Raw genomic sequence first — 109394 nt, 5'->3', positions numbered from 1 at the left:
TGTTTTTTCGTCTTTTGAAATCGAGGAATACCGTAGTAGCATACAAGGAGAAAGCCTCGACCAAACTTATAGTTCCTTATTCTATATAACCCCTATTATACTAAGTTATTTGTACGGTACACCTGGTTAATTGTTAAAACAATGCTAAAAGCAGACTTGCTACGCTACATTTAGGTGCGCCTCTTAGGGTCTAATACCAAATTACCCTGAAAAGTCCTTTCTCGTTTTTTCGAGCCGTTGTTGGTGTTATCACCAACAACTTCCAATCAGTTCAGTTTGATGGCAGTTTTGAGAAGCGAGTTGATAAAGGATTATTGGTGATAACACCAACAATGGCACGGGAAAATTCATATCGCATGAGCCTCCTTCTCTTTGCAATTCGGAAAAAGACTTTTAGGGTAATTTGGTATAATTTCAAAAAAAGGCCCTGAATGGCTAGATCAGAAAAGCCCACCTTTATTAAGTGGGCTTTTTTGATACTTACTTTAAGGTATTACAAAACTGGCAATTCACACAGTAAGATTAGCCATTTTGCTGGCCCTGCTCATGGGCGTGCAGAGGTTCGTTGCTTTTGTGTTCATGCGAATGGTGCAAGGCAGCGTCCTCCGCGTGGTGCCTACCGTGGGAGCTTAGGCCATAGGCCGTATACCCGTGATGAGCCGACTTTTCATGGTCTCCTTTGGCTAAATGCTCGGCTGCGGCACGATGGTTGGCTGCGGCTTGTTCAAAATATTCCGCAGCTTTTCTATGGTTTTCTGCACTTTTCTTGTGTTCTTCCGGATGTTCATTTTGCATAGTAATAAAATTTAGGTTAATTATTTTTTCTACTTTGTTTTACCTCTAATTCGCTTGATTTGTTCTATTTATTTGTTATTACAGTGGTTGCCCGCCCAAAAGCTGAAAAAAAAACTAGTAGGGAAAGAAGCCAATATTAAACTTTTTATTTATTCCAAAGGACTAAATAACCGGCTGTTCTTTCAGTAAAAACAGAATATGTTTAACTTAGATAGGGGCCTCTTATTTGTGGCTAACGTAGCTTACGGGAGTAACCAGAATAATCCTTTCCTTTTAAGCCAAACATACACCTGGCACCAATTACTACCCGCCCTACATATGAATTGCTCCGGTTCCAGCCGCCAAACATGCTTCTTTCAAAGACTCATAAAAGGTAGGATGCCCGTGTGACATCCTAGCGATATCCTCTGCTGAGGCTCTGTATTCCATGGCCACGGTCGCCTCACCTATCATATCAGATGCTCTCGGCCCAATCATATGGATGCCGAGAATCTCATCGGTTCCCGGGTCTGCCAATACTTTAATCAGACCATCTGTGTCATTGTTCATCCTAGCCCGGGCGTTGGCTTTGAATGGGAATGTACCGACCTTGTAAGCACGACCGTTTTGCTTCAGTTGCTCTTCCGTATGTCCTACGCTGGCTACTTCAGGCCATGTATACACAATGCCGGGAATCGTCAGGTAATTGATATGCGGCTTTTGCCCGGCTAAGAGCTCCGCAACGAACACCCCTTCCTCTGACGCTTTATGAGCCAGCATTGGGCCCCTAACCACATCTCCGATGGCATAGATATTGGAAACATTGGTACGCAAATTCTCATCTACTACTATTCTCCCTTTTTCAGTAGTAATGCCTGCAGTCTCCAACCCTAAACCTTCTGTATAGGGCTTTCTTCCCACAGCCATCAAGCAATAATCACCTTCCACGGCCACAGTCTTCCCGCCTTTATCTTCGGCACTCACCACTACTGTATCTCCTTTATTTTCGGCAAGTGTCACTTTATGGCCCAGGTGAAACTCGAACCCAAGCTTTCTTAGGGACCTATGCAGCTCTTTGCTCATCGTGCTGTCCATGCTTCCTATAATGGAATCGAGGTACTCAATAACGGTTATTTTAGACCCTAACCTTGCATAAACAGACCCAAGCTCCATTCCGATGACACCACCTCCTATTATAATCAGATGTTTTGGTACTTCCACAAGTGCCAGTGCCTCGGTGGAGGAGATAATTCTGTCTTTATCAAGGGTGATACCTGGTAAGGAGAAAGGCTTTGAACCTGTGGCGAGTATAATATTCTTCGTTTCAACAACGCTTGTGTCGCCATCCTTGCCGCTTACGCTGATAGCGGTTGCACTAAGCAAACTTGCCACACCTTGCATGACCTCTACCTTGTTTTTCTTCATCAGGTAATTTACCCCATCCACCGTGTTCTTCACTACCCCGGCCTTATGCGTAACCATCTGGGTAAAATCTAATTGAAGATTCTCCATAGAAATTCCATGGTCTTTAAACTTCGTTTGGGCATCATGGTACCTTTCAGAACTGTCTAGTAATGCCTTTGAAGGAATACATCCCACATTTAGGCAGGTTCCTCCAAGGGTATCGTATTTTTCAACAAGGGCGGTTTTCATTCCTAGCTGTCCACAACGGATTGCTGCCACATACCCGCCAGGGCCTGACCCGATTATTACCACATCATACTTCATATTTTTATCCATTTGAAGTTAATTTAATATTTATGTGAGGGTTCTTTGTTGCACACCAGGCTTCAAAAGAGTCGCCTGGTCTTGAGGCTGTGACAGTAAGGTTCAGAAGGAAGATGCCTTTGTGTTCCTCTGTCATAAGCTTAACGCATTATAGGTATCGAAACTTAATCCAAACTTTCAAAATATTTCTGAGACTCCTTACTCCACAGCATTCTGCATAAGAGAGAAGTAAACCTCCACCTCAAACTCCATCCCTGGCTCTAATGAAATAACTTCTACTTTTAAATAGTTAAAAATTGCGAACTGTTTATCTACATGTACTACCGGGTTGTCACCTAATCTTAAAGCCGGAATCAAGGAACTATATAAGCCTAATTCATCTTGGTCAATTACATGGAGGCGTAGCAGTGGCAAAGCCTGGCCTTCCTGATGGGAACCAAAAACCAACGATGAGATGTGCAAGGTAGTATGACCATGTTTATCATCCACTTTGAAGGAAGAATTAAGATTGTTAAGCGTAACTGAGTCCATACAAATTTTTCAATTTAACCGGTAAAAAGCCAGGCTTCTAGTTAAGATAACCTTTAAAACTTCATCCGTTGAATTCTTACGGCGTTTAAAATCGCCAGAAAGGCTACCCCCACATCGGCAAACACGGCTTCCCACATAGAGGCTACGCCAAAAGCCCCGAACGCCAGCACCAGGGCCTTCACCCCGAAGGCCAAGGCGATGTTCTGCCACACGATCTGCTTGGTCTTTTTCCCGATATTGATTGCTGTGGCTATTTTAGAGGGATGGTCTGTTTGGATCACCACATCCGCCGTTTCGATGGCTGCGTCCGAGCCAAGCCCACCCATGGCCATGCCTACGTCAGCCAGTGTGATGACAGGCGCGTCGTTGATGCCGTCGCCCACAAAGGCCACCATCCTGCCTTCCGCTTTCAACGCCTCCACCTTGCTTACCTTATCCTGCGGAAGCAATCCTCCGTATGCCTCGTCCAGTTGCAACTCGGCCGCCACCTTCTGAACAATGGAGTCCTTATCCCCGGAGAGCATCACCAGCTTTTTGACGCCCAGCTCCCGCATTCGCCTCACAGCCAGCGGCGCATCCTCCTTCGTCTTGTCGGCAATGGTGATGTAACCAGCATAAGCGCCATCAACTGCAACCAGTACGATCGTCTCCACGATCTCCTTCAGGCTCGGGTCATACAGCACGTTGAACTTCTCCAGCAGCCTGCCGTTACCCACCAGCAGCTCTCTGCCGTCCACGGTGCCTTTCAGCCCATGGCCAGGTATCTCCTCCACCTTGCTTACCGAGTGCCGTTGATAGGCGATGCCTGCCTCTGCCACAATGGCCTTCGCAACAGGGTGCGTGGACACATTCTCTATGGCGGCAACAGCGGACATAAACCATGCTTTATCCTCCAGTAATACCTCTACCCGCTGCACTTTGAAGACACCTTCGGTCAGGGTGCCGGTCTTGTCCATCACCACTGTATCCACCTGCGTCATCAGGTCCAGGAAGTTAGCTCCCTTAAAGAGCAGGCCATTCTGTGAGGCTGCCCCGATACCACCGAAGTAGCCGAGCGGAATAGAAATCACCAGCGCGCACGGGCAGGAGATCACCAGGAAGACCAACGCCCGGTAGAGCCATACATTGAAGTCATAGGCATCTACAACAAAGTAGGGAATGAAGGTGAGCCCCACGGCCAGGAAGAACACAATGGGCGTGTATACTTTGGCTAACCTGGTAATGAGCTGCTGCGTCTTGGCCTTGCGGCTGCCGGCCTCTTCCACCAGCTTTAGGATTTTAGATAAGGCACTGTTTTCGTAGGCAGAGGTCACCTTCAGTTGAACCACACGGTCCAGGTTGATCATTCCTGCCAACACAGTTTCACCCTGCTTTTTGGTATCAGGTTTCGACTCGCCTGTGAGCGCTGCTGTGTTGAAGGAGGACCTGTCAGAAAGCAGTTCACCATCCAGCGCCACCTTTTCACCTGCCTTCACCTGCACCACATCGCCAACCCGCACTTCTTTTGCTTTCACGGTGATTACGCCTTTATCCGTTACCAGTCCCACTTCGTCGGGCCTGTTATCAATCAGCGCCTTGATGGAGCGCCGTGACCGCAGCACAGCGGCCTCCTGAAAATGCTCCCCAATCACGTAGAAGAGCATCACGGCCACGCCCTCGGCGTACTCGCCGATGTAGAAGGCTCCCAGCGTGGCAATGCTCATCAGAAAGAATTCATTGAAGAAGCTACTTCTCAAACTCTTAACAGCGTGCCACACCACGCGCCAGCCCACCAGCACATAGGCAATGCCAAACACAATTAGCCGCACATAGCCCGTGAACCAGGGGGTGTCCAAGTAGTCGAGCAGGATGCCAGCCAGCAACAGGAAAAGGCTGATGGCCGTGGGTATGTAAGAGGACTTTGCCTCTTCCGCTGCCTCCCCGTGCTCCTCGGCTCCTGGCCGTTTGGTTTTACCATCTATGGAGCAGCAACTATCGCCTACATTCGGTCCTGGGGCCTCTGCTGTTCTGGGAGAAGTGATCTCCAAGGGCTTGAAGTCCTCTTCTATATTCTTGCTTTTATTCTGTTTCTTATTCATGATTCATGGATTAATAGTCAGCATTAACTCTTATAAATCTATTTTAAGTGGGGTGCTCATGCAGCTTATTCTATTGGGGCTGCTCTTTTTGGCGTATGGCATAATCATTTTCTGAAGTTTTTATTGCCGACCACAACTCTTAGGATGAACGCTACTATCAGCAGTCCAACTACTACCCAGATTAGGCACTGCTCTGATTCTTGGAACGAGAAGCTCCTTTTCAACATCAGGACAGCTTTATCCAGCCAGGACATCTCCTGGTGTTGCGCCTCAATACTGCCTATGAAAAGCATTAGGGGAAACAAGTCTTCCTGGGTTGCTTTTTGCCTATACATGCCTGGCAACGCTCATGCCTATTAAATTGGAATACCCCCATTTCCAACTAAGCGCTATTGTTTCTACCTGTGCGCAGGCTGCTACGCATTCAAGTGGCGCACCGGTCACAAACACCTTTTACCAACATGTTCACCTCATAAAGGCGAAATCTGTTGGGAAGCTGTACACTAGTCAAGTTTGCCTTTGGAAGGCAGTAGGTTTCTTTGCAGGCGTTGCAGTTAAATGCACATACAGGTCCTCCATCGCGCAAGTGCAGTCCTCCTGACACAAGGCGTACTTGGTTGGTTCCGCTCCGTCGATAACCTGTTGCATCAGCCCTTTTTCCTCGAAGGTTTTAAGCGTGCGATACAAAGTGACACAGTCCGCTTGCTCAAAATCTACTTCCATTTCGCTCAGGCTAACGGCGGCCGATTCCTTTCTCTTGCAGGATACAGTCTAAGTTTTGCAGCATGGCTTAACGTTTAATGATGACCACCTTCTTCCTCAGAGTTTCGCATTCTGGATAGCAGCGAATAAGCACCTTTAGTCACAAAGTTTGTGTTAGCGGTATCGACGCCGGCAGGGAGCGCCACCTGCACAAAGCCGCCTTCGGCCGCGCCGCTCTCCACCGGTACCATCCGGAACCGCTTCATCACTGCATCGCCTTCTTTCTCTTCGCCCATGTAAAGGAAGATAAAGTCATTTCCGGCATCTTGCACCACGGCGGCTTCCGGCAGCGCCAGCACCTGCTGCCCGCCCAGCGATACCTGTGCCTGCACATACATACCGGGTACCAATTCTTTGTCTTCCTCCTTTAAGTGCGCGTGTACCTGCACGGTGCGCTCCTCGCTGATCTCCCTGCCGATAAGGTAAATAGTGGCCTCATGCTCCGCCCCGCTCTCACCCGGCAAAGCGAAACGCACCTGCTGCCCCTTTTTCAGGGCCGCCACGTCTTTCTCAAACACCGTCAGCTCCACGTGCAGGTGGTCCGTATCTGCTATCCTGAACAGCACATCCGTCGGGTTCACATACTGGCCGACATTGGCATTAATGTAGGTGACATACCCGTCTATGGGAGCAAAGATGGGCAGGATGCGGCTGATTTTCCCTTCCCGCAAGGAAGCGGGGTTAACTCCGATGATCCGCAGCCTTTCAGCCAAGCCCTCCACCTGCGACCTGACAGACCTGAACTCGGCAGTTACCTGCTGGAAAGTCTTGGCTGCGGTAACCTGTTCCTCGGACAGTTCCTTTTGCCGCTCATACTCCAGCTCCAGGAAATCTAGGCGGCTTCTGGCTTCCAGGTAATCCTGCTGCAGTGTTACAAAATCAGCGTTTTCAATCCTTACAATCAACTGTCCTTTTTTTACGCGCATACCTTCGAGCAGTTCCGTGTTTTTGACAAAACCACCCAGTGGGGCACTTACAGAGGCCATGTTCTGCGGCGGTACGTCCAGCTCGCCTGTCACAGTGAGCGTATTGCTCAGGTTGCGCATTTCGGGCTTGCCGAGCGTAATGCCTGCCACACGGTACTGCTGCTCGGTCAGCTCTGCCATATTCGGGTTTTCCTCTTCGCCGTGGCCTGCTTCCTGTTCTGCTCCCTGTGCCGGAGCAGATTCCTCCTTGCACGAGGAGAAAAGCATAATTCCTGCGAGAAAAAACATGTTTATATTCAAAATCCTTTTCATAATGGATAAATTCAGCTTTAAGTTTTATTGTTGATTTTCTATCAGGAAATTTAGCTCGATAACAGCTTTATCATACTCGTAAAGCGTATCCAGGTAATTGGTCTTGATAGCCAAGGCCCTGTTCAGGCTTAGGAGGTAGTCTTGGTAAGTGATTTCCCCCACTTGATAGGCTCGGGAGGCATGGTTGATAATGAGTTCCGCCTGTGGCAGGGCGGTCTGCTCATAGTAGTTCAGACTGCCCTGTAATTTCAGGACCTGCTGTCGGGCAGCTACCAGATTACCTTCCAGCTGATTTTGGCTGCTTTGCAGGTTTTTCTGGGCGAGCTGCTCATGCAGCCTGGCTGCCTGTATCCGGCTGGTTTGCGGCTTTGCCCAAATAGGGATTCCCACTCCTACAGACACCCCCGTGAAGCGGTCTCCTGCCGAGAAGGTTCTTTCCACGCCGTTGACATTTTGCGTGCCAATAATGGATTGGTTGAAGTAGCCTAGGCGGATGTCGGGCAAGAGCCTGGCGCGTTCCACCCCGGTCTCAGCTTGCCGTAACGCTACCTGCTGGCGAGCTAGCGCCAGCTGTGGGTTCTGTTCCAGGGCATCCGAAGACACAACAGGTAAAGGCAGGCGTGCCAATGCCGTGTCGGCTGTGGTTACGGAACTGTCAGTGACCAGCAGCACCTGTAGCTGTTTTTGGAGCACGGCCTGGTCGGCAAGCGACTGGCGAATGTTGTTCTGTACTTCTGATTGCTGCGCCTGGGCTGTTACCTGTTCCAGTAGGTTGGTTTCCCCTGTTCTCAGACGCACTTCGGCGGCTCTCAGAAACTGTGCGTACAGGCTGTCCTGATAACTTAGCAGGTCTATTTTAGAACGCACATACACCAGGCCGTAGTAACCGAGCCGCACATCCCGGACAAGCTCCCTGGCCCGCAGGCCAAATGAAAACTTACTTTCCTGTACCTGCTCTTTTAAAAGCTTAGCCTGTCTGGCATATACCGTTGGAAAAGCCAGCGATTGGGAAATGGAAATGTTATTGTCTTTCTCAAGGGTGTTCGACTGCCCGTAGGTAACGTCCACGTCTGTCTTGCCTATGTCCCAGGCAGCACCCCTAAGCTTTTCATTTCGTTGTATATTGATTCTGGCAGCCTCTAACCCCGGGTTCTGGCTTAACGCCCGATCAACGGCGCTTTGTACCGTGTAAACTTGTGTGGCCTGCCCTTGTGCAAGTGCTTTGGAGGTAGGCAGGAATGAAAGACCTACTGCCGATGTGGTAGCGATGAGGGCAACAGCCGAAGCGGAAAGCCCGCGTCCGGATGAATTACCCTTCTGCATTCTTTTTAGCAAATAGCCCTCTATTAAAATGTAAAGCACAGGAAGCACCACCAACGTGAGCATCGTAGAGGTAATCAGGCCACCAATTACAACCGTTGCGAGCGGTTTTTGTACCTCGGCTCCGGCTGTATTAGAAAGTGCCATCGGCAAAAAGCCCAGCGAGGCCACTGTGGCCGTCATCAGTACCGGGCGCAGTCGCAAGGAGGTGCCGTTAAGTATAACTTCTCTTAGGCTCAGGCTACTGTTCTCTTTTCGCTGCCTGTTAAACTCAGCAATCAGCACAATCCCATTCAGTACCGCTACGCCAAACAAGGCGATAAAGCCCACCCCGGCGGAAATACTGAAAGGCATGCCCCGGATCCAGAGCGCCAGTACGCCGCCTATTGCCGAGAGCGGAATAGCTGTAAAGATAAGGAGCGAGTGCCGGACAGATCCGAAGGTGAAAAACAGCAGCAAAAAGATCAGCGCCAGTGCGGCCGGAACAGCCACCGATAAGCGCTTGTTTGCCTCCTGCAGGTTCTCGAACTGCCCACCATAGGTTACAAAATACCCGGTCGGGAGCTGTACCTGCTGGTCGATTTTCTGCTGCACTTCTTCTACCACGCTGGCAATATCACGGCCACGTACGTTAAAGCCTACGATGATGCGGCGCTTGGCATCCTCGCGCTGAATCTGATTTGGGCCCTGCTGAAACGCTATATCGGCTACCTGTTGCAAAGGTACCTGCTCGCCTGTGGGAGTGGTTACGAAAAGCTGCCGTACTGCTTCAATGCTTTGGCGGTTCTCCTGGGCAAGCCGCACCACGAGGTCAAATCGCCTGTCGCCCTCGTACACCAGCCCGGCGCTTTGCCCGGCAAAGGCGGCGTTGATGGCCTGGTTGATTGTCTCCACATCCATTCCGAACCTGGCTACCTGGTCGCGTTTGATGGAAACGACAATCTGAGGCAAGCCTGAAACTTGTTCTAAGTATAAATCCTCCGCTCCATCCACAGTCGAAACAATTCCGCCTACCTCCTGCGACAACCTGGTCAGCTGCTGCAAATCTTCGCCAAATATTTTAATACCTACATCCTGACGCACCCCTGAAATCAGTTCGTTGGAGCGCAGCTGGATGGGCTGCGACACCCCGAACGTAACGCCGGGAATAGCCTCCAGCGCCTCTGTCATTTTATTTGCCAACTCTTCGCGTGTTTCAGCACTGGTCCATTCGTCCTTGTCTTTCAGGGTTATGGTTACGTCGGCAGACTCCATCGGCATCGGGTCTGTCGGGATTTCTGCTGCCCCGACTTTGCTTATCACCTCCTTTACCTCCGGAAACTGCTCTTTTAGCATCCGGGAAGCCAAGGTTACTTTCTCTACTGTTTCTGAAAGGGAGCTTCCGGTCAGCAGCCTGGTTTCCAGGGCAAAATCACCTTCCTCAAGCGTAGGTATAAACTCGCTGCCCATTCTCGAAAACATAAACAGACTCAACGCAAATAAACCCACTGCTACTGCCAGCACCGATGCCTTGAACCGTAGGGCACCGTGTATGATGGGAGTATAAATTCGTTGAAAGAAATCCATCATACGGTCGGAGATAGTACGTTTGTGGGTAATGTTTTTACTCAGCAGCAGCGCCGACATCATCGGCACATACGTGAGCGAGAGAATGAAAGCACCCAGAATGGCAAAGGACACCGTAAGCGCCATCGGACGGAACATTTTGCCTTCGATACCCACTAACACAAGAATCGGCAGGTACACAATCAATATGATAATTTCCCCGAAGGCAGCTGCTGAACGGATCTTCCGGGCAGAGTCATAAACTTCCGCATCCATTTGCTTTTGCGTGAGCCGCCCTTTGCCACGCAGCCCCAGGTGGTGCATGGTGGCTTCTACTATGATTACGGCTCCATCCACTATAAGGCCAAAGTCAATAGCCCCGAGGCTCATCAGGTTGCCCGTTACGCCAAACAGGTTCATCAGGATGATGGCAAAGAGCATAGCCAGCGGAATAACAGAGGCCACTACCAGCCCTGCCCGCCAATTGCCCAGGAAGAGCACCAGCACGAAAATAACAATAAGGGCACCTTCTATCAGGTTCTTTTCCACAGTGCCGATGGCGCGGCCTATCAGCTCGCTTCGGTCCAGAAAGGCTTCCACTTCCACGCCTTCAGGCAATGATTTTCTAATCTGGTCTAGCCGCTCTTTTACCCGCTCCACTACCTGATTGGTGTTCTCGCCTTTGAGAAGCATCACAATGCCGCCTACTGCCTCTCCGGAAGAGGTGGTAAGCGCGCCGTAACGGTTAGCGCTGCCGAACTGCACACTGGCGATGTCGTTGATAAGTACAGGCGTACCGTTGGTGGTGTTGCTGACCACTACCTTGCCTATTTCCTCCAGGCTGCCGATAAGTCCTTCGCTGCGGATGAAGTAGGCGTTGGGTTTCTTGTCGATATAAGCACCGCCCGTATTCTGGTTGTTGCGCTCCAGTGCGTCCAGTACATCGCTTATACTTAGGTTATAGCTGCGGAGCCGGGCGGGCTCTATAGCCACTTCATATTGTTTCAGAAAGCCGCCGAAGCTGTTTACCTCCGCCACGCCGGGAGTACCCAGCAGCTGCCGCCTGATAATCCAGTCCTGTATGGTGCGCAGCTCCATCGCGTCATACTGCTTTTCATAGCCAGGTTTGGGATGCACAACATACTGGTAAATCTCTCCCAGGCCCGTGGAAATAGGCGACATTTCGGGACTGCCTATTTCTGTTGGTATGATGTTTTTGGCCTCCACCAGACGTTCGCTCACCTGTTGGCGCGCCCAATAGATATCCACATTGTCATCAAACACCACGGTTACCACTGATAGCCCGAAGCGGGAGATAGAGCGCACTTCCTCTATGTCAGCGATGGTGGACATGGTCTGCTCCACCGGAAAGCTGATAAGTCGCTCTACTTCCTGTGCGGCCAGCGATGGGCTGGTGGTGATGACCTGTACCTGGTTGTTGGTGATGTCAGGCACGGCATCGATGGGCAGCTGCGTAACAGAATAGCTACCCCAGATAACAAGCGCAAGGGTAAAAATGCCGATGATGAGCTTGTTGTAAATTGAAAAATGGATAATGCGGTCAAGCATAATGAAAGTCTTTAAATCAAAATTCAGAAATTCTCCTGCCAGCCGAAACCGATACCTGTAAACAGCCATTAAGCTGAATGTAGGCAAAGCCGTAAAGCTTCCTTAAAGGAGCTTCACAGAGCAGGCAAAAATAAATTTGATTTAAAGCCTTGGCGGTTGCCAGATAGAAAAAGAAGGCTTGGATACACCAGCTACCTGGTGAACTGGTGTTGGGATGGTTACTTTGATAGCTGCGGTACTTGCTTTTTGTGAAATTGTCTGCAAAGCGAAACCGGCGCAGCAATTACAGGTACACAGCGGGGAGCATAAATCCGCAGCCGGGGAATGGTCCTCGGAATCCGTGTTTGGGTTGATGGTGGTTTGTGCAAGCGTGCCTACCCTTGGCGCTGCATCAGCACAAGGAACACATGATATCACTATCATGAAAACGCTCAGAAGAATAGCATTCCATTTCATCCTTTGCAAAACTAATACAAATTAAATGCAATTCAATAATATTTTTTTAAAAAGCTAAACGTTTTAAATCATATTTTGATATAAAAGAACTTGTTTAGAGTTTTAAATCAGACCTTGTTACGTGTTTTTAAAGTCAAGAAGTAAGGAAAAGGCTAAATAATTGGTGGTGATAACACCACCAATGGCGGCAGCTATAACCTTTTTATGAAAACTCTAAACAAGTTCAAAGAGAAACCAAGCTAATTCAAGCTTCCTTGCTTAACTCCTCTTGTTAAAGAGGTTTGTTTAACAGTTATAAAAAATTTATGCTTCTGGGATTCTTTAACCCAATCCTGAATCCAATTGACTATTTAAGCCACTGATATTCCATCGTGCATTACTGTCCTACCCCTAAGCCCAGAAATATTTTTTCAATATCATCTATAACCTTTCTTTGTTTTAAGCAGTTGAAAGCAAGTATTCTAAACCGGAGGAATATTGACTTGTTGTTCTATTTAAAAGGACCAGGATATGAATATTTGAATATGAACCTCCTGAATGCGGCCCGCATAACCGCTATGAGCCACCCGAATTTCTACATCAGCCAGTGGGCCTAACTACCCGCCGTCTTTCCCGGTTAAGGCTACTCTTGCATGCCCCGCCTCCGGGCAGCCAGGGCAGCCTTAATAATATTCCGGGAGTTCCATTGGTACTAATGGCCAGCAATATCTCCCGGCCGACCTAGACCCTCCATGAACCGGGAGAAAACAAATTCGGAACCGTAACCATTGCCGGTACAGGTAAGATGGCTGGCATCAGAAATAGCAATGGCCGCCAAAGGCGGTCGGTTTTCGCGAAACCTACCGGTTAGCTCTTCGGCAAAGTGCATGGCATCGCAATGCGAACCGCCGTTGCCGCAGAATATAATTTTATTCCCGGCCTGTAAGGTCCGGCTAAAAATCTCCGCCGCTCGGGCAATATCATGGATATTCTTTTCTTCGTCTAAAAAAATAACTTTGTATTTTTTGAGGAGCCTCGAATTTCTTCCTGAAAATTGAATTCATGGTATTTATAAATGCACTTCCTGTTCCTGATAACCCGCTGTCTCCAATTGTATGGTGGTGTGGCTTATTTTGAAAGGCTCTTTTACCTGGTTATTGATGGCTTTTAGCAAATCATTGGGTTTAACTGCCTCCTGCATCACGATGTGCGCACTCATGGCATTTACGCCAGAGGTTAAAGCCCAAACATGCAGGTCATGCACACTTACTACACCCGGCATTTGCCCTATTTTTTCCCGTAGCGTAGCCAAGTTCACATCGGCCGGGGTACCTTCCAGCAAAATGCTGACAGCATCTTTTAGCAGAATCCAGGTGCGCGGCAGAATAAATAAGCCAATCCCCGCCGATAGAATTGGATCGGCATAGTACCAGCCGGTCGTCCACATAATAATACCGGCTATAATTACCCCAATGGAAGTCAGCATATCCGATAAAACTTCGAAGTAAGCCCCTTTCATATTTAAACTCTCGGTGGAGCTTTTGCGCAGAATATACATACCAATTAAGTTTACGACCAAACCAATTCCGGCAATTACCAGCATGAATTTACTTTCTACTTCGGGCGGGTTTTTAAACCGGAGATATGCTTCGTATAAAATATAGAGGGATATACAAATTAAGATAACGGCATTGGCCAGGGCTGCTAATATTTCAGCGCGGTAATAGCCAAAGGTTTTTTCCGGAGTGGCTTTTCTTTCGGCCAAGTTAATCGCAATAAGGGCAAAGGCCAACCCACCCACATCCGTGAGCATGTGCCCGGCGTCAGCTAACAAGGCCAGGCTCTTGGTCCAGATGCCGCCCACTACTTCGGCAACTAAATATAATAAGGTAAAGCCCAGTACTAGTTGCAGTTTCTTTTTATTCTGGCTGCCGGGCGAAACGGTGTGGCCTTGTGACATTCTAGTTAATGTTTAGAGGATTGATATTCTTAATACGAAATATAGATGCCATAGCTTTCATCAGCGAGGAGATCTTTCCACTCGCTAATCAGATTATGGCAGGCAATACCGTGCCGGATGCTGCGGTTAATATCATACAAACCTAATCGGTTTAAGCACCCAGCATCTTCGCGCAAGGCATAATCCAATCTACTTAGTCTATTAAGCTGTACCAGGTAAAACCTACGAGGGGAATACCGTCTTGTTTCAGGCGGTAGGCGCTGGCCAATTGCCGCCGGAGCCAATCTGCCGAACCGGGTTTCCTTAGGTTGGTTTCGGTATGCATGACAGGCAGCCGGTAGCGGCTGAAATATTGATGAGAAATCACGTAATATCCGAATATTTCTCCGGAGGCGCTGGTGGTGTGGTCTTCATGCACCATGTGTTCATACATAATAATCATTACCTATAATGCACTTGACTTTAACGTTCTGGTTGGCAAACCAAGCGTATTCCCCCTCAGTCATTCCATTCTGAAGCAGGTATTTATATATGGTTACATATGGTTACATTAACTGGGTACCCATAGGTTTGAATTCAGGGATATAAGCGTTTCTAATTTAAAATTCTGCCTAAGGCTTTCTGGCGAGAGAACACTCCGTTGACTCACTCTGGATGAAGGTCGCATGGGCTGTACTTCCAGAATGGTCGCCATGGCCAACACATCGCTCCCTATTCATTTCTGTACGGTTTAAATGTCCGCCTTCAGCGGCAAACAAGTAGAAGTTGTCCGCCAATGCCGGAACTGCCGCCGACCCTAGAACACCTTGCCTACAACCGCATCCCAAAATATTTAGTAATAAAACATAAGTAGCCAACCCTATCAGTTCTAAACTGTAAGCTTGGCTACTTTGAAATATAAGCTTAGCGCTGGGTAATTTATTCGTGGTGGCTATGACATGCCTCGGCGCATTCCAAGCAAGCCTGGGCACATCGCTGACAATGGTCATCCTGGTGCTGGGCGCACTCTCCTCCACACTTGCGGCAGATTTCTTCGCATAATACCAGATACTGATGCCCTATAGCTGAGCCACTTTGTAAAAGCGCAATAGCATGTCGGCAGGAATCGGCGCAGTCCCGGTCTAGTTTTGCACAATTGGCCATCTTCCCGCCCTCGGAAAGGCAATGCGTGAAGCACATTTCGCAGGTGCTGGCACATGTTAATAATTTTTCGATAAGCTGCTGATGATCGTTGTTTTCCATAATTTTTTAAGTTATTCGGTTTACAATTACTTAATATCTACGCACTGATCTCTGTTAAGTTCCTTAACAAACACAGAGGCAATTCAGTAGTGGACTAAATAGAAAACAGAGTCAAGGACAGAAGGTACAGACACTTCCTGTGCATATTAAAAGCCACCTGTTACTTTAGGCTACACGGTATAGGAAAGGACTTGTAATAGGAAACAGGACTATGATACGCCTTGTTATACTACCATAGTAAAAGATATTATAGTGGTAAGATAAATGCAGATTTTCAATATAATAGTTTTAACACATTAAGAATATAATATATCAAGCAAATTTCATTTTAAACAATGATGCCTTTAATTGCCCCTATGATACACATCAAACACCCAGAGGCTAAGTGTAATGCTTCACAAGAAAGCTTCGTTACTTCTGCTCCGGTAGAAGAGAGGCGCTTTCATGAGCTATTTTTTACAATTGGAAATGCAACTATAATTTACCACAATAGGGCAAAGGACTTTGAGCCTTATGAAGCGGATTATTTGGAATGGCTGGGAGGACTGCCTGAAAAGGTTAGGGCAGGGATGGAGGAAAAAGGTTTTAAAGAATGCAGGAGCATCTTATCCTTTACCCGCTACGTGATGGAGAAAAATGATATAGGACAAGAAGAATTCGTCCGAAACCTGGTTGGTAAGGCAATTTATGATGAATATTTACAAATCTGCATGAAATAAACTTAAAATAACTTCCTGATTTTTCTAAGCCTAGTTTTAAGTTTTCGGCGTATAAGTTTTTTATAACTTTTGTCTAACTTCTTAAAAACTGATGAAATGAGGAATTACTGTCTTTTCCTAGCCCTTATTCTCTTATTTTCTTGCAGTGAGGATAAAGAGATAAATCCCGACGGCAGCACCTACAAAGTAGTTATTGAACAGTCCGGGGATTATACCAATTACAATAAATCGTTGATTGCAGTTACTCCTGATATGGACGGTCAAACGTTGAAGTTCAACAGCGTTGAGAAAAACCAAACAACGGATAACTATTTAGAAAACGCTGATTTAGCAGGTTCAAAAATCACATTGGTTTCTCAGAAACCTTCCAAAGAAATTGAATTTAATTTTATCGTTAGTCCTATCCTCTTGGCCCCCGCTACTGCCGGGCCGATGGCAATAAAATTCACTTTCTATAAAGACGGAAAGTCTATTGGTGAAAAGTCTTTTCAATACATAGGTAATTTTGATGTGAAACAGGAAAGCTTAAAATTCAAATAAACACCCTACCCACTTATCGCTCTACCCCTCCCCTACCCTGGTGTAACACTTTAGTGGCAGTACCCTGACTGTGGGCCCTCTCCGGCTTTTCTAAAATACTGACGGCATTTTTAATATCAATAACAGAGCCTTCTTCTTTTAAGCCGGGAACTGTAGCCGAAGCATCGAGCGCGTTATTGACGTGCGCTTTGTTCACCCCTCCGACAAAAGGGACTTTGGAAACGAATTTTGCCACGTCTTGCAACCGCTCCCCTTCCGTCACTTTCCCATGGGCTTTCAACTCCAAGCTTACAATGGCTGAAGCTTTAATAAAAAGCTCTTTTGCTTCCGTGTGGTTCTTCGGCTGGCCACTCTGTAGTTGTTGCGCTCGCGAAGGTGCCTTTAGAGCAGGAATATCCTTACCGGCGGAAACATATTTCACATGGTCCAAGGCCTTTGTGAACCGCTCGGCATCCTGATAAAGATAATGGTCTGGTTTCACCCCTCCCTCTAGGATGGCTTTACTGACAGTGCGCAAGTCCCTGTCGTGAGTTTTCAGATTTTTAGGTTCTTCCACAATGTTTTTCACCTGCTGCTTTACCGCAATATCCCACCGGTCAGCTATCCGGCCACCGGTCACCTCCAACTCCCGCAGGGCTTCTATACGCTTCATAGCAGCCGATGGCTCCGGTGTTTTGGAAGCACCTTCTGTCCTGGCTCTCTCAGCTTCGATTCCGGGCAATGGAGTAGTGATTTCATTCAGAAAAGCTTTTAGCGGAGCTAAGTTTTTAGATGCTTCCTGGGGAGCGTATGGTTTTACAATTGCAAAATTCCTGGCATCGTTATATTTAGCCGGGTCTGCCCGGCTAAAGTCAATATTATAACCTGCTTCTCTTCCTAATTGGGTAAAGGCAGCTTGCAAAGTTCTACCGTTACCCTCCCGAAAAGCATGTACATGGTTGTACTGGTCTAAATAATAGGCAGCACGGTCAATAAACTTCTCCGGCTCTAATCCATTTAAATTGTTTTCTTGCTGGAGCTGCTTGCTGATAGTCTCCAGCCGCGTTTCTATCTCCTTGAAAGGTGCGTATCTCATTTCCTGCGGAATATGGTTGACCTCCGTTTCTTTAACACCCTGGAACCCTCCCCTTTCGGCCCTGCTTTCCCCTGCCCACGGATAAACGCTTTGGAAAAGCTGTTTATGTATTTTCTGTAAATGTTCCAAGTTAAAATTACCGGGTATCCCTCCTCTCTCTTTTAATATAGCAGCATTGAAACCGGCGACATCATTTTCAATTTTGGCCAGCAAACTTTTATTCTGAATACCAATATGGTTTATCAGGGTACCATTCTCGTAGGTAAATCCATCGTTCTGCGCCATTTTTACAATTGTAAAAATTAACTTACATTTTCATTATTGCCATTCTGCCTTTCATCAAATAGCCCTGGCATATTTTGAGTATATAATTCTGTATTCTCTGGCTTACTTTGGATGCTTGGTTTTAGTGGCGACCGGTCATTCTAATATTTTTCATCAGCACCGGGTTCCTCTGGTACAAAAGTGGCCGTTCCTACTGAACCGGCCAATGTCATGCTTTCCTGTTCAAGATTGAAATTATCCAACCCATGATGTTTTAGCAACATGGCCAACGCCTGCTCCAAAGAGCACTCCCCATCCACGTATTTTTGCATGAATGCTATGGCTTCTTCGCTTGGCATCGGGCCATTGCTCATAACAAGTGCAAATCCGTGATTTGCGATGCTTTCACGCTCTGCTCTCTTTGCCAGTTCCTCAATGCTTAATCCTGCGGGGGCAGGCTTGAAAAAGGTGCCTCCGGGTTTCCAATTGCTATTTTCCATACTTTGTTTTTCACTCAATCTTCTATACAATATACGCAAAAATGGCCAAAAAAGCCAGGATAAACAGGGGGGGGAAAGTGCTGCTACTCCTCTCCGGGAACCAGCGTGTTAGGATACATTTCTACTGTTTCTTTTACCTCATCGCGCACTTTTTGGTAATTCGCCTGAACTATTATTCTCTGCGCCTCCTGGGAATCGGTTTCACCTTCGTCTGCAAAGAGCGCGAACGGTTCCAGTTCATGTATTTCCGTTTGTGCATCGCTGCGGTCTATCCGCCCTTGGAAAAAGGTAGATTCTGTTTCAACAGTCTGACCGATGAATTCTCCCTGCTCTAACCCAACGGCATCTTGGACACGGACCAAACTGCGTTCCTGAAGACTTACGCTTTGATTCTGGCTCCGGTTCCGGTGGCCAGCACCGCCGGTGCTGCTGCCACTGCTTGTTGATACCATTGACTTATCTTCCCGACCGACGATTTTAGAAATGAGTTCAGCAGTCTCCATGTTGTTTACTTTCCCGATAAACCAATTATTGAGGTTACTAATCATTACCTGCATTTTATCCCGTCCGTATGAATCAACCATCTGACTCAAATCCTGGCTCATGTAAATAGTAGCTATTTTATTACTCCTGGCCGTCGCGGGGATTACCTCCAGTCCAGGCACGTAGATAGTCGCTGCCTCATCCAGAAAAACATAGCTTGGGTGCTTCCGCTGCTGGTTCATCAGTTTGAGCGCCACGGTTATTATACAGCTGATAACCGGTGAAAAGGTATCTTTTAGGGTGGGGTCATTACCGATACACAATAACTTAGGATTGTTCGGGTCATTCAGGTTTAACGAGAATCCTTCTCCCCTACTTTCATCCGGGGTAAGCACCCAGACAATTTCCGGGCTGTTTATGCGGCTTAGGATAATTTGCAAGGTGGCCACGACCCCGGCAATTTGTTTCTCGGCCTTCTGTTCTACTGCGGTGATGAGGCTTCGGACCATATCCCCGCATTCAATGTCTGTATCCAGCATTGATAAAACGTACCTAAAATCCTTATACAGGGCCGTTGCAACTACATGGGGAATGGTGCAGTATGCTGGAAAGTTCTTGCGGTAAAACCAAATGATGCCCGTTAAATAAGCAATTGCGGACGTACTGAAAAACTCTCCTGGATTCTTAATGGTATTTGTATTCAGGTTATTGATTATCGCCCGGCTGTATTCTTCGGCAAAGGCAACTACGGGCATTTCCTCTGGCCTTAAGGGGTTAAGTCGCTCCGTGCGTGATAAATCCCGGAAATTGATGACATGGAGTTGTACACTGGGCTCAGGTTCGCCTTTGGCTTCCGCTTTTTCGGCAGCAAGGGTTAAGGCACGCTGCGCGACTTCTGTTAGCACAGGGAATTTAAAATCATAAATCAAGCCTGCCCAGTTTTTACCGGCAAATTGCTCAATTACCGGTTCCCCAATACTGAATGACTTCCCCGCTCCTGCACCCCCTAACACCAGATTCCCCCGAAAAGCGTTTGGCACGTTTATATATCCTCCGTCCATGGTGGGCAAGCTGAAACCGTTTTCCGAATTCAGCTTCTTTCGTTCAGTGGTTAATCCGAATTCTGGCCGTTTGCTGCGGGCGATAACCAAACCGGCGACGAAGGTGCAGAGAATTCCTAATAGGCTGGCCATGGGGTAGCCGTACAGAATAAAACTTGGAGAAAACTTTGCAATTGTTAAAAGCACATAGCCACTTATCAGGAAAAATCCACCGCAAAGCAGGAAAATAACCGTTCTGCTTTTTCCAGGTATCGGTTTAAGTTTGGGCTGCCCTAATTTCCTTTCCGGGGCTCTCTGGATGAAAAGCAACGCAAGCGAAGCAGCCAAAAGGGAAAGCCGGAAGTAAATCCCGGCTTTACTGTATATGCTATCTGCTTTCAAGAGAAGCCTTCTCCTAATGCCACTTCCGGAACTTCCCAATTTACCACCTGTCCCCTCTACGGTACTGGTGCTGTCTAAACCTGCCACCTCAATGACGGATTCAGTATTCTTACCTGACCCTGTCCTCATACGGTCGGCTTGCCGCCTCCTCAGCTCCATCTGCCGGGCAATTCTCTTTTGTTGTGGCGTGAGTTCGGGATTTGCTTTCACCCAGGCACGTGCCTGGTGTATTTCTGTTTGATGGAGTAAAACATAATAATCCCCAAAAGCTATTGCCAAAACCACTAATCCAATAACCAAGGCTAGGTTTTGACTCTTACCCGGTGTAGGTACCTGCATAATTATCCCTTCTTAAAATAAAATATGACTCCTATTGCCTACCCTAGGCAGTCTAGAACAAAGTCGCCTCTGCTCCGGAAATGTTTCTTTAAAAGTTGTCTCGTTATTTTAACTGGTATCACCTACCCTTTTCCCACTTTATGCGTGAATATTTTACAATTGCAAAATGTAACAGACATAGCGGCTCTAGTCAATTTCAATTTCCCCATTCTTATGTCTTTTCCGTTCTCCTATTTCTTCCGTTTTAGTATCCTTACCTGCGCCTGAGTTCACTGCTCGCTGGAAGGCGTGCAGCAAGTTTCTGACCGGTGCCTTGCTTGCCGTGGGTTGCTCTCTTCCCGTCTGCAGTAGATAATATGCATTATCAATTGGCTTTCCCTGTTGCGCCTTCGTTTCAATCCTTTTCAAGGAGCGGTAAAAAGTTTTGTCAAAATTTCTGCTAACGGCGATTTCCTTTACGCGTTCGCCATCAAGCCTCTGGCTTCTGGGCACATTTCTATTAATGTCTTCTACCCGCTCCCCTATACGTATGGACCTGGTGATATCCCTGCTTGCATCGCGTTGCTTGACCTTTATTTTCTCTTTCTCTTTAGCCGTATATCTGAATTGATGCTCAAACTGCTGCCCTGACTTCCGCTGCCAGTCTATCAGGTCAAACCTGCTTTTGCGCCCATTGGGGTTCAAGGTTATTTTCTGGTTCCTGTCCCGCGCACTGACAATTATATGCACATGGGTCTGCAAGCCTGGGCGCTTATCGCCCACCTTTGCCTCTCCAGCCAATACTTCATTATCTGTTCCCCGGTAGCTCCGGTCTTGGTGGATAGTAGCAGCCCATACTAGGTCTTTGGAGGCAAGGCGCTCGTCCCCTTTCAGGTTAAAATTTTGGGCGTATAGCTCCATGACCTGCCGGGTATAGGCTTTCAATAGTTGTTCATCATTTTTGATGTGCGTGAGCTCATCTGCACTGGGACTTATGATAAGGGAATAGAATTTAGAATCTTTCGCAGTAAGTCCTTTCACATTGGAGTCAATATCCTGTTGTACCCGTTCAGGCTTTAAACCATCGCTGTCCTGATTAAAAAAAATCCCTAAATCCTCTCTCTCCCTCTTTGCTTCATGAACCAAATAGTTGAGCGTTTGCAGACTGCTGCCATTATTGTCATAGGCTGCAAGACCGTGCGATTTAGGGTTTATCAGTTTTATATACATGACATTCTCCTGTTAGGTATCTGCTTTCGGTTGCTCCGATTTCTTCTTTTTACCAGGTGCAATCTCTTTCGTTGAATCAAATATTAGCTTAAGTTGATTGGTAATAGCACCCTCGTTCTGTTCTCTCAAGGCTTTAAGTTTACTTTTTCCGTTTCTCAACTCTTCATCTTTATACGTGCTCAACACAATCTCCTCCATGCGTAAAACACGGTCAATAGTTACCCTTGAACGTATCAATTCTTCTAACATCACCGATAATAATCCTCTTTCTTGCTCTTGCATATAACCAAATATCCGGTCGCCTAAACGTTTAATATCCTGCATTATCAAAGCACCTTCCCTTGCCTCAATTTCAACTGGATTCAATCCTCTTGTACCGAAATAATTTACGGCAGCATCTAGGTAATCAATCGCAGACAAGCCCAGGCGTTTAGCTTCTTTGGCTAATAAATGATGTGTCACTGCATTAAGGCGTGCACTGGTAGTGCTTGTTTTTTCGAGTTTGCTCATACTATTGAAAATCCCAGTATCTCTACTATACATCTACAAAATATTACTGATTACTAAGCACTTATGTTTCATTCTCTACATTTTTAAGCTCTGCTTAAAAATAAGTGTTTATAAATCAATGCCTTAGCATTGCATTTATAATGCTCTTCTTGCTAAAAGAAAAAACTACCACGCATCGGACTTAGGTTCTTAATAATTAGTTGTTTAGTGAGGTGAACTTGGAAGTGATGGTTACCAAATATTAATGTATTGCAGGTCTTACCACTACTCACTAAACACTTTAATTATTTTATAATATTATAAGATTATAAAATGTATCCTTAATAAAATTAGTAGTTAGAGGATAAGTTATAACAATATAAAATTATATTGTTATAACTTATCCTCTAAAATTGACTGGACTATTATTATAATATTATAGTTTAATATTTTTACATTCTTATAGTAGTATAATTTTATAAAAACATATTTGTATAAGACAATAAAACAATAATGTTATTGTTGCATTCGCCTATATTAGTATAAAAATATAATAATTGTGTTTTATATTATTATAAGATTATTGTATAATAGAAATATAATATTATAAGTTTGCAATGTTATTTTTTTATAATATTATGTGTTTATAAAACAATAACATTATAAAGTTATTTAAATATAATTTTACGCTTTGATAAAGCTATAAACCTATATAATTATAACTTTGTAAAAAGAAGCTAAGTGATTTAGAAAAAAGTTAGTTATGAAAATTATAAGTTTTGCGACCCAAAAAGGAGGGTCAGGTAAATCCACGTTGACCCTAGTCCTGGCAGCAGCGTTGGCAGTAGACTATAAACTTAAAGTGGCGGTTCTGGACTGTGACTACCAGCAAAGCATTGTTAAAACCCGTGTTCAGATAGATGAGGAAAGTTTGCAATTGCTAAAAGAGTCCAACCCGGATGCGACATACCCCTTTGATATTTTTTCAATTGACTTAAATGGAATTTTTGATTTTGTGGATAATCCGGACAATGATTACGACTTAGTATTCATTGATGTACCGGGCCGGGCCGATGGCGATGATGTTTTTAATGCGCTTACTGCCTGTGATGCGGTCATAGTTCCACTAGTTGCTGATTATCTGGATAGGGCAAGTACGGCTGAATTCATGCACATCCTGCAAACGATTAAAACAGAGGCGGATAAGGCGGAAATACCTTTTGAGTATTTTGGCATTTCCACTAAGCGCTCAAACAATAAGGAGGAACAGGAAATGGATGATTATGTAGATGCTTTGGGATTAGCACGTTTTAAATCCTCCCTTAGCTACCGGGCAGCTTACAAGCGCGCATCTACTCTGTACAGCCTGACAACACCCGCTTATCTGCGCTATGTAGGTGGAGATAAAAATGTCTCCGAAGAAATACATGCGGTCTGCAATGAATTAATTGAACGCATGGAATTACCCGTAAAATCTGTAACAGAATAGGAAAATGGCAGAACAAGAAAATAACGGCAATAGCCAAAGCGAGAAAAAAGAGGTTAAAAAGCAAGGTGCGCCAAAATTCGGGAAAGCACGCATCGTGGTTCCCCAAGCTTCACGCGAAGCAGCCCGTTCAAACATGGCCGGGGAGGCGATGGTAAAAAGCATGAAGACGGAAACGGCTCCAGTTGCTGAACCGGATACACCGGCATTGGAAATTACGCCATTAGTTGACATGGGTGCCAAGGGTGAGAGTAGGGGGGAAGAGCGGGCTGAAAATAATTCAGCCCGTGAGCCGGTGGATGCCGGGAAGTCTGCCTCTCCCGCTCCAGAAGGAAAGAAAGCTCGCGCCGCTGCAAGGAAAGCAGCCCCAAGTGCTGAAAATCAGCCAGAGGAAACCAAGAATGTCAGGCTGCTGAGTTCTCTATGGTTGGACGCAAAATTCAACCTGGTGCAGTTGAATGGAAGTGGTGGCCCATCCAATCTGACAGATTATGCTGAAGAGGCATTCAGATTGTATGAAAAACACCTTCTTAAAACAGGTAAGATCAACAGATCTCGAACAGATAAATAATCTGCGGTTATAAGTAGTTACCAAACCTGCACTTTTATCCAATTAATGCCCTTATTCTATAACTTAATTAAGTTAAAGCTAGGTTTCATCAGCCAAAAGCTAGGTTCTATCAGTAAAACCGGGCTTTTCCCTTCCTAATGCTAATTGTTTTAGCATCTAGTATAATAGAAGGTCTCTCTACTGATGAAACCTAGCTTTTAATGTTATTATTTATATTTTTTATGCTTAAAGTACAATCTGCGCGCCCAAACCTCCTACTTTATTGGATTTTTTTGTTGCTTTCTTTCCCACTTTTTTTACATCTGCTCCAAACCAAACCTCTAAAAGCCTATTTTTTTTAACTACAAGTTTGTAGTATTTATGTTATTTGTTTAGTATTTGCAGGAGCCATAAGAGATTGGTTCCCTGCTCATTAAGCGTACTTAAAGCTAGGTTTTATCCGTTTAAAGCAAGGTTTCATCAGTCAAAAGCTAGGTTTGATAGGTGAGAAGCAAGGTTTGATAAGCGGAAAAGCAAGGTTTCATCAGTCAAAAGCTAGTAGAGTTTTAGAAACTTGCTTTTCCTTATAAATTTTCTATATTTGACCGAAAGTTGTGCAATTACTAGTTGGTGGACAATGGCAAAAGGGGTAACAGAGGCAAAAGAACCGCATAAATTGGAAATTAGGCAACATAACGCTATTACAACGGCGCGTTATGAGATGTCAGCTATAGAGATGGATATTTCGTTTTTCCTTCTTTCCAAACTGCGTGCCGATGACAAACCTGGTACAAAATACCAAATTTCTGTGAGGGAATTGCAGGAAGTCACTGGAAGACAATGGCACCATGGCCAATTTCTGGAGGCGACATCTGCACTTAGGAGCCGGGAATATGTCTTTGAGGATAATAAAACCGTTTTACAGGTGGGGTTATTAGCTTCTGCCTTGCATAGAAAAGGGGAGGGGTTGATTGAACTTGAAATCTCTGAGAACATAAGGCCGTACCTGATAGACTTAAAGAACAACTTTACCAGCTTTCAGCTCCAGGCGGCCTTTATGCTACCCAGCAAGTGGGCTAAACGCATCTATCAGATTGCAAGTCAATGGAAGGACATCGGAGAAACCAAGATATACTCCATAGATGATTTAAAGGTAATCTTGCACCTAAAAGACCCCAAAAACAAGGAAAAGGAGCAATATTCATCCATCTCCTTGTTTAAAAAGAACGTTCTCGATATTGCTGTGGAGCAAATCAATAAATTCACCGACCTGAGAATAAGCTATGTGTTGACGAAAAGAGGCCGGGTTTTCACGCATATCCGGTTCTACGTGAACAAACAGACGATTCAGCAATTACCGTTAGCTTTCGATTTGCCAACCGAAGATGTAAGGAGACAGAATGCCCGGACTATCCTGGACGATTTAAATATTATCGAAGAGAAACTGGTTAATAGAATCTTGCAGGACGAGAATTTACTGAACAAGCTTTTCCAGTTCAACTATAAATTGAAAACTGACAAAATTAAAGCCACATCCAATCCCGGGGGATTATTCCTAAAAATTGCTGGTTTGGTCTAAAAGCTAGGTTTCATCAGTCAAAAAATATGCGCATTGGTAAATTAGCAACGGCCAGGGTACAGAATTTACAAAGTACAGGAATTATAAATTTTGACCGTCCCGCCCTCCGGGCGGTCAATGGCAGCTGCTTTTTGCAATTGCAGACTGCCAAGGCCAAAAAATGAGAAATTGTTTCTCACAAAATAAACATAGGTTTTACTGGATGTAAAAGAAGGCCAAAAAAGGGGGTATTTTTTGTTATTTTATGTATCTATTAATATACATTAACGTATATTATAATATACATAGAATAGCAATTGCAAATCATCATTCACCTTTAAACCTAGGAAACCATGTCAACTCAAAGCACAAACCTCGATAAAGCTACTTCATGGGACAACATCTGTTTTCCGGTAAAAGAAGAAAAATTGCAAAGCCTTTTGCCTGACAACTACAATCTGCTGCCGTCGGACAGGCAACGGGCTATCGTCGGTACTATGCCGGACGGTACACAGCATATATTTGCCCTGCAAAGCGATGAATATACGCTGATTCCTAATCAGCTTCTGCGCTCGGTGGTGGACAGTGTGGCAAAAGATTACACGGTTGATGCCCGATATTCAACCCGTGGGGATTTCAGCATTAATGTTATCCTTCCTGACAGCCTGAAGGTGGGCAATGAGCGGATATATAAGAACTTAATTATAAACAATTCATATACTGGCAAAAGCCCTTTCAATATCCAAGGTTCGTCCATTGAATCAACGAACGAAGAAAAAGTAAAGGTTTCCTATTATCGGCAAATATGTTCCAATGGCCTGATGGGCTGGGCAGATGAATTTATGTCCTTTGAAGAATATTTTAGCTGGCTGGCCAATGGTCAACCTAAGAAATACCTGGATGCTTTAAAGGAAAAAGTAGAACACGTGAACATTGAGAGGATTAGAAAAGAAGAAAGAATCCTAGCGGAAACATTCCATCACAAAGGGCTGAACCTGGAAATATTCAGGGAACATTTAACTAAAATTCTGCGGAACTTCATAGCGCAGAAAGATTCAGTTACCGGCACGGTATACAATAAACTGGTAGGGGTGGCCATGCCTACCGATGCCGACATTCAAAAAGTTATTACCGAAGCCGGTTTACCAAAGAAGCTGGCCGCCCTGGCCGTGGAGCGGTTAAGGTTTGAGGAAAAGGAATTGGAAACCGAAGCGAATCTATGGTTGGTTTACAATGCTGCGAACTTTGCCCTTTTTAACGGAAAATCTGCCTTAACCATAAACGAACGCTTCAAAGCTGACCAGAAGGCTTTTAATAATATTGCGGCAATGGCTTTATAACTAAAAAGAAATTCACAGAAATAGGTGGGGCCAAGAAATCCTCACCTATTTTTTTGCCTAATTGGGAAGGGCGCTTTTGCAATCGCAAGATTTTTCAAACCATTTTTTCCCTACCGCCCAACTCTTTGCAAATGGTGGGTTCGCTTTATCTGCGAACCCACCATTTGCTTTCTTCTTCCTTTCTGGAAGTGGGGGAGGGACGCTGTATGCAGCGGGATGCGGGTCCATGGAGTAAAACGGAATGGTTCCGCATCCCGCTGCATACAGCGTACCCGGCTTCTTCAATAACCCCCTTCCGGCCTTAGCCGGTGTTCCATCCGTATGGTGGGTTCGCCTTTTCTGCGAACCGGCCATACTCCATTTACAAGGCTCCTGGGTATAGGGTAGGGGAGTACGGTGTAAGTTAGGGCTGCTGGCTCCGTTAACCTTCACCAGCAGCCCTAACTTACACGGTGCTCCCCGGTTTTCCGGAAGAACCCGCGTTAGGGATACCGGCCACTTGTCCGCATAAAACTGGATTTTTCAGCCAGTTTTATAGGTGGCCGCCGTAGGGGAGTAGCCCGGCCGCCAGGCAACGCCCAAGATATTGATTAATCCTTAAAATACTCAAACTGCCACGACAGGCATTTTTTTAAAGGGCGGTAGGGGAAAAGTAATTTGGGGATATTCTCCTCTATCTCGATGGACCTAAATTAAAAAGCCTCTCTAGATTTAGAAAAGGCTTTTAGAATGACATGGTTTTCGTTATTTGATACGGCTTAATAAATCTAACCAGGTTTACTACCTCGTTATTTCTTGCTGGGAGAGCCTATGGTTCTCTACTTTTCCCGCTATCTCCCGTCTTTCGGCACGGTCTGAATGATGCTCAACCACATCATTCCCTTTTTGGTTACCTATTGCGTCCAAAGTCTTGGATATCCTGCCTATTTCCGGGTCATCCGTCCGGTAGGCAACTTTCATTTCTGAGTGCCTCAGGCCATTAGTGGACGTACTCTGAATATCGCCCACCTTTGCCCCACTCCGTTCCACCGTATCTTTCACAGCTTCTGCCTGGCCTTTCACACCCGTCCCCTTATCTTTTTCCTCCACTTTAATGATTAACTCCTTTTCAGAACCAGGCCCAGCCAATTGTTCCTTAGCCGGTAACAGCTGACCAGCATCCGTTTTGGCCGGAACCACACTTGATGTTTCAAGAGTTGTTTTACCCTTTTGGCCTTCTTTAGGCTGCTGCACTTGCAGGAGGTGCTGGGCTTGTTCCAGGCGTTGGGATTCCGCTCGAAGCTGTTCTTTCTGTAGCCGCTGCGCCTCACGCTCCCGCTCATCTTGCGCGGCCTGTGCCTGGATCTCTGAAGTGCTTAACCCCTGACTAGCTAGTTCCAAATCACGGTTATAATCTTTTGCGATTGGATATTCTACCCGGATGAAATTTACCGGGTGCCGTTCCTGCTCGGGGCGAAGCTGCTCGCGTTGCCGGTAGAGCTCCTGGCTGATTACTTCCAGTTGGGCCGTATCGGCCTTGGCTACGCTAAGCTTTATGACCGTTTCCTTTTCGGTCGAGCGTTGCACCTTCATTTCAATACTCGGCTCTTCCTGTACCGAATTGATACGGTCCACCTGGCGGGTTAGATAGTTGACGCGTTCGGCCCCTTCCTGGCTGTTTTCATGATGGTATTCCACCCGCAAATTAGCATGGTACCTCCCGGCGGTAGCGTGCCATTGCACCGGGCGGCTGGCCTCAGGGTAAGCCTCCTGACTGGCCAATTCCTTGAATGGTCGGGCAGGCTGCAGATCATTCAGGTAATTGATATTGAACCTTCTTCCCCCCGCATCCCTATCATCGGCCAGTATTACCTCCTGGGGGTTTTGCTTATCGATGACTCGTTGGATCAAAGCCGTCTGTCTTTCGGTTACAGTTCCGGCTGTGGCAATGTACATGGTATTCTTACCGTCATTCTTCAGTTGGTGGTAACTCATGGAATCGATGGCGCTTTCATTCAGAACCAGCCTTTCAATAGGAGTTCCTTTGCCCTGGGTGGGGTGAGAAACCCAAATGCCATCCTTGGGTAGCTCCAGCAGGTTTTTATAGCCGGTGTTCTTCTGTTCCACACTGGCCAGTCCATGCTCATTGTAAAGGGGAAAGGCGGTATTCCGAAATCCGTGTTCGTTTTTCTCGGTCGTGAATACCCGTCCTTGAAAGGCTGGGCTGTCCAGGGTTTCGTCTGTGAGGGAGCGGCTGTAGAGGTAAGTCCGATCAGTTAACTCTCTTTTCACGCCTAATACCTCTGAAATCAGTCTGGTTCTTTTTTCTTCCTCTATTTCCGCTTCAGTGGCTGTTTCCCCCTGCTCCTTTGGCTTTCCCTCCAGCCGGGCTGGAACAAGAGCTGTAGCATAGGCTTTTTGTGGCTCTGGGTATTCATTCAGGTATTCGCGCAGGTGTTGCCGTACTTCCCCCAGGTTTTTATGCTGCCTGGTTTTCACGAAATCGATGATGGTACCTTTATCGCGGTCATCACCTGGGTTGAAATACACCTGCTTATCGTCTTTCCTGCTAACGATAATATGCTCCTCGCCATTTTCCAGGTGCTGCCAATCGTTGCGCTTTCCCTGCGCCTTGATCTGATAACCTTGCCTCTGGGCATATTCCCCTAAGTCTATCCGTTCCTTAAACCGCTCTAGTTCCTGCGGGTCATTCTCCAAAACTTGTCGTTCCATGCTTGTATGAGCTTTAGATTATCCATAAAATACAAATAGCGGGTAAACCCGCTATACTTTCCAATATGAATACCCTTCCCAGGCTTTAGTGGGGTGGGGACTTTGTCAAGCTATCAATATAGGCGAGCTGCTCTTTAAACTTACCTAGCTCCTCCTTACCCGGGAAGAGGAATAGATAACGGTCTTCTTCACCGTTGGATAAAGGGTTTCGGGAAGCAGTAGTTTCAAATGAAAGTGCTGCCAAAATCCTTTGCAAGAGAAGGTGTTCCTTTCTCTTCAGGGTACTGTTCTTAAGATTCACGACAGTGGTATAGGGAAATAAATATTGCTTACAGAAAGCCTTTACCTGCCCATGCCCTAAGAGCTTTAACCGGTATTGAATATAGCGTAGTACATCTGCATATAATACAAACAGGCTAGGGTCCGGAAACCCTAAAGGTTGAACGGCTTCGGTTATAGGCACCATTAAGAACTATTTCAATTGTTAACCTAAGAGCGCTTCTATGCTATGGGGGTTAGCAATTGCATCCTTATTATAGATACCTACAATATATATTATATTTTTTTACAAACTAAATAATTCCCTCAAAATCACACCACTACAACTATTGAATAACTATGTGCCAATTAACGGATAACGTTTTCTAGGGTTTCTGCCTTTTATATTATTATAAAATAACTTCTTACTAACTTTTGAATATGTTTTGTATAACTATCTATTTTTTTTCCCGTTCAAGGGAGAAATATGCCGCAGGAGACCTTCATTATTGGTTTAGTGCTAATTCCAATGTTATTGTTGGTGGCCTTGCTCTGGTGGCGGTTTTATGGAAATGGTAAAGAGACACGGAAAACGATAAGGAAATCAAGAACCGGTAATTACAGGCCACTCAGAACGTATCGATATGAAGTCCGGGATTTTGTAACAACGGTGGGCGAATATCAGGAAACTGACCCCGGAACTTCGGGCACGTTACTGGATGAATTATTAAGTGAGGAAGAATACCTAGATGATATAAGCATGGCGGAAACGCCTGTTAGTTGCGATGATAGCCGTGATACCCCATATACCGATTCCGGAATCAGTCCGAACGCGGCCATGGCACAAACTGACTCTGTTACGGCTGGCGATAATGAGGAAACCTCAGTGCCTGGTGTTAGGAATAGCATTACCCCAGACGTATTTCCGGAGATTGGGCAAGACGATAGTCCTGCCCAATCTATTTACTACAACCCCCTTACAGCACCGGCACCAACTGACAACGATAAAAAGAACAGGAAAGCAGAAATCGCCTTGAAAAGGCGGAGGAGGGCTGAATTAAAAAACAACACTTCTGCTGCCCAATCCGGCTTCAACGCATTGTTTTCACCTGATTCACCTGTTAAAAATGCAACAGCCAGAAAAACTGCTGACGGTGAATAAATTGACAACTAAAGTCTTTTAGCGATGGCCTTAGAACACACATTTCCAACTACTTATTCAGAAAGTCTCCCTTTCGCCCTCTTTGATATTCCAAAGTTTATTGAAACGGCTTACCCAGGGATTAAGCACCCCTTTTCTATATCAAATCAATTATAACTAAATACTGAAAAATGTTTACTGAAACCTACAAAAGGAGTGCTGGCCTGGTGGCGCAAATCTCTAGTTCGATTCATTCGCTTGTTCTTACTGGCCGCCAATATGAGGCCTCTCCTTGGGAGAAAAGGATGATGGCCACTGCTATGGGTCTGGCCCTGACGAACGGGGCAATGGCCCAGGGTGGCACCGCAGCTGCTTTAGAGGGGGTTCAGGAAACCATCATCACCATTGTCCAGGTTATTTTCTCCATTATTCTGGTGATTGGATTAATCCGGGTCGTGATGAAATTCGTCAACGGGGCACCGGATGCACTTTCTTCTTTAGGATGGCTGGTCGGTGGGGTAATCCTTTGGTTTGGCTTCCAATTCTTCAAAGACGACTTGGTAGGGACAGTAGGAGGTGAAGGAGGGGTACGTTAACCACCTGCTATATGCGCTCTTACAAAAGTATTGAAAAACCGGCTCAGGTTCTGGGGATGAACATCATGGACTTGGGCTTGGTGGTCGGTCTGTTCATCGGTTCGGTGCTGCTGCTGGGTTTTTTGAACATGATGGTGCATATCCCGCGCCTGGTTTATTTGGCGGTTTTCCTATTGGAAGTAGGATTGATTCTGGTGATGCGTTTTTTAACGAAAACCCATCCTCCCGGCTTCCTGATAGGTTGGCTTTCTTTCCAATTCGTGCAGCCCCGGCGCATCGCCGTAGGCATTGTCCCCCCAGTGAAGAAAAAAGATGAAAAAGCAAAAAACGGTTCCATTTAATAACGTAATGCCGGTCCATTCCTTTGAGGATAATAAAGTTATTTTCAAAGATGGGCGGGTAGCGGTTGGGTTCGTAGTCGAACCGGCGGAGATGGAGGCCTGGACCCAACAGGATTTTATCTCATTCAACAATGCTTTGCTGGGGGTATTAAAGCCATTGCCAATTAATACGATTGTCCAGAAAACGGATGTTTACTACGACCGCCCATATCGGGAAGACAGGAAAGAACAGACCTATTTTGAAGGGAGAATGAACAAGCATTTCTTTGAACGGCTGGTTCTTTTCCAAAAATCCTACCTATTCCTGAGCTTTGCCCCGGCGGAGGTGAAACCGATTAAAACCAATGCCCTCAATGCCTTGGTTTCCCGCATGGGGGAATCCTTGATTAAAAATCCGTTTGAAAACCTGCTCCATACCCTGGAAATCGCCGAGGCGGTTGCCCAAGAGTTTTCAACTGCGTTATCGGGAACGGGGGAAGTGGAGATTATGCGCATGGGCTCGGTGGAAATCAGCGACCTCTACCATCAATATTTTAACCTCAATTTTGACTTTGTGCCCCGGCGGCAGGAACGTGAAATTCTGAACGAGGTAGGGACGCTGGCTGTGGGAGAGAACAAAGTGAACGTCATCTCCATGGTAGGGCAGGGCAGTGAGCAACACCCTGCCGTTCGTAACAGCTATGGGGTAACCGCACCGATGCTCTACCCACTTACAAACGCACTGCAGTTCCCACATATCCTGACACAGGCCTTTGTCGTGCAGGATACCAGGGCCGCACTTTCCACCCTGGACACAGACCGTAAACTGAATAATTCGCTGTCGAGGCTAGCCACGCAGGACAACCAGCTGCGGGCAATAGAAATAGAGGAATTTACAGCCGAGGTAAGAGCGGAGAATAAACAGATAGTAGGCTTACACGTTTCTGTGCAGGTCTGGGAATCAAACGACAATATCCGGAAAGAGAACATCGAGAAAACCATGGCCGCTTTCCGATACATATTCGGAACGGAAAGCGTGGTGGAATCGCATCTGTCCTTGCCGCTGTATTTCGGCCTGTTACCGGGGAATGCGTACCAGATACCGGACAGATGGCTGACCACTACCTCGGACCGGGGTGTATGCTACATGCAGTGGACGGCAACCTATAAAAATGACAATGTAGGGGAATATTTCTGCGACCGCAACCGTAACCTGCTGCAGGTTAACTTATTCAACACCGACCTGGACAATCAGAATGCCATTGTCATTGGCCCCTCCGGTTCCGGTAAAAGTTATACGTTCGGCTACATTGTCGTGCAGCGCCATGAGCGCAAGGCGCGGCAAATCCTGATTGATATCGGCGGTACGTACCGTAACGTGATCCAGTCGCTGAACGGGATAGACTTCGAGAATACGTACTTCGAGTATGACCCGGAGAACCCGATAGAATTCAACCCTTTCCTGGTACCCCGCTCCCCCGACGGGAGGAAATGGGTCTATAATGACGAGAAGATCAATTTCCATTTGGCCCTACTAGCGGTTCTGTGGAAAGGCGGGGCGGACAGTGCGCCGCTGAACAAGTCCGAAAGGGCGATCCTGAGCCGCTTTCTGATTCAATACTACACGTACCTGAATGAGGAGGGAAATGCTGGCCAAACCGACGAGGAAATACCCGGAATGGCCAGCTTTGTGCGCTTCGTGCGAAGATTTGACCGGGATATGCAGGCTACCCCTGCCACCGCGGACGGTAAGGAGGAAATGCGCAGCCAGTACAAAAAGGACATGAGTTACTTCGATATTCACCAATTCTTTTTAGTGTTGGCGCAATTCACTGAGGGTGGCCGTTACGAGAAAGTTCTGAATGCTCGGCAGGACGTAGAGCTATCTGAGCACCGGCTCATTTGCTTTGACCTCGCAAAGGTGAAGGCTGACCCTGACCTATACCCAGTGGTAGCTATGCTCATCACCGAGCTCTCTCTGGACCTGTTTCGCAAATTCCCGGATGATATCACCTGGACGAAGCCTGGGCCATGCTTTCCGGCGGTGTGATGGAGGACTTCATTGTTTCCATGTACCGCACCATCCGGAAAACCAACGGTTCGATTACCATTATCACGCAGGGGATTCAGGAGATCGTGGAAAGCAGAATAGGCTATGCGCTGATTAATAATAGCTCCACCAAGATTATCCTGCGGCACTCGAATCCGGACTCTCTAGCCAAACTGCAGACTCCGCTGGGCTTCACCAACCACGAAATGGATTTAATCAAATCCGTCCGTTCTACTGCTGATTTCCGGGAGTTCTTTATCAAACAGGGTACCAAGGGGAAAGTATATATCCTGGAGGCAGCCCCGGAACTGGGTGCCATCCTGAGTTCCAAACCCATTGAGCGCAATCACCTGAACCGCTTGGTGAAGCGGTACCAGCAACAGCACAGGCGGTTTGCCATGGATAAAAACGGCAAGGTGAAAATGGAAAACGGCTACCCTGTTTTTGAGACGTTCACCGAACAGCGATTGGATTATGCGGTGGAGCAATTCACGGAAGATAAAAGAGCGGGCCTATTAGGCAAATGATATGGAGGCAGTATTACTCTTCGTAGCCCACGGAATTGATGACAGCTTCCTAAGAGCCTGTGACCGTTCCCTTGAGACTGTCCTGGCGGTGTGCCGGTTCATTACGCCTACGTTTATGAGCATTGCCCTGATCATCTCCATTGGACGGGGATACCTGTCTGGGCATGGCTTGCAGATTGACTTTTCGCCCATTATCAAGGCATTGGCCTTATTCCTGGTGCTTTTCTTTTATCAGGACCTGATGAATGTCCTGGGGGCTGGCATTAAAGGAGTGACGCAGCTATTCGATGGTTCGGGCAACGTAGGCGAAGCCCTGCAGAAGCTGACAACGCCACCAGGCATCGCGGCGGCGGCTCAATCCGATCATGTGGCGCAGACAGACGTGGTAGAGCAGGGTGGGGCCTGGTATTCTAAAATCTATAACAGCATCGCCAATTTTTCCCTGATGAACCTGATCACCCAGTTCTTTACCACGACTACGGTGATGCTGGTAAGGCAAATAGTACTGTTCATCCGTCAATTCGTGCTAGGGTTCCTGTACGTAATCGGACCCATCGCCATCTGCCTTTCCGTAATCCCCGCTTTTTCCGGGCTGGCCGGGAAATGGATGCAAAACTTTATCGCGGTACAGTTCTGGGCCCTGACCATGAATTTACTTGATTTGATCTATTCCAATTTTGCCGACCAGAATACTGCCGTAGGAGGTGTGTTTGGCGGTATGCTCACCCCAGGGCAAGGTTTCAATGACGTGCAATTCCTGTTGATGTCGGTCGCTTTCATTATTCTTTACTGCATGGTGCCTACCCTAACGGGCTATTTTATCGGCTCCACCGCGGTACAGGGCTTCCTGGGCGCAGCGGTAGGCGTTGCTGCCGGAGCGGCCAGCACGGCAGCGGGAGTGGTTGCCCCCCCTGCCGCAGGTGGCGGGGTTTCCGGCGTGCTTGGCAGGGCAATGGGATTCAGCAATTCTGGCGGCGGTAGTGCAGGCAGTGGGAGTTTGGGGGGAGAAACCGGATCTGGTTCTGTTTTCTCAGGTGCGGCCCCGGCCATGCCCACGGGTGGTGGTGCCGGCACATCCGTTCGCTATAACGGCAGCATGGCTACTGCTGCTCCAGCCATGGCTTCCGGCGGATACGCTGGTGGGGCTAGTAGCAGAGACACTACCTATGATTCCGGCTCTGGCACCGATAGCACAGCGCCTTATGATGATCCTGATGATGGTGCTTCTGCCCTCCCTTCCATGGGTTCCTCGGGATTTATGCGCAACTCAGTAAGGAGAAGGAGGGAAAACCGAAAACCTCCAGCATGGGATGAGGATGATTTAGATGACATATTCATTGATTGAAAATTGATTCAGGAATTTAAAGCTGGGATATATGAGTAACATAAAAGATTTGAACACCTCCTTTAAAACCATGAGAACCATTTCACTAGCCTGTATTATTGGGTTCGTGGTATTAGCGGTAAGCGCAGGATATGGGTTCTACAAGGTCACCCAGGATGCGGGGCGACGGGTGTACGTGGTAACTAATTCGGGTTCGGCAGCGGCTTTGGCCGTTGAGGAGGATACCCATACGCCGTTTGAAGCCCGGAACATGGTGAAAGGATTTATGAAAACGATGTTTGGCCACGACCAATACACGTTTAAGCAGAACCTCGATGCCGCATTGCCTTTAATTGAAGGTGCAGGCGGCCGCAGGATCTTCGAGAACTTCAACCGGGGGCAAGTGTTGCAGAATTACCAGAGATACTCGGCACGCTCAGTACTGGACGTGGACAGCATCTATTTGGACATGAAAACCCGGCCCTATTCCGGCAGAGTCTACACCAAACAGCGCATTTTTATCGGCGACCAGCAACGGCAGAGCCTGCCGATGGCGGCCAAGTTCAACCTCGTGGAGACGGACCGCTCTGATGAGAATCCTTATGGGCTGCTGATTACCAATTTTGACTACATCGCCTATAACCCACCGGTCTCGCGGGAAGAAAAAGAATTCCTGCAGCAACAGGAAGCTGAACGGCAAAGAAGACTCCGGGATGCCGCCGCAGGGGCAGGTGTAGCGCCCCCTCCCGGCTATTCCACACCGGCACCGGCGGATGGTTCACCGGCTGCCCCTGGAGCTGTACCGCCCAATCAGTAAACTTCCAAAATTCCATGTTATGAAAAATACATTCTTTGGGTTTGTTATTTTCCTCTTGTCTCTGGCAGCAGGTTCGGCCAGCGCGCAAAAAGTAACCCCGCTTTCGGATATAGCCGTGTCTGATTCCTCTACCACTTATATGGTCTTCAATGGCCCGGTTTCCTTAGTGGATGTGGGAATGGCCGGGAATTACCTGGTGAAGATCGAGGCAAACGCTGTCTTTGTCCGGGCCAGGAAAAAGAACACCTTGCCTACCCCTATCCTGATCCGTTACGGCTCTGAATACTGGATGGGACGGCTGGTGTACGCCCCTAGCCCTGTTATGCAGCTGTATGATTTCAAAGACGGCACACCTAGCTTGAATAATGGAACGGGTTTTACCTACTCGGGAAGCACCCCGGATAATGAACTGGCAATGGATAAATCAGCGGAAAAGAAAGAAGTGATAGAAAGCAACCTGCTCAAGCTGCGCAAAGCCAAAGAAGAGAACCAATCGGTGGCGGTGGTGGAAAATGACCTGGTGCTGTCGCTGGCCAACATTCGCAACGACAAAGACTTCACATATCTGCGCTTTAAGGTCATCAATAAGACGAATATCGACTACAACGTGGATTTTATTGATTTCCAGCTGGTGGAGAATTCCAAGAAGAAATTCCTTGGCAGAAAAAAGAATGAAGCCAGACGGCCCCTGGCCCCGTCCGGTGGTGAATCAAACCAGAATATCACCGGGCGTTCCACTGGTTACCTTACCTATGCTATCCCGCTTTACGCGGCCACGGAAAACGGTTACCTGGAAGTGACGCTGCGGGAACTTAACGGGGCACGGGTACTGGTACTCCCTATTCCTTCCAAAGTAATAAACAGGGCTTCTACCATTTAACGATATTGTAAGAATGGATAACCTAAACGAGTATGGCCCTGAAAACGACTTCAGGGACTCCCCAACTACCAGTTATTCCCCGCCGGAGAAAGCGAAACGCACGCCTGTAGAAATACTGAAAGAGCACTGGTTCAAGTTACTGCTCGGCTTGGTGATGGTGATTTTCGCTGGGCTGTTCCTTTGGCTGAAATCGGCGCAGAACGCGGCTGAGCAAAACACGGTACCGGTGGCTGCAGCCTCCGAGAACATTGAGCAAGCTATCCCTGAGGTGGTAACGGATAACCTGGAAAACAAAACGCCTTCCGCTATTTTAGAGGAACAGCGCAAAGCCGAACATGAGGCACAGTATGCGCAGGCTGCTCCGTCGGAAGAAGAGGTAGCCAATGCGTTTGTGGTAGACACAGCCGGGCAGGCGGCACGGAGGCGATATAATTTGCAATTGCAACAGCAGGCAAAGCTGGCCTTCCAGGAGGTCGATACTGTGGAAACCACGGTCCAAGACCAATCCACCGGTCAATACCGCACGCAACAAATCATCGTACCGCGTAATACCAACCGCCGGAGCGGGTCCCGCCCAACCGCCAACAATATGGTGGCACCTGCTTACGATGCGGACGGAACCCCCTTCGAGACGAACCCGGAAGTGCTGCGGATGCTGGCCGCCTCTTCCCCGCAGACCCGCCGGATATATGAGCAGACGACTGGAAAGCGTTACCGGGAACCTGGTGCGGCCAATGCCCCCAGAGAGTCGCAGGCAGCCCTGCCCGGGGCCGACGGCTTCAATACCTATAAAGTGACAAATTCCCGTTTCAACCCAGGAGATTCGAATACCCGACAGGGAACCCTTACCCCTGATGTCTTTTATAAATGCGTGATTTCCGGGGAGCAAAAAGTAAGAACCGGCTCCGTGGTGATTATGCGCCTGCTGGAGGATGCCGTGGTATCGGGGGTAACCTTCCCGAAGAACATGGTCTTTGCCGGTATCGCAAAGGTTGAATCCAACCGGGTGACGGTACAGATTGAGCGCTTAGGCCCTACCAGGGTGAAAGCTGATATCTTTGATTTCAATTATATGCCGGGCATCATGATAGACCCGGAAAAGAAAATCGCCAAGGATACGAATCAAGGAATATACGATGCACAGCGGCAAGCAAGCCAGGAACTGAGCACAGCCATCGACCGTTCGGCTTCAGCGGCCAATTCTGTGGTAGGGGTGGCAGGCCGCGTTGCGGCCAACGTGGTCTCTAAACCCAGGTCTCGCCAACGGCTGAGGGATGTACTGCTGCCGGACGGGTACCCGATATTGATTACTTCAGCTGCGGCGGGGCAAATGGCTCCCGCTGCCAGCGCCAATTGATTTATTGAGTTTAATTTTAAAAAGGTGATGTATGAAAAGAGTTGTTTTTACGGTATTGGCGGCAGGGCTGCTGGTATTCCGTCCTAGCAATACGGACGCGCAGATGGTGGTGAACGACCCAATCCACATGGGAGTACATATCAGTGATTTTGCCAAACGCCTGGCGCAATGGGCGGAAACGGTGCAAAATTACCAAGTGGTAAAAGATGCCAAAACCATTGCCGGGGTGACCAAGGATATTACCGGGGAAGTAAAGGATTTAACTTCCGAGGGCTTGGCCTTGCAACGGCAGATTCAGGAGGACTTGCGGAAAGTAAACAGCATTATGGATTTACGCATTTCTAACCCGGCAGAGTTGTTCGCCCGTGCCCTGGCCATGTCCGGGGGCAATTCAGGCACGCACTATATGCCTCACTTCTCGAAAGCGCAACGGTTGCGAGTAGCCTTGCAGAACAACAATCCGGAGGAAGACATTAAAACAATCTTCTCAGTGTTTTCTCGCACTTCGGGGGATTCTGACAACAATGACCGCATGAGTTCGGCGGAATATGTGGAGCGCCGGGAAGAATCTGCGGTTTCGGCCTATGCCTATGAGGAAATGAACCAGAAAAAGAAAATTCAGACGGCCCTGAATTATTACAAGATTGCCGATGAAATGACCGAGCAAAGCATTGAGATGAACGCCACCTTGAAGAACCCCGGTCGGTATTCCATGACCGAGGGGGAGCGCATGGCCATGATTAACTCCTCTAACGAGAATATGGTTCGGGCCATGCAACTACGGCAGGAGGCAGATAGGCTGATTGCGGAGAGTTCGCAGAAAGGGCCAGCGCATATTGCCGCTGAAATGGTCTATACCGACTTGATTGCGCAAAAGCAATTGATTGAATTGGAAAGAAGAACTAAAAATTATTAAGCAATGAAAAAGGCGCTGCTCTCCCTGCTGTTATTTATCAGCATTAGCTCATTGTCCCCTGTACTGGCACAACGGCACGTCAGACACATTTCTGCCTGGGGTGCGCATTATGGCCGTACCGACATGGGAAAGTTTTACGAGGGCAGCTATATGAATTACCTGACTGATAAACTGAGCGTGCGGGTCAGCGGCTTGCGGGAGTTTGGCGACTTGGAGGTAAGTGGGGAATACTCTGCCTTCAGTGGCCGGGGGTTCTTGGCACCGCAGTTATTCCGGATTGGTGAATTTGCCTATTTCCACCTGCTTCTAGGAGGTGCCGCTTCCTACGAAAGGACGGGGGAAGATTCCGACGGGGAAGGGAGTAAATCGGGCAGACGCGAACGTTTTACCTACGGGCCTCAGGCTGGCGCCGAAGTGGACTTCTTTTTTGGCAATCGAATCTCGTTGGTTGTAACTGGGATAAAGGGGAAGACGTTTAACAAGACTCACTTGGACGAGTGGCCAGGCTTTGTCAGTCTCGGCCTTAGATACCACTTCAGATAATTTCCTATATTAATAGTAAAAAGTACCCTCCTTTTGGCAGGGTATTTTTTTGTTTAGCCATACATTTATAATGTATATTATTTAAACTATAAATGTATCATATTATATACATGGCTCGTATTATATGAATTGAACGCAGTTAAATTCATTTCTTGCAGACGAATTGAGAGCGGAGGAATAACTGCTTTCTTATAAAGCATTTATATAATTGCCAGCTATGAAAATCTCGGATGAACCAGTTAAACTGTTTTTAGAATTGCAAAAAAAGCTTCCCGCAGTATTAGCCTCTTTTGGAATTAAACAGGTCTACGTCTATAAGGGGATTGGAATGCCACGCCCTACCTGGGAGGTGAAGAAGAGAAACCAAACCTTCACCATTTCAGAAATGCAGGACATCTGTGACTTGATTAATACTGGTAAAACCAAACCAAGGGAGCAAAATAAAAGTACAATCGTGGAAGTCAAAAATTGATTTTATAATTTCAAAAATGTACGGTTATGGGTAGTATGTTTTTGCAGATAGATACCCCTAACATGATGTTCAGGGATTTATTGGAGCCTATAGCTGGGCCACTGACAATAATAGTAGTGGTGGGGGCAGGTGTCTATGCGTTCATAAGGAGAAGAAGCTATAACCGAAAACTTTATAACGCCATTACCCGGCCTACGGTGATATACCAGCAAGGTGCGGCCCCTGCTCCGGCTGTTCCTGTAGACAGCTCACCTGCTTTATCTACAGAGGAATTCTCTAGGCTACCCTGGGAGGAAAGAGAAGCCCTTTACAGAAATAGAATCATAGAGCTAAGGGATACGAACCGGAGACTGAGGTCCAGAATGAAAGAGGCAGGATTGCCGACCGATTGATTTACAATTGCAAAATGAAACCTTTGGATATTGAGGGGCTGGCAAGGCAGTCTGATTTCGATTACAGTTTCAACGGAGATATACTAACTATCCGGGACTTGGATAAAGGCAATAAATCAGTTACCAATAACATTGCTAACATCTTAGCCTATATTAATCAATTCATCCCAGTATCTGATTACCTGGTTATGTACTTGGATTCCTCTGGAATTTGGGATGGCGTGGCCGTTCAGGAGATTTCGGGTAGTTTCTCCTGCCGATTCTTCCCCTTGAATGAAATGGATTGTGATAAAGCAGTAGCTAAAATGCACTTTTTACAATTGTAACGCCATGAACCTGTATCAATTTAATATTTTAGACAAAAATGGTAGAGCCAATGTAGTTTGGGAATTAGGAAAGTTTATTAAAACTATAAATCAAAACGGCGTATGCAAAGCGCTCTATGCCATGGGCGATTTCTTTGCAGAAATACACTTTTCACCGGAAGATGGCATTAAGGATGTGCGGGGTTTTAAAAGCAAAACCCGTTTATTACCCTATAAAAATATAGGATTGTCCCTGTTGACTGTTGTAAACTAGTTTAGCCCAAAATCAACCGGCCCCCCTAGAAAAGATAGTAAGTATATAATCATTAGGGCGGTAGGGGAAAACAAAATCCCTGAAGTTGGTTCTACCACAACCGACCTATTTAAAATACAAAGCATCAACTTAAATCCGGAATCTTTTGTATTTATTATTCCGGATTACAGTTCCAAGTTGGAGCAAGCATTCATACTCAAAATTTTAACCGATTTATATAAATTTTATCAAAAATTATATAACATCATAATACAAAATTGTTTATACTTTTGCAAGATTGGAACTAGTATGTCGGCAACTCTCTTTGATTGTTACCGTTTGATACTTAGATAAATAGATATCATCTTAGATGAAGGCACTGCAAAAATTTATTCACCTTAGCTTAATAGCAGCCATTTTACTGGCTTCTTTTGGCTTCCGTGTGAATATTTCGCATTGCCCTGGTAAGGAAGACAGTTCAATTAGCCTTTTTTCATCCCCCACCTGTTGCTGTGGGAAAGCCGCAAAAACCCCAAAGAAGTCCTGCAATGACATGTCTTGTGTCATGCAGCGGGGAGTAGCCACGCAGACGAATTTCAACTCCGCGACCCAGCAGGTAGCAAAGTTTGTGAAAGAACCGGTATTGTCTCCAAACTTTACCGAAACAATCCGTCCTGCCATTCTTGAAGCCGAACCCCACTTTACATTGCCACCTCCGGTCTCCGGCAGGTTCATCGGCATCTTACATCAAACCTTTATTATTTAATACCCCTTCCCTTATTTAGGAGTGACAGCTAATTTCCCCTGCTGGTGCTACCTCCTAAACCGTAAATTCCATTCAAGATTACTTATCTGGAAGGCATGGCCACTTTTGCTTGAATATAAGCACTCTTGCTTAACCCTTCTCAGATTCCAAGTTGAGCTGGCAGCGAAACTGGTTTGAATCAATACGGATTTTACGCCCTCAAATATTCATTTAGACTGTGCAGTTACACAGTCCATCAGCATAACCTTGCCTTGGCAGGAGTATCGGTAGGCCTATTGGCTTGGGGTAACTCCTCAGAGGAAATACATTTCCATTCACTTTAAACATTTTCCTTTTATGAAAGCGATTGTACTAAGCATCGGCTTATCCATCATTGGTTTAACCCTGTTCTCTGCCTGTGATAGCGGCGAAACCAAACAGAATACCACAGAGCAGACTGAAACCAAACAGGCCGTTGCAGGAGTGACCTACACCTGCCCCATGCACCCGGAAGTGGTAAGCGATGAGCCCGGCAAATGCCCCAAATGCGGTATGTTCCTGGAAGAGGCGAAAGCCGGTGAACAGCAGGATACGACTGCTGGCCATCAGCACGAAGCAGGCGAGCAGCATTAATTTTTAACTTTTCCCTCCCGGCTACCAAGACCGGGAGGGAAATCCATCACAGGCTATGATAGGTAAATTAATATCTTTTTCCCTGCGCAACCGCATGGTCGTGCTGCTGATAGCAGCCGGTTTATTCGGGTGGGGCCTCTATTCAGTCAGCACTAATAAAGTAGATGCGATTCCGGATTTATCGGAAAACCAGGTAATAGTTTTCACGGAGTGGATGGGCCGCAGCCCTCAAATCATCGAAGACCAGGTTACCTATCCCTTAGTGACGAACCTGCAGGGTATGCCTCAGGTAAAATATGTGCGCGGCGTATCCATGTTTGGCATGAGTTTCATCTATGTCATTTTTGAGGACAAAACCGACATTTACTGGGCCCGCGAACGGGTGTTGGAACGCCTAAACTACGCAAACCGCTTACTGCCCGAAGGAGCCGTCCCTACCTTAGGGCCCGATGGTACCGGGGTAGGGCATATCCTATGGTACACGCTGGATGCCCCTGGCATGGATTTAGGAGAGCAACGCGCCATTCAGGATTGGTACGTGAAGTTCGCGCTGCAAAATGTGGAAGGGGTGAGTGAAATCGCCTCCTTCGGGGGATTTCAAAAGCAGTATCAGATAACGGTGGACCCCAACCAGCTTACCTACTACAATCTATCGGTGCCGCAGGTAATGGCGGCGGTGAGGGCCAACAACAACGAGAGCGGCGGACGCAAATTCGAGATGAGCGACATCGGCTACATCATCAAAACAACCGGGTACCTCAAATCAACAGAAGAAATAGAGAATATCCCTATTGTCACCCAGAATACCATCCCTATTCGGGTAAGTGACATTGCCACGGTGCAGATGACCGGGGAAAGCCGCCTTGGGATTTTTGACATCAACGGCGAAGGAGAAGCGGTGGGGGGCATTGTGGTGATGCGGTATGGGGAAAACGCCGCCGAGGTTATAGCGAATGTGAAGACTAAAATGGAAGAGGTCTCTGCCGGTCTGCCCAAAGGAGTGAAGTTCAACATCGTCTATGACCGGAGCGGACTGATTAATGAATCAGTGAATTCCGTGAAAACCACGCTGATTGAGGAAATGCTGGTGGCCTCCGCCATCGTTTTCATCTTCCTCTTCCATTGGCGCAGCGCCTTGATAATCATCATCCAATTGCCCTTGTCGATTGCCATAGGGTTTATACTACTGAATGCCTTCGATATTTCCTCCAACATCATGTCCCTTACAGGAATCGCCCTGTCTGTCGGGGTGATTGTGGATGATGCCATTGTGATGGTCGAAAATGCTTACCGGCACTTGGCCGAAGCCCAAAACAAAGAAAACCATGGATAAGGAAACGCGTCTTTCAATTATAGAAAAAGCTTCCAAACAAGTTGGTCCCAGCGTGTTTTGGAGTACGATTATCATTATCACCTCTTTTCTCCCGGTTTTCTTGCTGACCGGGCAGGAAGGGAAATTATTCAGCCCCTTGGCTTGGACGAAAACATTTATACTCATTGTGGATGCCTTCGTGGCCATTACGGTTACCCCGGTGCTGCTTTCGCTTTTCCTCAAAGGCAAGTTCAAGCCAGAGAACAGCAATCCTATCAACCGAGGGCTGGAGCGGGTGTATAGCCCCATTTTGCGCTGGTGCCTCAACTGGCGGAAGACCACCATCGGAATTAACATCCTGGCCCTGCTGGTCAGCATCCCCATGTTGCTGAGCCTGGGCTCCGAATTTATGCCGCCTCTGGATGAAAGCTCAATTCTGTTCATGCCAGTCACCCTCCCGGATATTTCCAACTCCGAGGCCAAGCGCATTCTGCAGGTGCAAGATAAGATTATCAAATCCATGCCGGAAGTAGACCAGGTATTGGGCAAGGCCGGGAGAGCCAGTACGGCTACTGACAACTCACCCATTAGCATGATTGAAACTATCATTCAACTGAAGCCCGAATCCGAATGGCGCGATGGTATGACCAAAGCCAAAATCATTGAGGAGCTTGACCAGAAGCTCCAGATTCCGGGGGTGATTAACGGTTGGACACAACCCATCATCAACCGCATCAACATGCTGGCTACTGGTATCCGAACCGATGTGGGGGTAAAGGTGTACGGTCAAAGCCTTGATACCATCGCCACGGTTTCCCAAAGAGTGCGAAACGCCTTGCAGGATATTCCAGGGGTAAAGGATTTATACGTTGAACCGGTAACCGGAGGAAAATACCTGGAAATCCAGACCAGGCGCGAAGAGCTGGGCCGCTATGGCCTTTCTGTGGATGACGTCAATGCCATTGTGGAATCTGCCCTCGGCGGACTTCCCATAGGCAATACCGTTGAAGGCCGGCAACGCTTCTCCATCAACCTGCGCCTGGCTCAGGAGTACCGCAACAGTCTCGACCGTATCCGGCGCATTCCCTTGCAGTCCGGGACGGCAGGCACGGTTCCGCTCTCGGCGGTGGCCGATGTGCGTTTCGTGGATGGCCCTCCTATGATTGCCTCCGAAAATGCCCAGCTGCGGGGAGCCGTACTATTTAATGTGCGGGACCGGGATGTTGGCAGTACCGTGCAGGAAGCCATAAAGAAGTTAAACAGTGAATTCACCGACTTGCCCAATGGCTACCGCCTCGAATGGAGCGGCCAGTGGGAAAATCAGATTCGGGCAAACCAAACCTTGAAAATCATTATACCGCTGGTATTGATTATCATCTTCCTGATTCTCTACTTCTCCTTCCAATCCCTTAAAGAAGCGCTTCTGAACCTGGTCACCATCCCATTCGCCCTTATAGGAGGGGTTTTCATCGTGTACTTCTATGGCATAAATCTATCGGTGGCAGTAGCGGTAGGTTTTATCGCCTTGTTTGGGTTGGCTGTGGAGACGGCTATGGTGATGGTGGTATACCTGAACGAAGCCATGAACCAGATGGTGGCAGATAAAGGCAACACAAATCAAACGATTACAAAGTACGACATCCGGGAGTATGTATTCATGGGAGCCGCCAAGCGCCTGCGCCCGAAAATAATGACGGTTTCTGTTTCGCTCTTCGGTTTGATTCCGGTGCTGTGGGCGACTGGCGTAGGCACGGACGTGATGCTGCCTATCGTCCTGCCCCTAATTGGCGGGGTTTTTACCTCCTCTATCCATATTCTGCTGGTGACTCCCGTGGTGTTTGAAATGACGAAGGAGTATGAATTGAAAAAACACGGAAAAATAGAGATTTACGATGTTAAGCATTAGACTATATACCACGGCCGCACTGCTGCTGATGGGCTTGGTAGCGCAAGGGCAGTCACCGGTACTATCATTGGACTCTGTGCTGCAGCGCATCTCCCTCGGTAACCCGATGCTGCGGGAGTTTGAAAGCCGGGCAAAGGCGCAGAATGCCATGGCAGAAGGTGCCCGTAGCCAGATGGCCCCTATGGTGGGAGCCGGGGTTTTCATGTATCCCTATCCGGGGCAAATGGAGATGGAAGGACAGGATGACGCTATGTTCATGACGGCGGTGGAGCAGGAAATTACAAACCCAGCTAAATTACGGGCTAGGGAAAAATACCAACTTTCCAAGGCGGCAATAGAAGAGGCTGGGCGCGACAAAGCCTTCAACCAGCTGAGAGCACAGGCAAAGACAGCCTATTACCAATGGGTTGTGCTGGAGAAAAAGAAATCTGTGCTGCTTGAAAACCAGCGCATCATGCAATTCATGCTCAAATTGGGCAAAGTCCGCTATCCCTACAACCAAAGTTCATTGGGCAGTATCTACAAAGCCGAGGGCCGGTTAGGGGAAGTGGAGAACATGCTGGTAATGAATGACAGCGAAATTATCAGGATGAACATCCAACTGAACATGCTGATGAACCTGCCCCCGGAAACCCGTTTCCGAATCGATACCACCGCTCAGGCACCAAAACTGACAGTTTTACCGGACACCGCCTATTTAAGCGCCGCCCGTAGCGATATCCGGCAACTGGACCGTACCATCGAATCCATGCGCCTCAACCTCCGGTTGGAGAACATGCAACGCAAGCCGGATTTTGGGATACGCTTTGAGAACATGATGCCGCGCGACAGGATGATGCCCCAGTCTTTCACTTTAATGGGGATGGTATCAATTCCTATTGCCCCATGGTCCTCGAAGATGTATAAATCCAACATCAAAGCCATGGACTTTGAAATCCAAGGGATGCAAAAAGGCCGGGAGAGCCTGTTGAACGAGGCCCAAGCCATGGTGGCCACCATGGCTCAGGAGTTGCAAACCAAGCAAACCCAGGTGCGGAACTACGAAACCAAAATCATCCCGGCTCTGCGCCGCAATTATGAGACCACCATGCTCAGCTATGAACAGAACACAAGCCAATTACCGCTGGTAATCGATGCCTGGGAAGCGCTGAACATGGCCCAGATGGAATACCTCAACAACCTGGAGCAATTGTACCTGATTGGAGTAAATTATGAGAAAGAGCTGGAAAAATAAATTACTGTGGCTGCTGGTACTGCTGCTGCCCTTTTCCTTTACAGGCTGTAATGAAGCCGGGGATGGTGCAGAAGCGGCCAATGACATTCAATACACGTGCCCGATGCACCCGCAGATTGTCCGCGATGAGCCTGGTTCCTGCCCTATCTGCGGCATGGACTTGGTAGCGAAGCAAACCGCAGATGCCCCCGCCATCGCCATTTCCTCGGATTTGGAATATTTGCTGCAACCCGCGAACCAGGCGGTGGTTTCCGGCATAGAAACCGCACAACCTGTTCAAAAGCAGGTACAACAGGAAATCACTATGAGCGGCGTGGTGACCTACGATACTCGGCGGCAGTACATCATCCCGGCCCGGTTTGGGGGACGGATTGAAAAACTCTATGTACAGTTTAATTTCCAGCCTATCCGCAAAGGGCAGAAACTCTATGATATCTATAGCCCGGAACTAGTGACGGCTCAGAAAGAATTGCTTTATCTGCTTGAAAACGACCCGAGCAACTCTTCCCTGATTAATGGGGCGAAACAAAAGTTGCGGCTCCTTGGTGCAACCGCTGGCCAAGTAGAGCAATTAATCCGAAGCGGGCGGGAAACCTATACTTTTTCTGTGTATAGCCCCTATTCCGGTTACGTGCTTGACCCTGCCGTAGCAGCCAGCCCTTCTCCCGTAGCAACCGCGACACCCGCTGCCCCGGCAACGGGCGGCGGCGGCATGGGAGGAATGGGAGGCGGTGCCACGGGAACAGGCAGCAGCGCGTCACCCCCCATACCGAGCGGCGGTTTTTCCATCCGGGAGGGCATGTACGTGAGCACAGGGCAGGCCTTATTGAAAGTGATTGATGCTTCTCAGGTATGGGCACAGTTCAATATGCCTAGCAGCCAAGCCGGGCAACTTAAGAAAGGTACCCCAATCTCCATCACCTTCAACCAGCTGCCGGATAAAACGGTGCAGTCTGAGGTAAATCTGGTAGAACCTGTTTACGAAGCAGGGGAGAACTTCGCACAGGTTCGGGCCTCCCTCCCTGCCGGGAATACATCCACCTTGATTGGTCAGCTAATCACCGGGAAAGTGACATACAACACTGGTATGTCGCTATGGGTACCCAAGGAGGCCGTGCTGGACATAGGTACGCAATCAGTGGCTTTCCTCAATAACAATGGGGGTTTTAAACCTATTAGTGTTCGTATTGGCGGTTCGGCGGATGGCATGGTGGAGATATTATCCGGCCTGAGTGCCCAAGATACGATAGCGGTGAATGCGCAATTTCTGGTGGACAGCGAAAGTTTTATTCGGGTAGCAGATAATAATAGATGAAAAAGACACTAAATATAGCAATAGTCTGGCTCGTGGCTCTTTCCTTAGTCGCTTGCACAAACAAAGATGAGAATGCCAGTTCTGGAGCCGCAGGGGCAGAAACCACTTACACCTGTCCCATGCATCCGCAAATTGTGGAAAGCACCCCCGGTTCTTGCCCGATATGCGGAATGGACTTGGTGCCGGTTAAAGCGCAAACTGCCGCTGAAAAGAATGCCGGAAGCATCATGCTGAGCGAAACCCAAATGAAGCTGGGAAACATAACCACCCGGCCTGTTCAGATGGGGCAGGTAGGAGGCAACACTATCCTTACCGGCAGGCTAGCAGTGAACCAAACGCAGGCCGATTTAATCAGTAGCCGTGCCGCCGGTCGTGTGGAAAGGCTGTATGTCAAAGAAACAGGCCGACCTATCCAAAAAGGCCAACCGCTCTATGACTTGTACAGTGAATCCTTGCTGACGCTGGAGCAGGAATACTTATTGGCCTTGGACCAGGTGAAAGCGTTTCCGGAGGGGAAGCAATTTGCCTCTATCCTTGAGGCTGCCAAAAACAAGCTCCTGCTAATGGGCTTATCAAAAGCCCAGGTAAATCAGATAGCCCGCTCCAGGAAATTAGATGCCCGTATCACGTTCCTGGCCCCAACCTCCGGTATCGTCACGGAGATAGCTGCTGCCGAAGGTGCTTATGTGGCTGAAGGCAGCTTGCTTTACCGACTGAACCGCTTTTCTACCATTTGGGTGGAAGCTGAACTCTATGCGCAGGAAGCAGGGCAGTTACAGGTCGGCACCCCCGTAGTGGTCACGGTATCCGGCGCACAGGCTCCCATTCAAACCAAGATTACTTTCATAAACCCGGAATTTCGCCAAAACAGCCAAGTGGTGGTAGCACGGGCAAAACTGCCAAACCCGAATGGGCAACTGATACCTGGTACCCAGGCTACCATTACCCTTCCTGCTGCGGAAAACCAGGCACTAACCCTGCCACTGGATGCCGTCATACGGGACGCCCGCGGGGCGCACGTCTGGGTGAAAACGGGGGAGAATACCTTCAACTCTAAAATGGTTACCCTAGGGGCCGAAAGCGCCAATCAGGTAGCCATCACCAACGGGTTAAGTCCAAACGATACAGTAGTGGTAACTGGGGCCTACTTACTCTACAGCGAATATTTATTAAAAAATGGCACGGACCAGATGAGCGGTCATAATCATTAAAATTCAAATTAAGACTCAGGAGACCATGCTTTACAATATGCAAAAACCACTATTGATAGCCTTTTTACTGTTCGGTTTTTCGGCCTGTAACTTTCATACCGAAGATGACATGGACGGAATGGATGATATGGGCGGTGGGGAAGGAATGAATATTGATTATCCGGCGGCTTATGTAGTGAATGGGGAATCAAACAATATAGAGGTGCTTAATTTACTTGACCTCTCCCAGAAAGCGCAGATTTCTTTGAATGGGGCCACCTTCCCGCACCACATCAATTTAAGCCCCGATAAAACGAAGCTGGCCGTAGCCATTACCAGTACCGATTTAAGCGGTGGCCATGACTCAGGCGGTATGAGTGGGATGTATGGGTTCAAAGTAATCGTGTTGAATAGTTACACCGGGAAAATCGAAAAAGAGATACTGCTACCCAGAATGCCGCACAATGGGATTTTCAATACGAACGGCTCTGAGTTATGGATTGCCCAGGAGGATGAGCAGCAAAGCCAAGTGTTGGTTTTCAACACCGGTAACTGGAGCCTCAAAAGCACCATCAACGTTGGAAGAGGATTATCCGAAGTCACCTTTTCGTCTGACGGCACGAGAGCCTACGCCGCAAATACCCTAGATGCCACTGTCTCCATTATTAACCCGGACACTAAAATGGTGTTGGCCACCGTGGCGGTGGGCAAGGACCCGGTTGGGGCCTGGCCGGGCGCAAATGGCTTCATGTACGTGGACAATGAAACCGACCAAACCGTTACGGAGATAGCCGTAGCCTCAGGTGCGATTACAGAAACCATTCACCTAGGCTTCAAACCGGGCTACGTGGCATACCACCCCTCCAAACAAGAACTTTGGGTTAGCGATGCAACCAATGGCCAAATCACTTACTACACACAAAACAACAGCCTGTGGGCTCTACAAGGCAATATCGCCACAGGAGCCGATGCGCACGCCATTGCTTTTTCCCAGGATGGCGCAACAGCTTACGTCACCAACCAAGGAGCGGGAACAGTCTCCGTCATCAGAGTATCCGACCATTCCGTTACCGCCACGGTTCCGGTGGGGAAAAAACCGAACGGACTTGCAATCCGGCAATAATATCTATCTCACGAATACTAAACCCGATTTAAAATATGAGACCTTTCAACACCTTTCTTTTCCTGCTGTGCTTTTTATTTATATCCGTTGCTTTAAGTCCCCGAACCGTGATAGCCCACGGCGGGGAAAAGCACAAGGAAAAAGCTAAGACTCCCCAAGCTGACTCCTCCAGACAAGAACCAGAAGATTCTCGCGATACGGTTGTTCTTAAGGACGTTACCCCGGCAGAACATGCGGGACACGTAGCCAATCCAGGGGAAGTACACGCGTCTTTGGCTGACTTTCCGCACATCCATCCCCTGATTGTCCATTTTCCTATTATGCTGCTGATGATTGCGGCGGCCATGCAATTCGTCAATATCCTGTTCCGGAAAAAGGAACTGAATTGGGCGGTGACCATTATGGTACTGGTGGGCTTTGTGACGGCTTATGCCTCCTCGTACTGGTCGCATCCGCACACTTCAGGGCTCTCCGCCCACGCGGAACTCGTTTTGGAGCAGCACGACAAATACGCGGATTACACAGTTTACCTGGCCGGCATTGGGTTAGTGGCCCAACTTCTAAGCGTGCTGGTATTCAAAGGGAAACGCTGGAGCATCGCCGTAGCTGCCGTTATCCTGATTGGTGCCGGGTATGCGGTTAGCATGGCAGGCCATTACGGTGCCCAGCTTGTTCACATTGAGGGCGTAGGTCCGCAGGGAAAATTCCTGGAGCAACACCATTAAGGATATTTATACAAATCGCCTAACAAGTTATCATGATACAGAAAGTAACCATCTATTTTGTTCTTACCGTCTTCAGCTTTTCCTTGATGTTCTGTAACCAGAATTCCAACTCAGAACAAGCACAAGAAAGAGATAATCCGACAACTTCACCCGCCGCCCCTCAGTCGGAAGCAGAGGATGCTGTCACCATAGCGGAACAACCTGAACCCGACACCCTCAAAGGGAGCTTGAAAGCAGTGGCTACAGGGAAAATAGGTTCTGTAAACCTACGAATAGACTACCATTCACCTGCCGTCCGGAATCGGGTGGTGTGGGGCGGTCTGGTGGCTTACGACCAGGTTTGGGTGACCGGAGCCCATTCCGCTACTAGCTTACAAACGGATGGCACTATCGTCATAGGAGGTCAAAAAATACCTGCTGGTCAATATGCCTTGTTCACCATACCTGGTAAACAAGAGTGGACAGTGATATTAAATAAGAAGTGGGAGCAGCATCTGGCAGACGAGTATTCTGAGAAGGAAGATTTAGTCAGACTTTCGGTGCAGCCTGAAACCAGTCAGCATCAGGAACGCCTACGCTACGAGATTAGACCCGAAGGAGAGAAAAACGGGAGTATTCTTATGAGGTGGGAGAAATTGACCGTCTCAATTCCTATTTCCCTTTAGAACATTATTAATCTGCTTTTAGAAGTTAAAGTACCTAAAGCTCCTTCTGCTCTAATCCAGAGCTTCAAATATTTTTATCAATAGTGTAATTTATTATTATGGAACTCCAAACCGATGATACCAAAACCACCATATGCATCAAGAACATGGTGTGTCCTCGCTGCATCCGGATTATAAAAGAGCAGTTAACTCTTCTGAATCTTCCGGTAATTGAGGTTCATCTGGGCCATGTAGATTTGGAGCGTCCATTGGAGCCTGCCGAGAAGGAAAAGGTGAATGAATTCTTAAATGATTATGGATTTGAATTGCTGGAAGAAAGGAAAGCAAAGTTGGTAGAGCAGATAAAAACTTTGATTATTAACGCAGTTCACTATAAGGAAGAAAAAATCACTTCTAACTATTCAACTTACTTGGCCCAGACCATCGGAAAAGATTACAGCACCCTAAGCCATGCGTTTTCATCAATGGAGGGTATCACCATTGAAAAGTACATCATTCTTCAAAAGATAGAGTATATCAAGGCTCAACTAGACTATGAGGAATTGTCTCTGGGAGAAATAGCCTCAAAGTTGCACTACAGCAGCCTAAGCCATCTCTCCAAGCAATTTAAATCTGTCACCGGCTTTACCCCTTCCGAGTATAAAAAACTTCAGCTTAGAGGTCGCCAGACACTTGACCAATTGTACTAGAAATAGAAAAGAACCATGGTTATAACCTAAACATTTATGAATATTCTGTATCTGCTTTCCGGAACTTCTATTTTCATTATTACTACGGTAGACATAATCAAAACTACTCTATCCACAAAAGGGGGAGGTGTGATTACAAATAGAATTTCAAGAGCTGTTTGGAAATTATTTTTCTCAATGTCTGGCCAGAACGGAAAATCCACTGCTTTAGAATTCGCGGGCCCTGCCGTCTTAATAGTGGTACTTCTGGTCTGGATTATTGGCTTGTGGGCAGGTTTTTTTCTTTTGCTTTTATCAGATGGGAACTCCATCATAAACAGCACAACTAGAGAAAACGCTATGGCCTTAGAAAAGCTGTACTATGCCGGGTTTACCCTATCAACCTTGGGGGTGGGTGATTTTGTAGCCTCCTCCAGCAGTTGGCGGATACTCACTAGTTCGATGGCATTCACGGGGCTGGTTTTTATAACAACCTCCATTACATATTTTTTGCCGGTTTTATCGGCGGTAAACCTGCAAAGCAACCTAAGCTTGTATATCAGCAGCATGGGAAGAACACCCCAGGAAATGGTGATAAAGAGCTGGAACGGGGGAAACTTTTCTTCCTTCTTTGATTGTGTCCCGAACATGTGCCAGATGCTTATAAAGCACACCCTTAACCATCATTCCTATCCCATCATTCACTACTTCCACAACAAAGAACCAAAACAGGCCATCATTGTACAGGTAGTGATGTTAGAAGAAGTTTATTATCTCCTTAGACAGGTGGTTTCTACGGAAGTAACCTTAGATGAAGTAAAAATGACCATGTTGCGCACCGCCCTGGATACTTATTTTAGCTTAGTGAAGAAAAACTTTATACAAGAAGAAACCAGCCAAAAGTATCCTCCCTCTCCAGAACTCGCCCCCCTGCTGCAGTCAGGGATTCCAGTTAAACAAGAAGCTAGTATAAACCAAGGCAATGGCCAGCAGCAACAGGATAACCGGAATATTCTCACTGCCCTTTTGGGGAGCGATGGTTGGTCCTGGCAGGAAGTTTATCCGACAAAAGATATTGTTGGGTAACAATTCTTTAAACCCCATAGTGGGCAACGTTTAGCAACCTAATTAACCGCAGTTTTATACTTTAAAATAATAACGCGTTTTGAAGGCTGAAAAGGCAAAAAGCCCTTCAATTGGAAACTCTCCTGGTAGTCCTAAGTAAGAATTATATCATTAATGTAAAGTCTGAAATAGTATGGAAATCATAAAATTCAAAACCACCATGGGTAATCAAAGCGATGTAACGAAAGTTGCCCCCTATCTGGAAAAAATCAAGAGTATATCCAATTGGCAAGTAGATACAGAAACAGAAGAAAATGTGCTGAGTGTTTCCGGCAAAGATTTAAATCCTCAGGCCATAGAGAATGCCGTTCAGGAAGCAGGCTTTCAGGCAGAGATACTTAGGGTAGTGGGCCTAAGCGGGGATGAATTGTAAATCTAAATTGAAACACCCATAAATTTATAAAGGAGAACCTCACTTGAAGGTTCTCCTTTATAAAACAATGTATAGGCAATGAAGTAATTCTTGCTATTGCGGATGCTCCTGCAGCCACGCATCCAACTCCTGCTTTTCCTTTTGCTGCTCATCCATGATTTTCTGAGCCATGGCTTTTATTTCCGATGCCTTCGCCTGAGGCAGATAAGCTTTAACCATATCTATTCCACTTTGGTGGTGCATGCTCATAAGGCTCGCAAAATGATGGTCGGTGGTACCAGCCATATTATGGTTCATGTTGGCCATCATGCTTTTCATGGGCTGCATCATCTTCATGGTAGCAGCAGTATCACCCGTAGCAGATTGGTTGCTTTGAACAAAACTTCTAAGTTTTTCCTGCTCCTCTTTTTGCTTCGGCTGGCTCTTTTTAGCCAAATTGACGAGCATTGTGTCACTGCCATTACTTTCCTCTTCCTGGGCCATCTTAATCGCTCCTTCGTGGTGGGTGGCCATTAAATTGGCAAAATCCACATCCGGATTTCCGGTCATTTTGACCTCCTGCATTGCCGTCATATTCTCGTGCATCAGGTCCATCATGTCATTTGACTTCCCAGCTTCCATGTTGTGGCCGGAATGGTCTTCTGTTTTCTCCATATCGGAGGCCACTTCCGTTTCACCGGAGTTCTGACTACAGGCGGTAAAGAATAAGGAGGCCCCGCAAAGCATTGCCACCCACTTAGAATTAAACTTGTTATTTTTCATAGTTATTGTTAAAGATTAAAAAGTAAATCTTACGGAAAGAAGAAGACATACTGCCGGTAAAACAGAGGTGATTGATATGTATAATGTCACCTTTCGTAGTAGCAGTTTTAAATTTATGAAGAATTTATTCTAGCACAGATATTCACTTTCTCATCCATGGTTCAAGATAACCCTGTTGGAGGTTTGTCTCAGAAAACAGCATCAGAACAATGTTTGGGAATAAATTATTCTTCATCCATTCTTTTCAGGATAGCCTTCATTTCGGCAATTTCCTTCACTTGGGACTTGATAATTTCGTCAGCTAGTTTTTTCAATTCAGGGTCTTTGATATTGGCTTTCTGGCTAACCATGATGGCGGAAGAGTGATGAGGAATCATTGCCTTCATGTATTGCTCATCAGCGACTAAGACTTGGTTTCTTAAAAAGAACAAGGCCCCAACAAACACTACAGCGCTTGATGCATAAATTATCATGTTTAACTTTTTATCTTCATACATGTTCCGCATCATCAATAACATTACCACGGCCATAGGCGCTACCATCAATAAGGTAGTATAGACCCTTGTAGCACTTAGATAAACATGTTCTACTTGGTCTACATTTAAGAACATTACCGCGTACATGATTACAAACGAGACTGTTAGCATGTAAAGGAACTTCTTATAATGGTTGCTTTTCATTTGGAGTAGTTGTTTTAGCCTGAATTGTGTTTTGCCAATTCCCAATCGCCTCTTTGGTGTATAGCTTATTGTAGCACAATATATTAGAATACAGCTATACTCTTTGGATAAGCGTTTTATACGAAGCGCTCAAAGACTAGTTATTTAGGGCAGATAGAGCAAAAAGGATTTAAAATATCTGAATTTTGGTTTTCGAGCCAATAAATGCCCATAAATAGGGAGGCAGGAGATAGCCACTATATTAATATGCATTATTATATCAGTCTTTTCTTAAATTATACAAATAGTTTCTCTCATCATTTAACCCTAGAAAACACATAGGTATTTTATTGTGTCACATTACTTTATAAGTGAATCTTTTACTAATCAATATAATTGGCTTAAGTATCATAAGGCTCCTATGCCCCTGTTGATGATGGTGATAAAATATTAAAAGATAAAGCATCTTTTATCGGTGGTGCCTTGACAGTAAAGGTTCTCGGAAAGGACAGTAATACCCAAATTATATAAATCTAATCAAGGATAATTAAAAACATATATCCCCCTAAAGTGTAAAACTATAGAGTTCACATAATTAAACAACCTAACTAATTACTACTATGCACAATTCTCAATATCAATCCGTTATACAAGCCCTTAATGCTTGTGCTGCTGCCTGTGACCATTGTTACGATGCCTGTTTACAGGAGCAGGATGTTAAAATGATGGCCCGTTGTATTCGCCTGGACCGAGATTGTTCCGACATCTGTAAGCTTACTGCCAGCGCACTAGCCCGCAATTCAGAAGTAGCTAAAACACTGTTGCAAGCCTGTGCCGACATCTGCCGGGAATGTGGAATCGAATGCGCAAACCATAAACACATGCAGCATTGCTTAGAGTGTGCAGAGGCTTGTAAAGCCTGTGAAGAAGCTTGCCGGAGCGCACTTTAATAAAATCTTAGGTACGACAAAAGACGTCTCTCCTTCATTGGCAGAGGCGTTTTTTGTCGTTTATAATAAGTCCTTTATGATAAAATCACCCCCATTGGTTGCAGTACTGGTAATATTACTATTACTGTGTGGGAACGAAACAAATGCCCAAACCGATACCGTTACCTATCACATCTCCATTAGCCAGAGAAATGTAAATATTGCTGGTAAAGAGAGTATGGGCTTAACCATAAACGGGTCTATCCCAGGGCCTACGTTGCGGTTTCCTGAAGGAGGCTACGCTGTGATATACGTAAAAAATGAGATGAATGTGGAAACTTCAGTGCATTGGCATGGCTTGCTGCTGCCTAATTTCCAGGACGGTGTCCCTTACCTGACCACACCTCCCATTGAACCAGGCAAAACCCTCAAATACGAGTTTGCCTTAAGGCATGCGGGCACCTATTGGTACCACTCCCACACCGGCTTGCAGGAACAGTCTGGCGTATATGGTTCCATTGTTATCGAACCCAAAGAAAAAACGTTGGACTACGCCCGAGATTTTGTCGTGGTTCTGTCTGACTGGACATATGAGAAGCCAAAGAATGTCTTGAAGAACCTGAAACGCGGGCTAGAAATCTATGACATACAGAAAGGTACGTCAACCCCGCTGGGCATGGTCATAGCAAGGGGTGCCTTGGGGGCACAGCTTAATTTCTGGCGACAACGGATGGAAGGGGCCGATATAGCAGATATTTACTATCCTGCTTTCCTTACCAACGGTCAACCTGTGCAGGAATACCCGGAGTTTACACCGGGAGAGAAAGTAAGGCTACGCATTATAAATGCCGCCGCCTCCAGCCAATTCTGGTTGACCTTCGGCGGAGAAGAACCGCTGTTGGTAGCCGCCGATGGTTTGGATGTAATGCCTGTGCAACGGAACAAAACGTTTATTGCCGTAGCTGAAACCTATGATTTCATTGTCACCATTCCGCAAAACGGTAAAATGGAGGTAAGGGCTACCGTGCAGGATGGCTCCGGCCAAACAAGCGCCTTCTTCGGGCAAGGCAATACCCTTAACGCGCCAGATGTGCCCCGGCCAGATAAAGTAGCCATGATGCAGCAAATGGCCGGGATGAACATGAGAATGGGGGCTCCTGCCTCCAAGTTCAATCCGGGCAAGGAAGAAGCTGTTGAAATGATGAACAAGTGGGGGATGCAGATGGAAGGAGAAATGGCCATGGGGCAAATGGGCGGAATGAATCACGACCCGGCTAATATTGGCAAGATGCAGAAAGGGATAAAAGATGAGATGAGTAGTTCTAAAGATTCTCTTGCCGCCTCTAAAACAAGCCATGATAACATGCCCCACCAGGGAGGGAACCGGCAGGCAAACAAGATGGAAATGGAAAAAGCGGGGGAGAAAATAAAAATGGATTCGGTGTCCGCTGGTGGAATGGACCATTCCGGAATGGAACATGGGAAGAATACTGCCCCCATGAGAAAATCAGCCAAAAGCTCCGGAATGCCTATGGCAGGGATGGGTCAGGAAAGTAGCGAGCAAGGCATGCCCGGCATGGGCATGTTTGCTGAATACAACTATGATTACTTAAAATCGCCGGAGAAAACAGATTTCCCAACCGATAAAACGGTTAAGCAAATGGTGCTGAACCTAACCGGTAACATGGTGCGCTACATATGGAGCCTGAACGGAGTGCCATTAAATGAAGCGGACAAAATAAAAATCAACAAAGGCGAAGTAACGCGCATTACCCTTAACAACCTGACCATGATGCACCACCCCATGCACTTGCACGGGCATTTTTTCAGGGTTATCAACGGGAACGGGGAATATTCCCCTTTGAAGCATACCGTAAACGTGGCTCCCATGCAAAAGGTAGTCATTGAATTTGATGCCAATGAGTACGGCGACTGGTTCTTCCACTGCCATGTCCTGTACCACATGGACGCGGGCATGGCACGGGTCTTTAGTTACGGTACCCCCAGGGACGAAAGGCTGGAACGCTATCCTCTATCTATCCTCACAAACAAAAGCAATCATTTTTTTACCTGGGGTGTCGTTGACGCAGCCTCCCACATGACAGAACTCAACCTCGTGTCTTCCAACATAAGGAACCAGTTTGTTTTAAACGCAGAATACGGCTGGAATAAGAACCTGGAAGCAGAGTTTACCTACGGGCGGTTCCTATATGACTACCTAAGTGTTTTCGGAGGTGTCAACGTGGAAAACGAAGAGGAAAATAGCCTTGATGAAATACAACCCACGGCCATAGTAGGCTTCAGGTACCTTACTCCGTACCTTTTTAACCTGGACGTTCGGATTGACAACAAACTCCGTCCCCAGGTAAGCTTAGCCCGAGAGGTACTTGTATTTCCCCGGACTTTCCTGTTCGGAGAGTTTGAATACCAAGCTGACTTTGGTTGGGTAAATGATACGCAAGAAGGCAATATAGGCAGCGGCAAGGGTTACACGAAGGAAATAGTCTGGAGGGTAGGTTCTGAATATCTTATCTCTAAAACGTTCTCGCTTATGGCAAACTATGATAACAGGTTTGGTGCGGGAGGAGGATTGACCGTAAGGTTTTGAAGGGAAAGTCTTTAGTGACTATCAGCAGTTTTAGGGGAAACTATAATGGCTGTATAAAAAGATAACAATAGTCAATCGGTTTTTTCAGATGAACAAAATAATATAACGCTTTTTCAAAATTATGTCACACAATATCCTAAGTCAATGGTATTTTTATGATAGAAAGCTAAGTGCCTAAATGAGTACTTATGCATAGGTCTTGATTGATAACCAAACAATAATTGAAAGATTATGGAAACTCTGAAATTTAAAACCAATATCAAATGCGGTGGATGTGTAGCCACTGTTACTCCCTTTCTAAACAATGAAAAAAGTGTTGAGAAGTGGCAAGTAGACACTAATAACCCTGATAAAATTTTAACTGTCGAAGGAAGTCCCGTAAGCGAGCAGGAAGTAGTAGAGGCGGTTGAGAAAGCTGGCTTCAAAATAGAGCCTCTTCAATAGAAGAGCAAAAATAAAGGGGTAATCTACAAAGTTACCCCTTTATTTTTATTCCGAATCTTCCTGAATTTAACCCGTAAACTATGGACCACTCCCATCATAACCACCATCCAAACAACGAAAGGAATTCTAAAGGCACCGAGGCAGCGGACAAAATAGCCGAGAAAACCTTACATGCCCACAACCGAGCAATGCCTCATGAGGGACAGTATCCTTCTGGCCATGGAGAACACGGTCACGACCACCATGCCATGATGATTGATGATTTCCGGAAAAGATTTTGGGTTTCCCTTGTGCTGTCAGTACCGGTAATCATCATTAGCCCGATGGTACAGGATATTTTGGGTTACCGGCTGGAAATACCCTACAGCATGTATATCGCCTTTGTCCTGTCTTCTGTAATTTTCTTTTATGGAGGATGGCCATTCCTGACAGGCTTTAGGGATGAGGTAAAGAAGGGGGCTCCCGGCATGATGACTTTGATTGCAATTGCAATAACGGTGGCTTACCTCTACAGTACCGCCATCGTCTTCGGATTGGAGGGAATGGATTTCTTCTGGGAGCTGGCCACCCTTATTGTAATCATGCTATTGGGCCATTGGATAGAAATGAAATCTGTTCTGGGGGCTTCCCGCGCTTTAGAGTTATTAGTAAGCCTTATGCCATCTGAGGCGCATGTCATAAGAGGAGGAGAAACGATTAATATAAGGATTGATGCATTACAAAAGAATGATTTAATACTTGTAAAGCCTGGGGAGAAAGTCCCGGCCGATGGGTTTATAGAGGAAGGGGAAAGCTACATAGATGAAAGTATGCTCACCGGCGAAAGCAAGCCTGTACAGAAGAGTAAGGATGACAAAGTAATCGGGGGCTCAATAAATGGCAATGGCTCCCTGAAAGTAAAAGTGCAAGGCACAGGGGAGGAGAGTTACTTGAATAAAGTAATAAACTTGGTGCAGGAAGCACAGAAAACAAAATCCGATACGCAACACCTCGCCGACAAAGCAGCCCGCTGGCTGACCTACATTGCCCTTTTCTCCGGATTTACAACTTTTGCCGTTTGGCTATTGATTGGTGCTGAATTGGCTTTCGCCTTGGAGCGGATGGTAACCGTGATGGTAATTTCTTGCCCCCATGCACTGGGCTTAGCCGTACCTTTAGTAGTTGCTATCTCTACGGCAATTTCCGCTAAAAATGGCTTGCTTATACGAAACCGGACGGCTTTTGAGAATTCCCGCAAGATAACCACGATTATCTTCGATAAAACTGGAACCCTTACCCAAGGCTCCCACCAGGTGGCCCGGATTGTTTCATTCAATCCCGCCTTCCCGGAAAAAGAGTTGCTGCGGCTTGCAGCTGGGGTGGAGCAAAATTCAGAGCATTATATTTCTCAGGGTATCATAATACGGGTTAAGGCCGAAGGTATCTCCATTCCTACCGCCGAAGGATTTAATTACCTACCTGGAAAAGGTCTGGAAGGAACAGTAGAAGGAAAATCAGTAAAGGTAGTTGGCCCAAATTACATTAAAGAGTTTAGCATTCAGGTTCCTGAAAGCGATGCGGAAGAAGAGGTGGAAACGGTTGTTTATGTATTGATAGATGGAACGGTAGCTGGCTTTATTAGCTTGAAAGACCAAATACGCCCGGAATCAGCGGAAGCAATAGAAGTCCTGAAAAGAAACGGCATTAAAAATCTTTTACTCACCGGTGATAATGACCGGGTGGCAAAGAGTGTCAGTGACACGTTGAAAATGGATGGATTCCTAGCCAATGTGCTGCCCCATCAAAAACAGGAAAAGATAAAGGAATTACAGGATAAAGGCGAATTTGTGGCTATGACCGGCGATGGTGTAAATGATGCACCTGCATTGGCGCAGGCAGACGTAGGCATTGCAGTAGGTTCCGGAACAGATGTGGCCGCTGAAACCGCCGATATTATCTTAGTGAACAGCAACCCAAAGGATATTGCTTCTCTGATTCTCTTTGGCAAGGCTACCTACCGCAAGATGATTCAGAATATCATCTGGGCCACTGCCTATAATGTCATAGCCCTGCCTTTGGCCGCAGGTGTTTTATACAACCAAGGAATCATGGTATCACCAGCCATTGGAGCCGCATTGATGAGTATGAGCACAGTTATTGTTGCAATAAACGCCCAATTGTTACGGAATCAAATCAAAAGCCAATAAGATTTAAAAGCCTAGTGTCTGCCGGTCTGACAAGCACTAGGCTTTTACAATTGGAAAACGCATTATAAAATTATAGCTGCTGTGCTTTCAAACGCAGGCTGTTAGCAACTACTGATACCGAACTCAGCGCCATCGCCGCCCCGGCAATCATAGGGTCCAATAAGAATCCATAGAACGGATAGAGCACGCCAGCTGCAATCGGAATGCCAACGAGGTTATAGATAAAAGCCCAGAATAAATTCTGCCGGATGGCATTCACGGTTAACTTAGATAACTTCAGGGCCTTCGGTAACAATTGCAAATCAGAGGTAATGAGAGTCATCTTGGCTACGTCAATGGCTATATCCGAACCTTTCCCCATTGCGATGCTTACATCTGCCTGCGCCAGTGCCTGAGAGTCATTAATCCCGTCCCCTACCATCCCTACGACTTTGCCTTGGCTTTGAAGAAGCTTTACAAAATCAGCCTTTTCGCTTGGCATTACCTCGGCTTGGAAATGCTGAATCCCTACCTGCCGGGCAACTGAAGCCGCCGTTCGGGCATTATCACCAGTCAGCATATAAACCTCGATTCCCCTTTGCTGCAGTAATTCAATCGCCTTAGCTGATGTCTCTTTCACTTTGTCGGCAATGGCCAAGATAGCCACTGCCTTCCCATCCTCTGCAAAATAAATCACGGTTTTAGCTGCCTCTGCCCAATTTTCGGCCAAACTGGATAGGTCACTTGAAACCGATATTTCCTCTGCAGCCATGTACTTGGGGCTACCCACTAAGTAGGTGCGCCCCTCCCAGCTTGCCTTCACACCTTTTCCGGTTACGCTATCGAACCCATCAATCGCCACAGACGGGACAGCGCCATCCCGCAGGTGGCGGGCTACGGCTTCCGCTAAAGGGTGCTCAGACAACTGTTCCAGGGAGAAAAGTACGGATTGCAGTTCTTTGTAACGTGGGCGGGCTTCTTCCACCCAGAAAACATCCGTTACTACTGGCCTCCCTTCGGTAATGGTGCCGGTTTTATCTAGAATAAGAGCATTCAGGCGGTATGCCTGTTCCAAGCTCTCGGCATCTTTTATCAGGATACCATGTTCGGCTCCCTTCCCTACCCCTACCATGATAGCCGTGGGGGTGGCTAGACCCAATGCGCAGGGGCAGGCAATGACCAACACTGTTACGAAAGCCAGCAATCCTTGTGAAAGACCACTGTCACCGCCTAAAACCAGCCAAGTAACCAAAGTGACAAGAGCAAAAACAAACACAACGGGCACGAAAATTCCGGCTATTCTATCGACTAATTTCTGCACCGGGGCTTTGGAACCCTGAGCATCCTGCACTAATTTGATGATTTGCGCTAAAAGAGTCTCACTGCCCACCTTTTCAGCCGTAAAGCGGAAGCTGCCTTTTTGGTTAATTGTTCCGGCAAACACTTTGTCTCCCATTTTTTTGGAAACAGGCACCGGCTCCCCGCTTATCATGGACTCGTCAACATAAGAAGAGCCGGAGGATACTTCCCCGTCTACCGGTACTTTTTCGCCGGAACGCACGAGAAGAACATTTCCTTTCTGAATAATTGAAATGGGCACTTCGCGTTCCTGGTCTCCCTCAATAAGCCAAACTGTTTTAGGCTGCAACCCAATCAGTTTTTTAATCGCTGAGGAGGTACTGGATTTTGCCCGCTCTTCCAGCAATTTGCCCAGCATGATAAAAACAATGACAACCGCAGCCGCCTCAAAATAAACGTGGGGATGTAAATTCCGCGCATGCCAAAATCCGGGATTTACTGTATTGAAGACACTAAAAGCAAAGGCAGTGCCGGTACTTAGAGCTACCAGCGTATCCATGTTGGCCTTGCCATGGCGGGCTTGCTTGAAGGCATTGATAAAGAAATTTCGCCCAAACACAAACAATACCGGGGCGCTTAAAGCCATCATTATCCAATTGCCATAAGGCATATCCATAAAGAACATCCCGATAACCACCACAGGCAGCGTAAGCAGGCCTGCTAAAAGGGTATTTCTCTTGAGATCCCGGTAATGGTTCTGCTGGGTTTGCTCTTGAATCTCCTGGGCATTCTCGGCATCTATTATCAAATCATACCCGACCGATTGAAGTGCCTTTTGCATATCCGTTACCTGTACCTTTTCCGAATTATAGGTAACCTGTAAAGTCTGAGTCGCAAAGTTGACATTGGCCTGGATAACACCCGGCGTACTGGCAACCATAGATTCCACACTAACTGCACAGGCTGCACAGGTCATGCCGGTGACTGGGATGGAAACTTGGCTAATTGTTTCATCCGCAATTCTTTCAGGAATTATGGAGGTATCAGTATAATTCTTCATATCTCTAATCTCGTATTAATTGAATACGAAGTTAAAGCAGCGTTTTCTCTAACCTGTTACAGAATTTAAGGAAAGAATAACATGATTCAGCCAGTAACTTATTAATATGGTTAATATATTAGCTCGCTTGAAGCTGTGCCTCTAATCATAAGACTCAGTTAATTTCATAGCATGAAACAGCTGACATAATAAAGTGTACAGAATTTTCCTTAATATATATAGTTGCAAAAAGCCTGTTCTTTCGAACAGGCTCAACCGATAACAGGAGACTAGTCTACTACCGGTTAATATGCCCATCAGATTCTCACCTTTCCGATGTAACATAAAACTTAATAGCCATTCTTACTTTATCCTGGTAAAATCAAAAGTGGGTACGGGGCATGGCGGATAAAATGAGCAATGGTGCTTTCATGGAAAAGCTTCTCTATGAAAGTGCGCTTCCTCGAAACCAAACTCAATAAAATGTCCCCCTTATTTTCCTGTAGGTAACGGCTAAGCCCGGCAACCACATTGGCATCTGATACCCATTTCGTCTCCAGTTTATCCGTATCAAAGGAAAGTTGATTGTTTATGACCTGGTTTATATGGGCAGCCCTGTGCTCATTCATTTCCGCTGATACATGAACTACTTGAATTACCGGCTGCAAAGCCTCAACCATCTCACTCAGAATAGTAGATGGAAAAGCGAACTCCTTCCCATCTAAACCAACAACTAACTGCCTTGGAAATGCATGTACTTTGATAACTTCCGGTACTACGAGCAGCGAAAGATTTTCCAATTTCAACAGATGAAGGGAGGTGCTGTCCACCATTTCATCCGGGATATCCTCTGTATAGCATTTCCCTATTACTACTAAGGGATTGTTTAATGACTGTAGATAAGCCGCTAACTGACCTGCCATTGAACCGGTAAGCAAGACTGGCTCAATGGTAAGTTCATTACCAAATTTATCGCATCTCTTCTGCAAAGCAGCCTCTTGCTCCTCACTGGAGGAGATGGGAAACTTATCATCGAAATACTTGGAATAAGGGGCTGCCTCTACAAAATAATTTGCATCTAAAATGGAGTGCTGCCAGATATGCACCAATTTTATTGTAGTCGGTACTTTCTTAGCTAACGAAACGGCATAATGCAAAGCGTTATCTGCTGCCGTAGAGAAATCCGTCAAAACAACTAAATCAATCATAAACACAGAGGTTACAGTTCAATCATTTGCTTTGCGGAAGCGGTTCAGAGTAAGCGTCCGTTCCGTAATATTTTTTCCGGAACCAAAAAGCCAGGTTCACTAAGCCAATCAAAGCAGGAACTTCGATAAGGGGGCCAACCACCCCGGCAAAAGCCTGCCCAGAATTCAACCCGAAAACACCGATGGCTACGGCAATCGCCAGTTCAAAGTTGTTACCGGTAGCAGTAAAGGCCACAGATGCATTTTGCGCATAATTGGCACCCAGTGCTTTGCCCATGTAGAGGCTTACCACGAACATGATGGCGAAATAAATCACCAGAGGAATGGCAATTCTTATCACATCCATCGGTATGCGCACGATAAGATTACCCTTCAGGCTGAACATCACCACAATGGTAAACAGCAAGGCAATTAAGGTTATGGGGCTGATAGCCGGAATGAAAACAGTATTATACCAGATATCCCCTTTCATGCGGCGTAAGAAAAAGCTGGACAGAAAGCCCATCAGAAAAGGTACACCAAGGTATATTCCTACACTTTCGGCAATAGCACCCATGCTTATATCCACAATCTCACCTTCCAGGCCAAACCAGGTAGGAAGAACGGTAATAAAGACAAAAGCGAAAACACTGTAAAAAAGCACCTGGAAGATACTATTGAAAGCCACCAAACCGGCTGCATACTCCCGGTCGCCTTCAGCCAGTTCATTCCATACCAGTACCATTGCGATACAACGCGCCAAACCTATCAGAATGATTCCCACCATATATTCCGGATAGTCCCGCAGGAAAATAATCGCCAGGAGAAACATCAGAATAGGCCCAATTATCCAGTTTAAAACCAGAGAAAGTGTGATGACCTTCACATTTTTGAATACCCGCCCTAGCTGCCCGTATTTGACTTTGGCCAGAGGTGGGTACATCATTAAAATCAGACCAATGGCAATAGGCACATTAACCGTGCCTACCTGAAAGACATTTATCACGTCTTCAGTCCCTGGATATACATAGCCGATTAGAACCCCGATAGCCATCGCTAAAAAAATCCACAGGGTCAGAAATTGGTCCAACCGGGAAAGCTTTTTCCTCTTATCTACTGTACACTGACTCATTACTTATATATATAAATGAAATTCATTATGCCGTCCGGAGCATACCGGCGAACTCGTTAGGCAATGGGCTGGCTTCTACCGCCTGAGCCGATTTCTCCACATCATAGGCAACCCGGACAAACTCAACCTTGATGCTTTCCGGCTTGGACAAATTACTCTCCGGGGTCAACTCAAGGATGACATAGCAGCTGCGGGGGTCTCCGTCCTTTGGCTTGCCCACTGAACCGATATTGATAGCATGACGGTAGCGGGTCTGCCCTTCGTGCTCATAAGCCATCGCTCGGTGGTATGGTTTATGGGTATGGCCAAAAAACATGATGTCCGCCTGGGCATCGGCAAACATATGCAGGAAGCTTTTCTCCGGGCGGTCCTCAAATAGATATTCGTTTATCTTGCGCGGACTACCGTGTACTAACAAGGCTTCTATTTTATTCTCAACCTTTGAATCCTCCATGAAAGTCAACCGGATATGACGCGGCAGCATCCTTAGATATTGCCGGGTTTCATCTGTCACGATGCTATTCGTGAAATCTATAGACTGTTGCCCCAGTGATTTTTCTGTATCGGTTTTATAGGCGCAGCCACAGTTTGGGCTGGCTAGCCCTACTCCTTCATCATAATTTCCGGCAATAGTCGGGATTCTCCGTTTCCGAATTTCAGCGACTACTTCATTGGGCCAGGGAGCATAGCCCACTAGGTCTCCTAAACAATAAATGGAATCCAGGTTCCGCTTATCCATATCGGCAAATACGGCTTCCAAAGCGGTTAAATTCGCGTGTATATCACTAAAAAGGGCTATTCTCATTGTAGTTATCGGGTTTTACTTTGCAATTGCAGTTTTATTTAGAATGTGGTCAGCCACTAACTGCTGGCTGTAAACTTTGATTTGGTCCCGTACCTGGCCAAAAGCAGCTTTAACCTCTTCTTCCGTTCCGGTAGCCTTTGCCGGGTCAGTAAAATTCTGATGGAAGCGGGTAGCATTAGATGGGAAATAAGGACAATTTTCCTGGGCATGGTCGCACACGGTTATGATATAATCAAAGGGAACGAGTTGGTATTCATCAATGTGATTGGAAGTATGGCCTGAAATATCGATGCCACCTTCGGCCATCGTGGCAATAGCCTGCGGGTTTACGCCGTGGGTTTCAATGCCGGCGCTGTAAATATTGGCCTGACCTTGGGCAAAATGCCGCAGATACCCTTCGGCCAATTGGCTGCGACAGGAATTTCCGGTACAGAGAACAAGTATGTTTTTCATAATCAGATATTTGGTTTTGGATATACTGGCTACCCCAAATCGAATATGGGGGTAGCCAGTTTGTGAATCAGCAGCAACCTGAGCCGGGCGTGCAGGTATTGGAGGTATTTAACTGGTTAAGGTTAATTTTAAACTTTTCCGTCGGAACCCCGCATTTGTCTGGTGCCAAGCAATTTGTTCTCTTGGGTAGCAGAACGAATCCTTTGCCGTCATGAGAAAGGTCATACTTACCGATAGTGTCTCCCTGATACTCAACTTCTACTTCCAAGTCTTCCATACCCAGGGTTTTCTCCGATAAAGCAATAATGTTCAAAAGCTTTTGAGGCTTAAGCCGGTGGTCAAAGTCATTGGCATCCCAAAGCTGAAAATTTGCTACTTTCTCCTTCCGTACGGTACCGCCACAATCAATAAAATTCTTGGTAACAACCCCTACTTCAGTTACGTGGAAGTGTTCCGGAACTTTCATTCCATCTTCAAGTTGAAAATCAACGGATTCTGAATTTTTCAGGATATCTTTTATTTCTGATAGTTTCATGATATTTAGATTAAGAAGTTAAAACTTGGCAACTTACAACTGCGGCTATACTTTATACTTAGGAATTTAATGCGTACAAAAGCCATTCATTAACATATTATTGCTTTATTACGATAAATAGAAACAAAAAAACTTAGCAGCAACTATCCTGGCATTCTACATTGCTGGAGAACATATTAAAAAAAACATCCCTCACCTCTTCCCACTTATGCTTATCGATACAGTAGCATACACTGGTACCTTCCACGGTGCCTGTAATAATCCCTACTGCCTTTAGCTCTTTCAAGTGCTGCGAAACCGTGGCCTGCGCCAAAGGCAATTCCCCTACCAAATCCCCGCAGATACAAGTTTGCTTTTTCAGGAGGTATTGTAATATCGCCACCCTAGCCGGATGTGCCAGTGCCTTGGCATATACAGCTACCTGGTTCTGTCCCTCCGTGAAATTCTGTGTCTTGGTAACCCCCATCTTTCAACTACTTCATTAGTATATCGCAATAATACGATTAAAAACTAAATTATCCAAATATAGTTTTTGAAAAGCATGTGAGATTAACACTCACATGCTTTTCAAAAACCAAAATATAATAGAGCCTAGCTGGCGCAACAGCTCAACTTGGCAATGTCTTTACTGAAGCCAATGGCAGCCAGCTTAATACCCTCTGAAAGGGTCAGGTAAGGATATAAGGTGGTGGCCACTTCCTCCACGGTCATGCCGCAACGTATGGCCAGCGTTATCTGAGAAATCAATTCGCCTCCTTCCGGAGCCACTATCCGGGCACCGATAAACCGGTCTGTCTCAGTATTCCGTACCAGCTTGATGAAGCCACGGGTATCTAGAGCCGCAATACTCCGAGGAACATAACTTAACGGTAACCTGCTTATTTCATATGGGATACCCAATACTTCGGCTTCTTTTTCATCCAAACCTACTCCGGCTATTTGGGGGTCAGTAAACACCACCCACGGCAAGGCGCTGAAATCTGTATTTAATTGCGCCCCGTTAAAGGCATTTCTTACAGCTAGCTTACCTTCATAAGCAGCAGCATACACAAAAGCAGGATTCGCCGTAACATCGCCTATGGCATAAATATTAGGCACGGAAGTCTCCAGCAGCGAATTTACCTTTACATGACCCGTCTTCTCCAGCGCCATACTAATCTTATCCAGACCAAGATTGCTGGTGTTGGCCTTGGTTCCGGTAGCCACCAACAAATGGGTAGACTCTATGACCTGGCTTTGACCCTGGCTATTGATAAAGAGCCGAACCTTACCTTCCTGTTGATTCACCTTTTCAATACTTGTTCCGGAAATAATTCCAATACCTTCTTCCCGCAGGTGCCGGGCCAATTCATCCGACACTTCCGCTGGCTGCGAACTTAATATTCTTTCCGAGCGCTGAATAATCCGAACCTTGCTGCCAAACCGGTGATAGGCCTGGGCGATTTCCAAAGCAATATAGCCACCGCCCAAAACGGTTAGGGATTCGGGCAGTTCATCCAGCTCAAAGATGGACTTACTGGTAAGAAAACTTACCTGGTCCAAGCCTGATATAGCGGGAATAAAAGTGGTGGCACCGGTTGCAATAATAAATTTAAGGCCCTTGTATTTCTGCTCTCCATCTACCAGAATCGTTTTAGAATCCAGGAATTCAGCCCAACCCGTTACGGTTTTTACAAACTCCAGGGTGTCCAGAATATTCTCATACTTTTCTTCTCGCATAGCATCTACCAGCTCCCGCTTCTGCTGAATGATTTGGCCATAATCCCAAGTAGCTTTCCCCGGTTTTACCCCGGAAAAAGGGGAATAGCTGGCATGACGGATGCTTTCGGCAGCCCGAATTAGAAATTTAGAAGGCACGCAGCCTACATTTACACAGGTTCCGCCAATGGGCAAACCAGCATTGACTACCAAAGTAGAAAGGCTCTGTTCATTGGCATAGATGGCCGCAGCAAAAGCCGCCGAACCTCCCCCAATAATAATCAAATCAAAATCTGTTTGAGAATCGAATTTGTTAACTGGAGAGTTGATTTCTCCAGCTACTTTATAATGACCTACCCCATTTATGGTATTGATGATAGCTTCCTTTGTTATCACATCAGGGTCGTAGGAGAACTTGCCTTTACCATCCGGATAACTAATTACTTCATTTATAATACCAGGTTTTCCTTCGAATCTTTTAGCAATGGAAGCTGCGCAATGCTCGCATGTCATGCCCGTAATAGCCAATTCTACCTGTTCTTTTTTCATAGCGTTCTAGGCCTGTCTAAAATTTAATTTTATAAAATTGCTTTTTTGGCGCAGCAGCTTTCTGTTGCTTTTAGGCTGGTGGTTTTACCAGCACTCTTGGTTTCAGGCAGCACCTGGCCTTTATAACCCGTTTTCTCAATCACAGCCAGAATTTGGGCTTCTGAAATTTTTGCAGCATCATATTTAATAATTGCCACATCACCCGGATATTTCACCTCGTTAGATAAGATGCCAGCTTGCTTGCTTAAAGCTTTATGTAAACCACTGGCACAACCGGCACAAGTTAGACCGGTAACTTTTACCTGTATGGTTTTAATATCCGCTTTCTTTACTTCAGCAGCAGTATTAGACAGCTCCATCGGTTTAGCAAATAAAGAACCAGTATTACAGATTTGGGTAAAAGCAAAGAGAGAGGAAAGAATTAGCATCCTTTTCATAATTGATAAATTCTAGATTGTTATTTTTGATTTACTTCTTCAAATCTGGTGACTTTATAACCCGTCTCTGCGGTTACCTTCTGAGCCAGCTTTGGCAGGTCTACTTTACTTTTATCATAGGTAACTTGGGCCATGCCGGTGCTATAGGAAGAACTGGCTGCTATCACCCCAGGTGTTTGTCGCAACGCATTGTTTACGCTGTGTTCACAACCGCTGCACGTCATGCCTGCTACATAAATATTAGCATGGACAGTAGTAGTGGCCGGCGATGTAAGCGCAGTAGCCGGACTTACTTTCGGGAAGAAAGCGCCGGAATAATAAGGAAATGACAGTAATATTACAGCCAAAGCGGTTACTGTTCCTAAAAAAGCCTTTGACTGCAAAAAGGATGGTTTCTCATCTTTCTCACATGCACAATCCATCTGAGCCGTCGGCTGGGGCTTCAGTTTCTGGTACCAGGCAAAACCCAATACAAGCACCGATGCGCCTACCAGATAGGGGCGAAAAGGCTCCAACCAGGAAAAGGTAGCCGCAATGCCACTGATGCCGCCCAATAAAGCCAGCACTGGGGTAATGCAGCAAAGCGATGCAGCCAAAGCCGCCAAGACTCCAGCTCCAACAATAGAATTGGAGGTGCTTTTTTTGGGGCTATTCAATGTGTCATTTTTCATGATACAGGATTATGTATTTGATTTTTTTCGATTAAGCTAAAGTAAGGCTGAAACAACTTACTGAATTCGAGATTAAGGGCATAGAAAATGGTTTGCCCGGTCTTTTTGGATTTGATAATATTACCGTCCTTAAGTTTGCGCAGGTGCTGCGAAATAGCCGAAACATTCATATTCAGCACATCACTCAGGTCACAGACACACAGGTTTTGCTCCTCGTACAGCAGAAATAAAATCTTTAAACGCACCTCGTTTCCGGCTAGGCTTAGAGCATTGGCTAGGACCTGGATTGTTTCGTTTACATTTTCCATTCTCTTTTTACAGGTATTGATATGGTCCGCATCAGCAAAAACCCGGATGCAACTATTGGTGCCATCTTTCATAATAATCGGTCGAATGTTATTTTAATTTATACAAAGATATAAACAATGTAGTATTTAAGATAATGCTAAAACAAGTATTTTAGCATTATCTTAAATACGAGTAAAAATTAATCTTAGACCATGTAAACCAGGTCGGAGGCACTGGTAGGATAAGAGAATATCATTTTCCTAACTTGGCTGGCTGTAATATCATGCTGCATGGCCATTGCCAATATATTAATAACTTCTGGTGCATGAGAGCCTAACAAATGGGCTCCTATGATTAAGTCACTATCTTGGTCAGTAATTATCTTATAACCCGATGTACCTTCATTTATTTGTTTAGAACTGAACCAAGATGCGGTTTCTTCAAATTTTATTTTGACGTTTCTTCCTTGGTTCCTTGCTTCCTGCTCCGTTAAACCCACTGAGGCCATCGGCGGTATGGAAAATACATTAGTAGGAATGACGCGATAGTCTGGAGTTTTCTTGTTGCCTTTTAGCATATTGCTAGCCACTACATGGCCTTCCATTGCCGCTACGGGAGTTAAAGGCAAACCTCCTTCAGCAGCATCTCCGCAAGCATACACATTTGGGTTAGATACACTTTGTAGGTACTTGTTTACTTTAACCCCTCTTTTGGAATAAGTTACATTTGCGTTTTCAAGCCGGAGGTTTTCCAGTTCCGGAGTTCTTCCGGCAGCATGTACTACTATGTCAGCATTGATGGTGATTTCCTGGTTCTGCTGTTTTGCCCGTACCACATAATGTTCTCCTGTTCTTTCTATACTTTTAACCTCAGTTTCAAGTATTACCTCAATGCCAACGTCCCGGGTTGCTTTCAGCAGCAGTTTTACAAGGTCAGTTTCAAAATTCTTTAAAGGTAATTCGCCACGATGTACGATAGTCACCTTGGCGCCAGCCCGTACTGCTATGTGGGCAAACTCCATCGCGATATAGCCGCCGCCTACCAGCACAATATCTTGGGGCAACTGCTCTAAATCGAGGAATCCCGTACTATCAATTAAAAACTCCTCTCCTGGGATATTTAATTTATTTGGCATAGCTCCGGCTGCAATTACAAATTGCTCAGCTTCTAGTTGCCCATCTCCTACTTGAATTACATTTTCGGATATAAAAGTGGCCGTGCCATGATAAGTAGTGATACCAGCCTTTCTGAAACTCTTTTCTCTGCTTTCCGGCACTGGGTCTGTAAACGTTCTTTTAAAGCTCATTAATTCTGGCCAGGAAAGAACGGCCTTTCCCTTGATTCCTTTCTGCTGCATACCCATCGCGCGCTCTACTAATTCGGCGGCTTGCACCAGAACCTTTTTAGGGTCACAGCCCCGCAAGGCACAGGTACCCCCAAAAGGTTGGTGGTCTATAATAGCCACCTTTTTACCATTAGCCCTGAATTTATTTGCAGTAATGCTTCCAGCAGAACCAGTGCCGACAACAACCAAATCAAACTTTTCCATAATCTTAATGATGCTTTATATTTTTGAGGTTGCCTGGTGCGCTGTTCTTACAGCCACTTAAACATCTGCCTTCATTGCGGGGACAGGTAGCACAGCCCCGCTTAAGATACCAGATAAAGCCTACTATCCCCAAAACTGCTACAGCAATGCCAATTACCGGCCAGGAAGGCATAAGTAAGGATAAGCCCGATAAAAGTAAAAGCGGCAAACCGCAGCATATAAGATGCAACAGCGCAAATAAACCGACCATGCCCCAACTTGATTTATTCTCTGATTTCATACGAATGGCATAATACTGTTTACTGAACCTGTTTTCTGTAAAGAGGTCCAGCAAACAACTGGGTTAATACTTCATTGGGCTTGAATTTCCGGCTGCGGTTCGATAAACTGCATTTTTCCCGCCATAACTATGGCGGCCAGGTGCCAGCGGTTGGCCCGGTGGTAGTTGCGGATAAAAGCATCTCTGACCTCAGACCGATGGCTCAGGACAGCTCCCTGGTTCCACCGATTCATAAAACCCTCCACTGCAAAGATGTGTCCAATAAGAATCATCCTGTCATCTATGACATCGGTAGTAACCGAGCCTAGGCTATCAATACTTCTGGCATCCGTATGGGCATTGTAGGGAGCCGGTAATGCATACCCACCTGCCTCAAGTATATCCTTCATCTCTTTCACATTGGGTTCACACACATCATGTCGGTAGACGAGCATGGACTCCCTCAGCATGGGGTTTTTCAGCACTTGCATAAACAGATTACATTGCCCCATGCATACCTGCTCCCTTAGATAACCCTGGGTTACGGCGTAGTATTCACTGGCATCCAACGTAGCTCTTTTGGCATAAGTAGAGGCATAGGCCTTTTCTGCCATTTCACTATAAGGAGTATGGCCGTACTCCTGACCCGTTACAATTTGAATGTCTTCTCCTTGCTCACCGGTGTTGTAGGTACCTCCGCTCATCATAGAGCCGATGGCTTTTTCAAAAATGTTTTGTGAGGATTCCTCCCCTTGCAAATTCGTGTTCATGATGTACCTCCTTTAAAATTTTAAAGAGAAATTAATTTAAGTATTTTAGCAATTGCTAAATAATTAATTTTTACGCCAGCATGTTTTTTTAAAGTTTTAGATAATTCTAAATAAATAAAATACATGCTACAGACAAGGTCCGTCTTGAAAAATAACTCTAAATACAACTAAAATTATCTTCACTAAAACTCCTCCTCCCCTATTTTACAAATCAGCAACGTTCGTTGCTGATTTGTAAAATAGGGGTTACTTTGCAAAAAAGTAATGAACTGGGCGGCAGGGGAGAAAAGCCATAAGTTTTGCAATTGCAAAACAGCACCTGAAATTCCAGCTGCCACTCTTATATATATGGAATATCAGAAGTACATCGCCTACTACCGGGTATCGACGGCCAAGCAGGGCAGGAGCGGCCTGGGCCTGGAGGCTCAGCGCGCTGCCGTCATCTCTTTCACCAAAAATCCGGACGGCATCATCCGGGAGTTCACCGAGCATGAGTCCGGCAAGAATGACGACCGCCCCCTCTTGGAGCAGGCCATTCTGGCGGCCAAGAAGCAAAGCGCCACTTTGATTATCGCCAAGTTGGACCGGTTAAGCAGGGAGGTGGCCTTTCTTTTCCAGCTCAAGAAAAGGGTGGAGAAAAACAATATTAACTGGCTTTGCCTGGACATCCCTGAGATGAATACGCTCAACATCGGTATATGGGGAACCATGGCCCAGCACGAGCGGGAGCAGATAAGCAAGCGTACCAAGGTTGCGCTTCAGGCCCTGAAAGCTCGTGGCCAGCAATTGGGCAATCTGGATAATTTGACTGAAACCGGCCGTGAACTTGGCGTGGAGGCCATCAAAAAGAAAGCTGCCTCCAATGACAATAACAGGAGGGCAGCCGAGTTAATCCGTCTTTACCGGGATCAACGAATGACTTGGCTAGGCATCGCCGAGAAGCTAAACCAATCCGGCTTCAAAGCTAGCAGGGGCGGCACATTTCAGGCAATACAAGTTCAAAGAATTCATCAACGCTATTGCGAGAAGAGCATTTAAATACAGAAACGCATTTAAACACCCTCGTCTCAACTTCTCGGAATTAAACGGCTCCTGATTTTTAAGATCCCATTGCATAGTCTTGTTCTGAATCTGGAGAGATAAACAATTAATTTAAGGAACAAGAGGGTTATGCAGAACCTAATATCCAATCTAGGCTCACTGAATCTGCTTCACCTAGACGCTCATCTATTGTGGAGAATAACAGGAAAGGATTAACTTGCTTCTAGCATCGTGCTAAAATGAAACTTGCCCCATTATATCATATACCCATAGTTATTCACCTTTTTGATTTGTAAAATGTAGATAGGGGTAAACCTAAGCAATACATTAGAATTGTCATTCGCCTTATACATTCTCCACTGCCCAGACGATAAACTAGTTTTTGGAGATCATTATAGGTTTAAACGGGCCATATTTATGCTGATGTTCACTATAAGAGTCCTTGTAAGGACCAAACGGATGGTCAAAGGGTTTTTTTGATATGTCTGGCCAATCCTTTTGTATATTTTTCTTAGGCCTGGGCATGGTATTCACATACGCGGCTACATCCCAAGCATCCTCATCGGTCAGCTGCGGATTGCGGTGGGTGGCTCCTAAAGGCATGTTGGCCTTCACATAACGCGCAAAGTTGGAGATACGGTAAAGCCCTGCCCCATCATTGTAACTGTTCTTTCCCCAGAGGGGCGGATACTGATATTCAGGGTTGCCGGGTGTTTTCATACCCTGACCCACCTGCCCGTGGCACGTTTGGCATTTCTGCACGTACACGGCTTTGCCAAGCTCAGGACTAGCCGCACGATCCAGCACCTCCATTTCAAGAAGGCCAGACCCTTTTACATTGTCGCCTTTCTTTACGTCTTTTCCTACCCATTTAATGTATGCCACTAGGGCCTCCATTTCTTTCGAGTTGGGGGCAAGCGGTTGACCATTCAAGCTGCGTTCAAAGCAGTCGTTTACCCGCTTTTCAATATTCTCGCTTTTGCCTGAGCGGGCCCGCACTTTTGGATAGGAGGAAGCGACCAATGAATAGTTGTTGCCAAACGGCTTGGTGCCTGCCCCGAGGTGGCAGTTTTGACAATTCATGCCGTTTGAGATTTGTAGGACACTGCCGGTAGGGCCTAAGTATTTGGCGGTGTGGGCCACCAAATACTGTCCATATTTTATTTGTTCCCCTGCTGTTCCGCTTGGGATTGTCGAGAAGTCCGGGGCTTCCCATACTTCACTCTCTACCAAGGTTGAGGCAGTGAAGGTGGAAGAAGAGGACTGAGAAAGCGCAATGGATGGGCCAGACTGCGTTGCGTTAGATGGGTAGAACAGAGTAAATATAACTGTACCTAATAAGATAAAGACCGCAAAGACGGTAAAACCTACCGCTTTGGTTATGTTAAATAAAAAGTCAATTAAGTTTTTTTCCTCATTAAGTTTCATCGGCTTGTCAGGTTAGGTACATTCATAGGTAAAATTTACCGATTCAACCTAAGACGTTCTGTGACTTTAGTCACGCTAGCCCGGAAATGAAGAAATTTTTAAATGTGATGCGGGGAGAGTTTACCATAAGCATCGAATCATTCAAAAGAGGCAGGGCAAATGACCCCTGTTTTCATTATGTAGGCTTGTTAAATATTATTATGCTGGTAAAGTAAAAGGACAATTCTAAAAGCCGCTTCTTCAACTTTAAGTGTTAATTGGCTAGTAATTGATTGAGGAATCTAAAAACCTCTCGTAAAAAGTATATTAAAAAAATCGGGGAGCAATACTCCCCGATTTTTTAGCTTACCTAAACACATAGTCCACATTGGGCAACTGTGAAAGCACCGGTGACTCCAGGTCAAGGACCTTGGCTCTTCCGTCAATCTTAGGTGATACAGTGCCATTTTTCTTCAGGTATTCCTCCATTACATCATGCACGGTATAATCTAATACCTTAGGATTTTTGGCATTTGGCATGCGACATAATACATGGTCTGGCTCACCGGTTCTCCTGCAGGCCGCCATGGTGTATTCACGCTTCATGTCAAGCGGTTTTCCGCCCACTGTTATAGACTGAACACGCTCTCCTTTTGGTGCGTTGGCTTTGAAGGTCAGCTCCATGCCAGAGAATCTAATGACCCAACCACCGAAACGCTCCAGCGGCTTCTCCGCAAAAACGTTGTGCAATTCCTGTTCCATCCAGTTTTGTATCTGCTGGCCGGATACCTGTCCTGTTTTCACATTCTCGTTCACGGGTAGCATGTTCCAGATGTCACTGTAGGTGATGGGAGCTTTGCCAGATGCATCAGGCACAATGGGCGTTCCAAAACGGAAGCCGTTTGAAATGGCTATGTCAGCACCAGTCTTCCAGCGAACAGCATCAGTTATCATGTTATCCAAAGCATTTTCAACCACCAGGTAGCGGTACAAAGGTTGCGTAGTATAGCCTAAAACACGGTCCATCTGTTTTTTGTAGGGAGCTATTTGCTCGTCTACTATTTTCTGAACAATAGGATCTGCCGGGTATTTCTTTGGGTCTACATCAATTAATTCGTAGTTCTGGCCTATTATTTTTCCGTCTTTCACTTGCAGGTCCAGGCGACCAACAAATGAACCGAAGCCACCCGGCTCTACCACCTGGGCATACTTTCGCTTAAGTGGCTTCCTGATTCTTTCATGCGTATCGTTGCCCAGTACAAAGTCCACGCCTTCAATTTCGGGCTGGTCCGCTAGGTATATTTGCTTGGAAATCCCCAAGTGCGTTACCAGGAACAAGATGTCAACGCCTTTTTCTTCTTTCAACTCTTTGATAAGGGGCTGCATGTTGTCTTCCAGATTCTTAAAAAGGAGACCTTTGCTGAAGACGGGGTTCTGGCGGATAGGCACCTCGGGGTCATTGTAGGAAATAAAGCCCAGTTTTACTCCTTTCATTTCTTTGATGATGTAGGGAGGGTACACCATAGCAGAGGTAGACTCATCATAGATGTTTGCGCACACTACCGGCTTTCCATAGGACTCCATGATACTGCGCATTTTCTGACTGCCAAAGATGACTTCCCAATTACCCGGAATCAGGAAATCATAATCCATGGCCCTAATCACAGGGGCAATGGCGTCCCCTTCAGACATAGCCGCAACGGCACTACCCTGTATCAGGTCTCCGCCGTCCACAATCACAGTGCCTTCGGGGTTTTCTTTTTTCACCAGCTTAAAAAGTGTCTGAATATGGGCCATGCCGCCACGTTCTTTAAACACAAACTTTCCGTTCTCGACAAACATCTCCTGGTGGGGCATCAGCTGTCCGTGGATGTCTGCCGTCTGTAGGATGGTGATGGTTTCAACGCCATTTGTATTGTCAGTGGTTTTACCCTTTTCCAACGCCTGGCAAGAGCTCAATGCAACAAAGCCAATTACGGGTAGGGTAGAAAGTATAAATCTTTTGATGTGTAGCATCATATTATTATAGTTAAATAGAAAGGAAGGATAAGCTTAACAAAAGAAGGCTTACCTTAATTTTGGCTGTTAAATTTTACAAATACACCCTGTCTTCAAGCTCAAATACTTTAGGTATAAGTCATACATGAGCCGGGAGGGTGTAGATAGAGGAAGCAAACCACTCTTTGACGTAGCCCAGTAATTGTCCTCAAACTGGAAGGTAATTAGCTGAGCCGGGGTGGGTCAGGCTCTAAATATTTACTAAGAGAGAAATATGTTGCCTGCTTGTAGCCAGACTTTTGTAAGTCCAGCAAAAGGGGAACAAACACGAATTCATCAGCAGGCTCCGTGCTTATAATTTTTACAGAACATTGGATTTCAATAGTCCCCTTTTTCAGCCCGTTTTCTGTATCGGGTGCTTTTTTAAGCAGCTGTTTTAAAAATCCGGTTTCATCGCCCGATGCCGCTAGCCGATTTTGAGCTTCTTTCCTCAGACAAACCTTTTTTATTGACACACCTGCACGCTCTCCTGGCACGAAGCTGATTATCGTCAGTATCGAAAGATGAAGGATTATCATCAACAGGGCCCATATGTGCAGGTAGTGCTTCAAGTAATGTTTTTTAAGCTTTAGAACAGATTGTTACTGTCAGGTTTTACAAAACAAGCAAAATGGCTTTTACCTCACAGTGACTTTTGTCACTTAGGTTCAAAACGCAATGTGTGTACTTGCAGACAGTAGAATTCTTATAAACTTAGAATTGAACGATAGCTATGAACTATGTAATGAATATGATGGCCTTCCTGCTGCTCTTTGGGTTCAGCAGTTGCCAGCAGGAAACAGGTGGTACGAAAGTAAACTTGACTGCAACCGAAGTTAAGCGGTTGATAGAGTCTAACCAGGACATTGTAGTGCTGGATGTACGCACCCCCTATGAATTCCAGGAAGGAAATCTGAAAGGCGCGGTTAACATAGACTACACTTCCCCGGATTTTGAGCAGGAAATAGCCAAACTGGATACGGCCGCCACCTACCTGCTATACTGTAAATCCGGCAACAGAAGTAGTAAAGCAACAGCAGTCATGAAGAGTAACAATTTCAATAACCTTTATAATGCAACTGTAGGGTTTGATGCCCTCCGATCAGCAGGGGTACAAACCAATTAAACGGTGGAGACTGCAAGCAAAAGGTATAGTCAACTGGTGATTTTCTGGCTCCTGTTGCTATTAATCCTAGTAACTGACCTGATTAGTGCCCCACTCGCTTTATTATTAGGGATAGTATTGGGACTTGTTATAGGCAATCCATATCCGGCAAGGCTGAGTACGGTCACCAAGTACTCTTTGCAGGCTTCGGTGGTCGGGTTGGGTTTCGGTATTAACCTGTATCAGGTTGCTGAAACCGGTTTCACAGGGTTCTTTTATACCGCCATCTCGCTCATTGCAACCATGGTGGTCGGGTTACTTTTGGCGAAGCTGTTGGGAGTGGGGAAAAAGCTCAATCACCTTATTTCTGCTGGTACGGCTATTTGCGGCGGAAGTGCCATTGCAGCGGTTGCACCGGCTATAAACGCCTCAGAAAAGGAAATTTCAGTGGCGCTGGGGGTGGTGTTCATTTTGAATGCCCTAGCGCTCTTTGTTTTCCCGTTCATAGGCAATAAGCTACAGTTGTCACAGGAACAGTTCGGGGTTTGGGCCGCCATTGCCATCCATGATACCAGTTCCGTAGTAGGGGCCGCCACGGAGTTCGGTGAAAAAGCACTGGAAATTGCCACCACGCTTAAACTCACGCGGGCTTTATGGATACTGCCGGTAGTGCTTATCACGGGCTTTCTGTTTAAGTCTGAAGGCAAAGCAAGCTTCCCGAAGTTCATATTTTTCTTCCTGGTAGCATCCCTGTTCAGCACTTTCCTGAGCGGCCTGAGCGAAGTGTATAGCTGGCTAACTATGCTGGCCCGGAAAGGCTTGATAATAAGCTTGTTCTTAACGGGGGCAGGCATTAGTCTATCACTACTTAAAACCATTAGTATCAGGCCGTTTCTGCAAGGGATTGTTCTTTGGGTGGTTGTGGCTAGCAGCTCACTGCTGGCAGTTTACTATTTGGTTTAAAAGAGCAGCAAGATCACCTGTAAAGCGTATCATGAAGAGTATTAAGCACAAGAATAACAACTAGTTAAACATTATGGGATAGCCAATCCCACGTGACTATGGAAAAGCAAACGAACTTAACCATTCTTCAGCTCAACGACACCCATGCCTACCTGGAACCGCACCAGGAGATGTTTTGGGAGGGTGGCACCACAAAGTACCGTCGAGCGGGAGGCTTTGCCAAAATAGCAGGGTACCTAAAACAGCTTCGCCATGAAAAGGAGGATGCCGTACTGGCATTGGATTGTGGTGACACGTTTCACGGAACCTACCCCGCAGTTGCTTCTAAGGGCGAAGTGATGGTGCCTGTGCTTAATGCGCTTGGCCTGGCCGCTATGACGGCACATTGGGAATTTGCCTATGGCCCGGAGCAGTTCAAGAAACTGACCCAGATGCTCAACTACCCCATGTTGGCCATCAATGTGTATGAGAAAGCTACGGACAAGCTGGCCTTTGAACCCTACACCTTGAAAGAAATCAATGGCTTGAAAATAGGGATCATTGGCATTGCCTGTAACATCGTTGATAAGACCATGCCGCCCCATTTCAGCGAAGGCATCTATTTTACGCTGGGCAACAAAGAACTACCCGATTACATACACAAGCTAAAGCAGGAAGAAAAGGTTGATGTCATTGTTCTGATTTCTCACCTGGGCTTTCCGCAAAACATGAAGCTGCTTTCCGAAGTGCAAGGCGTAGATGTTTGCCTGAGCAGTCACACCCATTACCGTACTTCCCAAGCCGTAAAACAGGGGAAAACGATTGTGATAGAGTCCGGTTGCCATGGTTCCCTTCTGGGGCGCTTGGATCTGACCTTAGAGAACGGCAGAATCTCCAACTATTCACATGAAATGGTGGAAGTCTCAGACCATTTGCCAGATGATGTCCCCATGCAGGAGCTGGTGCAGCAGGCTGTTCAGCCTTATAAAACAGAGTTAAACCAGAAAGTGGGGGAGACAGCTACGGTGCTGGACCGGAACAACATCCTGGAATCTACCATGGACAATTTTCTGCTGCAAAGTATGTTGCACGCAACAGGCGCAGAGCTGGCTTTTTCGAATGGCTGGCGTTACGGGGCACCTATCGTTCCCGGGCCTGTCACCCTGAACGACCTTTATAACATCATCCCGATGAATCCCTCTATCCGAACGGTGGAACTGACGGGACAGGAACTGCAGGAAATGTTGGAAGGGAACCTGGAGAAAACGTTCTCGCCTGACCCGTATGCACAGCAAGGTGGATTTGTAAAACGGTGTTTAGGTTTAAGAGCCTTTATAAAGATAGAAGCACCTAAAAACAACCGCATCCAGAAGCTCTTTGTGAATGATGAAGAACTAGACTTGCAACGGACCTATAAAACCGCTTTCGTGACAGAGCAGGGCGTGCCCTCAACGTATGGCACCAACCGCACCGACACAGGTATAAAGGCCATTGAGGCCATGAAGCAATACCTGGAAAAGCATTCACCTGTGCGTGTTGATTTGCTGGGCACTTTCACGGCAGTATAATTCCCATTAACTAGACTTTACTTCTATGAAATTAAGTAGGAAACTAGGCGTCCCTTTGGGGATGGCAACACTCATTTTTGTCGGCGCCTGCACAAACCAAAATCCAACATCAACTACCGCAAGTGATATGTCAGGAAACCAACAGAAGTCCATCAGCATTTTGCATACCAATGACATGCACGGCACCTATATGCCTTTCTTGACCACAAGGGATAACGCTACCGCCCAAACCGGAGATGCTGGTCGTGACACGCTTATCACATTCGACAAAGCAGCAAAAATAGGGGGCTTTGCCTACCTGGCCAGCGCTGTGAAGAAAGTGCGGAAGGAGAAAGGCGCGGAAAATGTGTTGCTGGTGGATGGGGGCGATACCTTTAGCGACGATCAACTGGGCAATCTCACCAAAGGAGAGGCCATGATTCGCTTCATGAATGCGGTGAACTATGATTTGATGGCGCTGGGGAACCATGACTTCGACTATGGTTTTCCACGCACGCGCGAACTGGAGGAGATGGCAACTTTCCCTTTCCGGGCAGCTAACATCACGGATGACAACACGCAACAACCAATTTTCGGGGAACCTTACATCATTACAGAAAAGAACGGGGTGAAGGTGGCTATTCTGGCGCTTGGCTACCGCAACACACCCAAAACCGGTAATCCCGACAATGTGAAAGGCCTCAGTTTTAAGGTGGGCCAGGACGTAGCGAAAACCTATGTGCCGGAGCTCAGAAAGAAAGCTGACATAGTGGTGGTGCTTTCGCATGAAGGGACGGCGGTGGATTACAAAATGGCCCGTGAAGTGGAAGGGATTGACCTGATCATTGGTGCCCATAGCCATGACATACTGGAGCCAAGAAAAAAGATAGGGCAGACGTTTGTGGTGCAGGCCATGTCAGATGGAGCGGTACTGGGCGAAACAGAACTGATCATCAAAGACCAAAAGCTGACTGATGTAAAAACGCATCATCATTGGCTCTGGAACAACCAGTTGCAACCAGATGCAGAAATACAGGCGTTAATTGACCAACAACGCACACCACACCTAGCCCAGTTACAAGAGCTGGTGGTAGAAAGCGAGGCAGTCATAGGAAGACAGTACAAGTCTGAGAGTCCGTTTGATAAACTGGTAGGCAATCTCTTACTCAAAGAGTTTAAAGGAGACGTGGCCATTATGCCGGGCGTAGGGTATGGTATTTCCTTTAAACCAGGCCCTGTTACAAGTGAGGAAGTCTACAAGCTGTTGCCACATCCTTCTAAAATTGTGACCTTGACCATGACAGGCAAGCAGTTGAAACTAACCCTGGAGCAGTCGGCCAAAAACCTGAAGCCCGAGGATAAACTTGACGCGGTGGGTGGGCTCATCCAGACGGCTGGCATCCGTTACCAAATAGATCTAACCAAACCCATAAGAAAACGAGTAAGCAACGTTCAAATCAAAAGCCATCCAGTAAAGGATGCACAAAGTTACCGGATTGTCACTCACAATGGCCTATTGACCGGACTGCACAACTTCAATGAAATTGGCAAAGGGCAGAACATTGTAAAAACAGAGAAACCGCTCACCGATTTTATCATTCAGAAGCTAAAGGAGATGAAGACAGTAGCTATGCCAGATAATATGGGCGAAGTGATCATCAAACGCTAATCACGCACCACCTTTCAACAAAAAAGAGCCCCGTCATCCATAGATGACGGGGCTCTTTTTCTGTAATTTGTACTTGAAGTTTAAAACTTGATATAGCTCCAACCTTCTTCCTGCTTTGTAACGATTTCACCTATGCCCATGGCAACAGTTGGTGTGTTGGGCAACAGCTGGATTTTATCAATTTTAGCTCTTTTCATGGTATTCTCACATGCGACAAACACTACTCCTTTGGCCTGAAGGTCTTTAATCTCATTGGCTTGGGTTGACTTTCCGGCAACAAGCAGGTTGATGGCTTTGCCATGTACCACCACTTCCACCTGAGAATCTGGCCAACCGCGTTTGATGTTGTTTAACTGCCTGATTAAGCCAGCGTGCATGGCGGTATCTGCCACTGACAGGTCATACACAATCTTGTGTTGCTTGGTTTTTTCAGTCTTTTTAGCGGTCGATGTAGCCTGTGCCTGAACATTGGAAAGTGGAGCTAGAAATATGGCTAGCAAAACCATTAGGGCTAATCTCAATTTCATACTTTCTTTAATTTAAAGTTAAACAATGATTCTGGTGTTATTAGATCGATATGTAAGCCCAAGCTTATTTTAAGGCATGAACAAGCTTGGGCTTTACTATTACTTTGAAGCCAGCTTCTGCAAGAAGTCAATCACCTCGGGCGTGTCATATTCGGCCATGCCGTTCTGCTGGGCCACTATCTTGCCTTGCGGCGAGATGATGTACGTGGACGGGATGGCCGGGCTGTTGAACTCCTCGGGCATCTGGCTGGCCGGTAGGTACACCGGGAAGGTGAAACCCTTCTTGGCGATAAATTTCTTCACCTTGTCCATCCCGTTCTGGTCCACTGACAGCATCACGAAGGCAATCTTGTCTGAACCAACCTTCTCATACAGGCTCTGGATGTTGGGCATCTCGGCGATGCACGGCGGGCACCAGGTGGCCCAGACGTTCAAGAAGATGACCTTTCCTTTGAGAGACTCAAACGCTACCACCTTGCCCTCTAAGTCTGTCATCTGGAATCCGGCTCCTGCCATAGGCGAAGAGGTAGAAGTCAAAGTAGCCGGCGTGGAGGTTTTTGGGGCAGTGGGCATCTCCGCGTTTTTGAGGCCGGTGGCCAGCAGCAGGCGTTGAACCCCGCCAATGACTTCGGTGTGCAGGCCAGTGGCGTACAGCACGGCAAAAATGGCCAGGGTATAGACCCAGCCCGGGATGCTTTTGAAGGAAAATTTATTTCTGTCCATCTTTTTCTTTTTTAAGGTGTTTTCTGGGAAATAGGCCAAAACGGCTACAGCTCCACCGTGGTATAGCCCTGAGCCTGCAAGTCAAACATGTAGGTGAGGCCGTTCGGGATGATGGTGACACCTTCCACCAGCGTGGCGGGGTCGATGTTGAACTGTTTCAGGGACATGCCGCAGACTTTGTACTGCACGCCCGCCACTTTTCCCTTCTCTATCTCAGCGGCCATGTCACTGCCCTTCACGAAGGCCTCCACCGATTTGGCGCAGGCCATCACCACAAAAGAATCCCTTTTATAGTCACTGGTGGGCGTCATGGTCTGAGCAGTGTGCACGGCGGCTTTCACATGGTTGGGCTGACTGATGAGCACCGCGTAGTTTTTGGCACTAGCCTTGGAAGGCACCTGGGTGCTCGTTTCAGCGGTAGCACAAGAGGAGAGAAACGGAAGCAAGGCGATGGCAAAGATGGCCAGCATTTTGCCGGCTTTGGATATATTCATGTTAGGAAAAAGTTTAGATTGAATGAATTGGTCCAAGCTGTAATAGCGCGCGCCGTTCACAGAAAAGAAAAACAGCATGCCCAACAGCGCTATGTTTTTGAACAAAGGACCGTTGCCCGCCGGGCTGTCCACCTGCACAGTGAGGGTAATGGGAATGAGTATCAAGGCCAGCAACATTGCCGTCCACTTAGTCTGTAGCCCTGCTAACAAAAGCAAACCGCCTATCAGCAGACCTACCCCAGACAGAATGATAAGGGTCTCTGGCGAGGCAATCCAGGAGGTTAGGTGCATGAACGGGGCTTTCTGCAATTTGGCTACCGCTTCTTCGGTCTGAAACAGATGGTTTAAACCGGCCATGATGAAAATGAGGCTACCCAGCACGCGCAAGACCAGATAGGATATTTTTTGCAAAGGTGTATTTTCCATTGGGTTGATTATCTTAAAATGAGGTGAGTAAGGCAAGGACAATCCAAGCCTACATTTCTGTAAGTAAAAGCGCAGTACCATCTCTGTCGGTTGTTAAAGCATTAAAGGACAGGATACCACGAATAAACATCACGTTAAGAAATTCGGGGTGGGTTGGGTTCTCGTTCCAAAGGAGGAGGAAAATAAACTACGGCTAATAAGTTGCCCTTTATTTTCGCCCCCGGCGATAAATGATGGACGGGCATCTGCAGGAGTGCAGCAATCAACGCATAAATTGGCGTGCTACAGTCAGTCAAGGTGCCGGCGCTGTTATTTGAAGAAGAATGGGTCTGATGGCGCAGGCACTTCTTTTTACAAGTGCGCCTGGCGGTATGTTTTTTATGATTACCAGCTTCTCTCAGGACAGACGTTTCTGGGCTCACCCACCGGTTCACCGCTTGGTGCGGATTGGGCAGGGTGAACAGCAGGAGCAGAACGCTGATGCCTAAAAGCAGGTAACTCTTCATTGTATCTTTATTCGTGCAAACAGTATTGATCTATAAGCTCAGTATTCTTCTTTTTATTGAACGCTGAGGCAGGTTTGACTAGGCCAAAGCACTTTCTTTGTACAGCACATACGCAGTTCAGATAAAACGCCAGCCCCAACGGTTAGCAAAGCCGTACCCAGCAACACCGCGTCTAAGCCAAACAAGTCACTAAACACGCCCGCCGCCACAGCCCCCGCCACGTACCCGAAGTCGCGCCAGAACCGGAAGATACCCAAGCTCTGGGGTCTCTGCGAAGGATGCGTATTCTCCGCCACCACAGACAGGAAATTAGGGTACACCAGCGCCGTTCCGGCTCCAAGCAAAACTAAGGCTGTTACTAGTACCGGAATTGCTCCAGCGAAGAGCAGCAGACCGATGGCCATTCCTTGCAGGACCATGCCCAAGGTGAGCAACTGCTTTTTACAGTACACATCGCCTAACTTGCCTGTCACCAACTGGCCCAAACCCCAGACCACCGGATAAATACCCGCTAGCAAGCCAGTCTGCGCCAGAGAATAGCCTTTGGTGGCCAGAAGTACGGGTAAAAGCCCCCAAAGAATGCCGTCGTTGAGGTTATTGACAAAACCATTCAAGGTCACCGAGCCCAGATTGCCATGGCGCCAGGTAGTGTCTTCCCAGATGTTAGATAAGAGCGGAATGGTGGTCTGTTTGGCTTCAGTACTTGCATGGGATTGCGTGTCTTTTACCAAGAAAATGGTCAATAAAAGGCCAATGATGGAGAAACCAATGCCGGGAATAAAGGCGTAGGTCACATTACCAGATTCTGAGGCAATGTAGCCCGCCAGAAACGCCACCAGCCCTACGGCCAGATAGCCAGCAAACTCATTGATACCCATGGCGAGGCCTCGGTTCTTCTCACCTACCAGGTCAATCTTCATGACTACGGTAGAGGACCAGGAAAGGCCTTGGTTCAATCCCAAAAGAACGTTGGCGAAAATGACCCAGCTCCAACTCTCGGCGTAGAGCAACAACCACGGCACGGGCAAGGCAAAAAACCAACCCAGCGTTAACAATTGCTTGCGGTTGTACCGCTTGGCCAGCCGTCCCATCATGAGGTTGGCAAACGACTTGGCCAACCCGAAGGCCACAATAAACGACAGCAGGGCCGTATGCCCGCTCAGATTGAATACCGTTTCGGCAAACTCAGGGATTACGGATCTTTCCAAGCCCACCATCGCCCCCACAAAACCATTTACCAGCACCAACAGCCAGAACTGTAGCGCGTTTTCTTGTAAGCCAAGCTTTGTTTCTGGTAGGGCATTCATGGTTTTAAATGGGTCATACTGGATGTTAAAGTAACCCGTTTTTGGCCTGTTTTCATGAAAACAGGCCAAAAACTGAAAAGAGATTAGTGAGGAAGTCGGTCTTTGAGGACGCCGTACATATAAGTACCTACCAACCCGCCAAAAATGGCAATTAGGATAGGCCAATAAGCATAGCCAAGGTTCACGAATAAAGGTCCCGGACAAGCCCCTACCAGCGCCCAACCCAACCCGAAGATGATACCCCCGAACAGGTACCTTGGAACAGACTTCTCTTTAGGCGTAAAGGTGATGGGGTTGCCCTGGTAGTCACGCATCTTGTATTTTTTGATGAAGTACACGGCTATCACGCCCAGTACCACGGCCGTCCCGATAATGCCGTACATGTGGAATGATTGGAACCGGAACATTTCTTGGATACGGTACCAGGAGATAGCCTCAGACTTGCTCATCACAATCCCGAAGAGAATCCCCGTCAATATAAATTTCAGTCCTTTCATAGGGCTACGTCTTTATGTCTTTGATGAAAAATCTTTAGAAAATAAGTGGGTACAGCAGGAACGTCATGATAAGGCCCCCAATGAAGAAGCCAATCACGGCCACCAATGATGGCCACTGCAGGTCAGACAAGCCACTGATGGCGTGCCCTGAGGTACAGCCACCCGCGTACCGTGACCCAAACCCAATCAATAATCCGCCGCCCAGCAACAGTGCAATGGTCTTAAAGCTTAGGAGTGATTCCATCCCGAACAGCTCCTCGGGTTGCATTCCCTGCGGGGCAGAGAAGCCTAGTTGCTGTAGGTCCTGAATAGTGGCCTGCGAGATCTGCACCGCCTCGCCTGTGGAGAGGAAGGTAGAAGAAATCCAACCGCCCAGGACGGCGCCCACCAAGAAAAGAATGTTCCAAAGCTGGTTTTTCCAGTTGAAGTCAAAGAACGGCACGTGTTTCCCGGCTCCGCAGGCAGAGCAGATAATCCGGAGGTTCGCAGAGAAACCGAATGACTTCCCGAAGAAGAGCATGATGACCATGATCAGGGCAATCACCGCCCCAGACACGTACCAAGGCCAAGGCTGACTAAGTGTTTCTAACATAATTATAAATCTTTCTAGAAGGCTGTTTCGCTACTATGGTTAAACTTCTTTGAATTACCTTGGCCAAGCACCTACGCCACCCTGCAGGTTATAAGCCTTTAGGCCTTTCTCTGCCAACATCTGGCAAGCAGAACCGCTTCTATTACCGCTTCTGCAGAAAACAAAGTACTCCTTGTCCTTGTCGAGTTTTTCAATAGCCGCTTTAAACTCAGAGGACGTCACGTCCAGGTTTTTAGCGCCAGGAATGGTGCCAGAGGCAAACTCCCCAGAAGTGCGCACGTCCAACAGTTCAGCTTTGCCGGCTTTGTTATAGGCCGTTTTAAACGATTGCCCATCTAAATCTTGATAGTTCTTCGGGGCTGATTTAAATAAATTAAACATGGCTATTTGTCTTTTGAAAGGTGATTTGGGCCAGCAATGAAGCTAGCCCTTTTTGTTTTGTCTGTCTTTTCGTTTTTGGCCTGTTTTCTATAATAAAGGCCAAAAACGGATTTTTATGTCTCTTGCCATCAGCCACGTCTCAACTGATTCTCAATTACTCTGCAAAGGTCTAGCTTTTGGAGCAGTGGTTCAGTGACTTTTGTCACGCTGAGCAGTAAGCTAATAGCTCAAACATCTTTATAATTCTAACTTGCTCCTTGTTTAAGTAATGTAGAAGGACACACGAAGGCGGTTCTTGGAACTCTGGTCCCTGAAATGCCTTTGAAGCCTTCCTGCACGTTCACCAGGTTGTCATAACCCCGCGCTTTCAAGATCGAGGCCGCAATCATGGAGCGATAGCCGCCGGCACAGTGCAGGTACACTTCCTCGTCCTTCGGGATTTCAGCCAGGTAATCATTCAGGTAATCAAGAGGTGCGTTGCTGGCCGTCTCCACGTGCTCAGACTGGTACTCGCTTGGCTTGCGCACATCAATCACTTTTATCGTGCTGTCTTGCTGATAGCGCTGTTCAAACTCAGTAGGTGAGATAGACGTGATGGTGTCTGTCTCTTTGCCGGCTTCTTGCCACGCGTTAAAACCGCCTTTCAAATACCCGATTGTATAGTCATAGCCTACACGTGCCAAACGGGTCACTACTTCCTCATCCCGGCCTTCTTCTGTTACCAGCAAAATCTGCTGTTTAATGTCTGGGATCAAGGTGCCAACCCAGGGTGCGAAGTTGCCGTCAATGCCAATGTTGATGGCGTTGGGGATGAAGCCCTGGGCGAAGTCCTCTGGCTTTCTGGTGTCCAGCACCAGCGCACCGGTCTCATTAGCGACTAACTCAAACGCCTCTGGACTCAGGGCCTGCAAGCCTTTCTCCAAGACATCTGCTATGTTGTCATAGCCTTGCTTGTTCATCTGCACGTTGAGCGGGAAATAGCTTGGCGGAGGGGCAAGACCATCCGTCACTTCCTTCACAAATTCTTCCTTGGTCATATCTGCGCGCAGGGCGTAGTTGGTTTCTTTCTGGTGGCCCAGGGTATCAAATGTTTCCTTGCTCATGTTCTTGCCGCAGGCAGAACCCGCACCGTGCGCCGGGTATACCAGCACGTCATCAGAAAGAGGCATTATCTTGTTTCTAAGCGAGTCAAACAGATGGCCGGCCAGCTGGTCTTGGGTAAGGTCAGACTTGGCGGCCAGGTCTGGGCGACCGACATCTCCAATGAAAAGCGTGTCCCCGGAGAAAAGAGCGTAGTCTTTGCCGTTTTCGTCTTTCAAGAGAAAGGTGGTAGACTCCATGGTATGGCCCGGGGTGTGCAGAACTTTAATGGTCACGTCGCCTACTTTCAGCTCTTCGCCGTCTTTGGCGATGTAGGCGTCATAGGTGGTCACCGCGTTGGGTCCGAAGACGATTTGTGCGCCGGTGGCCTTGGCCAGGTCCACGTGTCCGCTCACAAAGTCAGCGTGAAAGTGCGTCTCCAGCACGTATTTTATTTTAGCATCCCGGCTTTCGGCCTTGGCCAGGTAGGGCTGGATTTCTCTAAGCGGGTCAATTATAACAGCCTCGCCGTTGCTTTCTACATAGTAGGCACCTTGCGCCAGACATCCGGTATATATTTGTTCTACTAACATGGTGTTTTGTTTTTGTGTTTTGGGTTTTACTCTACAAAAATACAGGATAAGGAAGGCCCGGTCAGTGACTTAGGTTACATAAGGCCAGGCCTGGAAGAATTATTAAAAGAAGAGCTCTTTTACTATGATGTACACGCCCATCACCAGCACAAACCAACCGAAGGCGGTCTTGAGCTTGTCGGCGTGAATCTTAGCAGAGAAGTAAGAACCTATGAAGATGCCCACGATGGAAAGCGAGGAGAAAATGCCCAGAAACGCCCAGTCAATCTCATAGTTGGCCACATCGCCCATAAACCCGAAGAGGGACTTGGCAGCGATAATGAGCAGAGACGTACCCACCGCCATCTTCATGTCCAGCTTGGAGAAGAGCACCAGCGCCGGGATGATCAGGAAACCGCCGCCCGCGCCTACCAAACCGGTCAGAGTGCCCACAATGGCACCCTCGGCCAGGATGCCGGCATAGTTGAATTTTGGTTGGGCAAGGGTTTCAGATGTGCCATTTTCTTCCAGAATGTCATGGTCCACGTTTTCATCCACGGTCACGTCTCCGTTCACCTTGCGGTTCTGCCTGATCATGCTGATAGAAGCAAAAACCATCAAGCCAGCAAACAGAAGCATTAACAGAATGCCTTTGGTAACTTCAAACCCGCCCACGGTGAAGATGCTGTCTGGGATGGCGGGCACGATGTAGCGCCGGGTGGCATACACGGCCACAATGGAAGGCAGGCCGAATACCAAGGCTGTCTTTAAACTTACCAAGCCTTGTTTGTAAAAGCGGTAACTGCCCACCAGACTGGTGAGGCCCACGATGAAGAGCGAGTAGGCCGTGGAGATGACCGGGTTCAGGCCCAGCAAGTACACCAGGGCCGGTACGGTTAAGATGGAGCCTCCACCGCCAATTAATCCAAGTGAGAGGCCAATGAGCAAGGCTGCTATGTATCCTAGAATTTCCATTTCTTGTAGTGTTTTTTGAATGAACAATACAAAGGTAGTGGAGCGTCTAGGCGGGTACAGTGACTATAGTCACACACCTAAAAAAGGTCTAAATTTATAATTTCTAAATAATTACGGTGCAAGATTACTGCGCCAGTCTGCTCCAGTTTCTTGAGGAGCCTGGAGATGACCTCCCGCGAGCTGTTGAGCTCTTCGGCTATCTGCTGGTGCGACAGGCGAACCTCTTTGCCTAATACTTTCTGGTGGCGCTTCAGGTAAAACACCAGGCGTTCGTCAAGGCTTTTGAAGACAATGCTGTCCAGCGTCTGGAGGAGTTCGTCAAAGCGGGCGCGGTAAGAAGCAATGATAAAGTTATGCCAGCTGGGGAATTTCACCAGCCACTGCTCTGATACGTGCGCCGGGATCATGAGCACCTCGGCGGAGGTGATAGCTTTGGCCAGCACCTGGCTCTGCTCATTACGCGCGGCGCACATCATGGAAAGGGCGCAGGCATTACCGCCCTCCAGGTAATACATCAGAAACTCATCGCCTTCCTCGTCCTCCCGGTATACTTTCACCAGTCCGTTTATTACCAAGACATTGGATTTCAGGTACTGCCCAGTGCGCAGGGCCTCGTCTTCCGGCTCCAGGTGTTTGATGACGCCCGCTTTGGCAATCTCCAGTAACAAGGCTGGCTCTAGCTGCGGGAACTTCTCTTGGATGTGGTTTATTTTATCTTGGTCCATAGTTGTAGGGTAAGGCAAGGCAAAGTGTCACAGTTTGGTGCCCGTGAACTGAATTACGCAAGAAGGGCCGCGATGGTACTTGCCTTCCTGTGCGATAATCTCCGTTTTCTTTAACTCATCTATTTGTATACCGGCAAATTCCTGATGGATGTCCTCCACCGAAAAGAGCAATTTTGTCTGTTTAGGCCCTCCGGAACTATACTTCTGCTGGTAATGAATCTGGTCCCTGGCGTATGCCTCGAAAATTACATTCCCACCGAGTTTAAGTGCTTCTAGTAACCTGGAATGCACCATTGCCCTGGTTTCCTTTTCAAAATGAGCGTAGATCAAGGCCAGGCAGTCAAACTGCTCTGGGGCCAATGCAATGTTATGGGCGCTCTCTACTTGATACGAAAAACTTACCCCGTGCTCACGGGCCAACTCCAGGGCTTTGCGCTGCCCCACCAGGCTGTAGTCAAAAGCAGTCACCTCCCAGCCTCTGGTGCTGGCGTATACGGCGTTGCGGCCCTCTCCCACGGCGGGGAGCAACAAGTTGCCCTCAGGCGCGATGGCATCCAGTTTCTCTTTGAAGTAATGATTTGGATTGGTTCCGTAAGCGTAGCCGGCTTGGGCGTACCGTTCGTTCCAAAAGTCTTCCATGGTACAGGTAACAAAAGGGGTATTCAGTAATTTTTGCAAAGAGCCGAAGGTGCCATTAACTACATTCTTAGGCTGTTGCTCTGTTGGTTTCTCTGCGATTAGCTGAGGCTGAGTATTCAAAAGTAACTCTTCTTAAGATTGAAGGCCAGTTATCCGTTTCTGGCCTGTTTTTACCAAATCAAGCTGAAAACAGAAGGCCGCTGCGTTATGCTGAGAACAACAGCGTGGCGCAGCGGCAAATGTAGCGTCTTCCACCTGTGGAATAAGTGACTTTTGTCACACGGCAGGTTAGGCGATGTAGAAGGCTGTATCTTTAGAAGTTTAGCTGGGAAACAAAGTTGATTTGTTGGAAGTTGGTGTTGTAATACATTCTCTCTAAGGGCAGACTGGTATTGGGGGAGAGTTTGCCTATGTATAACAATCGCAATACTACCCCCTTTAAGGCAGGCAGCAAAGGGGTATAGGTAACATCTAGTAGAGTGCCCCAATAAGAGACGGCGCCATACTTGTTGAGCGCGGCATTCCCATACCCGGGTAGCCAGGCCTTGGCCAAGGCCAACTCGGAGCTCAGGCCGGGAGCCCAGTTACGCGTGGATTTCACAACCAGGATATCTGACTGGCCCGTGCCCTCTAGGCGCCCTCTGGACAAAGTGGCAAAAAACTGCTCCCGGCCCCATTCCCTGGGGAAAGTGAACCGTCCGTTGCCTCCCGTATGCAGGTAATTGGCAGACAGCGCCCATTGAGGAGTAGAGTAGCCCACCATGCCGCCCGCCACCCATTCCTGCTGGTCTGGGAAGTAGGTGCTGTCATGGGCAGGATGGCCGCCGTTGCCCAACTGGAACTGGTACAACCCCTCCAAGCCGACTTTCATGCGGTCAGAAATAGGCATTACTACACGGCCATAGCTGGTATTGGCAATGTTCTCAATCCAATAATTCCAGGCTTGCCATTGGCTATTCTGAATTCCCTGGCCCTGCAGCCCGGCCACGGCAACACCCCTGGATTCAATGTGGTGGCGGTACCCGGAGGGGCTTCCGTCTATGTTCACGCCGTTGCTGTACAACCCGATGGTGTGGCGGGTATTGCCCCACTCAATGACCCCGCGCGGCGAGAAATGGTCCAGCCAGGCAGCTGTGAGTTTGGTGTGCTGGCCTACCGGCACCTGCGCCATGACCCCTTGCACCGAGTACGGCTTCATACGGGTGTCCTGGGGATTGATGAGCGGAGAGGTAAAGTCAAAGCGTCCTATTCGGACGTGCAGTTTCTCTGTGCGGTACTCCAGATAGGCGGATTCCAGGCGGTCCAGATTGTCTTTGTTGTGCGGGTTCTCTATGTCAAAAAGCTCCCCCTCATTGCTGGGATACTTTCCCGCTATAGGGTCTTTCTGATCCAAATGGCTAGAGAAGAGATTGTAGGTAAAGATGCCGGAGATGCCTAGCCTAAACCCATGGAACGATGCCGTGCGCACCCCGATCTCCGCGCCCAGGGCATTGGCGTAATGGTCTGAGAGGGAGCGGTGGTTGAGCGTGGCCATGAAGTAATTCCGGACGTGGCCGTGCAACTCTCCCTTGGTGAAAAGCTCCTGCACGTTTTTTACGCTAGAGGTATCCGGCAAATTAGCCTCTTGGCCGTGCTCCTGGGCAATTACCCGCGCTGGCAGCAGGATGATATGTAAAAAAAGCAAGGGGAGAAGAAATCGGGTGAAAGGGTTCATATACTAGGGGTAAGTAACAATCGATAATAACCAAAGTAGCAGCGCAAGGCGGTACGGTCTGTTTTTCACAAAGGACGGCTACCGGGGCAGCGCAGACAGTGACTTAGGTTACACAAGCCATAAACATTTAGAATGGGCAGGACCCGCCGCTTAAACCGCCTGTGCGCGCATGCGTAGATAACAGGATAATCAAGCACTAGACACCATGGAATATCATATCTCCAAGACGATTACCGGCAGCTTTAACGAGGCACTGGACAAAACGAAAGCCGCCCTAGCCAAAGAAGGGTTTGGGGTCATCTCAGAGATTGACCTGAAAGGGAAATTCAAGGAAAAACTTGGGGTGGACTTCAGGGAATATCGCATTTTGGGAGCCTGCAACCCAACGCTGGCGCACCAAGCCATCCAACAGGAAGACAAGATTGGCGTGCTGTTGCCCTGCAACGTGCTGGTGCAGGAGCATGAAGGCGGACAGGTGGAAGTCACAGCCATCAACCCTATGGAAACCATGTCTGCCATTGGGAACGCCAACCTGGAAACCATCGCCAACGAGGTAAGCCAGAAGTTACGGGCAGTAATAGACCAGTTGTAACGTTCGCGGTTCTTCTGATTGAAGTTCCAAATCCTTTTCCATTAAAAAGCCGGTACCCTACAAAGAGCACCGGCTTATTTAACGGAACGTAATGCAGCGGTTACAGCGGATTGAACTGGCTGATGGCCTCACTCAAATCCAGAACCTCGGCCTTTGGAAGTCTTGCTTCCACAATGCTACTTCCGGCCGCTGACCGGTAGCCGCCGGCGCAGTGAATGACTACGGGTTTGCCGGTGGGGATTTCCTGGGCACGGTCCCGGAGCTCCGGCAACGGAATATTGAGGGCATGGGGAAAGTACTGCTTTTCCTTTACCTCAGAGGCGTTCCTGATGTCCACAACAGTGTACTTGTCCGGGTTTTCTTTGAAGGCAGTGACATCTATCTTGGGTGAGGTAACCGAAGCACTCCCCTCCAATGCAAACGCTCCTCTTATCTTGCTTTCATAGCCAATCCTGGAGGCCTTGTCAATCAGCTCCTCCAAGGTCTTGTCATCCTGGGCTATCAGGTAAAAGGTTTCCTTGGGATCCACGATACTTCCCAGCCAGGTCTCGAACTTGCCGCCGTTCTGGATGTTAAAGGCTCCCGCCAGATGTCCTTCCTTGAAGTCCCCTTGCGGACGCGCATCTATTCAAGGCACCTTCCTCTGGGCTGAAATTCTTCTCCAGACGCTTCACGGCCTGTACGCTCTGCTGGTAGTTGGGTGCGCCCTGCTTGTTTAAGCCCACATCATACCCAAAGTATTTGGGAATGAACGGCTGGTCAGCGGTGAGGTAGGTCACAAACTGGTCTTCGGTCATTTCCTTCAGGGCCGGGTTACTGAACTTCTCATCGCCGATGGTACTGCTGTTGGCTTCGCTGAGGGCTTTACCGCATAGCGTGCCGGCGCCGTGCGCGGGGTACACCACCACGTCATCGGCTAGCTTCATCAGTTTCTCGCGGGTGCTGTGGTACATCTGCCGGGCCAGTTCCTCGCGCTTGGCGGTGAGGTTGCCGGCGTTCTCCCGAAGGTCTGGGCGACCCACGTCGCCAATGAACAGGGTATCACCGGTGAAGACGGCTTTGTCCTTGCCCTCATGCTCCAGCACCACACTGATGCTGTCAGGGGAGTGACCAGGCGTGTGCAGCGACTTCAGTTTTACCTTGCCGATTTCCAGCACCGCGCCCTCGTCAAAGGCTTGGTGCGGATAGTCTGCGCCTACCAGGCTGTGCGCGTAGATCGTGGCGCCGGTCTTCTCATGAATCTCCAGGTGCGAGCTCACAAAGTCGGCGTGGGGATGGGTTTCTATCACGCCCACGATCTGAGCGTCATGCTCCTGGGCGTAGTCATAGTATTGCTGCGGGTTTCGGGCGGGGTCTACCAGGACAATCTCTTTCTGGCATTCGCTTAAGATGGCGTATGAGTAATGCGCCAATCCTTTGTCTTCAAACTGCTGTATTTTCATGGTGCTTCGTCTTTTAGGTTAGAAGATGACACAAAGGTAGAGCATAGATATAAGGCGTTCAGTGACTTTGGTTACACAAGCAAATTCCCTGTGGCAAGGTTTTTAGATTAATAGATAAGGGTAACAATAGTATCTAGCCAAACGCCAGTTTTAAATTTCATTAACCTTCCGTTTTACTAGATGTGGGACTTCTGGGGGATTTGGGTGGAAGGACCTTCATACTTAACAAATATGTTGATCCAAAGGAGCCGCGCCAATCTGAAGAAAACAGGTAGCATGCCCAATGATGTAACCAAGATCAAACCTATTAGCATCCCCATGGTCACTTCCTCCACAAATAGGGAAAGAAGAAACAGCGTGACAAGAAACAGTCCTACATTCAGTGCGAAGCTTACATACATAGCTCCGTAATAGAATCCCGGCTCCGGCTCAAACGATTGGCCGCAGCAGGTGCAGTATTCTCGCATGTCTGCAAATTTGGTTGAATACAAGGTGGCCTTAGGAAATATGTCGCCCTCCCGGCATCTGGGACATTTGGTCTTGGCCAAGGAATACAGTAATGATCTATTCTGGTTCATGGCTTTGTGGTTTACTGTAAAAGGTCCTACAAAGCTATTGGAAGGGTAAAGGATTTTCAGTGACTTTGGTTACACAGGCAGGAACAGGCAAGAACCCTCATTTATGAAGAAAGAGAATGTACATCCCAAGGAGACATAAATGGTGATCGGGCGTTTTTAGCCTTATTCATAGAAAAAATGCCAAAAACATATTCTTGGGTTTGCCCAGAAGGGAAGGCGCTTTCAATACGCATTACTTTACTGACACCCCTGGGGTTTGTTATTGATAGTATGCATTCAGAGAAAAGGTTTCCTAATACCTTATCGTTTCCAATACTTTGGTAGGTGTCGTGTCATTTGATAAGCCCTTGAAATCCCCGCGCAACGCCTTTAATGAATAGCGCTCTTCATCAATCTCTTTCCTTGACCGGCAACCAAGCGCCCGAAGTACGGGAAGTGGGGGGCACCACCCCTGTATTCCATGCTGGAGAAGGAACGTGGCCACCACCCCGGGCAGTATAAACCAGCGCTTATGGACCGTAGCCCCAAGAATCAGCCCTGTTAAGCTAAGAACGGAGGCGTTCACTTCCAGTACCCGTTCTATGCCCCACTCCTGGTCTAGCTCTTTGATTCTGTACTTAACCAGCCCTTTATTTCCATACCCATATTGGCCAATGTTTTCAAGTGCCGTTTGGTCAATCTGATGGTTCTGCTCATGGCTAGAGCTTTCCCGTACCCGGTCCTCTATTTTGTTTGAAGTACTCATACCCTTTGATCTTTACATGGATTTTAACAGTAGGCTAACCCCACAGAAAGAGAAGCCTTAGGAAAGCTTTTAAGGCTACAGGTTCTCCTCCTGCTGAAAGGGTTAAAGACATGGAGGCTTATCTAGAGGTCTTGGCTGAAGGCAATGCCGGGCGTGTTGGTGTTGATACCAGTGGCTGCATAAGCAGGGCAGTGGCCCACAGAGCTGGTAAGGATAAACACGGTGGCCAGCGCTCCTAAAGCTATGGCGACTCCACCTGTCACTTTCTTGCTGGCAATTAGCGTGGCGGCGCCTGCCGCCAGGGATGAACGAATTATCCGGTCTGTGTTTCCCATGTTCTTTCTCATAACTTTCTGTTTTGGTTTTACATGTAATTACCTTCCATACGCATTCCTTTAACCTATGAAAGGATTCAACCTCCAGCATATAAGCGCCTTTCTTTTGAGGAAATAGCTTAGATAAGGTTGACTATTATTAACGAGGGGAGTTTATATCAGTTGCAGGCAATTAGATGTAGCATGGGACTGTGTCTTTCCTTTCTCAGTCTCCTATTCTAAAAATGTTAAGATATTTCTGGTGGCAATGCGCCGTGCTTTCAATTGCAACCCTATTTTTATATTAAGGTAAAAGTTTAGGTGAGGGAGGAGTAAACATTTGAAAAAAAACCATGAAATCAGGTACCCAAATTTTTTTGGTGGGCGCACTGTTACTGTCAAGTTTGCCGGCTTGGGCCTGTCTATCCTGCAACCGCCCCCTGCAGGTGTCCGTGTTTGCCGCTGACTTCTGGCTCAATGTGTTTTATATGGCCCTGCCTCTGTTGGTGGTAGGGGCAGTTGTGTATAGGATATATAAACTGAAATAACTTATGAAATCCATTGAACATCAGAATAGAAACGGAAGTAAGTCAGGGCCTGTGACGGCGGCGGCAACTCTTATTGGGGTTGGCATGGGAGGCTTTGTAGACGGTATCCTCCTTCATCAGATACTGCAGTGGCACAACATGCTTTCCGCCAAGCTTCCGCCGGACACCTTACTAAACGCCAAAACCAATATGTTCTGGGACGGCATGTTTCATGCGTTTGTCTGGATAGTGGCCATGTCAGGGATTATGATGCTTTGGAATGCAATGAAAGACCCAGCCACTAACATGTCCAATAAGCTATTTTCCGGAGGCCTGGTACTGGGGTGGGGGTTGTTCAACATAGTAGAAGGGATTCTTGACCATCACCTGTTAGTTTTGCATAACGTACGGGAAGTAAGCGAGAACCCCTCCAGTTGGAACTTTGGGTTCCTAGGTTTGTCTGTGGTGATGTTGGTTATAGGATGGCAATTAATAAAATCTGGCAGAAAATAATATCCGAATCAATAAGCAGTACTCTCGACGCTGTTTCAACATTGTATTTAACATAATGTAATTTATAAGACATGTATATATTATTGATTTATAGTAATTTAACATTTGTATTATGTTAAACAACCTTTATTGAGCTTTTAATTAATCGTTAAATGTAATCAAAAGGCTCTTAGAAGATATTGCCACCTTCTTCTATGAGAACGGATATCCAAAACTTCCTGCTGTTTTGTCGCGATTATGCTCCTGCTACTGCATCCCACCAGCTTTAGTTCACCTTCCGCTCAGGTACTGCTATACCTGAGGGTATTGTACCGATACTTTAGATGTTTTTGGGCTATCTCCACAGCCTCTAGTTCTTTAGCCTGATTCTCTGTCTTGCCCTATATTTTTAGTTCGCCCTATGAAAGCCGGATCCCACAACCTGGCATCAAAGGGTCTGATTTGGGAAATTTAGCGGTGCGCTGGAATATAGCTGGACGCTTTATTTTGACCGGGTATACCCAATATTTGTACGGCTACAGTTATCAGATACCGGTTAGGCGGCTAAACGTAACAACCTACACATATCTGCTAGATATATATGATGTTCTCATTTCTGATCATTAGTTTAGGCAGAATTATTTGAATTATTTATTCCTTAAACTTTTAAGGTATCGAAACATATTATACTATTTTGATGTAATATGAATTTAACCTTTAAAAGAAGCATATAATGACGATTAAACCAGGTCCAAAAAAAATTGCTGATTCAACGGGAAAACCAGACAGGCGTCAGCGGGATAATAAGGAAACTCCTAAAAATATACCATCACTAAAACCACATAAGCATAAAAAGGGGGATTAATTAATAGAGTGAAGTTTTGTGCTATGCGGTTTGGTTAAAATGCTTTAGATGACAGAGAACTGAATTTAACAGCGTCTTGGCAAAAGGCGGAGATAGGTTTTTGAAAACCACGCTCACTAAAAGGTTAATTTGCGCTACAAAGAACATTAACTTTTCACCCTGCCCTTCGCCAGCACGCAAACGTTACTTTGCTTAACATAAATAGGCTTGTCGGCAGACAGTTTTTGCCTTATGTTAAGTAATAAAATTCTAAAAGTTGTCTTTGCACGCGGACATACCATAATCTTAGCAAAGATTTTATTAAAAGTCTTTAAGATGCACTTCGGAGTTAGCAATCCTCTACATTTTAATGGCTAATAATAAAACCTCATTGCGTTAAGCCGCCGATCTATTTCTTCAAGGATATTGTTCCTTTCACGCTCCCATATTGAATGTTTGGCCGGAGTAAGGCTGAAGAACTTCTCTATGCGCTCTTTCAATGAATTGATCTTATCCTTGTCATTGAGAATCATCCCCTGTGTATTAGGGAACACCCCTTTTACATCTGCAAACCCGAATGGTGGTATCAATATTGGAACGTGCTCTTTGGTTGTTACCCAGGCTGCACCCATCTCGCATAAACAAATTGGGCTCTCATAAAACTTCTTTGAAAAAACGAATAGAACTAGCGCATCCTTGTTTAACTCACGTTTCAAAGCGTCAAGGAAGTTGTCTCCTAAGTCAATGCCATAGCCATCAAATGAGGTGCAGAAGATTTTATCAGAATTAACCCCCATCACTTTCAACAGGTCAATGATCTTCTCTACTATGTCTTTGTCAGCACTGGCGTGACTTATGAAAACCTTCTTGCCAATTATTTGACGGGACACTGACTTTTGCAGCCTAGCGCTTTTAGGTGGGCTTTTTATAGGCACCTTAGGCTGTTTTGGCTTATTTTTATATTCCTCTGGTATATCCAGCTTTAGGTATTTGGCAATTTTAATAATCACATCATCTGATTGTGGACCAATTATCCCAGTAGCATAGAGCTTTTTGTTTCTGACCACGGTTTGCTTATCAAAGGATATTCTGTATCGCTTAAGCAAGCTGTTGATTTGGGCAGCTGTGAACTTTCCCTGTAAATGAGTACCTATCACTTCGACCAGTTGGCTTTTTTCTTTGAGGGTCATATGTTTGATAGTAATGGATTGATAAGCATGATTTTATTTACAATACTTTAGTTATCAGATATTTATTTTTAATTAGTGACAAAATATCAAACCCACTTTACAAGGTTTATGGTAAGATCCTTGACTTTGGGCAAAAACAAATCTAACTTTGCGTAAAGTATATATACTTTACGCATGTAATACTACATAGTTTAATATTCCTCCAACTGTTCATCCATTTTGGTTCATATCCCATATTTTTCACTTGCTTTTGTCAAACAAAACGGTTAACTTTACGTATATAAAGTATATATACTTTATATACTCCATGCTCTTATTAATTTTTTGTCCTTCCCTTCAAAATTAAATGACTCCCTATTGCATGTATCCTTCCAAAGGATTAACTTTACGGAAAGTATATATACTTTCCGTCTGACAAACACACATACGGTTATGCCAAGCAAGTCTCGCTTTGTTATTGCGGAAAGTAGTATTAAGTCTTACTTCAAACAGAATCCCCGCAAAGTCTTCTCCCGCGAGCAGCTCAGTGGGATCTTCGAGGAAAGAAAAGCTGTATGGAATCTACCTGTTACGACCACTGATCTCAGGTTTATTGAGCAGCTGCAGAAAAGGGGAATCCTAACCAAAATTGAAATCCTGTTTGACGGCTACATTAATAAGAAGGAGCGGTATGTCACCGAGGATGCCAATGAGCTGGAGGTAGCCGCATCTTTGATCAATAAGTCTTACCTGTCCCATTACACCGCCATGTTCCTGAATGGCCTGACCACCCAGGTACCCAAAACCATTTATGTCACCTTCGAGCAAAGCAGGAAACCGGACGGCAACCGCCAACTGAAACAGGAGGCCATTGATGCTGCTTTCTCCAAGCCGCAACGGAAAGCAGCCACCGAAGCCATATATGGTGATTACTCCTTCCTTATTCTTAATGGCATGCACACGGGAAGAACCGGGGTTCATTCCATTGAGAATGTACCGGTAACCAGCCTGGAGCGAACCTTGATTGACATCACCGTCCGCCCAGGCTACGCCGGTGGGGTGTATTCGGTATTGGAGGCTTACCAGAGTGCCCTACCCAACATTTCCCTGAATAAATTGGTGGCCACATTAGATAACATAGATTTCATTTATCCTTACCACCAGGCGGTTGGGTTTTACCTGGAACGGGCAGGTTACTCCGGCAAAAAACTGGAAGAGCTGCGTAGCCGGAAGAAAGAGTTCCGGTTCTATCTCACCTATGATATGGAGGAAAAAGATTTCTCGGAGGACTGGCAGCTGTATTTCCCTAAGGGAATGTAATCCTTTGGAATTTGTTGACTACGTAGTCAAAGTAAAAATCGAAGCTCTCCAACTCTTCTGAACGGGCCACCGTATCTTTCACGCTTTCCCAGTTGTCTTTATGGATGCTTTTGTAGTTGGCTATCTCCTGTATAAAAGACAGAGGTACTCGCTTGGCCTCAAAAATATTCGCAATCAGCTCTTTGTTTTCCTCGGTCGTCGCATCAACTGCATACGATTCCATAATCAGGTGAATATCATAGAAGTCACGAGCCCTGGCGCGGGCGGTACGCGATTTGATAATTTCCGAGTACTGCGGCAATTGCTGGCAAATGGCCCGCAGCTTCTCGAAGACAATCATTTCCGGCGTATAGACATAAATCGTATAACCGTCCACCTTCGCCTGGGCTTTCTTAGCTACATATTCAAACTTACTGAATTCAAGCTCAAAAGTAGTGGAACGCCCTGCGTTCAACGGAACAGCGATTCGCCGCTGGTGCTCCAAATTCCCCTGATGGGCATCGTAGGTTTTCTGGTCCAGCACCTTGAACGTAACTTGGTAGCCTCCCCAGAAATCTGCCACTGCTTCCTTCACGACTTTGGGCCTGGGGAGGAAAATATAGTCAAAAACAACCAGCCCATTTTCCGCGAAGGTTTTCACCAGTGTTCTTTCTATCCGCTTGCTGATGATTTCCTCTTCCTCTTCAAAATCACCGTGGTCAATGGAGAAGTCCAGGTCATAGGAAGTTCTGGAGATAGAATTGCTGTCATGGTATACGATATCAATGGCATTGCCGCCTTTCAGAACGATGTTCTCGATTAATTCATCGTCTGAAGCCAGGGCAATGATGGCCAAACGTTTGATTTTGTTGATTAAATCAATATTCATCAGCGAAATATTTTTAAAACGAAAGTACGATAAAACCACCGTATTTCTTTTGATTACTATATTTGAAGCCTAAGAATTCAAATATTAATCATCAAGAATTATCCGAAATGACTACCTTCACCTACTGTGGAAATCATTAAATCTTTAGGTATTTTTTTCCTAGCCGGGCTTTGTGAAATCGGTGGAGGTTATCTGGTTTGGCTTTGGCTGAAAGAAGATAAGCCCTTATGGTATGGTATACTGGGGAGCATTATTCTGGCTATGTACGGGGTAGTGGCTACTTGGCAGACAGCCAGCTTCGGGAGGGTGTATGCTGCCTATGGCGGCGTTTTCATTGTGATGGCCCTGGTATGGGCCTGGAAGGTAGATGGTTTCAAGCCAGACCGGTACGATATTATGGGCGCTTTAATAGCTTTGTTAGGGGTTTGCATTATCATGTACATGCCCAGAAGATGAAGATAACAAATGCGTTTGCTACTTCATATCAATGATGATATGCTCTGTATCCATTTCTATAAAGATTCCCCTGATTTTTTCTCTCAAGCCATTGTGTTCTTCAACAAGTCTGAGATTATGGGTTTTTACATGCATAGAGACAACTATCTTTTGCTCATCTAACCCCAGATATGAAAATGCTCCACTTTCTCAACTCCCTCCAAACAAAGAACTTTTTGTTTTAACAAGGCGATATTGATTCCTTCGGGTACTCTCTGCAAAAAAAATCAGAGGCTTCAACTAACTTTTTCAGGACTAAAACAATATAGACTGCGCCTAACAGCAACACTATGGCATTAATCATTGCACCCAATAGGGAAAACCTCTTATAACCGTAGGTATAGTGTTCATTGCTACCTTTCTCCGCCTCATTCTCAAAATACCATCCCAGGCCTAATGAAATACTATCGGCAAAATCATGCAAAGAATCAGATATAATGGCGGCACTTCCGGAGATTATCCCGCCGATAAGCTCCAGCACAGTAAAAGTAAGGTTTAAGAAAAAAGCTACCTTGGTGTTATTTTCTTTATGTTCTTCCGCCATACTACATACAGATCAAGGAGAAGGCTAAGCCGCTCTATCTATAATCAGACAGCTATTTGAAAGATTAACAACCTTTACAGATACAGAGCCTTTGACTAAGAAAAAGGGGAACTACCTCCTTTTCCATAATGTTATACTTACATACAGTTATTTTGGTTAATGATATGGTTAAAAGGGTCTTTTTAATGTCTGTCCTAGTCCTTGTTGCCTTCTCCGCTATAAATGCAAAAGGTAATTCGCTACTTCACCAGACTGTCCAAAGTATAGAGGCAAAGTTCATGGAATTGAGCAGGAGTGCTACCTACGTGACAGCCAAAGGAAAACCTGTCGCACAACGTATCTCCTTCCTTGATGAAAATGACTTGGTACTTCCGGCTGGCACTAAAATCCGTCAGATTGCGCTTATACGCCACGGAGAGCCTGATTTGCGGAAGACAGGTAAATTTTCATACCAAGAGGCGAAACGGTTTGTTGCGGAATATGACAGCGTAGGGATAGTGGTGCCAGATGCTTCCTTCTTTAATCTCCCAAATCCTGCTCAGGTTAAAGTATTCTCCAGCTCCATTAACCGGGCTAAAGCTACCGCTCAGTACATCTTTGGGGTTGACGGGGAGATGACCGTATCCCCTATTTTTAGGGAATTCGAATCTTCCATGGGACACCATAGCCCTAATCTTCGGATTCCTATCAAAGTCTGGACTTCTGTCGCACGTTTGAAGTGGGTGATGGGCATTGACCGCCAGGGGGCTGAGAGTTTTTCCGATGCCCGCAAACGGGCACAGCTGGCGGCGGATACCTTAGCCGGTGCCACCGAAGAAAACCCCAATGTAGCCCTTGTGGGCCACGGGTTGTTAAACCGGTATGTTCAGGAGAACTTGGAAGAACAGGGATGGCATGTGGTCAGGAACGGGGGCAGCGGCTACTTAGGTACTACAATTTTAGTTAAAGTTGTCCGTTAATAAGGCTTGTAGAATTCGTTTTAAAGTTTTTCAAAGGGGGCTTCTAGTTTTTGGGAAAGCCTTTAGAATAGCTAGAAAAGGCAGAACATTTCTAAAATATGTTTAGGAATGTTCTGCCTTTTCATTTTAGCACCACCTATTTGATTTTCTTGGCTTAAACTACTTTTTTATGTGGTTCATTTTTCAGAACTAGACAGAAAACATAGGCGCAAAGAATAATCCATTATGTTTAGGTGCAATTATAGCTTTTACTTAAGCTTTAATTTTGTCTTTGAGACAGCTTAGTGTTACCCCTTCAGGGAGTTGTCTCCTTAGAAGCGTGTAATTCTTACTTCTGGTTTCGGTCTTATTTCTGAAATCAAGGCCGAAAAAGAAAGTGACTGAATAGCAAAAGCCAGCCAATGGGAAGTTTTACCAACATATTCTTTTGCTCTAAAAAGCGCAATGGCTTGAATATCATTGATTAGTGAAGTATATATACAACATATTTCCTAAAGTATTAATCCATTGTTTCAAGTAGCTGGACTCGTAAAGATACCAATGCAACCTTTTTCCTATCCTTTGGTATTGTCATTATAAGCCTCACCTATTTTAAATGCTGATGAAAAGAATTTTACCCTTACATTTCGTTTTTTCCATATTTCTAGGGCTTGTCAGTTTTGAGTCCCAAGCCCAGGTAATTGACTCTCTTAAGATTTCTCAAGAAACTGTAGCAGCCGACACGTTAAAAAAGTACCAAGACTCGCTTACGGCCCCTACAGCAAAAGCACCCTTTTTCAAGTCCAAAGCCTTCAAAGCCACAATTATTCCGGCAATTTTGATTGGATATGGGTTGAGCACAGTAAAGGACAACGGCTTTTACAGCAGTTACGACGCCAAACGGGACATTCAGAAGCACTTCCCTAATTTTAAAACTACCATTGACAATCCTTTGCTCATTGCGCCGTACGTGGAGTTGGCCTTGGCCAACCTGATTAATATCAAATCAAACAATGATTTCCTGAATACTAGTTTAGTGATTTTAAAGGCGGAGGCTATTTTTGCCGTCACGGTTTACGGGTTAAAGCAGGTCACTGACCAGGAGCGGCCTAATGGAGAGAACCGGGAATCCATGCCATCGGGCCATGCGGCCCAAGCCTTTTTGGCAGCTTCTATCCTGAACACGGAGCTCAAGCATAAAAGCCCTTGGTATGGCGTAGGGGCATATACTATTGCCACCAGCGTGGGGGTTTTCCGAATGTTGAACAATAAGCATTGGCAGTCTGATGTATTTGTAGGAGCCGGCATAGGCATGCTTTCGTCTCATTTAGCCTATCTTTCACACCGCAACCGCTGGGGAAGGAAACCATCCATCGCTATGTCACCTACCTATATCTATGGCGTACCGGGGTTCGCAATTTCTTTGAATTTGGATGATTATAAAAATAGGAGGAAAGACCCCAACCATTTTAAGAATTTTTTAAACTAAGATTGATTCGGTTACTCTTATTATTTAAATAGTTTACAGTTTCTTTCAATGCCGGTTTGACACCAAATAACCGTTGATTTTTGCCAGTGCAAACTTCTCGTTTTAAGCCTGTTTTTAGGAAATAATACTGAAAACAGATGTATAAGTTATTTGTAAAAAGGAAGGATTAGCCTTTTTTAAAACTCTAGGCAGTTTAAAAGTATAGGTAGCTAGAATATTTATAATTACACCCACTGAGGTGAGCATGTTAGAGAGCCCCTCAAAGTAAGCCCCCTTCATTTTCAGGCTCACCTTTGAGCCTTTGCTCAAGATGTACATACCCGTCAGGTTCACTACCAAACCAATAGAGGCCACAAACAGTATGGCTTTGCTTTCCACTTCTGGCGGGTCTTGGAACCGCAGGTAAGCTTCATACAGGATATATAGGAAAATGCCGATGAGTATTACCGCATTGGCCAGTGCCGCCAGGATTTCTGCACGGTAATAGCCTTAGGTACGCTCAGGGAAAGCTGGCCGTTCAGCCAACATGATGGCAATGAGAGCAAAAGCCAAGCCTCCCACATCGGTTAGCATGTGACCGGCATCGGCAAGCAGGGCAAGGCCCCTGTCAAAATGCCACCCACCACTTCAGCTACAAGGTAGATTGAGGTAAAAGTAAGAACTAATTTAAGACGCCCTTTATTTTGACTGCTTGCAGATACGGTATGGCCCTGTGACATATTATAGTCTATGCTTTCCTGTAAAAATTAGAGGATATATAGAATAAGCTCTTATTGGTTGAGTTTTATTTTAAAGTTATGGAGAGCACATGCGATGAGCATGACCTCATCTCTTAATTTA

At 46.6% G+C, this 109394-nt stretch carries 110 protein-coding genes; 51 read left to right on the top strand and 59 right to left on the bottom strand.

Features of this window, described 5'->3' with window-relative positions; genetic code table 11:
* Window positions 1-522 precede the first annotated feature (522 nt).
* The 12 genes from FHS90_RS18520 to FHS90_RS18470 form a co-directional block, all read right to left on the bottom strand.
* Window positions 523-795, bottom strand: coding sequence for a hypothetical protein (locus FHS90_RS18520; protein WP_074987958.1), 273 nt, complete (start codon window positions 793-795; stop codon window positions 523-525).
* A 312-nt stretch (window positions 796-1107) separates the two neighbouring features.
* Window positions 1108-2502: a dihydrolipoyl dehydrogenase gene (lpdA, locus tag FHS90_RS18515; RefSeq protein ID WP_066834030.1), complete on the bottom strand. Its 1395-nt coding sequence runs from the start codon at window positions 2500-2502 to the stop codon at window positions 1108-1110.
* 198 nt (window positions 2503-2700) lie between these two features.
* Window positions 2701-3033, bottom strand: coding sequence for a hypothetical protein (locus FHS90_RS18510; protein WP_066833891.1), 333 nt, complete (start codon window positions 3031-3033; stop codon window positions 2701-2703).
* Window positions 3034-3086: 53 nt separating this feature from the next.
* Window positions 3087-5111 (bottom strand): heavy metal translocating P-type ATPase, encoded by a 2025-nt coding sequence (locus FHS90_RS18505; RefSeq protein ID WP_066833894.1) that lies wholly within the window; start codon window positions 5109-5111, stop codon window positions 3087-3089.
* Between the two features lie 507 nt (window positions 5112-5618).
* Window positions 5619-5834 carry a helix-turn-helix domain-containing protein gene (locus FHS90_RS22510; RefSeq protein WP_066833901.1) on the bottom strand — a complete coding sequence of 72 codons (216 nt, stop codon included), beginning with the start codon at window positions 5832-5834 and terminating at the stop codon, window positions 5619-5621.
* Between the two features lie 74 nt (window positions 5835-5908).
* Entirely contained in the window at window positions 5909-7087 is a 1179-nt protein-coding gene (locus tag FHS90_RS18495) for an efflux RND transporter periplasmic adaptor subunit (protein WP_161947724.1), read from the bottom strand.
* Window positions 7088-7135: 48 nt separating this feature from the next.
* Window positions 7136-11545 carry a CusA/CzcA family heavy metal efflux RND transporter gene (locus tag FHS90_RS18490; RefSeq protein WP_066833908.1) on the bottom strand — a complete coding sequence of 1470 codons (4410 nt, stop codon included), beginning with the start codon at window positions 11543-11545 and terminating at the stop codon, window positions 7136-7138.
* A gap of 141 nt (window positions 11546-11686) precedes the next feature.
* The gene (locus tag FHS90_RS22910; RefSeq protein ID WP_377047742.1) at window positions 11687-12001 is read right to left on the bottom strand and encodes a DUF6660 family protein; all 315 of its coding nucleotides are present in this window, start codon (window positions 11999-12001) and stop codon (window positions 11687-11689) included.
* A 691-nt stretch (window positions 12002-12692) separates the two neighbouring features.
* On the bottom strand, window positions 12693-12941 hold the full coding sequence (locus FHS90_RS22905) for an SIS domain-containing protein (RefSeq protein ID WP_425502099.1): 249 nt from the start codon (window positions 12939-12941) through the stop codon (window positions 12693-12695).
* Window positions 12942-13049: 108 nt separating this feature from the next.
* Window positions 13050-13940, bottom strand: a complete 891-nt coding sequence (locus FHS90_RS18480) for a cation diffusion facilitator family transporter (protein ID WP_066833910.1) — start codon at window positions 13938-13940, stop codon at window positions 13050-13052.
* 193 nt (window positions 13941-14133) lie between these two features.
* Window positions 14134-14382 (bottom strand): hypothetical protein, encoded by a 249-nt coding sequence (locus tag FHS90_RS18475; RefSeq protein ID WP_066833912.1) that lies wholly within the window; start codon window positions 14380-14382, stop codon window positions 14134-14136.
* 476 nt (window positions 14383-14858) lie between these two features.
* On the bottom strand, window positions 14859-15182 hold the full coding sequence (locus FHS90_RS18470) for a four-helix bundle copper-binding protein (RefSeq protein WP_074987959.1): 324 nt from the start codon (window positions 15180-15182) through the stop codon (window positions 14859-14861).
* A 356-nt stretch (window positions 15183-15538) separates the two neighbouring features.
* On the opposite strand from FHS90_RS18470, the gene FHS90_RS18465 reads away from it, so the two are divergent.
* Both FHS90_RS18465 and FHS90_RS18460 read left to right on the top strand, forming a co-directional pair.
* The gene (locus tag FHS90_RS18465; protein WP_153042670.1) at window positions 15539-15901 is read left to right on the top strand and encodes a hypothetical protein; all 363 of its coding nucleotides are present in this window, start codon (window positions 15539-15541) and stop codon (window positions 15899-15901) included.
* Between the two features lie 69 nt (window positions 15902-15970).
* Window positions 15971-16441 carry a beta-barrel fold lipoprotein gene (locus FHS90_RS18460; protein WP_153042671.1) on the top strand — a complete coding sequence of 157 codons (471 nt, stop codon included), beginning with the start codon at window positions 15971-15973 and terminating at the stop codon, window positions 16439-16441.
* A gap of 13 nt (window positions 16442-16454) precedes the next feature.
* Here FHS90_RS18460 and FHS90_RS18455 read toward each other — a convergent pair whose 3' ends face one another.
* The 5 genes from FHS90_RS18455 to FHS90_RS18435 all read right to left on the bottom strand — a co-directional run bounded on the left by FHS90_RS18455 (window position 16455) and on the right by FHS90_RS18435 (window position 22263).
* Window positions 16455-17801 (bottom strand): Fic/DOC family protein, encoded by a 1347-nt coding sequence (locus FHS90_RS18455; RefSeq protein WP_066833919.1) that lies wholly within the window; start codon window positions 17799-17801, stop codon window positions 16455-16457.
* Between the two features lie 140 nt (window positions 17802-17941).
* A complete protein-coding gene (locus tag FHS90_RS18450; protein ID WP_153042672.1) occupies window positions 17942-18298 on the bottom strand; it encodes an antitoxin VbhA family protein in 357 nt (118 codons plus the stop codon).
* 65 nt (window positions 18299-18363) lie between these two features.
* Window positions 18364-20544, bottom strand: coding sequence for a TraM recognition domain-containing protein (locus FHS90_RS18445; RefSeq protein WP_066833926.1), 2181 nt, complete (start codon window positions 20542-20544; stop codon window positions 18364-18366).
* A 186-nt stretch (window positions 20545-20730) separates the two neighbouring features.
* Window positions 20731-21753: a DUF5712 family protein gene (locus tag FHS90_RS18440; RefSeq protein WP_182514130.1), complete on the bottom strand. Its 1023-nt coding sequence runs from the start codon at window positions 21751-21753 to the stop codon at window positions 20731-20733.
* A gap of 12 nt (window positions 21754-21765) precedes the next feature.
* Window positions 21766-22263, bottom strand: a complete 498-nt coding sequence (locus FHS90_RS18435; RefSeq protein WP_153042673.1) for a BfmA/BtgA family mobilization protein — start codon at window positions 22261-22263, stop codon at window positions 21766-21768.
* Window positions 22264-23005: 742 nt separating this feature from the next.
* Here FHS90_RS18435 and FHS90_RS18430 point away from each other — a divergent pair.
* The 4 genes from FHS90_RS18430 to FHS90_RS18415 all read left to right on the top strand — a co-directional run bounded on the left by FHS90_RS18430 (window position 23006) and on the right by FHS90_RS18415 (window position 27176).
* Window positions 23006-23731: a ParA family protein gene (locus FHS90_RS18430; RefSeq protein ID WP_066833933.1), complete on the top strand. Its 726-nt coding sequence runs from the start codon at window positions 23006-23008 to the stop codon at window positions 23729-23731.
* A gap of 4 nt (window positions 23732-23735) precedes the next feature.
* On the top strand, window positions 23736-24299 hold the full coding sequence (locus FHS90_RS18425; RefSeq protein ID WP_066833935.1) for a hypothetical protein: 564 nt from the start codon (window positions 23736-23738) through the stop codon (window positions 24297-24299).
* Between the two features lie 616 nt (window positions 24300-24915).
* A complete protein-coding gene (locus FHS90_RS18420) occupies window positions 24916-25857 on the top strand; it encodes a replication initiation protein (RefSeq protein ID WP_066834033.1) in 942 nt (313 codons plus the stop codon).
* Between the two features lie 332 nt (window positions 25858-26189).
* Window positions 26190-27176, top strand: a complete 987-nt coding sequence (locus FHS90_RS18415) for a hypothetical protein (protein ID WP_066833936.1) — start codon at window positions 26190-26192, stop codon at window positions 27174-27176.
* A gap of 780 nt (window positions 27177-27956) precedes the next feature.
* Here the strand turns inward: FHS90_RS18415 and FHS90_RS18410 are convergent.
* Window positions 27957-29888 carry a toprim domain-containing protein gene (locus FHS90_RS18410; RefSeq protein WP_182514129.1) on the bottom strand — a complete coding sequence of 644 codons (1932 nt, stop codon included), beginning with the start codon at window positions 29886-29888 and terminating at the stop codon, window positions 27957-27959.
* 745 nt (window positions 29889-30633) lie between these two features.
* On the opposite strand from FHS90_RS18410, the gene FHS90_RS18405 reads away from it, so the two are divergent.
* The 28 genes from FHS90_RS18405 (at window position 30634) to FHS90_RS18270 (ending at window position 55053) form a co-directional block, all read left to right on the top strand.
* Window positions 30634-31308, top strand: coding sequence for a hypothetical protein (locus tag FHS90_RS18405; protein WP_182514128.1), 675 nt, complete (start codon window positions 30634-30636; stop codon window positions 31306-31308).
* Window positions 31309-31478: 170 nt separating this feature from the next.
* Window positions 31479-31883 carry a hypothetical protein gene (locus tag FHS90_RS18400; protein ID WP_182514127.1) on the top strand — a complete coding sequence of 135 codons (405 nt, stop codon included), beginning with the start codon at window positions 31479-31481 and terminating at the stop codon, window positions 31881-31883.
* Between the two features lie 11 nt (window positions 31884-31894).
* Window positions 31895-32224, top strand: coding sequence for a hypothetical protein (locus FHS90_RS18395; RefSeq protein WP_149093178.1), 330 nt, complete (start codon window positions 31895-31897; stop codon window positions 32222-32224).
* A complete protein-coding gene (locus tag FHS90_RS22660) occupies window positions 32196-34253 on the top strand; it encodes a VirB4 family type IV secretion system protein (RefSeq protein ID WP_182514126.1) in 2058 nt (685 codons plus the stop codon). Before FHS90_RS18395 ends, FHS90_RS22660 begins: the two co-directional genes overlap by 29 nt.
* On the top strand, window positions 34235-34780 hold the full coding sequence (locus FHS90_RS22655; protein WP_182514125.1) for a TraG/VirB4 family ATPase: 546 nt from the start codon (window positions 34235-34237) through the stop codon (window positions 34778-34780). The genes FHS90_RS22660 and FHS90_RS22655 overlap by 19 nt, the downstream gene beginning before the upstream one ends.
* Window position 34781: 1 nt before the next feature.
* Window positions 34782-36125: a hypothetical protein gene (locus tag FHS90_RS18380; RefSeq protein ID WP_182514124.1), complete on the top strand. Its 1344-nt coding sequence runs from the start codon at window positions 34782-34784 to the stop codon at window positions 36123-36125.
* Between the two features lie 70 nt (window positions 36126-36195).
* Window positions 36196-36921: a conjugal transfer protein TraK gene (locus tag FHS90_RS18375; protein ID WP_182514123.1), complete on the top strand. Its 726-nt coding sequence runs from the start codon at window positions 36196-36198 to the stop codon at window positions 36919-36921.
* Window positions 36922-36940: 19 nt separating this feature from the next.
* Window positions 36941-37801 carry a DUF4138 domain-containing protein gene (locus FHS90_RS18370; protein WP_182514122.1) on the top strand — a complete coding sequence of 287 codons (861 nt, stop codon included), beginning with the start codon at window positions 36941-36943 and terminating at the stop codon, window positions 37799-37801.
* Window positions 37802-37814: 13 nt separating this feature from the next.
* Window positions 37815-39158 carry a conjugative transposon protein TraM gene (gene traM / locus FHS90_RS18365; protein ID WP_182514121.1) on the top strand — a complete coding sequence of 448 codons (1344 nt, stop codon included), beginning with the start codon at window positions 37815-37817 and terminating at the stop codon, window positions 39156-39158.
* A gap of 31 nt (window positions 39159-39189) precedes the next feature.
* The gene (locus FHS90_RS18360; protein WP_182514120.1) at window positions 39190-40074 is read left to right on the top strand and encodes a hypothetical protein; all 885 of its coding nucleotides are present in this window, start codon (window positions 39190-39192) and stop codon (window positions 40072-40074) included.
* Between the two features lie 3 nt (window positions 40075-40077).
* Complete coding sequence (locus FHS90_RS18355; RefSeq protein WP_182514119.1) at window positions 40078-40617, top strand: hypothetical protein; 540 nt, start codon at window positions 40078-40080, stop codon at window positions 40615-40617.
* 217 nt (window positions 40618-40834) lie between these two features.
* Window positions 40835-41089 carry a hypothetical protein gene (locus FHS90_RS18350; RefSeq protein WP_181307956.1) on the top strand — a complete coding sequence of 85 codons (255 nt, stop codon included), beginning with the start codon at window positions 40835-40837 and terminating at the stop codon, window positions 41087-41089.
* 26 nt (window positions 41090-41115) lie between these two features.
* A complete protein-coding gene (locus tag FHS90_RS18345) occupies window positions 41116-41481 on the top strand; it encodes a hypothetical protein (protein ID WP_182514118.1) in 366 nt (121 codons plus the stop codon).
* A gap of 14 nt (window positions 41482-41495) precedes the next feature.
* A complete protein-coding gene (locus FHS90_RS18340) occupies window positions 41496-41807 on the top strand; it encodes a hypothetical protein (RefSeq protein ID WP_182514117.1) in 312 nt (103 codons plus the stop codon).
* A gap of 4 nt (window positions 41808-41811) precedes the next feature.
* The gene (locus tag FHS90_RS18335; protein ID WP_182514116.1) at window positions 41812-42060 is read left to right on the top strand and encodes a hypothetical protein; all 249 of its coding nucleotides are present in this window, start codon (window positions 41812-41814) and stop codon (window positions 42058-42060) included.
* Between the two features lie 349 nt (window positions 42061-42409).
* A complete protein-coding gene (locus FHS90_RS18330) occupies window positions 42410-42805 on the top strand; it encodes an HYC_CC_PP family protein (protein WP_153042676.1) in 396 nt (131 codons plus the stop codon).
* Window positions 42806-43141: 336 nt separating this feature from the next.
* Window positions 43142-43417: a heavy metal-binding domain-containing protein gene (locus FHS90_RS18325; protein ID WP_182514134.1), complete on the top strand. Its 276-nt coding sequence runs from the start codon at window positions 43142-43144 to the stop codon at window positions 43415-43417.
* 55 nt (window positions 43418-43472) lie between these two features.
* Window positions 43473-44750: an efflux RND transporter permease subunit gene (locus tag FHS90_RS18320; protein WP_182514115.1), complete on the top strand. Its 1278-nt coding sequence runs from the start codon at window positions 43473-43475 to the stop codon at window positions 44748-44750.
* Window positions 44743-46635: an efflux RND transporter permease subunit gene (locus tag FHS90_RS18315; protein WP_182514114.1), complete on the top strand. Its 1893-nt coding sequence runs from the start codon at window positions 44743-44745 to the stop codon at window positions 46633-46635. Before FHS90_RS18320 ends, FHS90_RS18315 begins: the two co-directional genes overlap by 8 nt.
* Complete coding sequence (locus FHS90_RS18310) at window positions 46622-47869, top strand: TolC family protein (RefSeq protein ID WP_182514113.1); 1248 nt, start codon at window positions 46622-46624, stop codon at window positions 47867-47869. Before FHS90_RS18315 ends, FHS90_RS18310 begins: the two co-directional genes overlap by 14 nt.
* Entirely contained in the window at window positions 47847-49184 is a 1338-nt protein-coding gene (locus FHS90_RS18305; protein WP_181307971.1) for a heavy metal-binding domain-containing protein, read from the top strand. The genes FHS90_RS18310 and FHS90_RS18305 overlap by 23 nt, the downstream gene beginning before the upstream one ends.
* Window positions 49181-50395 (top strand): efflux RND transporter periplasmic adaptor subunit, encoded by a 1215-nt coding sequence (locus FHS90_RS18300; protein ID WP_182514112.1) that lies wholly within the window; start codon window positions 49181-49183, stop codon window positions 50393-50395. The genes FHS90_RS18305 and FHS90_RS18300 overlap by 4 nt, the downstream gene beginning before the upstream one ends.
* Window positions 50396-50432: 37 nt before the next feature.
* Entirely contained in the window at window positions 50433-51497 is a 1065-nt protein-coding gene (locus FHS90_RS18295) for a YncE family protein (protein WP_182514111.1), read from the top strand.
* Between the two features lie 35 nt (window positions 51498-51532).
* The gene (locus FHS90_RS18290; RefSeq protein ID WP_246387200.1) at window positions 51533-52222 is read left to right on the top strand and encodes a DUF2231 domain-containing protein; all 690 of its coding nucleotides are present in this window, start codon (window positions 51533-51535) and stop codon (window positions 52220-52222) included.
* Window positions 52223-52254: 32 nt separating this feature from the next.
* Window positions 52255-52887 carry a DUF2911 domain-containing protein gene (locus FHS90_RS18285; RefSeq protein WP_182514110.1) on the top strand — a complete coding sequence of 211 codons (633 nt, stop codon included), beginning with the start codon at window positions 52255-52257 and terminating at the stop codon, window positions 52885-52887.
* A gap of 98 nt (window positions 52888-52985) precedes the next feature.
* Window positions 52986-53576, top strand: coding sequence for a helix-turn-helix domain-containing protein (locus FHS90_RS18280; protein ID WP_182514109.1), 591 nt, complete (start codon window positions 52986-52988; stop codon window positions 53574-53576).
* A gap of 36 nt (window positions 53577-53612) precedes the next feature.
* Complete coding sequence (locus FHS90_RS18275; RefSeq protein ID WP_182514108.1) at window positions 53613-54641, top strand: ion channel; 1029 nt, start codon at window positions 53613-53615, stop codon at window positions 54639-54641.
* A gap of 172 nt (window positions 54642-54813) precedes the next feature.
* A complete protein-coding gene (locus tag FHS90_RS18270) occupies window positions 54814-55053 on the top strand; it encodes a heavy-metal-associated domain-containing protein (RefSeq protein ID WP_066834024.1) in 240 nt (79 codons plus the stop codon).
* Window positions 55054-55146: 93 nt separating this feature from the next.
* On the opposite strand, the gene FHS90_RS18265 is transcribed toward FHS90_RS18270, so the two are convergent.
* Window positions 55147-55815: a DUF305 domain-containing protein gene (locus FHS90_RS18265; protein ID WP_082893544.1), complete on the bottom strand. Its 669-nt coding sequence runs from the start codon at window positions 55813-55815 to the stop codon at window positions 55147-55149.
* 224 nt (window positions 55816-56039) lie between these two features.
* A complete protein-coding gene (locus FHS90_RS18260) occupies window positions 56040-56495 on the bottom strand; it encodes a DUF305 domain-containing protein (protein ID WP_066834026.1) in 456 nt (151 codons plus the stop codon).
* A 599-nt stretch (window positions 56496-57094) separates the two neighbouring features.
* On the opposite strand from FHS90_RS18260, the gene FHS90_RS22900 reads away from it, so the two are divergent.
* The 4 genes from FHS90_RS22900 to FHS90_RS18240 all read left to right on the top strand — a co-directional run bounded on the left by FHS90_RS22900 (window position 57095) and on the right by FHS90_RS18240 (window position 62641).
* Entirely contained in the window at window positions 57095-57424 is a 330-nt protein-coding gene (locus FHS90_RS22900) for a four-helix bundle copper-binding protein (protein WP_123132267.1), read from the top strand.
* Between the two features lie 76 nt (window positions 57425-57500).
* Entirely contained in the window at window positions 57501-60011 is a 2511-nt protein-coding gene (locus FHS90_RS18250; protein ID WP_182514107.1) for a multicopper oxidase domain-containing protein, read from the top strand.
* A 231-nt stretch (window positions 60012-60242) separates the two neighbouring features.
* Window positions 60243-60455 carry a heavy-metal-associated domain-containing protein gene (locus FHS90_RS18245; protein ID WP_182514106.1) on the top strand — a complete coding sequence of 71 codons (213 nt, stop codon included), beginning with the start codon at window positions 60243-60245 and terminating at the stop codon, window positions 60453-60455.
* 80 nt (window positions 60456-60535) lie between these two features.
* Entirely contained in the window at window positions 60536-62641 is a 2106-nt protein-coding gene (locus FHS90_RS18240; RefSeq protein ID WP_182514105.1) for a copper-translocating P-type ATPase, read from the top strand.
* Between the two features lie 70 nt (window positions 62642-62711).
* On the opposite strand, the gene FHS90_RS18235 is transcribed toward FHS90_RS18240, so the two are convergent.
* The 14 genes from FHS90_RS18235 to FHS90_RS18170 all read right to left on the bottom strand — a co-directional run bounded on the left by FHS90_RS18235 (window position 62712) and on the right by FHS90_RS18170 (window position 75291).
* On the bottom strand, window positions 62712-64979 hold the full coding sequence (locus tag FHS90_RS18235) for a heavy metal translocating P-type ATPase (RefSeq protein WP_377047744.1): 2268 nt from the start codon (window positions 64977-64979) through the stop codon (window positions 62712-62714).
* A gap of 347 nt (window positions 64980-65326) precedes the next feature.
* A complete protein-coding gene (locus FHS90_RS18230) occupies window positions 65327-66166 on the bottom strand; it encodes a universal stress protein (protein ID WP_182514104.1) in 840 nt (279 codons plus the stop codon).
* A gap of 22 nt (window positions 66167-66188) precedes the next feature.
* On the bottom strand, window positions 66189-67277 hold the full coding sequence (gene arsB / locus FHS90_RS18225) for an ACR3 family arsenite efflux transporter (protein ID WP_182514103.1): 1089 nt from the start codon (window positions 67275-67277) through the stop codon (window positions 66189-66191).
* Between the two features lie 25 nt (window positions 67278-67302).
* Window positions 67303-68082, bottom strand: coding sequence for a metallophosphoesterase family protein (locus FHS90_RS18220; RefSeq protein ID WP_182514102.1), 780 nt, complete (start codon window positions 68080-68082; stop codon window positions 67303-67305).
* A 15-nt stretch (window positions 68083-68097) separates the two neighbouring features.
* On the bottom strand, window positions 68098-68535 hold the full coding sequence (locus tag FHS90_RS18215; protein ID WP_182514101.1) for an arsenate reductase ArsC: 438 nt from the start codon (window positions 68533-68535) through the stop codon (window positions 68098-68100).
* Window positions 68536-68602: 67 nt separating this feature from the next.
* The gene (locus tag FHS90_RS18210; RefSeq protein WP_182514100.1) at window positions 68603-69070 is read right to left on the bottom strand and encodes a DUF6428 family protein; all 468 of its coding nucleotides are present in this window, start codon (window positions 69068-69070) and stop codon (window positions 68603-68605) included.
* Window positions 69071-69203: 133 nt separating this feature from the next.
* Entirely contained in the window at window positions 69204-69536 is a 333-nt protein-coding gene (locus FHS90_RS18205) for an ArsR/SmtB family transcription factor (RefSeq protein ID WP_182514099.1), read from the bottom strand.
* 125 nt (window positions 69537-69661) lie between these two features.
* On the bottom strand, window positions 69662-71317 hold the full coding sequence (gene merA / locus FHS90_RS18200; RefSeq protein ID WP_182514098.1) for a mercury(II) reductase: 1656 nt from the start codon (window positions 71315-71317) through the stop codon (window positions 69662-69664).
* A 29-nt stretch (window positions 71318-71346) separates the two neighbouring features.
* On the bottom strand, window positions 71347-71754 hold the full coding sequence (locus FHS90_RS18195) for a heavy-metal-associated domain-containing protein (protein ID WP_182514097.1): 408 nt from the start codon (window positions 71752-71754) through the stop codon (window positions 71347-71349).
* Between the two features lie 20 nt (window positions 71755-71774).
* Complete coding sequence (gene merTP, locus FHS90_RS18190; RefSeq protein ID WP_182514096.1) at window positions 71775-72425, bottom strand: mercuric transport protein MerTP; 651 nt, start codon at window positions 72423-72425, stop codon at window positions 71775-71777.
* Window positions 72422-72805: an ArsR/SmtB family transcription factor gene (locus tag FHS90_RS18185; RefSeq protein ID WP_182514095.1), complete on the bottom strand. Its 384-nt coding sequence runs from the start codon at window positions 72803-72805 to the stop codon at window positions 72422-72424. The genes merTP and FHS90_RS18185 overlap by 4 nt, the downstream gene beginning before the upstream one ends.
* Before the next feature lie 113 nt (window positions 72806-72918).
* Window positions 72919-74262 (bottom strand): dihydrolipoyl dehydrogenase family protein, encoded by a 1344-nt coding sequence (locus FHS90_RS18180; RefSeq protein WP_182514094.1) that lies wholly within the window; start codon window positions 74260-74262, stop codon window positions 72919-72921.
* A gap of 4 nt (window positions 74263-74266) precedes the next feature.
* Window positions 74267-74596, bottom strand: a complete 330-nt coding sequence (locus tag FHS90_RS18175) for a hypothetical protein (protein ID WP_182514093.1) — start codon at window positions 74594-74596, stop codon at window positions 74267-74269.
* Between the two features lie 17 nt (window positions 74597-74613).
* Window positions 74614-75291 (bottom strand): hypothetical protein, encoded by a 678-nt coding sequence (locus tag FHS90_RS18170; RefSeq protein WP_182514092.1) that lies wholly within the window; start codon window positions 75289-75291, stop codon window positions 74614-74616.
* A 348-nt stretch (window positions 75292-75639) separates the two neighbouring features.
* Here FHS90_RS18170 and FHS90_RS18165 point away from each other — a divergent pair, with 348 nt between their 5' ends.
* Window positions 75640-76329: a recombinase family protein gene (locus FHS90_RS18165; RefSeq protein WP_182514091.1), complete on the top strand. Its 690-nt coding sequence runs from the start codon at window positions 75640-75642 to the stop codon at window positions 76327-76329.
* 378 nt (window positions 76330-76707) lie between these two features.
* Here the strand turns inward: FHS90_RS18165 and FHS90_RS18160 are convergent, their stop codons facing one another.
* The 3 genes from FHS90_RS18160 to FHS90_RS18150 form a co-directional block, all read right to left on the bottom strand.
* Window positions 76708-77760, bottom strand: a complete 1053-nt coding sequence (locus tag FHS90_RS18160) for a c-type cytochrome (protein ID WP_182514090.1) — start codon at window positions 77758-77760, stop codon at window positions 76708-76710.
* Window positions 77761-78105: 345 nt separating this feature from the next.
* On the bottom strand, window positions 78106-79758 hold the full coding sequence (locus FHS90_RS18155) for a bifunctional metallophosphatase/5'-nucleotidase (protein ID WP_182514089.1): 1653 nt from the start codon (window positions 79756-79758) through the stop codon (window positions 78106-78108).
* Window positions 79759-79961: 203 nt separating this feature from the next.
* The gene (locus tag FHS90_RS18150; protein WP_182514088.1) at window positions 79962-80348 is read right to left on the bottom strand and encodes a hypothetical protein; all 387 of its coding nucleotides are present in this window, start codon (window positions 80346-80348) and stop codon (window positions 79962-79964) included.
* Window positions 80349-80509: 161 nt separating this feature from the next.
* Between FHS90_RS18150 and FHS90_RS18145 the strand changes: the two genes are divergently transcribed.
* The 4 genes from FHS90_RS18145 (at window position 80510) to FHS90_RS18130 (ending at window position 85039) form a co-directional block, all read left to right on the top strand.
* On the top strand, window positions 80510-80902 hold the full coding sequence (locus FHS90_RS18145; RefSeq protein WP_246387198.1) for a rhodanese-like domain-containing protein: 393 nt from the start codon (window positions 80510-80512) through the stop codon (window positions 80900-80902).
* Between the two features lie 3 nt (window positions 80903-80905).
* Window positions 80906-81844 (top strand): putative sulfate exporter family transporter, encoded by a 939-nt coding sequence (locus FHS90_RS18140; protein WP_182514087.1) that lies wholly within the window; start codon window positions 80906-80908, stop codon window positions 81842-81844.
* Between the two features lie 98 nt (window positions 81845-81942).
* Window positions 81943-83391, top strand: coding sequence for a bifunctional metallophosphatase/5'-nucleotidase (locus FHS90_RS18135; protein WP_182514086.1), 1449 nt, complete (start codon window positions 81943-81945; stop codon window positions 83389-83391).
* A 127-nt stretch (window positions 83392-83518) separates the two neighbouring features.
* On the top strand, window positions 83519-85039 hold the full coding sequence (locus FHS90_RS18130; protein WP_246387196.1) for a bifunctional metallophosphatase/5'-nucleotidase: 1521 nt from the start codon (window positions 83519-83521) through the stop codon (window positions 85037-85039).
* Between the two features lie 80 nt (window positions 85040-85119).
* Here FHS90_RS18130 and FHS90_RS18125 read toward each other — a convergent pair whose 3' ends face one another.
* The 13 genes from FHS90_RS18125 to FHS90_RS18065 all read right to left on the bottom strand — a co-directional run bounded on the left by FHS90_RS18125 (window position 85120) and on the right by FHS90_RS18065 (window position 96167).
* Entirely contained in the window at window positions 85120-85566 is a 447-nt protein-coding gene (locus FHS90_RS18125) for a DsrE family protein (RefSeq protein ID WP_182514084.1), read from the bottom strand.
* A gap of 99 nt (window positions 85567-85665) precedes the next feature.
* Complete coding sequence (locus FHS90_RS18120) at window positions 85666-86289, bottom strand: TlpA family protein disulfide reductase (RefSeq protein ID WP_182514083.1); 624 nt, start codon at window positions 86287-86289, stop codon at window positions 85666-85668.
* A gap of 44 nt (window positions 86290-86333) precedes the next feature.
* A complete protein-coding gene (locus FHS90_RS18115; protein ID WP_246387194.1) occupies window positions 86334-87194 on the bottom strand; it encodes a DoxX family membrane protein in 861 nt (286 codons plus the stop codon).
* 149 nt (window positions 87195-87343) lie between these two features.
* The gene (locus tag FHS90_RS18110) at window positions 87344-87715 is read right to left on the bottom strand and encodes a hypothetical protein (RefSeq protein ID WP_182514081.1); all 372 of its coding nucleotides are present in this window, start codon (window positions 87713-87715) and stop codon (window positions 87344-87346) included.
* Window positions 87716-87768: 53 nt separating this feature from the next.
* Window positions 87769-89022, bottom strand: coding sequence for an MFS transporter (locus FHS90_RS18105; RefSeq protein WP_182514080.1), 1254 nt, complete (start codon window positions 89020-89022; stop codon window positions 87769-87771).
* Between the two features lie 83 nt (window positions 89023-89105).
* Window positions 89106-89519, bottom strand: coding sequence for a YeeE/YedE family protein (locus tag FHS90_RS18100; RefSeq protein ID WP_182514079.1), 414 nt, complete (start codon window positions 89517-89519; stop codon window positions 89106-89108).
* A 34-nt stretch (window positions 89520-89553) separates the two neighbouring features.
* On the bottom strand, window positions 89554-90111 hold the full coding sequence (locus FHS90_RS18095; protein ID WP_182514078.1) for a YeeE/YedE family protein: 558 nt from the start codon (window positions 90109-90111) through the stop codon (window positions 89554-89556).
* Between the two features lie 54 nt (window positions 90112-90165).
* Entirely contained in the window at window positions 90166-90492 is a 327-nt protein-coding gene (locus FHS90_RS18090; protein WP_182514077.1) for a rhodanese-like domain-containing protein, read from the bottom strand.
* Between the two features lie 245 nt (window positions 90493-90737).
* Complete coding sequence (locus tag FHS90_RS18085; RefSeq protein ID WP_182514076.1) at window positions 90738-92165, bottom strand: MBL fold metallo-hydrolase; 1428 nt, start codon at window positions 92163-92165, stop codon at window positions 90738-90740.
* Window positions 92166-92267: 102 nt separating this feature from the next.
* Entirely contained in the window at window positions 92268-93119 is an 852-nt protein-coding gene (locus FHS90_RS18080; RefSeq protein ID WP_182514075.1) for a sulfite exporter TauE/SafE family protein, read from the bottom strand.
* A 77-nt stretch (window positions 93120-93196) separates the two neighbouring features.
* Window positions 93197-93844, bottom strand: coding sequence for a Crp/Fnr family transcriptional regulator (locus FHS90_RS18075; RefSeq protein ID WP_182514074.1), 648 nt, complete (start codon window positions 93842-93844; stop codon window positions 93197-93199).
* Between the two features lie 27 nt (window positions 93845-93871).
* Window positions 93872-94483, bottom strand: coding sequence for a class I SAM-dependent methyltransferase (locus FHS90_RS18070; protein ID WP_182514073.1), 612 nt, complete (start codon window positions 94481-94483; stop codon window positions 93872-93874).
* Between the two features lie 313 nt (window positions 94484-94796).
* Window positions 94797-96167, bottom strand: a complete 1371-nt coding sequence (locus FHS90_RS18065; protein ID WP_182514072.1) for a porin — start codon at window positions 96165-96167, stop codon at window positions 94797-94799.
* A 235-nt stretch (window positions 96168-96402) separates the two neighbouring features.
* On the opposite strand from FHS90_RS18065, the gene FHS90_RS18060 reads away from it, so the two are divergent.
* Window positions 96403-96789, top strand: a complete 387-nt coding sequence (locus FHS90_RS18060; protein WP_182514071.1) for a DUF302 domain-containing protein — start codon at window positions 96403-96405, stop codon at window positions 96787-96789.
* A 100-nt stretch (window positions 96790-96889) separates the two neighbouring features.
* Here the strand turns inward: FHS90_RS18060 and FHS90_RS22810 are convergent, their stop codons facing one another.
* The 5 genes from FHS90_RS22810 to FHS90_RS18040 all read right to left on the bottom strand — a co-directional run bounded on the left by FHS90_RS22810 (window position 96890) and on the right by FHS90_RS18040 (window position 99901).
* Window positions 96890-97318 carry a rhodanese-like domain-containing protein gene (locus tag FHS90_RS22810; protein ID WP_343049777.1) on the bottom strand — a complete coding sequence of 143 codons (429 nt, stop codon included), beginning with the start codon at window positions 97316-97318 and terminating at the stop codon, window positions 96890-96892.
* Between the two features lie 43 nt (window positions 97319-97361).
* Window positions 97362-98231: an MBL fold metallo-hydrolase gene (locus FHS90_RS22805; RefSeq protein ID WP_343049776.1), complete on the bottom strand. Its 870-nt coding sequence runs from the start codon at window positions 98229-98231 to the stop codon at window positions 97362-97364.
* A 176-nt stretch (window positions 98232-98407) separates the two neighbouring features.
* Window positions 98408-98698 carry a DUF983 domain-containing protein gene (locus FHS90_RS18050; protein ID WP_225986595.1) on the bottom strand — a complete coding sequence of 97 codons (291 nt, stop codon included), beginning with the start codon at window positions 98696-98698 and terminating at the stop codon, window positions 98408-98410.
* 403 nt (window positions 98699-99101) lie between these two features.
* The gene (locus tag FHS90_RS18045) at window positions 99102-99554 is read right to left on the bottom strand and encodes a DUF2892 domain-containing protein (protein WP_182514069.1); all 453 of its coding nucleotides are present in this window, start codon (window positions 99552-99554) and stop codon (window positions 99102-99104) included.
* 122 nt (window positions 99555-99676) lie between these two features.
* Complete coding sequence (locus FHS90_RS18040; protein ID WP_182514068.1) at window positions 99677-99901, bottom strand: YgaP family membrane protein; 225 nt, start codon at window positions 99899-99901, stop codon at window positions 99677-99679.
* 518 nt (window positions 99902-100419) lie between these two features.
* On the opposite strand from FHS90_RS18040, the gene FHS90_RS18035 reads away from it, so the two are divergent.
* Together FHS90_RS18035 and FHS90_RS22650 are read left to right on the top strand one after the other, a co-directional pair.
* On the top strand, window positions 100420-100908 hold the full coding sequence (locus tag FHS90_RS18035; protein WP_182514067.1) for a DUF2243 domain-containing protein: 489 nt from the start codon (window positions 100420-100422) through the stop codon (window positions 100906-100908).
* Window positions 100909-101620: 712 nt separating this feature from the next.
* Window positions 101621-101752 carry a hypothetical protein gene (locus tag FHS90_RS22650; protein WP_277620012.1) on the top strand — a complete coding sequence of 44 codons (132 nt, stop codon included), beginning with the start codon at window positions 101621-101623 and terminating at the stop codon, window positions 101750-101752.
* Window positions 101753-102105: 353 nt separating this feature from the next.
* On the opposite strand, the gene FHS90_RS18030 is transcribed toward FHS90_RS22650, so the two are convergent.
* On the bottom strand, window positions 102106-102921 hold the full coding sequence (locus FHS90_RS18030) for a toll/interleukin-1 receptor domain-containing protein (RefSeq protein WP_066833872.1): 816 nt from the start codon (window positions 102919-102921) through the stop codon (window positions 102106-102108).
* A 432-nt stretch (window positions 102922-103353) separates the two neighbouring features.
* Here FHS90_RS18030 and FHS90_RS18025 point away from each other — a divergent pair, with 432 nt between their 5' ends.
* Window positions 103354-104220 carry a type IV toxin-antitoxin system AbiEi family antitoxin domain-containing protein gene (locus FHS90_RS18025; RefSeq protein WP_066833875.1) on the top strand — a complete coding sequence of 289 codons (867 nt, stop codon included), beginning with the start codon at window positions 103354-103356 and terminating at the stop codon, window positions 104218-104220.
* Here FHS90_RS18025 and FHS90_RS18020 read toward each other — a convergent pair.
* Window positions 104207-105088: a nucleotidyl transferase AbiEii/AbiGii toxin family protein gene (locus FHS90_RS18020; RefSeq protein WP_066833877.1), complete on the bottom strand. Its 882-nt coding sequence runs from the start codon at window positions 105086-105088 to the stop codon at window positions 104207-104209. The genes FHS90_RS18025 and FHS90_RS18020 overlap by 14 nt on opposite strands.
* Before the next feature lie 126 nt (window positions 105089-105214).
* Between FHS90_RS18020 and FHS90_RS18015 the strand changes: the two genes are divergently transcribed.
* Window positions 105215-105544, top strand: a complete 330-nt coding sequence (locus FHS90_RS18015; protein ID WP_066833880.1) for a YnfA family protein — start codon at window positions 105215-105217, stop codon at window positions 105542-105544.
* A 9-nt stretch (window positions 105545-105553) separates the two neighbouring features.
* Complete coding sequence (locus FHS90_RS18010) at window positions 105554-105706, top strand: hypothetical protein (protein ID WP_182514066.1); 153 nt, start codon at window positions 105554-105556, stop codon at window positions 105704-105706.
* Window positions 105707-105764: 58 nt separating this feature from the next.
* On the opposite strand, the gene FHS90_RS18005 is transcribed toward FHS90_RS18010, so the two are convergent.
* The gene (locus FHS90_RS18005) at window positions 105765-106127 is read right to left on the bottom strand and encodes a cation efflux transmembrane domain-containing protein (RefSeq protein ID WP_066833883.1); all 363 of its coding nucleotides are present in this window, start codon (window positions 106125-106127) and stop codon (window positions 105765-105767) included.
* Between the two features lie 128 nt (window positions 106128-106255).
* Here FHS90_RS18005 and FHS90_RS18000 point away from each other — a divergent pair, with 128 nt between their 5' ends.
* Window positions 106256-107086 carry a histidine phosphatase family protein gene (locus tag FHS90_RS18000; RefSeq protein ID WP_241498974.1) on the top strand — a complete coding sequence of 277 codons (831 nt, stop codon included), beginning with the start codon at window positions 106256-106258 and terminating at the stop codon, window positions 107084-107086.
* A 601-nt stretch (window positions 107087-107687) separates the two neighbouring features.
* A complete protein-coding gene (locus FHS90_RS17995) occupies window positions 107688-108554 on the top strand; it encodes a phosphatase PAP2 family protein (RefSeq protein WP_153042669.1) in 867 nt (288 codons plus the stop codon).
* A gap of 114 nt (window positions 108555-108668) precedes the next feature.
* On the opposite strand, the gene FHS90_RS22315 is transcribed toward FHS90_RS17995, so the two are convergent.
* The gene (locus FHS90_RS22315; protein WP_241498976.1) at window positions 108669-108986 is read right to left on the bottom strand and encodes a cation efflux transmembrane domain-containing protein; all 318 of its coding nucleotides are present in this window, start codon (window positions 108984-108986) and stop codon (window positions 108669-108671) included.
* Window positions 108987-109394 lie beyond the last annotated feature (408 nt).

The organism is Rufibacter ruber (assembly GCF_014138425.1).
In the GTDB taxonomy this organism is placed as follows: domain Bacteria; phylum Bacteroidota; class Bacteroidia; order Cytophagales; family Hymenobacteraceae; genus Nibribacter; species Nibribacter ruber_C.
The sequence above is the reverse complement of the archived record's forward strand: the minus strand, read 5'-3'. Positions and strand labels throughout refer to the sequence as shown.

What these genes read in the sequence shown, in the direction of transcription:
- FHS90_RS18520 (WP_074987958.1), bottom strand. Translation starts at nt 795, where the DNA reads ATGCAAAATGAACATCCGGAAGAACACAAGAAAAGTGCAGAAAACCAT.
- lpdA (WP_066834030.1), bottom strand. Translation starts at nt 2,502, where the DNA reads ATGAAGTATGATGTGGTAATAATCGGGTCAGGCCCTGGCGGGTATGTG.
- FHS90_RS18510 (WP_066833891.1), bottom strand. Translation starts at nt 3,033, where the DNA reads ATGGACTCAGTTACGCTTAACAATCTTAATTCTTCCTTCAAAGTGGAT.
- FHS90_RS18505 (WP_066833894.1), bottom strand. Translation starts at nt 5,111, where the DNA reads ATGAATAAGAAACAGAATAAAAGCAAGAATATAGAAGAGGACTTCAAG.
- FHS90_RS22510 (WP_066833901.1), bottom strand. Translation starts at nt 5,834, where the DNA reads ATGGAAGTAGATTTTGAGCAAGCGGACTGTGTCACTTTGTATCGCACG.
- FHS90_RS18495 (WP_161947724.1), bottom strand. Translation starts at nt 7,087, where the DNA reads ATGTTTTTTCTCGCAGGAATTATGCTTTTCTCCTCGTGCAAGGAGGAA.
- FHS90_RS18490 (WP_066833908.1), bottom strand. Translation starts at nt 11,545, where the DNA reads ATGCTTGACCGCATTATCCATTTTTCAATTTACAACAAGCTCATCATC.
- FHS90_RS22910 (WP_377047742.1), bottom strand. Translation starts at nt 12,001, where the DNA reads ATGAAATGGAATGCTATTCTTCTGAGCGTTTTCATGATAGTGATATCA.
- FHS90_RS18480 (WP_066833910.1), bottom strand. Translation starts at nt 13,940, where the DNA reads ATGTCACAAGGCCACACCGTTTCGCCCGGCAGCCAGAATAAAAAGAAA.
- FHS90_RS18475 (WP_066833912.1), bottom strand. Translation starts at nt 14,382, where the DNA reads ATGATTATTATGTATGAACACATGGTGCATGAAGACCACACCACCAGC.
- FHS90_RS18470 (WP_074987959.1), bottom strand. Translation starts at nt 15,182, where the DNA reads ATGGAAAACAACGATCATCAGCAGCTTATCGAAAAATTATTAACATGT.
- FHS90_RS18465 (WP_153042670.1), top strand. Translation starts at nt 15,539, where the DNA reads ATGATACACATCAAACACCCAGAGGCTAAGTGTAATGCTTCACAAGAA.
- FHS90_RS18455 (WP_066833919.1), bottom strand. Translation starts at nt 17,801, where the DNA reads ATGGCGCAGAACGATGGATTTACCTACGAGAATGGTACCCTGATAAAC.
- FHS90_RS18445 (WP_066833926.1), bottom strand. Translation starts at nt 20,544, where the DNA reads ATGCAGGTACCTACACCGGGTAAGAGTCAAAACCTAGCCTTGGTTATT.
- FHS90_RS18440 (WP_182514130.1), bottom strand. Translation starts at nt 21,753, where the DNA reads ATGTATATAAAACTGATAAACCCTAAATCGCACGGTCTTGCAGCCTAT.
- FHS90_RS18435 (WP_153042673.1), bottom strand. Translation starts at nt 22,263, where the DNA reads ATGAGCAAACTCGAAAAAACAAGCACTACCAGTGCACGCCTTAATGCA.
- FHS90_RS18430 (WP_066833933.1), top strand. Translation starts at nt 23,006, where the DNA reads ATGAAAATTATAAGTTTTGCGACCCAAAAAGGAGGGTCAGGTAAATCC.
- FHS90_RS18425 (WP_066833935.1), top strand. Translation starts at nt 23,736, where the DNA reads ATGGCAGAACAAGAAAATAACGGCAATAGCCAAAGCGAGAAAAAAGAG.
- FHS90_RS18420 (WP_066834033.1), top strand. Translation starts at nt 24,916, where the DNA reads ATGGCAAAAGGGGTAACAGAGGCAAAAGAACCGCATAAATTGGAAATT.
- FHS90_RS18415 (WP_066833936.1), top strand. Translation starts at nt 26,190, where the DNA reads ATGTCAACTCAAAGCACAAACCTCGATAAAGCTACTTCATGGGACAAC.
- FHS90_RS18410 (WP_182514129.1), bottom strand. Translation starts at nt 29,888, where the DNA reads ATGGAACGACAAGTTTTGGAGAATGACCCGCAGGAACTAGAGCGGTTT.
- FHS90_RS18405 (WP_182514128.1), top strand. Translation starts at nt 30,634, where the DNA reads ATGCCGCAGGAGACCTTCATTATTGGTTTAGTGCTAATTCCAATGTTA.
- FHS90_RS18400 (WP_182514127.1), top strand. Translation starts at nt 31,479, where the DNA reads ATGTTTACTGAAACCTACAAAAGGAGTGCTGGCCTGGTGGCGCAAATC.
- FHS90_RS18395 (WP_149093178.1), top strand. Translation starts at nt 31,895, where the DNA reads ATGCGCTCTTACAAAAGTATTGAAAAACCGGCTCAGGTTCTGGGGATG.
- FHS90_RS22660 (WP_182514126.1), top strand. Translation starts at nt 32,196, where the DNA reads ATGAAAAAGCAAAAAACGGTTCCATTTAATAACGTAATGCCGGTCCAT.
- FHS90_RS22655 (WP_182514125.1), top strand. Translation starts at nt 34,235, where the DNA reads ATGCTTTCCGGCGGTGTGATGGAGGACTTCATTGTTTCCATGTACCGC.
- FHS90_RS18380 (WP_182514124.1), top strand. Translation starts at nt 34,782, where the DNA reads ATGGAGGCAGTATTACTCTTCGTAGCCCACGGAATTGATGACAGCTTC.
- FHS90_RS18375 (WP_182514123.1), top strand. Translation starts at nt 36,196, where the DNA reads ATGAGAACCATTTCACTAGCCTGTATTATTGGGTTCGTGGTATTAGCG.
- FHS90_RS18370 (WP_182514122.1), top strand. Translation starts at nt 36,941, where the DNA reads ATGAAAAATACATTCTTTGGGTTTGTTATTTTCCTCTTGTCTCTGGCA.
- traM (WP_182514121.1), top strand. Translation starts at nt 37,815, where the DNA reads ATGGATAACCTAAACGAGTATGGCCCTGAAAACGACTTCAGGGACTCC.
- FHS90_RS18360 (WP_182514120.1), top strand. Translation starts at nt 39,190, where the DNA reads ATGAAAAGAGTTGTTTTTACGGTATTGGCGGCAGGGCTGCTGGTATTC.
- FHS90_RS18355 (WP_182514119.1), top strand. Translation starts at nt 40,078, where the DNA reads ATGAAAAAGGCGCTGCTCTCCCTGCTGTTATTTATCAGCATTAGCTCA.
- FHS90_RS18350 (WP_181307956.1), top strand. Translation starts at nt 40,835, where the DNA reads ATGAAAATCTCGGATGAACCAGTTAAACTGTTTTTAGAATTGCAAAAA.
- FHS90_RS18345 (WP_182514118.1), top strand. Translation starts at nt 41,116, where the DNA reads ATGGGTAGTATGTTTTTGCAGATAGATACCCCTAACATGATGTTCAGG.
- FHS90_RS18340 (WP_182514117.1), top strand. Translation starts at nt 41,496, where the DNA reads ATGAAACCTTTGGATATTGAGGGGCTGGCAAGGCAGTCTGATTTCGAT.
- FHS90_RS18335 (WP_182514116.1), top strand. Translation starts at nt 41,812, where the DNA reads ATGAACCTGTATCAATTTAATATTTTAGACAAAAATGGTAGAGCCAAT.
- FHS90_RS18330 (WP_153042676.1), top strand. Translation starts at nt 42,410, where the DNA reads ATGAAGGCACTGCAAAAATTTATTCACCTTAGCTTAATAGCAGCCATT.
- FHS90_RS18325 (WP_182514134.1), top strand. Translation starts at nt 43,142, where the DNA reads ATGAAAGCGATTGTACTAAGCATCGGCTTATCCATCATTGGTTTAACC.
- FHS90_RS18320 (WP_182514115.1), top strand. Translation starts at nt 43,473, where the DNA reads ATGATAGGTAAATTAATATCTTTTTCCCTGCGCAACCGCATGGTCGTG.
- FHS90_RS18315 (WP_182514114.1), top strand. Translation starts at nt 44,743, where the DNA reads ATGGATAAGGAAACGCGTCTTTCAATTATAGAAAAAGCTTCCAAACAA.
- FHS90_RS18310 (WP_182514113.1), top strand. Translation starts at nt 46,622, where the DNA reads ATGTTAAGCATTAGACTATATACCACGGCCGCACTGCTGCTGATGGGC.
- FHS90_RS18305 (WP_181307971.1), top strand. Translation starts at nt 47,847, where the DNA reads ATGAGAAAGAGCTGGAAAAATAAATTACTGTGGCTGCTGGTACTGCTG.
- FHS90_RS18300 (WP_182514112.1), top strand. Translation starts at nt 49,181, where the DNA reads ATGAAAAAGACACTAAATATAGCAATAGTCTGGCTCGTGGCTCTTTCC.
- FHS90_RS18295 (WP_182514111.1), top strand. Translation starts at nt 50,433, where the DNA reads ATGCAAAAACCACTATTGATAGCCTTTTTACTGTTCGGTTTTTCGGCC.
- FHS90_RS18290 (WP_246387200.1), top strand. Translation starts at nt 51,533, where the DNA reads ATGAGACCTTTCAACACCTTTCTTTTCCTGCTGTGCTTTTTATTTATA.
- FHS90_RS18285 (WP_182514110.1), top strand. Translation starts at nt 52,255, where the DNA reads ATGATACAGAAAGTAACCATCTATTTTGTTCTTACCGTCTTCAGCTTT.
- FHS90_RS18280 (WP_182514109.1), top strand. Translation starts at nt 52,986, where the DNA reads ATGGAACTCCAAACCGATGATACCAAAACCACCATATGCATCAAGAAC.
- FHS90_RS18275 (WP_182514108.1), top strand. Translation starts at nt 53,613, where the DNA reads ATGAATATTCTGTATCTGCTTTCCGGAACTTCTATTTTCATTATTACT.
- FHS90_RS18270 (WP_066834024.1), top strand. Translation starts at nt 54,814, where the DNA reads ATGGAAATCATAAAATTCAAAACCACCATGGGTAATCAAAGCGATGTA.
- FHS90_RS18265 (WP_082893544.1), bottom strand. Translation starts at nt 55,815, where the DNA reads ATGAAAAATAACAAGTTTAATTCTAAGTGGGTGGCAATGCTTTGCGGG.
- FHS90_RS18260 (WP_066834026.1), bottom strand. Translation starts at nt 56,495, where the DNA reads ATGAAAAGCAACCATTATAAGAAGTTCCTTTACATGCTAACAGTCTCG.
- FHS90_RS22900 (WP_123132267.1), top strand. Translation starts at nt 57,095, where the DNA reads ATGCACAATTCTCAATATCAATCCGTTATACAAGCCCTTAATGCTTGT.
- FHS90_RS18250 (WP_182514107.1), top strand. Translation starts at nt 57,501, where the DNA reads ATGATAAAATCACCCCCATTGGTTGCAGTACTGGTAATATTACTATTA.
- FHS90_RS18245 (WP_182514106.1), top strand. Translation starts at nt 60,243, where the DNA reads ATGGAAACTCTGAAATTTAAAACCAATATCAAATGCGGTGGATGTGTA.
- FHS90_RS18240 (WP_182514105.1), top strand. Translation starts at nt 60,536, where the DNA reads ATGGACCACTCCCATCATAACCACCATCCAAACAACGAAAGGAATTCT.
- FHS90_RS18235 (WP_377047744.1), bottom strand. Translation starts at nt 64,979, where the DNA reads ATGAAGAATTATACTGATACCTCCATAATTCCTGAAAGAATTGCGGAT.
- FHS90_RS18230 (WP_182514104.1), bottom strand. Translation starts at nt 66,166, where the DNA reads ATGATTGATTTAGTTGTTTTGACGGATTTCTCTACGGCAGCAGATAAC.
- arsB (WP_182514103.1), bottom strand. Translation starts at nt 67,277, where the DNA reads ATGAGTCAGTGTACAGTAGATAAGAGGAAAAAGCTTTCCCGGTTGGAC.
- FHS90_RS18220 (WP_182514102.1), bottom strand. Translation starts at nt 68,082, where the DNA reads ATGAGAATAGCCCTTTTTAGTGATATACACGCGAATTTAACCGCTTTG.
- FHS90_RS18215 (WP_182514101.1), bottom strand. Translation starts at nt 68,535, where the DNA reads ATGAAAAACATACTTGTTCTCTGTACCGGAAATTCCTGTCGCAGCCAA.
- FHS90_RS18210 (WP_182514100.1), bottom strand. Translation starts at nt 69,070, where the DNA reads ATGAAACTATCAGAAATAAAAGATATCCTGAAAAATTCAGAATCCGTT.
- FHS90_RS18205 (WP_182514099.1), bottom strand. Translation starts at nt 69,536, where the DNA reads ATGGGGGTTACCAAGACACAGAATTTCACGGAGGGACAGAACCAGGTA.
- merA (WP_182514098.1), bottom strand. Translation starts at nt 71,317, where the DNA reads ATGAAAAAAGAACAGGTAGAATTGGCTATTACGGGCATGACATGCGAG.
- FHS90_RS18195 (WP_182514097.1), bottom strand. Translation starts at nt 71,754, where the DNA reads ATGAAAAGGATGCTAATTCTTTCCTCTCTCTTTGCTTTTACCCAAATC.
- merTP (WP_182514096.1), bottom strand. Translation starts at nt 72,425, where the DNA reads ATGAAAAATGACACATTGAATAGCCCCAAAAAAAGCACCTCCAATTCT.
- FHS90_RS18185 (WP_182514095.1), bottom strand. Translation starts at nt 72,805, where the DNA reads ATGAAAGATGGCACCAATAGTTGCATCCGGGTTTTTGCTGATGCGGAC.
- FHS90_RS18180 (WP_182514094.1), bottom strand. Translation starts at nt 74,262, where the DNA reads ATGGAAAAGTTTGATTTGGTTGTTGTCGGCACTGGTTCTGCTGGAAGC.
- FHS90_RS18170 (WP_182514092.1), bottom strand. Translation starts at nt 75,291, where the DNA reads ATGAACACGAATTTGCAAGGGGAGGAATCCTCACAAAACATTTTTGAA.
- FHS90_RS18165 (WP_182514091.1), top strand. Translation starts at nt 75,640, where the DNA reads ATGGAATATCAGAAGTACATCGCCTACTACCGGGTATCGACGGCCAAG.
- FHS90_RS18160 (WP_182514090.1), bottom strand. Translation starts at nt 77,760, where the DNA reads ATGAAACTTAATGAGGAAAAAAACTTAATTGACTTTTTATTTAACATA.
- FHS90_RS18155 (WP_182514089.1), bottom strand. Translation starts at nt 79,758, where the DNA reads ATGATGCTACACATCAAAAGATTTATACTTTCTACCCTACCCGTAATT.
- FHS90_RS18145 (WP_246387198.1), top strand. Translation starts at nt 80,510, where the DNA reads ATGAACTATGTAATGAATATGATGGCCTTCCTGCTGCTCTTTGGGTTC.
- FHS90_RS18135 (WP_182514086.1), top strand. Translation starts at nt 81,943, where the DNA reads ATGGAAAAGCAAACGAACTTAACCATTCTTCAGCTCAACGACACCCAT.
- FHS90_RS18130 (WP_246387196.1), top strand. Translation starts at nt 83,519, where the DNA reads ATGTCAGGAAACCAACAGAAGTCCATCAGCATTTTGCATACCAATGAC.
- FHS90_RS18125 (WP_182514084.1), bottom strand. Translation starts at nt 85,566, where the DNA reads ATGAAATTGAGATTAGCCCTAATGGTTTTGCTAGCCATATTTCTAGCT.
- FHS90_RS18120 (WP_182514083.1), bottom strand. Translation starts at nt 86,289, where the DNA reads ATGGACAGAAATAAATTTTCCTTCAAAAGCATCCCGGGCTGGGTCTAT.
- FHS90_RS18110 (WP_182514081.1), bottom strand. Translation starts at nt 87,715, where the DNA reads ATGAAGAGTTACCTGCTTTTAGGCATCAGCGTTCTGCTCCTGCTGTTC.
- FHS90_RS18105 (WP_182514080.1), bottom strand. Translation starts at nt 89,022, where the DNA reads ATGAATGCCCTACCAGAAACAAAGCTTGGCTTACAAGAAAACGCGCTA.
- FHS90_RS18100 (WP_182514079.1), bottom strand. Translation starts at nt 89,519, where the DNA reads ATGAAAGGACTGAAATTTATATTGACGGGGATTCTCTTCGGGATTGTG.
- FHS90_RS18095 (WP_182514078.1), bottom strand. Translation starts at nt 90,111, where the DNA reads ATGTTAGAAACACTTAGTCAGCCTTGGCCTTGGTACGTGTCTGGGGCG.
- FHS90_RS18090 (WP_182514077.1), bottom strand. Translation starts at nt 90,492, where the DNA reads ATGTTTAATTTATTTAAATCAGCCCCGAAGAACTATCAAGATTTAGAT.
- FHS90_RS18085 (WP_182514076.1), bottom strand. Translation starts at nt 92,165, where the DNA reads ATGTTAGTAGAACAAATATATACCGGATGTCTGGCGCAAGGTGCCTAC.
- FHS90_RS18080 (WP_182514075.1), bottom strand. Translation starts at nt 93,119, where the DNA reads ATGGAAATTCTAGGATACATAGCAGCCTTGCTCATTGGCCTCTCACTT.
- FHS90_RS18075 (WP_182514074.1), bottom strand. Translation starts at nt 93,844, where the DNA reads ATGGACCAAGATAAAATAAACCACATCCAAGAGAAGTTCCCGCAGCTA.
- FHS90_RS18070 (WP_182514073.1), bottom strand. Translation starts at nt 94,483, where the DNA reads ATGGAAGACTTTTGGAACGAACGGTACGCCCAAGCCGGCTACGCTTAC.
- FHS90_RS18060 (WP_182514071.1), top strand. Translation starts at nt 96,403, where the DNA reads ATGGAATATCATATCTCCAAGACGATTACCGGCAGCTTTAACGAGGCA.
- FHS90_RS22805 (WP_343049776.1), bottom strand. Translation starts at nt 98,231, where the DNA reads ATGAAAATACAGCAGTTTGAAGACAAAGGATTGGCGCATTACTCATAC.
- FHS90_RS18050 (WP_225986595.1), bottom strand. Translation starts at nt 98,698, where the DNA reads ATGCGAGAATACTGCACCTGCTGCGGCCAATCGTTTGAGCCGGAGCCG.
- FHS90_RS18045 (WP_182514069.1), bottom strand. Translation starts at nt 99,554, where the DNA reads ATGAGTACTTCAAACAAAATAGAGGACCGGGTACGGGAAAGCTCTAGC.
- FHS90_RS18040 (WP_182514068.1), bottom strand. Translation starts at nt 99,901, where the DNA reads ATGAGAAAGAACATGGGAAACACAGACCGGATAATTCGTTCATCCCTG.
- FHS90_RS18035 (WP_182514067.1), top strand. Translation starts at nt 100,420, where the DNA reads ATGAAATCCATTGAACATCAGAATAGAAACGGAAGTAAGTCAGGGCCT.
- FHS90_RS22650 (WP_277620012.1), top strand. Translation starts at nt 101,621, where the DNA reads ATGACGATTAAACCAGGTCCAAAAAAAATTGCTGATTCAACGGGAAAA.
- FHS90_RS18030 (WP_066833872.1), bottom strand. Translation starts at nt 102,921, where the DNA reads ATGACCCTCAAAGAAAAAAGCCAACTGGTCGAAGTGATAGGTACTCAT.
- FHS90_RS18025 (WP_066833875.1), top strand. Translation starts at nt 103,354, where the DNA reads ATGCCAAGCAAGTCTCGCTTTGTTATTGCGGAAAGTAGTATTAAGTCT.
- FHS90_RS18020 (WP_066833877.1), bottom strand. Translation starts at nt 105,088, where the DNA reads ATGAATATTGATTTAATCAACAAAATCAAACGTTTGGCCATCATTGCC.
- FHS90_RS18010 (WP_182514066.1), top strand. Translation starts at nt 105,554, where the DNA reads ATGCGTTTGCTACTTCATATCAATGATGATATGCTCTGTATCCATTTC.
- FHS90_RS18005 (WP_066833883.1), bottom strand. Translation starts at nt 106,127, where the DNA reads ATGGCGGAAGAACATAAAGAAAATAACACCAAGGTAGCTTTTTTCTTA.
- FHS90_RS18000 (WP_241498974.1), top strand. Translation starts at nt 106,256, where the DNA reads ATGTTATACTTACATACAGTTATTTTGGTTAATGATATGGTTAAAAGG.
- FHS90_RS17995 (WP_153042669.1), top strand. Translation starts at nt 107,688, where the DNA reads ATGAAAAGAATTTTACCCTTACATTTCGTTTTTTCCATATTTCTAGGG.